Origin of the sequence: Massilia sp. BHUDP2, assembly GCF_046236355.1 — a bacterium.
Taxonomy (GTDB): Bacteria; Pseudomonadota; Gammaproteobacteria; order Burkholderiales; family Burkholderiaceae_D; genus Telluria; species Telluria varians.
On the sequence record NZ_JBJUVW010000003.1, the window covers coordinates 791,234 to 902,210 of the forward strand.

101 protein-coding genes, 1 tRNA gene and 1 pseudogene (2 of these 103 cut by a window edge) are annotated in these 110,977 nt (G+C 66.4%); 56 read left to right on the forward strand and 47 right to left on the reverse strand.

Features of this window, described 5'->3' with window-relative positions; genetic code table 11:
- The 3 genes in view from ACK6C6_RS20325 to tssK are tightly spaced (at most 37 nt apart) and all read right to left on the reverse strand, a layout consistent with a single transcriptional unit that may run on beyond the window.
- A protein-coding gene (locus ACK6C6_RS20325; protein ID WP_409268979.1) for a hypothetical protein crosses the window boundary here: on the reverse strand, positions 1 to 1,432 show its 5' portion. Its footprint begins 125 nt before the window's first position; the window shows 1,432 of its 1,557 coding nt (coding positions 1-1,432); it begins with the start codon at positions 1,430 to 1,432; the stop codon falls past the left edge of the window.
- A gap of 37 nt (positions 1,433 to 1,469) precedes the next feature.
- A complete protein-coding gene (locus tag ACK6C6_RS20330) occupies positions 1,470 to 4,295 on the reverse strand; it encodes a type VI secretion system Vgr family protein (protein ID WP_409268980.1) in 2,826 nt (941 codons plus the stop codon).
- On the reverse strand, positions 4,292 to 5,632 hold the full coding sequence (tssK, locus tag ACK6C6_RS20335) for a type VI secretion system baseplate subunit TssK (RefSeq protein ID WP_409268981.1): 1,341 nt from the start codon (positions 5,630 to 5,632) through the stop codon (positions 4,292 to 4,294). Before tssK ends, ACK6C6_RS20330 begins: the two co-directional genes overlap by 4 nt.
- Before the next feature lie 167 nt (positions 5,633 to 5,799).
- Here tssK and tssE point away from each other — a divergent pair, with 167 nt between their 5' ends.
- From tssE to tssG, 3 genes are read left to right on the forward strand one after another with little or no spacing between them, the layout of a single operon-like run.
- The gene (gene tssE, locus ACK6C6_RS20340) at positions 5,800 to 6,300 is read left to right on the forward strand and encodes a type VI secretion system baseplate subunit TssE (RefSeq protein ID WP_209589370.1); all 501 of its coding nucleotides are present in this window, start codon (positions 5,800 to 5,802) and stop codon (positions 6,298 to 6,300) included.
- 2 nt (positions 6,301 to 6,302) lie between these two features.
- Entirely contained in the window at positions 6,303 to 8,144 is a 1,842-nt protein-coding gene (gene tssF, locus ACK6C6_RS20345; RefSeq protein WP_409268983.1) for a type VI secretion system baseplate subunit TssF, read from the forward strand.
- Positions 8,108 to 9,196 (forward strand): type VI secretion system baseplate subunit TssG, encoded by a 1,089-nt coding sequence (gene tssG / locus ACK6C6_RS20350; RefSeq protein WP_409268984.1) that lies wholly within the window; start codon positions 8,108 to 8,110, stop codon positions 9,194 to 9,196. Before tssF ends, tssG begins: the two co-directional genes overlap by 37 nt.
- Here tssG and ACK6C6_RS20355 read toward each other — a convergent pair.
- Positions 9,193 to 9,600 (reverse strand): DUF2750 domain-containing protein, encoded by a 408-nt coding sequence (locus tag ACK6C6_RS20355; protein ID WP_209589367.1) that lies wholly within the window; start codon positions 9,598 to 9,600, stop codon positions 9,193 to 9,195. The genes tssG and ACK6C6_RS20355 overlap by 4 nt on opposite strands.
- A gap of 161 nt (positions 9,601 to 9,761) precedes the next feature.
- On the opposite strand from ACK6C6_RS20355, the gene ACK6C6_RS20360 reads away from it, so the two are divergent.
- From ACK6C6_RS20360 to ACK6C6_RS20370, 3 genes are read left to right on the forward strand one after another with little or no spacing between them, the layout of a single operon-like run.
- Entirely contained in the window at positions 9,762 to 10,118 is a 357-nt protein-coding gene (locus ACK6C6_RS20360) for a nuclear transport factor 2 family protein (RefSeq protein WP_409268985.1), read from the forward strand.
- 44 nt (positions 10,119 to 10,162) lie between these two features.
- Entirely contained in the window at positions 10,163 to 11,005 is an 843-nt protein-coding gene (locus ACK6C6_RS20365; RefSeq protein ID WP_409268987.1) for a helix-turn-helix domain-containing protein, read from the forward strand.
- A 46-nt stretch (positions 11,006 to 11,051) separates the two neighbouring features.
- On the forward strand, positions 11,052 to 11,399 hold the full coding sequence (locus ACK6C6_RS20370; RefSeq protein ID WP_409268988.1) for a YnfA family protein: 348 nt from the start codon (positions 11,052 to 11,054) through the stop codon (positions 11,397 to 11,399).
- A 4-nt stretch (positions 11,400 to 11,403) separates the two neighbouring features.
- Here ACK6C6_RS20370 and ACK6C6_RS20375 read toward each other — a convergent pair whose 3' ends face one another.
- On the reverse strand, positions 11,404 to 14,100 hold the full coding sequence (locus ACK6C6_RS20375) for a PAS domain-containing protein (RefSeq protein ID WP_409268989.1): 2,697 nt from the start codon (positions 14,098 to 14,100) through the stop codon (positions 11,404 to 11,406).
- A gap of 161 nt (positions 14,101 to 14,261) precedes the next feature.
- On the opposite strand from ACK6C6_RS20375, the gene ACK6C6_RS20380 reads away from it, so the two are divergent.
- On the forward strand, positions 14,262 to 16,523 hold the full coding sequence (locus ACK6C6_RS20380; RefSeq protein ID WP_409268990.1) for a PhoX family protein: 2,262 nt from the start codon (positions 14,262 to 14,264) through the stop codon (positions 16,521 to 16,523).
- 143 nt (positions 16,524 to 16,666) lie between these two features.
- Positions 16,667 to 17,119, forward strand: coding sequence for a hypothetical protein (locus ACK6C6_RS20385; protein ID WP_209589362.1), 453 nt, complete (start codon positions 16,667 to 16,669; stop codon positions 17,117 to 17,119).
- Here the strand turns inward: ACK6C6_RS20385 and ACK6C6_RS20390 are convergent.
- Positions 17,116 to 18,009, reverse strand: a complete 894-nt coding sequence (locus ACK6C6_RS20390; protein ID WP_409268991.1) for a LysR family transcriptional regulator ArgP — start codon at positions 18,007 to 18,009, stop codon at positions 17,116 to 17,118. The two genes, ACK6C6_RS20385 and ACK6C6_RS20390, sit on opposite strands and share 4 nt — an antisense overlap.
- A gap of 94 nt (positions 18,010 to 18,103) precedes the next feature.
- Here ACK6C6_RS20390 and ACK6C6_RS20395 point away from each other — a divergent pair, with 94 nt between their 5' ends.
- A complete protein-coding gene (locus ACK6C6_RS20395) occupies positions 18,104 to 18,721 on the forward strand; it encodes a LysE/ArgO family amino acid transporter (protein ID WP_409268992.1) in 618 nt (205 codons plus the stop codon).
- A gap of 50 nt (positions 18,722 to 18,771) precedes the next feature.
- On the forward strand, positions 18,772 to 19,833 hold the full coding sequence (locus ACK6C6_RS20400) for an NAD(P)H-dependent flavin oxidoreductase (protein WP_409268993.1): 1,062 nt from the start codon (positions 18,772 to 18,774) through the stop codon (positions 19,831 to 19,833).
- Here the strand turns inward: ACK6C6_RS20400 and ACK6C6_RS20405 are convergent.
- Positions 19,830 to 20,735, reverse strand: coding sequence for a LysR family transcriptional regulator (locus ACK6C6_RS20405; RefSeq protein WP_409268994.1), 906 nt, complete (start codon positions 20,733 to 20,735; stop codon positions 19,830 to 19,832). The genes ACK6C6_RS20400 and ACK6C6_RS20405 overlap by 4 nt on opposite strands.
- A gap of 102 nt (positions 20,736 to 20,837) precedes the next feature.
- On the opposite strand from ACK6C6_RS20405, the gene ACK6C6_RS20410 reads away from it, so the two are divergent.
- Together ACK6C6_RS20410 and nfsB are read left to right on the forward strand one after the other, a co-directional pair.
- Positions 20,838 to 21,860 (forward strand): zinc-binding alcohol dehydrogenase family protein, encoded by a 1,023-nt coding sequence (locus ACK6C6_RS20410; protein WP_409268995.1) that lies wholly within the window; start codon positions 20,838 to 20,840, stop codon positions 21,858 to 21,860.
- A 21-nt stretch (positions 21,861 to 21,881) separates the two neighbouring features.
- Positions 21,882 to 22,535, forward strand: coding sequence for an oxygen-insensitive NAD(P)H nitroreductase (gene nfsB / locus ACK6C6_RS20415; RefSeq protein WP_209589357.1), 654 nt, complete (start codon positions 21,882 to 21,884; stop codon positions 22,533 to 22,535).
- Here the strand turns inward: nfsB and ACK6C6_RS20420 are convergent.
- Both ACK6C6_RS20420 and ACK6C6_RS20425 read right to left on the reverse strand, forming a co-directional pair.
- The gene (locus ACK6C6_RS20420; protein WP_409268997.1) at positions 22,522 to 23,208 is read right to left on the reverse strand and encodes a DUF6624 domain-containing protein; all 687 of its coding nucleotides are present in this window, start codon (positions 23,206 to 23,208) and stop codon (positions 22,522 to 22,524) included. The genes nfsB and ACK6C6_RS20420 overlap by 14 nt on opposite strands.
- Before the next feature lie 45 nt (positions 23,209 to 23,253).
- Positions 23,254 to 23,742: a GNAT family N-acetyltransferase gene (locus ACK6C6_RS20425; protein WP_409268998.1), complete on the reverse strand. Its 489-nt coding sequence runs from the start codon at positions 23,740 to 23,742 to the stop codon at positions 23,254 to 23,256.
- Between the two features lie 82 nt (positions 23,743 to 23,824).
- Between ACK6C6_RS20425 and ACK6C6_RS20430 the strand changes: the two genes are divergently transcribed.
- From ACK6C6_RS20430 to ACK6C6_RS20450, 5 genes are read left to right on the forward strand one after another with little or no spacing between them, the layout of a single operon-like run.
- Positions 23,825 to 24,403, forward strand: a complete 579-nt coding sequence (locus ACK6C6_RS20430; protein ID WP_409268999.1) for a histidine phosphatase family protein — start codon at positions 23,825 to 23,827, stop codon at positions 24,401 to 24,403.
- A gap of 29 nt (positions 24,404 to 24,432) precedes the next feature.
- A complete protein-coding gene (locus tag ACK6C6_RS20435; RefSeq protein ID WP_409269000.1) occupies positions 24,433 to 24,771 on the forward strand; it encodes a DUF6152 family protein in 339 nt (112 codons plus the stop codon).
- Complete coding sequence (locus ACK6C6_RS20440) at positions 24,771 to 25,247, forward strand: hypothetical protein (protein ID WP_409269001.1); 477 nt, start codon at positions 24,771 to 24,773, stop codon at positions 25,245 to 25,247. Before ACK6C6_RS20435 ends, ACK6C6_RS20440 begins: the two co-directional genes overlap by 1 nt.
- Positions 25,248 to 25,271: 24 nt before the next feature.
- Positions 25,272 to 25,955, forward strand: a complete 684-nt coding sequence (locus ACK6C6_RS20445) for an SOS response-associated peptidase (RefSeq protein WP_409269002.1) — start codon at positions 25,272 to 25,274, stop codon at positions 25,953 to 25,955.
- A 54-nt stretch (positions 25,956 to 26,009) separates the two neighbouring features.
- Positions 26,010 to 26,780 (forward strand): glutaminyl-peptide cyclotransferase, encoded by a 771-nt coding sequence (locus tag ACK6C6_RS20450; RefSeq protein ID WP_409269003.1) that lies wholly within the window; start codon positions 26,010 to 26,012, stop codon positions 26,778 to 26,780.
- A 1-nt stretch (position 26,781) separates the two neighbouring features.
- Here ACK6C6_RS20450 and ACK6C6_RS20455 read toward each other — a convergent pair whose 3' ends face one another.
- From ACK6C6_RS20455 to ACK6C6_RS20465, 3 genes are read right to left on the reverse strand one after another with little or no spacing between them, the layout of a single operon-like run.
- The gene (locus ACK6C6_RS20455; RefSeq protein ID WP_409269005.1) at positions 26,782 to 27,810 is read right to left on the reverse strand and encodes a zinc-dependent alcohol dehydrogenase family protein; all 1,029 of its coding nucleotides are present in this window, start codon (positions 27,808 to 27,810) and stop codon (positions 26,782 to 26,784) included.
- 25 nt (positions 27,811 to 27,835) lie between these two features.
- Complete coding sequence (locus ACK6C6_RS20460) at positions 27,836 to 28,300, reverse strand: DUF2269 domain-containing protein (RefSeq protein ID WP_036216897.1); 465 nt, start codon at positions 28,298 to 28,300, stop codon at positions 27,836 to 27,838.
- A complete protein-coding gene (locus ACK6C6_RS20465) occupies positions 28,301 to 29,599 on the reverse strand; it encodes an SDR family oxidoreductase (protein WP_409269006.1) in 1,299 nt (432 codons plus the stop codon).
- Positions 29,600 to 29,648: 49 nt separating this feature from the next.
- Here ACK6C6_RS20465 and ACK6C6_RS20470 point away from each other — a divergent pair, with 49 nt between their 5' ends.
- Both ACK6C6_RS20470 and ACK6C6_RS20475 read left to right on the forward strand, forming a co-directional pair.
- Complete coding sequence (locus tag ACK6C6_RS20470; protein WP_409269007.1) at positions 29,649 to 30,122, forward strand: hypothetical protein; 474 nt, start codon at positions 29,649 to 29,651, stop codon at positions 30,120 to 30,122.
- A gap of 48 nt (positions 30,123 to 30,170) precedes the next feature.
- On the forward strand, positions 30,171 to 30,653 hold the full coding sequence (locus ACK6C6_RS20475; RefSeq protein WP_409269008.1) for a hypothetical protein: 483 nt from the start codon (positions 30,171 to 30,173) through the stop codon (positions 30,651 to 30,653).
- Between the two features lie 55 nt (positions 30,654 to 30,708).
- On the opposite strand, the gene ACK6C6_RS20480 is transcribed toward ACK6C6_RS20475, so the two are convergent.
- Positions 30,709 to 33,621, reverse strand: a complete 2,913-nt coding sequence (locus tag ACK6C6_RS20480) for a TonB-dependent receptor plug domain-containing protein (protein ID WP_409269010.1) — start codon at positions 33,619 to 33,621, stop codon at positions 30,709 to 30,711.
- A 327-nt stretch (positions 33,622 to 33,948) separates the two neighbouring features.
- Positions 33,949 to 34,887, reverse strand: coding sequence for a DUF808 domain-containing protein (locus ACK6C6_RS20485; protein ID WP_409269011.1), 939 nt, complete (start codon positions 34,885 to 34,887; stop codon positions 33,949 to 33,951).
- Positions 34,888 to 35,085: 198 nt separating this feature from the next.
- Between ACK6C6_RS20485 and ACK6C6_RS20490 the strand changes: the two genes are divergently transcribed.
- The 8 genes from ACK6C6_RS20490 to ACK6C6_RS20525 all read left to right on the forward strand — a co-directional run bounded on the left by ACK6C6_RS20490 (position 35,086) and on the right by ACK6C6_RS20525 (position 44,010).
- The gene (locus ACK6C6_RS20490) at positions 35,086 to 35,307 is read left to right on the forward strand and encodes a BrnA antitoxin family protein (RefSeq protein ID WP_292044202.1); all 222 of its coding nucleotides are present in this window, start codon (positions 35,086 to 35,088) and stop codon (positions 35,305 to 35,307) included.
- An 88-nt stretch (positions 35,308 to 35,395) separates the two neighbouring features.
- Positions 35,396 to 35,680 carry an HU family DNA-binding protein gene (locus ACK6C6_RS20495; protein WP_027864703.1) on the forward strand — a complete coding sequence of 95 codons (285 nt, stop codon included), beginning with the start codon at positions 35,396 to 35,398 and terminating at the stop codon, positions 35,678 to 35,680.
- A 103-nt stretch (positions 35,681 to 35,783) separates the two neighbouring features.
- Positions 35,784 to 36,434, forward strand: a complete 651-nt coding sequence (locus tag ACK6C6_RS20500; RefSeq protein ID WP_209589936.1) for a LysE family transporter — start codon at positions 35,784 to 35,786, stop codon at positions 36,432 to 36,434.
- A gap of 135 nt (positions 36,435 to 36,569) precedes the next feature.
- Entirely contained in the window at positions 36,570 to 38,561 is a 1,992-nt protein-coding gene (locus ACK6C6_RS20505; RefSeq protein ID WP_409269012.1) for a DUF6600 domain-containing protein, read from the forward strand.
- 276 nt (positions 38,562 to 38,837) lie between these two features.
- Positions 38,838 to 39,104, forward strand: coding sequence for a DUF493 family protein (locus ACK6C6_RS20510; protein WP_209589938.1), 267 nt, complete (start codon positions 38,838 to 38,840; stop codon positions 39,102 to 39,104).
- 88 nt (positions 39,105 to 39,192) lie between these two features.
- Positions 39,193 to 39,894 (forward strand): lipoyl(octanoyl) transferase LipB, encoded by a 702-nt coding sequence (lipB, locus tag ACK6C6_RS20515; RefSeq protein WP_409269013.1) that lies wholly within the window; start codon positions 39,193 to 39,195, stop codon positions 39,892 to 39,894.
- On the forward strand, positions 39,895 to 40,908 hold the full coding sequence (lipA, locus tag ACK6C6_RS20520) for a lipoyl synthase (protein ID WP_370661403.1): 1,014 nt from the start codon (positions 39,895 to 39,897) through the stop codon (positions 40,906 to 40,908). It abuts the gene before it with no gap.
- 150 nt (positions 40,909 to 41,058) lie between these two features.
- Complete coding sequence (locus ACK6C6_RS20525) at positions 41,059 to 44,010, forward strand: glycosyl hydrolase 115 family protein (RefSeq protein ID WP_409269015.1); 2,952 nt, start codon at positions 41,059 to 41,061, stop codon at positions 44,008 to 44,010.
- Here the strand turns inward: ACK6C6_RS20525 and ftrA are convergent.
- Positions 43,977 to 44,936, reverse strand: coding sequence for a transcriptional regulator FtrA (ftrA, locus tag ACK6C6_RS20530; RefSeq protein ID WP_409269016.1), 960 nt, complete (start codon positions 44,934 to 44,936; stop codon positions 43,977 to 43,979). The two genes, ACK6C6_RS20525 and ftrA, sit on opposite strands and share 34 nt — an antisense overlap.
- Positions 44,937 to 45,026: 90 nt before the next feature.
- Here ftrA and ACK6C6_RS20535 point away from each other — a divergent pair, with 90 nt between their 5' ends.
- The 3 genes from ACK6C6_RS20535 to ACK6C6_RS20545 all read left to right on the forward strand — a co-directional run bounded on the left by ACK6C6_RS20535 (position 45,027) and on the right by ACK6C6_RS20545 (position 47,975).
- Positions 45,027 to 45,428, forward strand: a complete 402-nt coding sequence (locus ACK6C6_RS20535) for a rhodanese-like domain-containing protein (protein WP_409269017.1) — start codon at positions 45,027 to 45,029, stop codon at positions 45,426 to 45,428.
- An 89-nt stretch (positions 45,429 to 45,517) separates the two neighbouring features.
- On the forward strand, positions 45,518 to 47,494 hold the full coding sequence (locus tag ACK6C6_RS20540; protein ID WP_409269018.1) for a helicase-related protein: 1,977 nt from the start codon (positions 45,518 to 45,520) through the stop codon (positions 47,492 to 47,494).
- Between the two features lie 58 nt (positions 47,495 to 47,552).
- Positions 47,553 to 47,975: a PaaI family thioesterase gene (locus ACK6C6_RS20545; RefSeq protein ID WP_209589943.1), complete on the forward strand. Its 423-nt coding sequence runs from the start codon at positions 47,553 to 47,555 to the stop codon at positions 47,973 to 47,975.
- Here the strand turns inward: ACK6C6_RS20545 and ACK6C6_RS20550 are convergent.
- The 5 genes from ACK6C6_RS20550 to ACK6C6_RS20570 form a co-directional block, all read right to left on the reverse strand.
- A complete protein-coding gene (locus tag ACK6C6_RS20550; protein ID WP_409269019.1) occupies positions 47,972 to 48,490 on the reverse strand; it encodes a TlpA disulfide reductase family protein in 519 nt (172 codons plus the stop codon). The genes ACK6C6_RS20545 and ACK6C6_RS20550 overlap by 4 nt on opposite strands.
- Before the next feature lie 48 nt (positions 48,491 to 48,538).
- Positions 48,539 to 49,171 (reverse strand): BON domain-containing protein, encoded by a 633-nt coding sequence (locus ACK6C6_RS20555; RefSeq protein ID WP_036209783.1) that lies wholly within the window; start codon positions 49,169 to 49,171, stop codon positions 48,539 to 48,541.
- Positions 49,168 to 49,761 (reverse strand): phosphoheptose isomerase, encoded by a 594-nt coding sequence (locus ACK6C6_RS20560; protein WP_036209780.1) that lies wholly within the window; start codon positions 49,759 to 49,761, stop codon positions 49,168 to 49,170. Before ACK6C6_RS20560 ends, ACK6C6_RS20555 begins: the two co-directional genes overlap by 4 nt.
- Positions 49,762 to 49,846: 85 nt before the next feature.
- Positions 49,847 to 50,203: a YraN family protein gene (locus ACK6C6_RS20565; RefSeq protein ID WP_209589944.1), complete on the reverse strand. Its 357-nt coding sequence runs from the start codon at positions 50,201 to 50,203 to the stop codon at positions 49,847 to 49,849.
- Positions 50,204 to 50,205: 2 nt separating this feature from the next.
- Complete coding sequence (locus ACK6C6_RS20570) at positions 50,206 to 51,477, reverse strand: penicillin-binding protein activator (RefSeq protein WP_409269020.1); 1,272 nt, start codon at positions 51,475 to 51,477, stop codon at positions 50,206 to 50,208.
- Positions 51,478 to 51,488: 11 nt separating this feature from the next.
- On the opposite strand from ACK6C6_RS20570, the gene rsmI reads away from it, so the two are divergent.
- The 4 genes from rsmI (at position 51,489) to ACK6C6_RS20590 (ending at position 58,593) form a co-directional block, all read left to right on the forward strand.
- On the forward strand, positions 51,489 to 52,394 hold the full coding sequence (rsmI, locus tag ACK6C6_RS20575; RefSeq protein WP_409269021.1) for a 16S rRNA (cytidine(1402)-2'-O)-methyltransferase: 906 nt from the start codon (positions 51,489 to 51,491) through the stop codon (positions 52,392 to 52,394).
- A gap of 450 nt (positions 52,395 to 52,844) precedes the next feature.
- Positions 52,845 to 55,439, forward strand: coding sequence for an EAL domain-containing protein (locus tag ACK6C6_RS20580; protein ID WP_409269022.1), 2,595 nt, complete (start codon positions 52,845 to 52,847; stop codon positions 55,437 to 55,439).
- Complete coding sequence (locus tag ACK6C6_RS20585) at positions 55,436 to 56,956, forward strand: putative bifunctional diguanylate cyclase/phosphodiesterase (RefSeq protein WP_409269024.1); 1,521 nt, start codon at positions 55,436 to 55,438, stop codon at positions 56,954 to 56,956. Before ACK6C6_RS20580 ends, ACK6C6_RS20585 begins: the two co-directional genes overlap by 4 nt.
- A gap of 11 nt (positions 56,957 to 56,967) precedes the next feature.
- On the forward strand, positions 56,968 to 58,593 hold the full coding sequence (locus tag ACK6C6_RS20590; protein WP_409269025.1) for a methyl-accepting chemotaxis protein: 1,626 nt from the start codon (positions 56,968 to 56,970) through the stop codon (positions 58,591 to 58,593).
- Between the two features lie 17 nt (positions 58,594 to 58,610).
- On the opposite strand, the gene ACK6C6_RS20595 is transcribed toward ACK6C6_RS20590, so the two are convergent.
- Complete coding sequence (locus ACK6C6_RS20595) at positions 58,611 to 58,808, reverse strand: hypothetical protein (protein ID WP_027866389.1); 198 nt, start codon at positions 58,806 to 58,808, stop codon at positions 58,611 to 58,613.
- Between the two features lie 200 nt (positions 58,809 to 59,008).
- Between ACK6C6_RS20595 and ACK6C6_RS20600 the strand changes: the two genes are divergently transcribed.
- Positions 59,009 to 59,950: an alpha/beta hydrolase gene (locus tag ACK6C6_RS20600; protein WP_409269026.1), complete on the forward strand. Its 942-nt coding sequence runs from the start codon at positions 59,009 to 59,011 to the stop codon at positions 59,948 to 59,950.
- 4 nt (positions 59,951 to 59,954) lie between these two features.
- On the opposite strand, the gene ACK6C6_RS20605 is transcribed toward ACK6C6_RS20600, so the two are convergent.
- Positions 59,955 to 60,581, reverse strand: a complete 627-nt coding sequence (locus ACK6C6_RS20605) for a hypothetical protein (RefSeq protein ID WP_409269027.1) — start codon at positions 60,579 to 60,581, stop codon at positions 59,955 to 59,957.
- 97 nt (positions 60,582 to 60,678) lie between these two features.
- Between ACK6C6_RS20605 and ACK6C6_RS20610 the strand changes: the two genes are divergently transcribed.
- Positions 60,679 to 60,755: transfer RNA gene (locus ACK6C6_RS20610), tRNA-Pro, on the forward strand.
- Positions 60,756 to 60,853: 98 nt separating this feature from the next.
- On the opposite strand, the gene ACK6C6_RS20615 is transcribed toward ACK6C6_RS20610, so the two are convergent.
- The 12 genes from ACK6C6_RS20615 to ACK6C6_RS20670 all read right to left on the reverse strand — a co-directional run bounded on the left by ACK6C6_RS20615 (position 60,854) and on the right by ACK6C6_RS20670 (position 74,916).
- The gene (locus tag ACK6C6_RS20615) at positions 60,854 to 61,774 is read right to left on the reverse strand and encodes a hydroxymethylglutaryl-CoA lyase (RefSeq protein ID WP_409269208.1); all 921 of its coding nucleotides are present in this window, start codon (positions 61,772 to 61,774) and stop codon (positions 60,854 to 60,856) included.
- A 15-nt stretch (positions 61,775 to 61,789) separates the two neighbouring features.
- Positions 61,790 to 62,719, reverse strand: a complete 930-nt coding sequence (locus tag ACK6C6_RS20620; protein ID WP_409269028.1) for a 2-hydroxyacid dehydrogenase — start codon at positions 62,717 to 62,719, stop codon at positions 61,790 to 61,792.
- A gap of 32 nt (positions 62,720 to 62,751) precedes the next feature.
- The gene (locus ACK6C6_RS20625; protein WP_409269029.1) at positions 62,752 to 64,776 is read right to left on the reverse strand and encodes an acetyl/propionyl/methylcrotonyl-CoA carboxylase subunit alpha; all 2,025 of its coding nucleotides are present in this window, start codon (positions 64,774 to 64,776) and stop codon (positions 62,752 to 62,754) included.
- Positions 64,777 to 64,844: 68 nt separating this feature from the next.
- Positions 64,845 to 65,876: a biotin synthase BioB gene (gene bioB / locus ACK6C6_RS20630; protein ID WP_409269031.1), complete on the reverse strand. Its 1,032-nt coding sequence runs from the start codon at positions 65,874 to 65,876 to the stop codon at positions 64,845 to 64,847.
- An 11-nt stretch (positions 65,877 to 65,887) separates the two neighbouring features.
- Positions 65,888 to 66,730, reverse strand: coding sequence for a dethiobiotin synthase (gene bioD, locus ACK6C6_RS20635; RefSeq protein ID WP_409269032.1), 843 nt, complete (start codon positions 66,728 to 66,730; stop codon positions 65,888 to 65,890).
- Positions 66,727 to 67,914: an 8-amino-7-oxononanoate synthase gene (gene bioF / locus ACK6C6_RS20640; protein WP_409269033.1), complete on the reverse strand. Its 1,188-nt coding sequence runs from the start codon at positions 67,912 to 67,914 to the stop codon at positions 66,727 to 66,729. Before bioF ends, bioD begins: the two co-directional genes overlap by 4 nt.
- A 2-nt stretch (positions 67,915 to 67,916) precedes the next feature.
- Positions 67,917 to 69,257: an adenosylmethionine--8-amino-7-oxononanoate transaminase gene (bioA, locus tag ACK6C6_RS20645; protein WP_409269034.1), complete on the reverse strand. Its 1,341-nt coding sequence runs from the start codon at positions 69,255 to 69,257 to the stop codon at positions 67,917 to 67,919.
- 27 nt (positions 69,258 to 69,284) lie between these two features.
- Positions 69,285 to 70,070, reverse strand: coding sequence for an enoyl-CoA hydratase/isomerase family protein (locus ACK6C6_RS20650; RefSeq protein ID WP_409269035.1), 786 nt, complete (start codon positions 70,068 to 70,070; stop codon positions 69,285 to 69,287).
- A 12-nt stretch (positions 70,071 to 70,082) separates the two neighbouring features.
- Positions 70,083 to 71,690, reverse strand: coding sequence for a carboxyl transferase domain-containing protein (locus ACK6C6_RS20655; protein WP_409269036.1), 1,608 nt, complete (start codon positions 71,688 to 71,690; stop codon positions 70,083 to 70,085).
- 17 nt (positions 71,691 to 71,707) lie between these two features.
- Complete coding sequence (locus ACK6C6_RS20660) at positions 71,708 to 72,148, reverse strand: YchJ family protein (RefSeq protein ID WP_409269037.1); 441 nt, start codon at positions 72,146 to 72,148, stop codon at positions 71,708 to 71,710.
- A 57-nt stretch (positions 72,149 to 72,205) separates the two neighbouring features.
- Positions 72,206 to 73,441 (reverse strand): D-amino acid dehydrogenase, encoded by a 1,236-nt coding sequence (locus tag ACK6C6_RS20665; protein ID WP_409269038.1) that lies wholly within the window; start codon positions 73,439 to 73,441, stop codon positions 72,206 to 72,208.
- Positions 73,442 to 73,551: 110 nt separating this feature from the next.
- On the reverse strand, positions 73,552 to 74,916 hold the full coding sequence (locus ACK6C6_RS20670) for a serine hydrolase domain-containing protein (protein ID WP_409269040.1): 1,365 nt from the start codon (positions 74,914 to 74,916) through the stop codon (positions 73,552 to 73,554).
- A gap of 240 nt (positions 74,917 to 75,156) precedes the next feature.
- Between ACK6C6_RS20670 and ACK6C6_RS20675 the strand changes: the two genes are divergently transcribed.
- The 11 genes and pseudogenes from ACK6C6_RS20675 (at position 75,157) to ACK6C6_RS20725 (ending at position 86,572) form a co-directional block, all read left to right on the forward strand.
- Complete coding sequence (locus ACK6C6_RS20675) at positions 75,157 to 75,897, forward strand: GntR family transcriptional regulator (protein ID WP_036209828.1); 741 nt, start codon at positions 75,157 to 75,159, stop codon at positions 75,895 to 75,897.
- Positions 75,898 to 75,994: 97 nt separating this feature from the next.
- Entirely contained in the window at positions 75,995 to 76,873 is an 879-nt protein-coding gene (gene murQ, locus ACK6C6_RS20680) for an N-acetylmuramic acid 6-phosphate etherase (RefSeq protein ID WP_409269041.1), read from the forward strand.
- A gap of 51 nt (positions 76,874 to 76,924) precedes the next feature.
- Positions 76,925 to 78,220, forward strand: coding sequence for an MFS transporter (locus tag ACK6C6_RS20685; protein ID WP_209589867.1), 1,296 nt, complete (start codon positions 76,925 to 76,927; stop codon positions 78,218 to 78,220).
- Positions 78,221 to 78,274: 54 nt separating this feature from the next.
- Entirely contained in the window at positions 78,275 to 79,417 is a 1,143-nt protein-coding gene (locus ACK6C6_RS20690; RefSeq protein ID WP_409269042.1) for an acyltransferase family protein, read from the forward strand.
- A 63-nt stretch (positions 79,418 to 79,480) separates the two neighbouring features.
- Positions 79,481 to 81,055 (forward strand): glycoside hydrolase family 10 protein, encoded by a 1,575-nt coding sequence (locus tag ACK6C6_RS20695; RefSeq protein ID WP_409269209.1) that lies wholly within the window; start codon positions 79,481 to 79,483, stop codon positions 81,053 to 81,055.
- Positions 81,056 to 81,074: 19 nt separating this feature from the next.
- The gene (locus tag ACK6C6_RS20700; RefSeq protein WP_409269043.1) at positions 81,075 to 81,992 is read left to right on the forward strand and encodes an N-acetylglucosamine kinase; all 918 of its coding nucleotides are present in this window, start codon (positions 81,075 to 81,077) and stop codon (positions 81,990 to 81,992) included.
- A gap of 26 nt (positions 81,993 to 82,018) precedes the next feature.
- Positions 82,019 to 82,813 (forward strand): annotated as a pseudogene (locus ACK6C6_RS20705) (N-acetylmuramoyl-L-alanine amidase); the annotation flags it as partial.
- Positions 82,814 to 83,188: 375 nt separating this feature from the next.
- Positions 83,189 to 84,094 carry a LysR family transcriptional regulator gene (locus ACK6C6_RS20710; RefSeq protein ID WP_209589871.1) on the forward strand — a complete coding sequence of 302 codons (906 nt, stop codon included), beginning with the start codon at positions 83,189 to 83,191 and terminating at the stop codon, positions 84,092 to 84,094.
- Complete coding sequence (locus ACK6C6_RS20715) at positions 84,091 to 84,702, forward strand: M15 family metallopeptidase (protein ID WP_209589872.1); 612 nt, start codon at positions 84,091 to 84,093, stop codon at positions 84,700 to 84,702. Before ACK6C6_RS20710 ends, ACK6C6_RS20715 begins: the two co-directional genes overlap by 4 nt.
- Before the next feature lies 1 nt (position 84,703).
- Positions 84,704 to 85,636 (forward strand): polysaccharide deacetylase family protein, encoded by a 933-nt coding sequence (locus tag ACK6C6_RS20720; RefSeq protein ID WP_409269044.1) that lies wholly within the window; start codon positions 84,704 to 84,706, stop codon positions 85,634 to 85,636.
- A 99-nt stretch (positions 85,637 to 85,735) separates the two neighbouring features.
- Positions 85,736 to 86,572 (forward strand): polysaccharide deacetylase family protein, encoded by an 837-nt coding sequence (locus ACK6C6_RS20725; protein ID WP_409269045.1) that lies wholly within the window; start codon positions 85,736 to 85,738, stop codon positions 86,570 to 86,572.
- On the opposite strand, the gene dacB is transcribed toward ACK6C6_RS20725, so the two are convergent.
- Positions 86,569 to 88,053: a D-alanyl-D-alanine carboxypeptidase/D-alanyl-D-alanine-endopeptidase gene (dacB, locus tag ACK6C6_RS20730; RefSeq protein WP_409269047.1), complete on the reverse strand. Its 1,485-nt coding sequence runs from the start codon at positions 88,051 to 88,053 to the stop codon at positions 86,569 to 86,571. The genes ACK6C6_RS20725 and dacB overlap by 4 nt on opposite strands.
- A 12-nt stretch (positions 88,054 to 88,065) precedes the next feature.
- Positions 88,066 to 89,304 carry a nucleoside recognition domain-containing protein gene (locus tag ACK6C6_RS20735; protein ID WP_409269049.1) on the reverse strand — a complete coding sequence of 413 codons (1,239 nt, stop codon included), beginning with the start codon at positions 89,302 to 89,304 and terminating at the stop codon, positions 88,066 to 88,068.
- Positions 89,305 to 89,503: 199 nt separating this feature from the next.
- On the opposite strand from ACK6C6_RS20735, the gene ACK6C6_RS20740 reads away from it, so the two are divergent.
- The 4 genes from ACK6C6_RS20740 (at position 89,504) to ACK6C6_RS20755 (ending at position 96,996) form a co-directional block, all read left to right on the forward strand.
- Positions 89,504 to 91,039, forward strand: a complete 1,536-nt coding sequence (locus tag ACK6C6_RS20740; RefSeq protein ID WP_409269051.1) for a serine hydrolase domain-containing protein — start codon at positions 89,504 to 89,506, stop codon at positions 91,037 to 91,039.
- A 61-nt stretch (positions 91,040 to 91,100) separates the two neighbouring features.
- Positions 91,101 to 92,822, forward strand: a complete 1,722-nt coding sequence (locus ACK6C6_RS20745) for an ABC transporter substrate-binding protein (RefSeq protein ID WP_409269052.1) — start codon at positions 91,101 to 91,103, stop codon at positions 92,820 to 92,822.
- A 183-nt stretch (positions 92,823 to 93,005) separates the two neighbouring features.
- Positions 93,006 to 95,855: a TonB-dependent receptor domain-containing protein gene (locus ACK6C6_RS20750; RefSeq protein WP_409269054.1), complete on the forward strand. Its 2,850-nt coding sequence runs from the start codon at positions 93,006 to 93,008 to the stop codon at positions 95,853 to 95,855.
- Between the two features lie 97 nt (positions 95,856 to 95,952).
- On the forward strand, positions 95,953 to 96,996 hold the full coding sequence (locus ACK6C6_RS20755; RefSeq protein WP_409269055.1) for an LD-carboxypeptidase: 1,044 nt from the start codon (positions 95,953 to 95,955) through the stop codon (positions 96,994 to 96,996).
- Positions 96,997 to 97,006: 10 nt separating this feature from the next.
- Here ACK6C6_RS20755 and ACK6C6_RS20760 read toward each other — a convergent pair whose 3' ends face one another.
- The 8 genes from ACK6C6_RS20760 to ACK6C6_RS20795 all read right to left on the reverse strand — a co-directional run bounded on the left by ACK6C6_RS20760 (position 97,007) and on the right by ACK6C6_RS20795 (position 105,330).
- Positions 97,007 to 98,065, reverse strand: a complete 1,059-nt coding sequence (locus ACK6C6_RS20760; RefSeq protein WP_409269056.1) for an MORN repeat-containing protein — start codon at positions 98,063 to 98,065, stop codon at positions 97,007 to 97,009.
- A gap of 57 nt (positions 98,066 to 98,122) precedes the next feature.
- Complete coding sequence (locus tag ACK6C6_RS20765; RefSeq protein ID WP_409269057.1) at positions 98,123 to 98,656, reverse strand: GNAT family N-acetyltransferase; 534 nt, start codon at positions 98,654 to 98,656, stop codon at positions 98,123 to 98,125.
- Positions 98,653 to 99,780, reverse strand: coding sequence for an acyl-CoA dehydrogenase family protein (locus ACK6C6_RS20770; RefSeq protein ID WP_409269059.1), 1,128 nt, complete (start codon positions 99,778 to 99,780; stop codon positions 98,653 to 98,655). Before ACK6C6_RS20770 ends, ACK6C6_RS20765 begins: the two co-directional genes overlap by 4 nt.
- A 24-nt stretch (positions 99,781 to 99,804) precedes the next feature.
- A complete protein-coding gene (locus ACK6C6_RS20775) occupies positions 99,805 to 100,473 on the reverse strand; it encodes an SDR family oxidoreductase (RefSeq protein WP_409269060.1) in 669 nt (222 codons plus the stop codon).
- A gap of 69 nt (positions 100,474 to 100,542) precedes the next feature.
- Positions 100,543 to 101,742 (reverse strand): acetyl-CoA C-acyltransferase, encoded by a 1,200-nt coding sequence (locus ACK6C6_RS20780; RefSeq protein ID WP_409269062.1) that lies wholly within the window; start codon positions 101,740 to 101,742, stop codon positions 100,543 to 100,545.
- Entirely contained in the window at positions 101,735 to 103,549 is a 1,815-nt protein-coding gene (gene aceK, locus ACK6C6_RS20785) for a bifunctional isocitrate dehydrogenase kinase/phosphatase (RefSeq protein WP_409269064.1), read from the reverse strand. Before aceK ends, ACK6C6_RS20780 begins: the two co-directional genes overlap by 8 nt.
- Positions 103,550 to 103,625: 76 nt before the next feature.
- Positions 103,626 to 104,810, reverse strand: a complete 1,185-nt coding sequence (locus ACK6C6_RS20790) for an isovaleryl-CoA dehydrogenase (protein ID WP_409269065.1) — start codon at positions 104,808 to 104,810, stop codon at positions 103,626 to 103,628.
- Between the two features lie 118 nt (positions 104,811 to 104,928).
- On the reverse strand, positions 104,929 to 105,330 hold the full coding sequence (locus tag ACK6C6_RS20795) for a MerR family DNA-binding transcriptional regulator (RefSeq protein WP_036209687.1): 402 nt from the start codon (positions 105,328 to 105,330) through the stop codon (positions 104,929 to 104,931).
- Between the two features lie 123 nt (positions 105,331 to 105,453).
- Between ACK6C6_RS20795 and ACK6C6_RS20800 the strand changes: the two genes are divergently transcribed.
- The 3 genes from ACK6C6_RS20800 to ACK6C6_RS20810 all read left to right on the forward strand — a co-directional run bounded on the left by ACK6C6_RS20800 (position 105,454) and on the right by ACK6C6_RS20810 (position 107,486).
- A complete protein-coding gene (locus ACK6C6_RS20800; RefSeq protein WP_409269066.1) occupies positions 105,454 to 106,506 on the forward strand; it encodes an MBL fold metallo-hydrolase in 1,053 nt (350 codons plus the stop codon).
- A 268-nt stretch (positions 106,507 to 106,774) separates the two neighbouring features.
- Entirely contained in the window at positions 106,775 to 107,194 is a 420-nt protein-coding gene (locus tag ACK6C6_RS20805) for a hypothetical protein (RefSeq protein WP_285377413.1), read from the forward strand.
- A 118-nt stretch (positions 107,195 to 107,312) separates the two neighbouring features.
- Positions 107,313 to 107,486 carry a hypothetical protein gene (locus ACK6C6_RS20810; protein ID WP_200879960.1) on the forward strand — a complete coding sequence of 58 codons (174 nt, stop codon included), beginning with the start codon at positions 107,313 to 107,315 and terminating at the stop codon, positions 107,484 to 107,486.
- Here the strand turns inward: ACK6C6_RS20810 and ACK6C6_RS20815 are convergent.
- Both ACK6C6_RS20815 and grxD read right to left on the reverse strand, forming a co-directional pair.
- A complete protein-coding gene (locus tag ACK6C6_RS20815) occupies positions 107,483 to 108,076 on the reverse strand; it encodes a UbiX family flavin prenyltransferase (protein WP_409269068.1) in 594 nt (197 codons plus the stop codon). The two genes, ACK6C6_RS20810 and ACK6C6_RS20815, sit on opposite strands and share 4 nt — an antisense overlap.
- Positions 108,077 to 108,080: 4 nt before the next feature.
- Complete coding sequence (gene grxD / locus ACK6C6_RS20820; RefSeq protein WP_285377407.1) at positions 108,081 to 108,395, reverse strand: Grx4 family monothiol glutaredoxin; 315 nt, start codon at positions 108,393 to 108,395, stop codon at positions 108,081 to 108,083.
- 165 nt (positions 108,396 to 108,560) lie between these two features.
- On the opposite strand from grxD, the gene ACK6C6_RS20825 reads away from it, so the two are divergent.
- Together ACK6C6_RS20825 and ACK6C6_RS20830 are read left to right on the forward strand one after the other, a co-directional pair.
- Positions 108,561 to 108,872 carry a hypothetical protein gene (locus tag ACK6C6_RS20825; RefSeq protein WP_209589889.1) on the forward strand — a complete coding sequence of 104 codons (312 nt, stop codon included), beginning with the start codon at positions 108,561 to 108,563 and terminating at the stop codon, positions 108,870 to 108,872.
- A 75-nt stretch (positions 108,873 to 108,947) separates the two neighbouring features.
- A complete protein-coding gene (locus ACK6C6_RS20830) occupies positions 108,948 to 109,235 on the forward strand; it encodes a hypothetical protein (protein ID WP_409269069.1) in 288 nt (95 codons plus the stop codon).
- A 33-nt stretch (positions 109,236 to 109,268) separates the two neighbouring features.
- Here ACK6C6_RS20830 and ACK6C6_RS20835 read toward each other — a convergent pair whose 3' ends face one another.
- On the reverse strand, positions 109,269 to 110,977 hold the 3' portion of the coding sequence (locus tag ACK6C6_RS20835; protein WP_409269071.1) for a Tex family protein. It continues 643 nt past the right edge of the window; the window shows 1,709 of its 2,352 coding nt (coding positions 644-2,352); its start codon lies beyond the right edge, outside the window; its stop codon occupies positions 109,269 to 109,271.

The following is a 110,977-nucleotide window of genomic DNA, read 5'->3' on the forward strand; positions in this document are numbered from 1 at the left end:
CGATCTTCTGCCGAATCCCCAAGTATTCTTCTTGCTTAGGTTTTGGTAACTTGAAAAACTCTTCTTGGCTGATTGACTCGTTCAGAGTGCTTTTATCGTTCGTCTTGTAATATCTCATTATGTCATTGCGTTGATCGTTCCTTTCGACGTTGAATACTATCTGTTCCCAACCTCCTTCCAGATGTCTGTCCGCTAGCGCATCTTTTTTCTGACTGGATGCTGGACCTCTCCATACCTTCAATGTTTCACCTGGTTTGACGTCATAGACGACAAATTGGCCGTTCACGTTCCAGTCGGGCCAGACAGCTAAATATTTCCGCCACGCGGCACGCGGATCTGGAGAGTTTTGAATATCATTGAAAATTTTTTCGCTGATCCAGCAATCACTCATCGCTCGACTGTTTGGCGACAGAATCCGAATAAGACGCGCTGGTCCTTTTATTTCATCAGCGCTCAATTTGTGAAAGGATTTGATATTTTGTTCTGTCAGATTCGGCCAGCCTTCCTTGACCTTGCTTGCTACTCTTTTGGCAGCATTTTTTGGATTTGCCTCAGACCAACGGCGATTATTTCCTTCATTAAGCCATTTCGGGCACGGACGGGGCCGGCGCATTAATGTAACGGCAGTCGCCTTAGGCAGTGCGCCGCGATAATGCACATTGTTCAGGTTGACAATCGCTTTCTTGCTTAATGCTGTTTCTCCTAGCAAGCGCATAATGACCGCATCAAATATAGCGTCAATGGTAAGATTGACCTTGGCGATCCCCTCGGTCGCTCTAGCGCGTACCCACATTACTTGCTCTAATGCTTGAGTGGCCTTAGGACCGACTACTGGAATATGAGCGACCTTGGCCGTAAGTTGTCGCAATGTTGCGATTGCGGAATCGAATGCTTTGATAAGTTCTGTAGCACCAGTTTTCGATTTGACTTTCTTGATTTCGTTAGCCAGCCAAGAAAAAACATCATCGATTTTGTGTTCTCGCAGATATTTTTGAAAAACTCTTCGACGGAGCAGCGCTACAACCCATGTAATAGCCTTGTCTACGGCGCTTATAATGGCGTTTCCGCCGGCGCGTCGAATAAAGGCAAAGAAGATCTTTAAAACACCTTTCACAAACGAACCGAGGAAAGGAACCAAGCCGATCAGTGTCAGAGCAAGCGCTACCCAAGCCCAGGTATCAGAGGTGTCTTGATGGAGCTTCTTGCAATTAGCAATCAGGTCGCGCACATCGCAGATCTGATCAACCAAAGGAATCATCGATATCGCCGCATCGGCGACGATCTGCCCGGTAGAGCGGTTCTCATTGAAGTCCCCCTGAACCGCCTGCCAGAACCATTCCCATGGATTGGAACTTACCTCTTCCTCGGGGCGCTGCTCGTTCGTGGTCCAGGCGAGGGCATCACGCATCTGTGTCGTATTAATGTCAGGCATGGATTACTCCAACGAAGACAGTGGGCAGATGTCGCGATCAACCAAGTAACTTTTGCAAGGGGTCATGTGGTTTTTCGTCCTTCGGCTTGCGCGGTTTGTACACCACCTTTTTCACTGGCTTGTTGTCGACGTTCTTATGACGTGCTTTCCCGTTCGCGTCCAGTGTCCCCGTCAGCACAGGCCCCTTATCGAAATGGATTTCGTACTCCACGTCAGGGATGCCTTCCCCAACCTCTGCATCCAGGTAGTTGAGTGAAATCCAATTAGGCTCTTCTTTGCCCAGCTCACTCGGCAGGTTCTGGAGATTGGCAGTCTGGCGACCGCCCTTATCAAACACGTGCTGTCCACCCTTGACGGAAAACGTCCCCGGACACGCAAACGTAATATCCCCACCTTCCAGCGTGATCGACGACTCCCCCGCCTGTAGCACGATCTTTTCCTTCGCCTTGATCTCGATGCAGTCATTCACCGAGATCACGGTGATCTCCTTGTCCGCCAAAATCTCCAATGCATCCGTATGCGCCTGCAAGGACACCGGCCCGTTCGCCGCAATCGCCTGAATCCCACCTGAGTGTGTAAACAAACTGGTCGCCCCGCCGGACACCGACGAAAACGTATGCCCCGCCGTCATGTGCAAATCCGACTGCGTGGTCCAGTGCAGATGCTTCCCCGCGTACAGCACCGTCGACGCCGGCGTCGCCCAGTTGATGCTGGCCGCCGAATCCATCAGCACGATCGGCGAGCCGAACTTCTCCACAGGCTGCGACGCATCGAGCTCGCGCGACCCCGGCTTGGCCTTGAGCGCCGGCTGCCCATTCACCGGCCCTTCGTACTTGCCCTTCGCTGCCGGATCGATCTGCTCGATGAACGCCTCGTGCGCCTTCAAGGCATCCTTGCTGAACAAGGTCTGCTGCTGCGCCGCTGCATCCGCCAGCGTGGTTGACAGCTCCTGCGCACGCTTGAACTGCGCCACCGCCTCCGCCACGTCCATCTGCGTCGAGGTCACGCTGGCTCCCAATGCAGGCCGGGCGCGTGTGGATAACAACACACCTTCTCCACCGCGAATCACCGCCCACGCATCGGTACGCAGTTCAAACCCACTGCCGCGATACCCACCACGCTGCGAAGTCCCGGGCTCCTGATGGATCAGGTAGCCGAGATTGAGTTGACTAAGCCCGACGCTGCTCGCCAGCCGCATGCGCAGCTGTCCGGTCGTGTCGTCGATCTGCCACTGGTTGTAGCCGCTGCCGTCGAAGTTGCGGGTATGGATCCCCGACAGCACGCCCGCATGGTTGGCGTTTGAGTCGACGCCGGCCGAGAACGGCGGCAGATCCGACCCGTTATAGAGCTGCGCCACGATCACCGGCCGGTCGATATCGCCTTCGATGAAGTCGACCAGCACCTCGGTCCCGATACGCGGCGTGAACACCGTGCCCCAGTTCGGCCCGGCCAGCGCCTCGGCCACGCGCACCCAGGTGCCGGACGTCTCGTTCCCCGGTGCGCAGCCCTTGTCGTCGGTGTTGTGCGCCATCCCGCCCGGGTTCGGACGCGCGCCCCGCTGCCAGGCGAACTGGATCCGCACCTGGTGATCGCGGTTGGTGGTCGATACCGCATCCCCCAGCCCGACCACCAGGGCACACTGCGGCCCCGGCGCCGTGGTCCGGTGCGGCGCAAGCGTCAGGCGCGGCACGAGCGGCACCACTTCGCGCACGCAGGAAAACGTATTGCGGTAGGTCCCATGCTCGATAACGGACGAGACGGCGCCCGCCACCCCGGTCCGGAAGTTGTTGCGCGCCTTGTGCCGCACCGACAGCACTTTGAAGGCGTTCTCGCCGTCGGGATAACGCTCATGCTGGCTCAGGTAAAACGCATGACCGGCCGTCAGCCTGCGCACCGCTCCGGTCCCGTCGAACACCTTGTTATGGAGTTCCAGCGCCTGCAGCATCAATTCGCTGTGCGTATCGGCGGCGCCGCGTTCGGTGGCGATGCGTTCGCCGCTGCCGTCGTAGAGGTGCAGCGGCGGCAGGTCCCCCGCATCGAGATGCGAGACGTGTTCGTACGCGGGCGCCAGCAACTGCGCCGGATCCCAGCTGCTGATCGCGACGCTGTTGGCCTGCACGCTGCGGCGCGCCCGGAAGCCGTCGATCGCATCATCCTGCTCGGTAGCGCGCACGCCGTGGAAGCGCAGGACCTCACCGCCCGGCGTGGCAGGCGCAATCGCCCTGCTGTCGAACACGATCAGCCGGTGCTTCGCCTGACCGTGCGCGCCGTCTTCCGCATCTTCCGCCTGCTCATGCTCGAAGCGCCAGCTCAGGCCTTCCGATGCCAGCAGGCGCGTGAAGAAATCCAGGTCGCTCTCCCGATATTGGGTGCAGACCGCGCGCGGCAGCAGTTCCTGCGTGATGTCGAAATCAAAACGCAGCTGTGGATAATCCGCGAGTAATTCACAGACGATGTCGCGGACGTTCTTGTCCTGGAAGATGTAGCTGTCGCGCCGCAGCGCCAGCATCGATAGCGCCGGCTCCAGCCGCAGGCGGTAGCGCGCCACGCCGCCATCCGCTCCCAGCCAGGAGGCCGACGTGCACAGCCCGTGCCACATGCGCCGCGAACCGTCCGGCTGCAGCAGTCCGATGCTCAGCTCTTCGCCGATGAACAGCCCCAGGTCGAGGTCCGTCGAGGTGCTGAGCGCATCCACGTCGAACGCGAACAGTGCGTTGACCGCCTCGACCCCGCTGAACGCTTCCGCCACCAGGGATTCGGGCAGGCCGCTCTCCTGGCTGCTTGCCAGGGTGATGAGCCGTGCGTGCTGGCTCAGCCCCGTGCCGAACATGCCCAGGGCGGGAAAATCAAGCGCTGCGTTCATGCGGCGACGGCCAGCAGCTCGAGCCGCAGTTCCTTCAGGCCGGCCGGGACGTAGATCGAGATCGACTGGGCCTTGAGCATGCGCTCGTACATCGGCCCCTTCGCCTCCAGCACGAAGTAGCAGGTCTCGGGACGCACCGGCACCGCCGCCGGCAGTTGCGGCGCGTACTGCAGCCGCACGCCCGGCAGCGCCGACAGGACGAACTTCTCGACGTCGTCCGGCGCGCCGACCTTGAAGCGCAGCGGCACCACGTCCACCAGCTCCACCGCGGGAATGGCGGCCGATACGGCGATGTAGAAGGTGGTCCGCTCGTCGATCTTGCCGGAGTCGAGCGCGCCGATGTGGTAGGACGGCCGCACCTCGCTGAGGGCGATGGCGAAGTATTTGGAAGAGATCACCGTGTCGAGCAGCTCGCGGATGATCGCATGCAGCTTGGTGAAGGACGGTCCCGGGTCATTGTGCTGGTAGGGCGGCAGGTCGCCCAAGGTCCAGCTCTTGGAGAAGGTCATCAGGCCACCCGCCAGGTCGAGCAGCTGCTCGTACAGGCGTTCCGGATGCAGGGCCGGATGGTGGAAGTGGTGGGTCAGCGTCGCATACGCGGAACTGGCCGTGTGCAGCAGCCAGAACGAGGACATGTCGCCCGAGCGGAACTCCACCACATTGCGGCTCGGCTCGCGCTGGTGCCCGTACAGGGCGGCGGTCTTGGCCTGCAGCGCGTCGAGCAGGCGGCGCAGCTGCTGGAACAGCACCGGCGCGGCGCCGGTCGACAGCGTCGGCGGCACGAAGCTCTCGTCCATCTCGAAGCCGCCGGTGGAGGCGCGCCGCAGCCGCAGCAGCGGGAAGTGGATGTAGGAGTCGCGCGGCTCCGCCTCCGACACCAGCCGCACCGCCTTCTTCAGGTAGGCCAGCTGCACCGGCGCGGCCTGGGTGTACAGGTCGGGCGTTTCCTGGTTCGCCTGCACGAAGCGCGCCGTGTTGCTGGCCTGCCCGGGCGGCGTGAAATTGCCGGTGAACGGCTTCATGCCGGGCAGGGCGACGTAATAGGTGATGGTCTGCTGCGAGGGCGGCAGCAGGCTCAGGTCCACCGTCTCGGGCAAGGCGTCGAGGTCCGGGGCGTCGACCAGCTCCCCGTCCTGGAAGCGCACCGCCAGGGCCAGCAGCCGCAGCACGCTGTTGGCCAGGGCTTCACGGTCGACCTGCAGGGCTTCCACGCCCCAGGCATAGGGATGGACGGCCTTGATGCTCTTGTGGAGGCATTGTTCGTGATAGTGGTCTTGCCGCTGGAAGTGCTGTGGACGCAATAACAGGCCTTCGCCCCAGAGAACTTTGCTAGTCATCTCTGCCTTCCCTCAATGTTTGGTTTGATTTGGCGGAACCTACCCGAGAAACCATAACAACTGGAAAGGGTTGCCCATGTGAAGTTGATCAAACGTTGACGCTGCCCGGCATGGCAACATCGAATTTCGTTTTTTGCCGTCCACACGGCGGCACAAAGGGGAGTGCGATGAAGGGTTACACGCCAGGCTTGTTCGACCGCCTGCTGGGCATGCCGAGCCGCGGGCCGGGCAAGCCTGCCGCGCAAAGGCTGACGATCGACGAGCTGAAGGACACGGTGGCGCGTGACCTCGAGTCCCTGCTCAACACTCGTTCCAGCATCCCGGAGGGCGCGCTCAAGGCGTACCCCGAATGCAGCCGCTCGATGGTCACCTATGGCTTGAACGACTTCGCCGACCGCTGCCTGTCCAGCCCGACCGACCGCGCGTCCATCTGCGCCAGCATCGAGAAGACCATCGCCTGCCACGAGCCGCGCCTGCGCAACATACGGGCGAATCTCGACCTGCACGGCGAGTCGGTGAACCGCCTGAATTTTTCGATCACCGCCGTGCTGGTGGCCAGCGTGTCGCAGGAGCCGGTCAACTTCGACGCCGTCCTGACGCCGTCGACCCTGCAGTACAGCATCAGCAAGGCCGGCAAGGCAGCGCGCGCCGCAGCGCCAGGGGCTTGAAGATGGACCAGATGCTGCCCTATTACGAAAGCGAACTCGGCTACCTGCGCCGCGACCTGCGCGAGTTCGCCGAGCGCTATCCACGGATCGCCGGGCGCCTCCTGATCAGCGGCGAGGTGTGCGAAGACCCGCATACCGAGCGCATGATCGAATCCTTTGCGCTGCTCAACGCACGCATCGCCAAGCGCCTCGACGACGACTATCCGGAGTTCACGGAAGCGCTGTTCGAGGTGCTATATCCGCACTACCTGCGCCCCTTCCCTTCGTGCTCGATCGCGCGCATGGACTTCGGCGGCGCCGCCAAGCAGGCCGGCTCCAGCACCATCGCGCGCGGCACCCAGCTGAACACGCGCCCGGTGCGCGGCGCGGCCTGCACCTTCCGCACGGTTTACCCGGTCACGGTGGCGCCGCTGGCGCTTGCCCGCGCCGCCTTCTCGGCCATCATCGACGCCCCCGACGCCGTGCGCCTGCCGGGGAATGCGTCTTCCAGCATCAGCCTCACCGTGTCCTCTACTTCCGAGCAGGGTTCGATCGCCCAGCTCGCGCTGCCGATGCTGCGCGTCTTCATCGACGGCGAGCCCTCGTTCTGCGCGGCCCTGCGCGATGCGCTCTTCATGCGCGGCGTCGCGGCGTACGTCGAAGCCGACAACAGCGGCAGCTGGACTGCGCTGCCCGCCATCCCGGTGCAGCCCGCCGGCTTCGGCGAAGAGGAATCGCTGATCGACTTCCCGGCGCGCTCGCACGCTGCCTACCGCCTGCTGACCGAATACTTCTGCTTCCCCGAGAAGTTCAACTTCATCGACATCGATCTGCAGGCGCTGGCCGCGCATGCGCCTCCCGGTGCGCGCACCCTGACCCTGCACCTGGCCTTGTCCGGTGTGCGTTCCGATTCGAACCTGGCGCGCATGCTCGGCACCCTGTCCACCAACAACGTGCTGCTGGGCTGCACCCCGGTGATCAACCTGTTCCGCCAGCGCGGCGAACCGATCCGCGTGACGCACACCAGCGCCAGCTACCCGGTGCTGGCCGACGCACGGCGCGCCTTTGCCTACGAGGTCTATGCGATCGAGTCCCTGAGCCTGATCCGCCAGACCCCGCAGGGCGAGAGCCTGGTGCAGTTCCGGCCCTTCTACGCGCTGAAGCACGCGCAGATGCCGGACGACGCCGGCCACTACTATGCGGTGCGGCGCGACGCGTCGCTGGCGGAGCGGAGTCCCGGTTTCGAAACCCAGGTGTCGATCGTCGACATCGACTTCGACCCGGGCGAGGTGGAAACCGACACCCTGAACATCGAACTCACCTGCACCAACCGCGACCTGCCGGCCAGCCTGAGCTATGGACAGCAGGGCGGCGACCTGTTCCTGGAGGGCGGCTCGAGCGTGCGATCGATCGCCTTCCTGCGCAAGCCCACGGCGTCCTACCGCTTCGCCAGCGGACGCGGCGCGCACTGGCGCCTGATCTCGCACCTGGCGCTGAACCACCTGTCGCTGGCCGACGGCGGGGTCGATGCCTTCCGCGAGATGCTGGCCCTGTACGACCTGCCCCGCTCGCCATCCTCGCAGCGCCAGATTGGCGGCATCAAGGCGATCGCCCAGCGGCCCACCACCGCCTGGCTGGCCGGGAATCCTTTCACCTGCCTGGTGCGCGGCGTCGAAGTCCGGCTCAGCATCGACGAAGAGGCCTTTGTCGGCAGCGGCATCCATGCCTTTGCCCAGGTGGTCGAGCGCTTCCTGGCGCTGTACGTGCATGCCAACAGCTTCACCCAGCTGGTGATCGCATCGAGCAAAACCGGAGAACAGATATTGACATGCCAGCCCCGCAGCGGCGATTTGAGCCTGCTGTAATCGAGCGCCTGTTCCGCGAGCCCTACCGCTTCGAGTACGTCCAGGCGGTACGCATGCTCGAGCTGTGGCTGCGCCGGCGCGGCAAGCCCTCGCGCGACCTGGTGGCGCAGTACCTGCGCTTCCAGAATTCGGTCTCGCTCGGTTTTCCGGCCAGCCAGCTCGAGGCGGTGCAGGCCGAGCCGCGCGACATCGATACCAGGCCTGCGGCGCTGGCCGCCGCGCTGGACGCGGGGGCGCTCAAGTACGTGCGCCTGACGCCGTCCTTCATGGGCCTGCTGGGCGGCCACGGCGTCCTGCCGCTGCACTACACCGAGCGCATCGCCGAGCACCAGTCGCTGGAAAAGGGAGAATCGGAAGCCGAAGGCGCGCGCGCCTTCCTCGACACCTTTTCCAACCGCACGCTGGCCCTGTTCTACGAGGCCTGGCGCAAGTACCGCCTGGCGCTGCAATACCAGCGCGACGGCCACGACGCCTTCCTGCCCCTGCTCCTGAGCCTGGCCGGTCTGGGCAGCGGCGCACTGCGGCGGCGCCTGGCCGGCAGCGAGGATGGGGCGGTGCTGGACGAGTCGATCGCCTACTTTGCCGGCGCGATGCGCCAGCGCCCGGCCTCGAGCGTGCAACTGGGGCGGGTGTTGTCGGAATATTTTGGGCAGCGCGTCCATGCCGAGCAATTCGTCGGCTGCTGGTACGAGGTGCCGCCAGGGCAGCAGACCATCCTGGGCAGCGACAATGCGGTGCTCGGTGGGGGCGCCATTGCCGGCGCGCGCGTCTGGCAGCGCGACCTGCGCCTGCGCCTGGTGGTGGGGCCGCTGGACCGGGCCGGCTTCAACGACTTCCTGCCGGGCGGGCTGGCCGCGCGGGCGCTGCGCAGCATGCTGGCGATGTTCACCGGGCTGTCGCTCGAATACGAGGTGGAACTGGTGCTGCTGGCGGCCGACGTGCGCAACGTGCGGCTGGAAGGCGATGAAGGCCGGCTGGGCTGGGATGCCTACCTGGTCGAGGGCTTGCAGACCGAGGACCGGCGCGACGTGCGCTACGAATTAAGCCTCTAGCGCCGGCTCAGCTCGCGCTCCAGGTCCATCCGCAGCATCGTCGCGGTCGGCGTCAGGCCACGGTCTCCCGGGGTGTAGAAAATGCCCGGCAATACCCCATCCTCTTCCAGCTGGGGCAGCAAATCGCTCATCAAGTCGTCCAGCGGAAAGGCTTGCGGCTCGTAGCCATCCCATTCGTATTCCGCGCACAGGTCGGCGAATTCGCTGGCGGGCCACATGGCGAACACCAGGGTGCCGTCGTCGGTCTTGGCCAGCGCCCAGCCGTCGCGGTACAGTCCCCACACTTCGCCCGATTCCGCCACCTGTTGCACGAAACGCGTATAGCGCTGCCGGGCGGGCAGGGTGACCACGTCCGCCAGCTGCTGCGCGCCGAGCTTGATTGCTGAAAGTGTCTGCTCGCTCAAGGTATCCACCGCCAAAATAAGGTCTGTCCCCGGGAGGATACGCCGGATCGCGAATCGGTGGCGCAGGCACCGGTCACCATTACCTGGCAGGTAATCGCCAGCCCCCAGCCGCCTGCGGAGAATGGCGCCTGTCGATACGACAGCACCCACAGGAGATGATCATGAACAACGCAAGCACGATTGCCCGCCAGTACCTGGCCGCCTGGAACGAAGCCGACGGCGCCGCGCGCCGCGCCCACGTCCGCCAGCTGTTCACCGCCAACGCCCGCTACGTCGACCCGCTGATGCAGGGCAGCGGCCACGAAGGCATCGAGACCCTGATCGCCGGCGCCCAGCTGCACTTCCCCGGCCACCGCTTCGAGCTGGTCGGCGTGCCGGACGGCCACAACAACGTGGTGCGCTTTTCGTGGACCCTGCGCGCCCCGGATGGCGACAGCGTGGCACATGGCACCGACATCGCCGTGGTGGCGGGCGACGGCCGCCTGGCCAGCGTCACCGGTTTCCTCGACAAGGCGTGAAGCCTGGGCCACAATCGGCCGCAAACCGGATCGGGAGGCAAGCCATGGATACCGCAGCGCGCGCAGTGGACAACCAGTACTTCAGCGATTTCGCCGCCGCGCTGCGCTATTGGCGCGGCAAGCGCGGGACCAGTCAGCTGAAACTGTCGGTGGATGCCGGGATCTCGCAGCGCCACCTGAGCTTCCTGGAGACGGGCAGGGCGGCTCCCAGCCGCGAGCTGATCCTCAAGCTCGGCCTGGTGCTCGACATCCCGCTGCGCCAGCGTAACGCGATGCTGCTGGCGGCGGGCTTCGCGCCGGCCTACCGCGAGCGCAGCCTGTCGGACCCGGAGCTGGCGGCCGTGATGCAGGCGCTCGACTTCATGCTGGCCCAGCAGGCACCCTATCCGGCCCTGGTGGTCGACCGCCTGTGGAACCTGGTGATGGCGAACGAGCCGGCCGCCCGCATGATGCGTTTTTTCCTCGGCATGCCGGCCCATGCCCCGATCCCGCGCGACGGTTCGGTCAACGTGCTCAAGCTGACGCTCGATCCGGACGGCCTGCGGCGCCATTTGCTGAACTGGGAAGACGTCTGCACCGACCTGCTGCAATGGGTGCAGCGCGAGGCGATGGGCGATGGTCCGGGCAGCGAGGCCAGTGCATTGCTGGACGAGCTGATGGCCTTTCCCGGCATCGCCGGGGCGGCCAGCCAGCCCAACCTGGACCGCCGCGCCCTGCCCTTCCTGCCGGTCCAGCTGCGCAAGGACGAGGTGACGCTGAACCTGTTCACCACCATCACCACGCTGGGCACGCCGCACGACGTGACCGTGCACGAGCTGCGCCTGGAATCCTTCTTCCCGGCGGATGCGGCCAGCCGCGCGTGGTTCGAGGCACAGGCGTTGTGCTGAACTGAGCTGAGGATAAGATGGGCGTTTTCCACAAGCGCGTCCATCCATGCCCTTCGATCTCCTGCCCTTCAGCCGCATGGCCGGCCTGTTCTTTGTCACCGCCATCGCCGAGCTGCTCGGCTGCTACCTGCCCTTGCTGTGGCTGACCGGGAAGGGCTCCGCCTGGCTGCTGGTTCCGGCTGCCCTCAGCCTGGCGGTCTTCGTCTGGCTCCTGACCCTGCACCCGGCCGCCAGCGGGCGCGTCTACGCCAGCTACGGCGCGGTGTATATCGCCACCGCGCTGGCCTGGTTGTGGATCGTGGACGGCATCAGGCCGGTGTGGAGCGACTATCTCGGCGTTGGGCTGGCGCTGGCGGGCGCCGCCTGCATCGCTTTAGGCCAGCGTCAGGCTTGAACCTTCAGGCGGCGAGCCTGGCCAGCAGGTCCTGCACCACGTCCAGCTGCACCGGCTTGGTCAGGTGCTGGTCGAAGCCGGCCTCGTTCGACTTGCGGCGGTCGCTTTCCGCGCCCCAGCCGGTCAGCGCCACCAGCCTGACGTCTTCCAGCCCTTCCAGCCTGCGCATCGCGCGTGCGGTCTCGTAGCCGTCCATGCCGGGCATGCCGATGTCGAGGAAGGCCACCTGCGGCCGGAAGGCGTGCGCGGCCGCCAGGGCCTCGATGCCACCATGCGCCACCTGCGTCACGTAGCCGCAGGCTTCCAGGATCATCGACAGCGTCATTGCCGCGTCGACGTTGTCGTCCACCACCAGGATCCGGGTGCCGCCGGCAGCGCCGTCCGCGGTCTCCGGGGCGGTCCGCTGCGGCGTATCCTGGGCGCCCTCGGCCAGCGGCAGGCGCACGGTGAAGGTACTGCCGGCGTGCGGCCCGCCGCTCGCTGCCGCCACCGACCCGCCGTGCATGTCCACCAGCCGCCGCACCAGCGACAGGCCGATCCCCAGCCCGCCCTGGGCGCGTTCCAGGTGGTGCCCGACCTGGCTGAACATCTCGAACACCGAGCTGAGTTCCCGGGGGATGCCGATGCCGTTGTCCGATACCGCGATCAGCGCCTCGGATCCTTCGATGCGCAAGGACAGGCCGATGCGTCCGCCGTTAGGGGTGTACTTGGCGGCGTTGTTGAGCAGGTTGGCCACCACCTGGGCGATGCGGGTGACGTCGGCCTCGACCGGCACCGCATGCGCCGGCAGGTCCACCGACAGCTCGTGGCGGCCGGTTTCGATCAGCGGCAGGCTGGTCTCGACGGCGCTCGCGAGCACGCCGCGCAGGTCGGCACGTTCCTTCTTGAGTTCCAGCTTGCCGCCGCTGATGCGGGCGACGTCGAGCAGGTCGTCGATCAGGTGCACCATGTGGCTGACCTGGCGTTCCATCATCTCGCGCACCCGCGCCACCGAGGCGGCGTTGTCGCCCTTCAGGCGCATGACCGACAGGCCGCTGCGGATCGGCGCCAGCGGGTTGCGCAGCTCGTGCGCCAGGGTGGCCAGGAATTCGGTCTTGCGCCGGTCGGCCTCTTCCAGGTCCCTGGCCAGCTTGCGCAGGGTTTCCTCGGACTGCTTGCGCGCCGTGATGTCGCTGAACAGCAGGGCCACCCGCCTGCTTCCTTCTCCGCCGATACGGGTGGCGTAGACGTCGAACCAGCGGCCCATTGCAGGGGCTTCGTTCTCGAAGCGCACCGGCTCGCCCGTTTGCGCGACCCGGCCGTAGGTCTCGAACCAGAACGCGTCGAGGGTCGGGATCATCTCGCGCGCCGTCCTGCCCACCGCGTCGTGCAGGCCGGTATGGGCCTCGAACATCGGGTTCATCTCGAGGAAGCGGTAGTCGACCGGCCGGTCCTGCGCGTCGAAGATCATCTCGAAGATGCAGAAGCCCTGGTCGACCGATTCGAACAGGGTGCGGTAGCGCTCCTCGCTGGCGCGCAGCTTCTCGGCGGCGCGCCGGCTTTCGGTGGTGTCGACCACGATCGCCACCAGGCCCTGGAATTCGCCGTTCGGGCCGCGCAGCGCGTTCACGCTGCTGGTGGCCGGCATACGGCTGCCGTCGCGGCGCAGGTATTCCTTCTCGACGACTACGCCCGACTCGCCGCCAGCCAGCAGGCGCACCGCCTCCAGCGTCACCGGCACCGAATCGGGTGCCGTAACGTCGAGCACGCTGGCGCCCAGCAGTTCCGATTCAAGGCGCTGCACCATCTCGCAGTACTTCTGGTTGACCAGGGTGATGCGGCCCTCGTGGTCCAGTTGCACCACGCCGGTGGCGGCCTGGCTGACGATCTTCTGGAAGCGTTCGCGGCTTTCGTACAGCTCGATCTCGGCGAGCTTGCGGTCGGTGACGTCGATGCCGTGCACCAGGATGCCCGTCACCCGGCCGGCGGGGTCGCGCAGCGGCATGTAGACCTGGTCGACGAAGCGGCGCTCCAGCGGCGCATCCGGGCGACGCTGCAGCATCACCGGCACGTCGTTGCCGAATACCGGTTCGCCGCTGCGGTATACGCCGTCCAACAGTTCGAGGAAACCCTGGCCGGCGAGTTCCGGCAGCGCCTCGCGCAGGGGGATGCCGATGTTGGAGCGGCCGCCGACCAGCTGCAGGTAGCGTTCGTTTTCCAGCTCGAACACGTGATCGGGGCCGGTGAACACGCACATGAAGGCCGGCGCCTGGCGGAACACGTCTTCCATGCGCTGCTTGGCGCCGCGCAGCTGGGCCAGCAGGCCTTCGCGCTCGGCCTCGGCGCGCACCTGGCCGGTGATGTCGCGCGAGTTCGCCAGCAGGCCGTCGTGGCCGACCCGGCTGACCGTGACCTCCCACCATTTGACGGTGCCGCCAGCGGTCGGGCAGGGTGCGCGCAGGCGGCCGAGGCCGGTGCTGCGCGCCGCCGCCATCGCGGCTTCGACCTCGGCACGGCTCGCCTCAGGCCACAACGCGGACCAGGGCTGGCCGCGTACCGCTTCGATACCGTCGAGTTCGAGGGCGCGCAGGCCGTTGCTGTTCATCGCGACGATATGGCCGTTCCCATCGAGCAACTTGACGCAGTCGGGACTGGCTTCGAAGAGCTGGTGGCCTAGGGTGGCCGGGTCGAGCGCCTGCAAGGCGGCGCGGCTGTCCTGCATAGTAGGGTCCTTGTTGGGTACCCGGCAGTATATCTGCATGCTCCTGGCATCGTCGCCAAATTCGGCAAATTTGTCACACAACTGTTATCGAATGGTCACAAGGAAGTCATCTTCGCTCCCTACCATGCACGGACTTTTCCTAACAACCAACAGGATTACCCGTGAACAAGCCGACCGACCTCGCCCGCATCCCTGTCGACCATGACGACATCGATACGAACGTTTCGTCGAATGAACACTTCAGCACCGTCCTCGAAGCCCGCCTGAGCCGCCGCAGCCTGCTGCGCGGCGGCGCCGCGACGGCTGCCTCCGCCCTGCTGGGCGCCATCGGCCTGAGCGGTTGCGGCGGTTCGGACAATGACATCGCCACCGCCCCCACGCCGCCAACGGGCAGCACCCCGCCGCCGGCAACGGAAAAACTGCTCGGCTTCGGCGCCGTCTCCAAGAGCCTGGCCGATACGGTCGTCGTCCCGGCCGGCTACACCGCCAGCGTCCTGTATGCGCTGGGCGATCCGCTGACCGCGAACACCGCCGCCTACAAGAACGACGGCAGCGACGGCGACTTCGAGAACCGCGCCGGCGACCACCACGACGGCATGGAGTTCTTCCCGCTGTCCGGCACCGGCACGGCGTCGACCAGCGTCAACGACCGCGGCCTGCTGGCGATGAACCACGAAGCCACCACCGACGAAAAGCTGTCCTCGTTCTTCGTGCACGCGAACGGCGGCACCATGACCCTGCCGCGCCCGGCGGCGGAAGTAGACAAGGAAATGGCGCTGCACGGCCTGTCCGTGGTCGAAGTGCGCCAGAGCGGCGGCAAGTGGGCCTACCAGAAGGATTCGTCGTTCAACCGCCGCGTGCACCAGCAGACCGACGTCGAGATCTCGGGCCCGGTACGCGGCAACGCGCTGGTGGTCACCAAGTACTCGACCAACGGGACGAAAATCCGCGGCACCCTGAACAACTGCGGCACCGGCAAGACCCCGTGGAACACCTACCTGTCGGGCGAAGAGAACTGGTCCGGCTACTTCACCCGCGCCACCGGCGACGATGCCGCGCGCGGCGACAAGAGCGTGGCCTCGCTCAACCGCTATGGCCGCAGCCAGGGCGCGGCGTCGCGCCACGGCTGGGAAACCGGCGGCGCCGACGACAAGTACCAGCGCTGGGACATCAGCAGGAAGGGCGCGTCGCTCGACGGCAGCGACGACTACCGCAACGAGATGAACGGCATGGGCTACATCGTCGAGATGGATGCCTACGACAAGACCAAATCCATCAAGAAGCGCACCGCGCTGGGCCGCTTCGCCCACGAAAGCGCCGTGTTCGGCAAGCCGGTCGTCGGTCAGCCGCTGGCCGTGTACATGGGCGACGATTCGCGCAACGAATACATCTTCAAGTTCGTCTCGAATGCCGTGTGGGCCGCCGCCGACGCGACGCCGCTTGACCGCATCGCCACCGGCGACAAGTACCTCGACAGCGGCAAGCTGTACGTGGCCAAGTTCTCCGCCGACGGCAGCGGCCAGTGGATCGAACTCTCGATCGGCAATCCGGCGATCGCCTCCTACGCCGGCTACAAGTTCGCCGACCAGGCCGACGTGCTGGTGAATGCCAGATTAGCCGGCGACGCCGTGGGCGCGACCAAGATGGACCGCCCGGAATGGTGCTCGGTGCACCCCGGCACCGGCGAGATCTACTTCACGCTGACCAACAACAGCAACCGCCGCGTCGAGCCGAGCGGCTCGAGCCAGGCCGCGCCGGACGCCGCCAACCCGCGCGTCTACACCGACATGAAGGGCAGCACCGCGCAGCAGGGCAACCCGAACGGCCACATCATCCGTGTCAAGGAAGGCAGCGCCGGCTCCACCGCAACCGGCTTCACCTGGGACGTCTACCTGTTCGGCGCCGAATCCGGCGCCCCGGCGGGAACCGTGAACCTGTCGGGCCTGACCGCCGACCAGGATTTCTCGAGCCCGGACGGCCTGGCCTTCACCCCTTCCACGGGCATCTGCTGGATCCAGACCGACGACGGCGCCTACACCGACGTCACCAACTGCATGATGCTGGCCGGCGTGCCGGGACGCGTGGGCGACGGCAAGAAGGTCACCCTGAACTACCCGCGCGCCAACGGCAGCACCCTGAGCGTGGACACCTACGTCGGCCTGAACGCGACCCAGGATACCCTCAAGCGCTTCCTGGTGGGCCCGGTCGGTTCCGAGATCACCGGCATCGCCGAGACCCCGGACGGCAAGGCGCTGTTCGTGAACATCCAGCACCCGGGCGAGAACACCGCCTCCGCCAACATCGCCGACCCGGCCAAGTACACCAGCCAGTGGCCGGCGAACGCCGGCTACGGCGCCGGCAAGCGCCCACGCTCGGCCACCATCGTGATCACCAAGAACGACGGCGGCCGTATCGGCACCTGAACCTGAAGCGGCGCTGACACAATCTCCATCCTTTGGGGCTGGACGTCCACACGTCCAGCCCTTTTTTTCGTCCATCGCAAAGAGTATTGATGCGAGGCATGCCAGCATCGTGGATGCGCCCTTCAACGCCGCAGGAGCACGCCATGCCGACCGTCACGCTGTCCACCTATCTCCGCATCACGCGCGCCAGCGCCCTGTTCGATATCCTCATCGTGGCGCCCTTCGCCACGCCCTGGACCTTCCAGCTGCTGTACCCGCAGCTGGGCAAAGTCAATCTCTGGCTGGGCGGCGCGGCGCTGCCGCCCTTCGCCCAGCTCCACATCATGATTACCTGCCTGATGGGCAGCCTGGTGCTGCTGTGGTCGGTGCGGCGCCTGCTGGAACCGAGCCTGGCGCTGGGACGCTACGACGGCGCCGGGCGCTTCCTGTTCGCGACCTGGATGCTGTGGGCGCTGGCCCAGGGCGGGCTGCCGCTGGTCTGGCTGTTCCTGATGCCGGAATTGCTGTGGGGGGTGGCGCAATGGTGGCCGGTGGCGCCGGCGCGCACGGCCCAGCGCAGCAACGGGCCGGGCCTGAAACTCGTGCATGCTTCCTAAGGCAGCGGCAGCAGCACCGCGCGCGCGGCCTTGACCAGCGCCGCACCCATGCGTTCGAGCCGGGGCGGCTGGATGCGCCAGGCGTGCCAGTAGAGCGGCACGTCCACGTGCAGCGCGGGCGCCAGGTCCACCAGGCTGCCGTCCTCCAGCATCGCGCCGCACTGCTCCAGCGGCAGCATGCCGTAGCCCATGCCGACCCGGATCGCCGTCACGAAGGGGTCGCTGGCCGGCACGTAGTGGAACGGGTAGGAGCCCTCCGGCAGGCCGAAGTGCTTCAGCAGGAAGGCCGACTGCAGCGAGTCCTTGCGGTCGAAGACCACCACCGGCGCGCGGCGCGCGGTCTCGCGGTTGAAGCCGTCGGCGAACCACTGCCGGGCGAAGGTGTTCGATGCGACCATCCGGTAGCGCATCTGGCCCAGCGGGCTCACGCTGCAGCCGTGCATCGGCATCGCCTCGCCCGATATGCAGGCCACCACGCGGCCCTGCTCCAGCAGCGCGAAGGTATGCCCCTGGTTGTCGAGCACGAATTCCACCAGCAGTTCTTCCTGCGCGAGGATGGGCGCCAGCACCGGCAGCAGCCAGGTCGCCAGGGTGTCGTTGTTGACCGCGATCGCCACCCGGGCCGGGCCGTCGTCCATGCCCATCTCGGCCAGGAACTCCGATTCCAGCAGGGTCGAGCGGCGCAGGTACTGCAGCAGGCGCGTGCCCGGCCCGGTCGGCCGGCAGGGGCGGCTGCGCACCAGCAGCGGCGTGCCGAAGTCCTGCTCCAGCGCCGAGATGCGCTGCGAGACGGCCGAGGGGCTGAGCGACAGCTGGGCGGCCGCCGCTTCCAGGCTGCCGCTGTCGACGGCGGCGATGAAGGCCGCGCTGCGGCGGGGATCGATCTGCATGGATCAGTTTTGCTTAACTAAGTTTAGAAATCATGAATATATTTGAATTTAGCTGTGCGGTAAGCAAACATGGCGGTTTTCGTCGAGGTGCATCATGTTTTCCCAACAGGTTTTCCTGCAGGGGCTGGGTTTGGGAGCCAGCCTGATCATGGCCATCGGTGCGCAGAACGCGCACGTGATCCGTACCGGCGTGCGCGGCCAGCACGTGCTGGCCACGGTCGCCGCCTGCATCGCGGTCGACGTGCTGCTGATCGGGCTCGGCATCGCGGGCCTGGGCGCGCTGGTGGAAGCCTCGCCCACTCTCATGGCGATGGCGCGCTACGGCGGCGCCGCCTTCCTGGTCTGGTATGGCTGGCGCTGCTGGACGAGCAGCCTGCGCGGCGGCGCGTCGCTCGCGGCGTCGCCGGACGAGAAGGCGCAAACCCTGGGCCGCGCCCTGGCCACCGTGCTGGCGCTGTCGCTGCTCAACCCGCACGTCTACCTTGATACCGTGGTGCTGCTGGGTGCGGTCGGCAGCAGCCTGGCCGGCGAGGCGCGCCTGTCTTTTGCCCTCGGGGCGATGACGGCCTCGGTGCTGTGGTTCTCGGCGCTCGGCCTGGGCGCCCGGCGCTTCGCGACGGTGCTCGGCCGTCCGGCGGTGTGGCGCGCGATCGAAGCGGCCACCGGCACGCTGATGCTGGTGCTGGCGTATCTGCTGGTACGCGGCGCATAAGCGCGCGGCTCTCGCTATACTCATGATGTCACCTTGACGGAGCCGCAACCATGAGCCACGACCTGCTGTCGAAGCTGGACATCCGCTACCCCATCATCCAGGCCCCCATGGCGGGCGTTTCCACCCCGGCGCTGGCCGCCGCCGTCTCGGAAGCGGGCGGGCTTGGCTCGATCGCCCTGGGCACCTCGACCGTGCCAGCGGCGCGCGCCGCCATCGCGGCGGTGCGCGAGAAGACCGGCCGGCCGTTCAACGCCAACCTGTTTACCCATATGCCAGCCCAGGCCGACCCGGCGCGCGAAGCCGCCTGGCTGGCCTGGCTGCGTCCGCACTTCGAGCAGTTCGGCGCCGAGCCTCCCGCCGCGCTGTCGGAAATCTACCGCAGCTTCCTGGCGGACGAGGCGATGCTCGAGCTGCTGCTGGAAACGCGCCCGGCCGTGGTCAGCTTCCATTTCGGCCTGCCGCCGCAGGACTGGATCGACGCGCTGAAGGCCGCCGGCATCGTCCTGTTCACCACCGCGACTTCGCTGGACGAGGCGCTACGGATCGAGGCGGCCGGCATCGACGTGATCGTCGCCCAAGGCATCGAAGCGGGCGGGCACCGCGGCATCTTCGATCCTTCCGCACCCGACCCGGCCTTGCCCACCTTCGAGCTGCTGGAACAGTTGCGCGACAAGCTCACGCTGCCGCTGGTCGCGGCCGGCGGCATCATGGACGGAAAACAGATCCGCACCGCCTTCTATCACGGCGCCAGCGCGGTCCAGATGGGCAGCGCTTTCATCGCCTGTCCCGAGTCCTCGGCCCCGCCGCACCACCGCGCGCTGATCGCGCAGGGCAGCGCACTGCAGACCGAACTCACGGCCGTCATCTCCGGCCGGCCGGCGCGCGGCATCGTCAACCGCTTGTTCCTCGAGGTCGGGGCCGACGGCCATCCGCCGCTGCCGGACTACCCGATCGCCTACGATGCCGCCAAGGCCCTGCATGCGGCCGCGTCCAGCAAGGGCAGCCAGGATTACTCGGTCAACTGGGGCGGCACCAACTTCGCCCAGGCGCGCGTCATGCCGGCGGGCGAACTGGTGGCCACCTTGGCGGCGGAAATCGACGAGGAAGCCTAGGCTTCGCGCGCCAGCGGGCGGCAGCGTTCTTCGACCAGGGCATGCAACAGCTTCACCGCGGGCGAGAACTGCCTGCGGTGCGGGCAGACCAGGTTCAATGGGGTGGGCTCGCCCGGCAGCTCCGGCAGCAGCACTTCCAGCCGCCCCTGCGCCACGTCCTGGCTGACGTCGAGCCAGGATTTGTAGGCAATGCCCTCGCCGGCCAGCGCCCAGCGCCGCACCACCTCGGCATCGTCGCTCACCAGCCGTCCCGACACCTGCACCAGCCGCGCGCCCGCAGCCAGCGGGAAGGACCAGCGGTCGTAGGTGCGGCCGCGCAGCCGGTATTGCAGGCAGTTGTGATCGGCCAGCGCGTCGAGCGAGCCCGGGCGCCCATACTGGGCGAGGTAGGCGGGCGAGGCCACCAGCACGCGGCGGTTATGGGGCGCGACCGGCAGGGCGACATAACTCGCGTCGTCGATCTGCCCGTAGCGCAGGGCGATGTCGACCGGGTCGCGGAACACGTCCGCCACCTGGTCCGACACCAGGAGCTGGATGTCGAGCCCCGGATGGGCGCGGCGAAATTCCGAGATCCAGGGCAGCAGCAGGTTGCGCCCGAAGTCCGAGGGCGCCGCGATCTGCAGGGTGCCGGTCAGGCAGTTGGCGTCGCCGCGGATGCCGTCGTAACCCTCGCGCAGGGCATCCAGCGCGTCCTGCGCGAAGGGCAGGTAGCGCTTGCCTTCCTCGGTCAGGCGTAGACTGCGGGTGGAGCGCGCGAACAGTCGGATGTCGAGCTCGCGCTCCAGGCGCTGAATAGCCGCGCTGGCCTGCCCGGGCAGCAGATTGACTTCGCGCGCGGCCTTCGAAAAGCTGCCCAGGGCAGCGGTACGGACGAACAGCGCCAGGTCATCCAGCCTGATCATTTTCTCTCCAGCTGTGAAAGTGAAATCGCTCCAGCCGGGTTTTTCATCCCCGGCCTGCTACATAGAATCGTCATTGACCTTAAAACTTACCGGAGATTCAACATGAAAGCAGTAGTGTATACCCAGCATGGCTTGCCCATCAGCGATCCCCAGTCCCTGCAGGAGATCGAGCTGCCGATGCCGCTGGCCGGTCCGCACGACCTGCTGGTGGAAGTGCGCGCCGTCTCGGTCAATCCGGTCGATACCAAGATCCGCCTGGGCAGCCCGGTCACCGAACCGCGCGTGCTGGGCTGGGACGCGAGCGGCATCGTGCGCGGCGTCGGCAGCGCCGTCACCCTGTTCAAGGAAGGCGACGAAGTGTTCTACGCCGGTTCGCTGCTGCGTCCGGGCTCGAACAGCCAGTTCCAGGCCGTGGACGAGCGCATCGTCGGCCGCAAGCCGGCAACGCTCGATTTCGCCCAATCGGCCGCCTTGCCCCTGACCGCGATCACGGCCTGGGAGCTGCTGTTCGACCGCCTGCGCATCGCCGAGGGCGGCGCTAGCGGGAAGTCGCTGCTGGTGATCGGCGCGGCCGGCGGAGTCGGCTCGATCCTGTTACAGTTGGCACGCAAGCTCACCGGGCTCACCGTGATCGGCACCGCCTCGCGCGAGGAAACCCGCAACTGGGTGCGCGAGCTCGGCGCCCACCACGTCATCGACCACGCGCAGCCGCTGCGTCCGCAGCTCGAAGCGCTGGGCTTCCCGGCGGCGGACATCGTCATCAGCCTGACGCACACCGACAAGCACTATCCCGCCATCGTCGACGTGCTGGCGCCGCAGGGGCAGTTCGCGCTGATCGACGACCCGGCCACCCTGGACGCCGTGCCGCTCAAGCGCAAGTCGATCTCGCTGCACTGGGAGCTGATGTTCACGCGCTCGATGTTCGAGACGGACGACATGATCAAGCAGCACAAGCTCCTGAATCTCGTCGCGCAAATGGTCGACGAGGGTAGCCTGCGCACCACGCTCGGCGAGCATTACGGCAGCATCTCGGCGGAGAACCTGCGCCGCGCGCATGCCCTGATCGAGAGCGGCCGCGCGGTCGGCAAGATCGTGCTCGAACATTTTCAAGTCAATGTAATGTAACAAGCTAAGGAAACGAACAAGATGGATATTCTCGCAAGCGCCCGCAAGCGCCACACCGCCAAGGCCTACGACAGCGAACGCCGCGTCCCCGAAGAACTCATGCAGAAGGTGTACGACCTGCTGCGCCACAGCCCTTCGTCGGTGAACTCGCAGCCCTGGCACTTCATCGTCGCCAACACCCCCGAGGGCAAGGCGCGCGTGGCCAAGGCGGCGCAGGGCGGCTATGGCTACAACGCGGCGAAGATCCTCGATGCCTCGCACGTGATCGTGTTCTGCTCGCGCATCGACATGGACGACGCCCACCTGGAGCGCCTGCTGGCGCAGGAAGCGCGCGACGGGCGCTTCCGCGACGATGCGGCCCGTGCGGGCCAGGACGCCGGCCGGCGCGGCTATGTGCGCACCCACCGCTACACCACGCGCGACCTGCCGCAATGGCTGGAAAAGCAGGTCTACCTGGCGCTGGGCACCGCCCTGCTGGGCGCGGCCTCGCTCGGCATCGACGCCACGCCGATGGAAGGCTTCGACCAGAAGATCCTGGACGAGGAATTCGGCCTGCACGAGCAGGGATTGGCCAGCGTGGTGCTGGCCAGCTTCGGCTACAGCTCGGACGCGGACTTCAATGCCGGCCTGCCGAAGTCGCGCCTGCCGGAAGAGCTGACCTTCACTTTCGTCTGATGTCCGCCCGTGCCGCCACGCCTTGCGGCGCCGGCGGCCCGTAGTGGTAATCCGCAGGATCTCGGGGCGGAACCGGGCAACGCTGCATCTCCAGCACCGCGCGCCGGTAGGACTCCAGCGGCGCCATCCCGAGCCGCGCGCGGCGCGCCTCGACCTGCGCGCGGTCGTCCATGCGGTCGAACGCCAGCGCGCAGTAAATTCCGGTCGGGGCCGACAGCTGCGTCCCGTAATGCTGCGGGCGCTTCTCCATGACCGCGATGCGGTCGTACAGGTAGGCGAAGGATTCGTCCAGGCCGTCGCCGCCCGCGCCGGCGGCCTGCTCGACCAGGGCCAGCGCCTGCTTCTGGAAAGGCAGGTCGCGTTCCGCCTGCTGGACCACCAGCCAGGCATCCTTGACTGCCCCTGTGCCATGCGTGGCCGCAGATGGCCAGCCACAGCGCGCCATCAGGGCCTTCAGGCGTTCCTTGTTGGCGCGGTCGACCAGCTCGACGTGCTGCAAGAGCTTTTGCTGAACAGGGCTCTCGGGGTCGAGGTAGTCGATGCGCTTGCGCAGCGCCTGACCGGCCTCTTTCATGACCGCGAGTTCGCCGGCCAGCCCGTCGCAGGAGTCGTCGGCCAGGGCGGACAGCGGCAAGGCCAGGCAGGCGGCGAGCAGGGTGGCAGTCAGGCGCATCGTGTTCTCCAATTTATCGTGAAACCAGTGTAGCGGGACGCTCCGCTAGCGTCCATGCGAGGCGCATGGCAAGGTTTTTTCCATGTAGACCGATTCCAGCTGGATGCCGCTGCGGTGCGGGTAGATCTCGCGCCGCAGCGCCACGTAGCCGGCACGCTCGTAGACCGGCACCGCATTCAGCGAGGACGACAGGAACAGCCGGCGCAAGCCGTGCGCCAATGCCATCGCGTCGAGTGCCGCCAGCAGGCGCCTGGCGATGCCGCGCCCCTGCTGCGCCGGGTCGACGAAGGCAGCATCGAGTTCGCTCGTTTCCAGGTTGAGGATGGCGTAACCCAGGACCTGCCCATCTTCTTCTTCCAGCAGTGCCCCACCGGCTTCCAGCAGGGCTTGCAGCTTGGGCGGCGGGGGCGCGGCGCACCAGGCCTCGATGATGTCGCCCGGATAATGGTCCGCGCAGGTGGCGCGGATCGCGCGGGTGCGCAGTTCCCACAGGGCATGGAGGTCGGCCGGTCCGGCCCGTCGCTGATTCGGCATGTTCGTCAGCTTATCCCGCAGCCGTGCGCTCGTCCAGGTGCCGGGGCAGGATAATGCCCACAGCCGATCCGAGGGGACAAGCATGCTGCGACGAGGCTTCCTGGCAATATCTGCCCTGCTGGCCAGCGGCCGCCTGGCTGCGGCCGAGCGCGACCTGTGGCAGCGCCTGCAGGAAGGCGGCTACGTGCTGCTGATCCGCCATGCCGCCACCCATCCCGGCATCGGCGATCCGCCCGGCTTCCGGCTGGCCGTGTGCAGCACCCAGCGCAACCTGTCGGACCAGGGCCGGCGCGACGCACGGGCGATCGGTGTCGCCTTCCGTGAACGCGGCATTCCGCTGGGGCCGGTGCTGTCGAGCCGCTGGTGCCGCTGCCTCGACACCGCCCGCCTGGCCTTCGGCCGGGTGGAAGAAGCGCCGATGCTCGATTCCCTGTTCCGCGACAGCGAGGCCGCGGCACGCGCCAAGACCCGCGAAGTGCTGGACCGGGCCGCTGCGTGGCGTGGAAACAAGGCCAACCTGGTACTGGTCACGCACGACGTCAACATCCGCGCCCTGGTGAACGAATATGTGGCGCAGGGAGAGATCGTGGTGGCGCGGCCGGGACCGGAGCGGCTGGAAGTGCTTGGAAGGCTGAATGCACAAGATTTGGGCGTACAATAATTTGCCTTTTCCTTGACGGGAGACTGTCCATGAAACGCTGGTTTTTACTCGCTGCACTGGTCGCCACCACCGCTTCCGCCCACCATGGCTGGAGCGAATACAACGCCGACAAGCCGCTGACGCTGTCCGGCACCATCGAGGAGTCCGGGTACATGCAGCCGCACGGCTTCGTGCGCCTCAAGACCGCCGACAAGACCTGGCTGGTGGTGCTGGCGCCGCCGGGACGCATGGAAAACCGCGGCCTGCCGAAGGAAAACCTGGCAGTGGGCGGCCAGGCCACGGTTGTTGGTTATCCACACCGCAGCAATGCCACCGAGCTGCGCGCCGAACGCATCACCATCAAGGACAAGACCACGGAGCTGCGCTGATGCTGCAAGACGCGGCGAGCTTCGCCGCGTCCTTGCCGCTGGCGCAGGCCCTGCGCGAAGGCGCCTGGCTCTACCCGGCCGTCGAGACGCTTCACATCATCGGTTTCACGGTGCTGGTGGGCGCGGTGGCGATGTTCGACCTGCGCGTGCTCGGCTTCGGCCGCCAGCTGCCGGTCAGGGCGCTGGCGCGCCACCTGCTGCCCTGGTCGGCCGGCAGCATGCTGCTGGTGGTTCCCACCGGCCTGCTGTTGTTCGTGGCCGATCCGCTGGCGCTTCTGGCCAACCGCGTGTTCCTGCTCAAGCTCGGCCTGATGGTGCTGGCCGGCCTGAATGCGCTCGCCTTCCACGCCGGGCCTTACCGCCGGGCCGATGCCTGGCCGGAGCGGGCGCCGCCCCGAGCCATGCTGCATGCCCTGCTCTCCCTGGGCCTGTGGTTCGGCGTGATCGCCTGCGGACGGCTGCTGGCCTATTTCTAGCGCTTGCACTATGCTGGACGGATCATGTGCGTCAACTACCATACCCCCACCCGTGAACAGTTCGGCACGCTCGGCGCCTTCAGCGAGCTGCCGGCCGACTGGCGCTGGCCCGACGAAGTCTGGAAGGACTACAGCGCGCCGATCGTGCGTCGCGGCCGCGACGGCAGCCCTGAAGTCTGCCTGGCCAGCTACGGCATGGTGCCGCGCCGTCACATCCCGCCTGGCGTGAAACCCTTCGACACCATGAACGCGCGCGCCGAATCGCTGGGTGAGCGGCGTTCCTTCGCCCCCGCCTGGCGCCGCCTGCAGCTGTGCGCGGTGCCGATGACCTGGTTCTACGAGCCCTGCTACGAAAGCGGCCGCGCGCTGCGCCATGCGATCGGCATGCACGACGACAGCCCCTTCCTCGTTGCCGGCCTGTGGCGCGAGTGGACCGAGGCCGACGGCCGGGTCGAGTCCTCGTTCACGCAGATCACGATCAACGCCGACGATCACCCCTTGATGTCGCGCATGCACAAGCCCGGCGACGAGAAGCGCTCGCTGGTGGTGGTCAGGCCGGAAGAACTCGAGGACTGGCTGGCCTGCCGCGACGTGGAGACGGCGCGCAGTTTTCTCCGCCACTATCCGGCGGCAGGGATGAAGACCTGGGCGGCGCCGCAGACGGTCAAGAAAACGCCCGAGCCGTCGCCGAACCTGTCCTTGTTTTAGTAGGGTGGGCGGGAAACCCGCCCACCCTACGGTCGTGCTACAGTTCTCAGCATCATGCTGAAACCACTCGCCACCTTCGCCATCGCCGCCGCCATTGCCGTCCCGGCCCAGGCAGCCGTCCCGGTCTACGGCTTCGTCGTCAAGAACACCTATCCGCACGACCCGAAGGCCTTCACCCAGGGCCTGTTCTTCCGCGACGGCCACCTGTACGAGACGACGGGCCGCAACGGCAGCTCCTCGCTGCGCAAGGTCGACCTCAAGAGCGGCAAGGTGCTGCAAAAGGCCGACATGCCGGCGGAAGTCTTCGGCGAAGGCTCGACCCCGGTCGGGAACAGCATCCTTGCCCTCACCTGGACCTCGCAGGTCGGCTACGTGTTCGACATGAAGACCTTCAAGCTGAAGCAGACCTTCAAGTATGTCGGCGAAGGCTGGGGCCTGGCTAGCGACGCGAAAGCGGTGTACATGAGCGACGGCAGCTCCTTCATCCGGGTCCTGGAACCGAAGACCATGAAGGAAGTGCGGCGCGTCCAGGTGACGCACCAGGGCCAGCCGATCGCCCAGCTGAATGAGCTCGAGATGGTCGAGGGCGAGCTGTTCTCGAACGTCTGGGGCACCGACCTGATCCTGCGTATCGATCCGGACAGCGGCAAGGTGAAAGGCGTGATCAACCTCGAAGGCCTGCTGCCCCCGGCGCAGCGCGGCACCCTCGATCCGGACGCGGTCCTGAACGGCATCGCCTGGGACAGCAAGGGCAAGCGCCTGTTCGTCACCGGCAAGCTGTGGCCCAGGCTGTACGAGATCGAACTGGTGCCGCAGAAGCGCTAGCTCAGTGGTCCTGGCTGGTGACGTCGATGACCACCTTCCCGAAGTGCGAACCTGATTCCATGTAGCGGTAGGCCTCCTGGGCCCGCGCGAACGGGAACACGCGGTCGATCACCGGCTTCAGGCCGGTGACGTCGGCGAAGCGCATCACGTCTTCCAGCATCGCGCGGCTGCCCACGAAGATGCCGACCATGCGCTTGGCGGTGGCCAGCAGCGAAGCCGGGTTCACCTCGCCGCCGAAGCCGCTGACGCCGCCGATGATCGCCACCGTCCCGCCCATCGCCGCCGCCGACACCGAGCGGTTGACCGTGCCCTTGCCGCCGACTTCCAGCACCACGTTCGCGCCCCTGCCCTGCGTCATGGCCAGCACTTCCTCGTGCCATTCGGGGATTTCCTGGTAGTTGATCGTGTGGTGCGCCCCGAGGTGGCGGGCGCGCTGCAGCTTCTCGTCGCTCGAGGAGGTGATGATGGTGCGCAGGCCGGCGGCCTTGGCCAGCTGCATGCCCAGCACCGAGACGCCGCCGGTCCCGAGCAGCAGCACGGTGTCGCCCGGCTTGAGCCCGTTGCTGGACACGAAGATCGCATTCCACGCAGTGACGCCGGCGCAGGGCATGGTGGAAGCCTCGACGAAGCTCAGCGAGGCCGGGATCTTCGCCAGCGCGTCCTCGTGCAGTACCACTTCCTCGGCCAGCATGCCGTCGATGTCGCCGCCCAGGGCGTGGCGGATCTTGTCGGCCGAGGTCATGCCGTCCTGCCAGTAGGGGAAGAAGGAGCCCGCCACGCGGTCGCCGACCTGCACCCGCGTGACGCCCGGCCCGATTTCCAGCACTTCGCCGGCGCCGTCCGAGCAGGGGATGATCGGATCGTCCACGGTGACGAGGTAGTTGCCGCTGGCGACCATCAGGTCGCGGTAGTTCAGCGACACCGCATGCACGCGGATGCGCACTTCGCCGTGGCCGAGGTTGCGGTCGGGGTAGTCGATGCACTGCAGCCCGTCGATATTCGCGCCGGGAAGAATCTGGTATGCCTTCATGAGGGTCTCCTGAGGATGAAAGAGGTCACATCGGCTTGGCCACCATCAGCCAGAAGATCACCACGAAGGCGATGAAGGCCGGCACGCCGAGCGTGACCCAGATGCGGAAGTAGCGCCAGTACTGCGGCGTGAGTTCGGTGCCCGTGCGCGCCGCTTCCTGGGCGATGTCGCGCATGCGGATCTGCAGCCACACCACCGGCAGCCAGCAGGCGCCGGCCAGCACGTACAGCGTGATCGACCACATGATCCACTTGCTGTGCAGCGGGTAGCCCGCCAAGTGGATCAGGTAGAAGCCGGTGAGCGGCTGCGCGATCGCGGTGGTCGCCGTGAACAGCCAGTCGGCCACCACCACGTACTTCGCCACCACGGCGATCGCGCGCACGTCGCGGCTGACGTTGGCGAACAGCATGTACCAGGCCGAGCCGATGCCGGTGCCGAACAGGAAGGTGGACGACAGGATGTGCAGCCACTTGACGACGACGTAGTCCATTTATCTTTCCTCCAGTTCGTAGAGCAGCCAGATGGCTGCCAGCATGGGCAGGTTCTTGGTGAGCGGGCCGTAGGGATGCAGCAGGAATTCCGGCAGCTTGATGGCGATGACGACGGTGTAGAAGCCGATCAGGCCGAGCTGCGCCAGCCACAGCCAGCGGCGCCGCGCCAGCAACAGGATGCCCAGGCCCAGCGCCAGGTCGAAGGTGGCGGCGCCGTACAGCATCAGGGGCTGCAGGTCCGGCGGAATGCCGGTGCGGGCCAGCAGGTCGTAGCTGGCCTCGACCGGGTACAGGCCGTAGGAGACGATCGCGGTGATGATCCACACCGCCACGATCGAGAGGCGCAGGACCGGCAGCAGCCAGCCCAGCTTGGCCTGGGTGCGCTCGGCGCCGGGATGGCGGATGAAGTCCTGTACCGGGCGCGGCGGATGGCCGAGCAGCTGGGTCGTCATCGACACGTCGCCGGCATTGCCGCGGTCCAGCATGCGCAGCGCCTCCTCGTCGAGCAGTCCGCCCGGCAGCACGCGGCCGAACTTCGCCATCAGGCGCGCCAGCGCGCCGGGCAGCGGCAGTACCGGCTGGCGCCCCATTCCCATGCTTGTGCGCAGTGCCTGCAGATAGTCGGTGAAGGGCATCGCCTGGGGGCCGACCAGGGGCACGCGCAGGGCCGTGCCGTTAGCGGGCGGCAGCGGCAGGCGGTGCTTGAGCAGCCCGGTGACGGCCGCCACCAGGTCGTCGATGTGGATCGGCTGCACCAGCTGGGGCGCGCTGCCGAAGCGCAGCGTGAGCGGCATGCTGGCCAGGGTGCGGAACACCCTGGCGCTGGTCCCCTCGCTGCCGTATACCAGCGAGGGCTGGACGATGTAGGCGCGTACGGAAAGCGAGGCCAGGTAGTCGTCCGCCGCCTTCTTGGACAGGTGGTAGCGGGTGTCGGCGGCACGGTCGGCGCCCAGGGCCGAGAGCTGGATCACCATCTGCACCTCGTGCGATTCGGCGCAGGCGGCGAACAGGGCGCGCGGCGCTTCGGTGTGCAGGCGCTCGAAGGTCTGGCTGCCGGTTTCGCGGAAGATGCCGACCGTGTTGATCACCACGTCGATGCCGCCCAGTTGATTCAAGCGCGCCAGCCAGACGGATTTATCGGTATCTTGGACGAAGTCCGCATGGATGTAGGCGAGGCGTGGTTCCGTACTGCTCCTGGGCCGGCGCACCGCGCAGACGACGTGGTGGCCTTCGGCCAGCAATGCCTGCAGCAGGTGTTGTCCGATGAAACCGCTGGCTCCCGTCAGCAAGATCCGCATCCATGCTTCCTTTCACGCAATTCAACTGTAACCCGATCAAGAGGACCCTATGCAAACGCAAGCCTGGAACTCGGCACTACAGCGCGGCCTCGTCGGTGGCGCCACCTCCAGCATCCTGTCGACGGTGGCGCTGGCGGCCCTCGGCAAGAAGGAAGTCGGCAGCGCCTACGCGCCCACCAATGCGGTCAGCCACTGGCTCTACGGCGACAAGGCGGCGCGCCACAGCGGCCCGTCCATGCGCTACACCGTGCCGGGCTACCTGATCCACCATGCCAGCGCCACCTTCTGGTCGATCCTGTTCGAGCGCTTCGCCGGCAAGTATCTCGACCGCAATACGCCGGTCGGCATGCTGACGGCGGCGGCGGCCACCTCGGCCTTCGCCTACTTCGCCGACTACAACTTGACGCCCAAGCGCTTCCATCCCGGCTACGAAAAGCACCTGTCCAAGCCTTCGCTGGCCGTCGTGTATGCCGGCTTTGCGCTGGGCCTGGCGGCGGGCGCCGCGCTAATGCGTCGCAAGTAGTCTAGAGCAGGCAGAGAAAACGTGCCGCCCTATGTCTATGCGTTAATAGTGCACGGGGTCATCGGCTTCCTCGACGTGGCGATCAACCACGAATGGCTGGCGAAACTGCCCTCGCGGCCCGAGTGCGTGTCCGAAGAACGCCTGCACAGCGCGCGCGAATTCCTGTTCGCGGCGCTGTTCGCCTCGCTCGCCTGGTGCGAGTGGCACGGGGCCTTCGTCTGGTGGATCGCGGCGCTGTTCGCCGGCGAGCTGCTGGTCACGGCGCGCGACGTGGTGGTGGAAGGGGAGGTGCGCCAGCTGCCGGCCAGCGAGCGCTTCCTGCACCTGTTCCTGTTCATGAACCTCGGCATCATGTACACGCTCACCGGGCAGGCGCTGCTGGCCTGGCAGGCACTGCCCACCGGGCTGGCGCCGGTGAGCCATGGCTGGGCCAGCTGGTTGCTGAGCGCGATGGCCCTGGGGGCGTTTGCCTGGGGCGTGCGCGATGCACGCGCGTCGCTGCGCCTTGGCAGTAGGCCGATATCGGCCTGACGCGGAAATAAAAAAGGCCGCCCGAAGGCGGCCTCGAATCACTGATTGGAAAGCATCAGAATTCGTAACGTGCCGTGAAGCGCACGCCGCGCGGCGTCTGGTACGAGGTCGGACGGCGCCAGTTCAGGTTCAGGCGGCCCTCCACGTCGCTGGTAGTGGCACGGCTGTAGTCGCGTTGCTCGTCGACCTCGGTCACTTTCTGCGAGTTGAAGACGTTGAACACGTCGACCTGCAGGGTCAGCTTGTGCGTACCGAATTTCGGCAGGTAGGCGAAGGACATGTCCAGCGACGAGCTCCAGGGCGTGCGGCCGAAGGTACCGCGGTTGTGCAGCTCGCTCTTGCCCTGCGCATTCAGGCAGTAGTACGAGGACGCGACGTTATAGCCCGAGGCGTCGTCGTAGTCGAACGCGTCGTAGGGCACGTAGCCGATGCAGCTGATCGGACGGCCGGAAGCGACGGTGGCGTTGAAGCCCAGGCGCATCCGCTCGTTGAGCATGTAGTTGCCGAAGGCTTTCAGCACGTGGCGGCGGTCATTCGACAGGTAGCCTTCCGAACCATGGGTCAACGACGGGAAGTCGAAGTCCTGCGACACGCCTGCGTCTTCCTGGTTGATGACCGAGTTCACATAGCCTTCCGCCGAACCTTTCGATTTCGACAGGGTGTACGAAGCGTTCAGGCTCCACTTGCCGTCGAACGGGCGGTCCAGCGAGAACTCCAGCGCCGCGTACTTGCGGGTGTACTTTTCCAGGCCGATGTAGGCAGCCGGGAAGGTAACCGGCACCAGCTTGCCGTTGTTGTCGAGATCGACCTGCAGCGTGACGTCCTCGCCCGGATTGACCATCATGCACTGCGCCATGGTGCCCGAATCGAAGTTCGGGTGACCATTGTCTTCAGCCCATCGCTGGAATGCCGAGTGAGAACAGTAATCGTCCATGCCGTTGTTGACCTTGCGGAAGACGGCGCGCGCACCGAAGTTCCACCCCTTCATCACCGCTTGCTGGAAGCCCAGGATCAGCTCGTCCTGCGACATCGGCTTGAGGTTCATGTCGGCCACGGTGGCCGGATTCGGCAGCTTGCCGTCGCCATTGACCAGCGGGGTACCGACTTCGGTCAGGCCAAGCGGGGCGGCGGTGACCGGGTCCATGCCGGTGTAGCGGTAGAAGCGGTCGACCGAATATTCACCGCGGGTGGCGCGGATGTTGGTGTTGGACGCGACCGGGATGAAGTAGCGGCCCAGGGTGCCGTACAGCTTGGTGGTGGCGTCACCCTTGACGTCCCACGAGAAGCCCAGGCGCGGCGCCTTCAGGTTCTTGGCCTCGACGAAGCTGACGCCCTCGCCGTTCATGTTATCGAAGGATTCCCAGCGCATGCCGCCGTACAGCAGGAGGTTGTCCGTAACTTTCCAGTTGTCCTCGATGTAGTAGGCATCGTTCTGGACTTCGAATTCGCCCGTGGTACTGGTGACGGTGCGGCCGCGCACGTAGAGCGAGCCCGGCGCCACCGCATTGGCCACGCCGTTGACGGCGCCGGTGGTGCTGCGCAGGTAACGCCAGTAGATGCCGCCCGAGAAGGCGTCGCCGGCCTGGCTGGATGTGAATTTCTGCGAGTCGATACCGCCGCGCAGCGAGTGCGAACCGATGGTCCAGTCGGCGTCGATGCGGAAGGCACGGCGCTTGTCTTCGTCGAACTTGGGCGCGTTCGGGTCACGGGCGCTCAGCAGGAAGGGTTCGTTCCAGCAGCCGAGCTTGTTGACGTCGACGTCGTACACGGTCGGGCAGTCCAGGGCCGCCACGCGGTAGCCGGTGGTCCTCGGCTGCTTGTCGTCGACGGCGCCCACCAGGGCCGACAGCGTGAAGTTGTCGGTCAGGTAGCCGGTGTACTTGCCGATCAGGGTGTGGCCGCCCGATTCGATCGTACCGGTGCCTGGCGTGCCGACGTGGCTGGTGGCCCATTCCTGGCCTTCGGCATGGACATAGTCGATGTAGTCGGTCTTGCTCTTGTTGCTGATGCCGGTGAACTCGAGGCGGTGCGTCTCGTTCGGCGTGAAGTCGACCTTGATCATGCCGTTCGGCTGGGTCGACTTGGTCTCGGTGCTGCGGTTCTGCAGGAAGGTGTCGGTGGTATCGCGGCGCCCTTCGAGCACGCCGAAGACGAACAGCTTGTCCTTGATGATCGGGCCGCCCGCATAGACGTTGGCATTCAGGTCCGTCTGCTTGTTGTACTTGCGGAAGACCTTGTACTTGGCGTTGTCGGGATCGAGATCGAGCAGGTTCTGGCCGCTGGCCTGCAGCGACTCCGGCGAGAAATAGACCGAAGCGCCGCCCTTCCAGGTGTTGGTGCCGCGCTTGGTGACGATGCTGATCACGCCGCCCAGGGAACGGCCGTACTCGGCGCCGTAGCCACCGCTCTTGACCTGCTGCGCGCCGATGGCTTCGAACGGCAGGTTGGAATACGAGAGGAAGTTACGGATATTGGTGACGTCGAAGCCGTTGATGTAGTAGCCGTTTTCGGCAACCGATGCGCCGGCGAAGGACGGCAGGCTGCCGCCGCCCAGGTCCGGGTCACCCCGGACCACGCCCGGGGCCAGGATCGCGATCGCGTTGATGTCGCGCGCCACCGGCAGCGCAGCGATCTGGTCGGCGGTGAAGACGGTGCTGGTTTCCGCGGTCGAGGTGTCGATCAGGCTGCGGCTACCCTGCACGACCACGCGTGCCACGGTGTCGCCTCCCAGGTCGACCGCGGTACCGGAACCGATCGACACGTTCACGTCGCGGGTGATGCCGCCGCCTTCGACGCGGTACGAGCCCGGCTGGAGCTTGGCAGCGGTATAGGTGCCGTTCGCATCGACGGTGATCTGGCGCGTCGCGCCATTCTCGATGCTGGTAATCGTGATCTTGTCACCGGGCTTGCCGCGGCCATAAATCGAGCCTTCGGAACTCTGCGCGATGGCGACAGAGGAAATCAACATGCCAACTGCAATTGCGGCGGCGCTAAGCTGACAGCGCCCGGATGAGAAACGCATAGATGCTCCTGGTTGTTATAAACATTGTTTTATCAGTCGCGGTCAACATATTGCTACCGCGAATGATTTATTGGCGGAGTATCCATGCTGGCAATTTGTCAAATAGTTGTCTATTTACGCAGCATGTTTTGTAAATATCATGCACCGTGAGTGCGTTTTGACGCGGGGAAGCGCCAGGCCGCAGTGCGGCCTGGCGTTTTGTATGCAGGGTGACTGGCCGGGGCGGCCATGGGAGGAGGAAGGACGGGCGGGATCTGGTCCCGCCCTGTTTGATCAGTGGGCGGCTTTCTTGCCGCGCATGCGCTGCACGAGGGTCACGACCATCAGCACGAGGGCGCCGAGCACGACGCCGGCCAGTGCATCGACGATGGTCGGGGTGATCGCCGCCAGCACGCCGCCGACGCCCGGCACGCCGGCCGTCACCTGCGCCGCGCCTTCGGCGAAGTGGTGCAGCGGCTCCCAGGCGTGGGCGATGATGCCGCCGCCGACCATGAACATGGCCGCGGTGCCGGCGATCGACAGGAATTTCATCAGCTTCGGCGCGGCGGCCAGCAGCAGCCTGCCGGTACCGCGCGCCAGGCCGCTGGCCTTCTGGCTCAGGGACAGGCCGGCGTCGTCCATCTTGACGATGGCGGCCACCAGGCCGTACACGCCGGCCGTCATCGCCAGCGCAATCGTGGTCAGCACCAGCACCTGCTGGCTGAACGGCGCGTTTTCCACGGTGCCGAGGGCAATCACGATGATCTCCGCCGACAGGATGAAGTCGGTGCGCACCGCGCCCTTGATCTTCTCCTTTTCCATCGCACACATGTCCACCGCCGGGTTGGCCACGGCAGCGGCAAGCTCGGCACGACGCTGATCGTCTTCTTCCTTACTGTGCAGGAACTTGTGCGCCAGCTTCTCGAAACCTTCGTAGCACAGGAAGGCGCCGCCGATCACCAAGAGCGGGGTGATCAGCCAGGGCACGAAGGCCGAGATCGCCAGCGCCGCCGGCACCAGGATCGCCTTGTTCTTGAACGAGCCCTTGGCCACGGCCCACACCACCGGCAATTCGCGCTCGGCGTTGACGCCGGTGACCTGCTGCGCATTGAGCGCCAGGTCGTCGCCGAGCACGCCGGCGGTCTTCTTCGCCGCCACCTTGCTCATCGCCGCAACGTCGTCGAGGATCGTCGCGATATCGTCCAGTAATGCCAGCAAACTGCCTGCAGCCATTGTTCATGCTCCAATCATGTCAAGTTCGCCACATCTTACCTGAGCCCGTAAAGCTGGTCACACGGTTCAGCGCGGCTTTATGCATTTCAGTCGCGTAAATCTGCATCTCGTCGCTTTTGCCGGGCATCCGGAAAATCGCGTACGTATAGTGCAATCTGTTGGCTGCGGTACTGCAGCCTCGCCACCGAAGGAGATGCCATGAATACCGAATCGACCCTGCAAGCAGCACAGATCGCGGCACCAGTGCGCCGTGCTCGTCCGCCGAAACGCAAGACCCGCATCACGATCTACCTCGACGACGAAGTCCTGAACGAATTCCGCAACCTGTCGGAACGCTGCGGCACCGGTTACCAGACCCTGATCAACGCCGCCCTGCGCCACCGCCTGGCGGCGCCGAGCGTGGAAAACAGCCTGGCCTGAGGCTGCGCGTCGCTTCGCCTCCGGACGGGATTACATAGAGCAATTCTTTTGTGCTAATCTTCCCGCTCTTTTAACCCCGGAGGGACTTATGAAAAAAGGCGAACTGATCGCGGAATTCGCGAAGCGCACCGAGATGTCCGGCGCGGCTGCCAACACCGCCGTCAACACGATCATCGAGATCATCACCGAGCGCCTGAAGAAGGGTGACACGGTCGGCATCACCGGCTTCGGCACCTTCTCGGTCACCAAGCGCGCTGCGCGCAAGGGCCGCAACCCGGCAACCGGCGATGTCATCAAGATCGCAGCATCGAAGACCCCGCGCTTCGCTGCCGGTGCGACGCTGAAAGCAGCTGTCAACCCAAAGAAGAAGTAAGCAGTACCCTGGCCTTGCGCCGCGCTCCGGTTGATCCGGACGCGCGCGCTGGCCCGTTTTGCATTACCCTCCTCCCCCTTTCCCTTCCTTTTCCCCTAGCAGCATGAGCTTCGCTACCTGGATCGCCTTCGTCATCGCCGGTTCCCTGATCGCCATTTCGCCCGGTTCCGGCGCGGTGCTGTCGATGTCGCACGGCCTCGCGTATGGCCTGAAGAAAGCCAGCGCTACCGTGCTGGGCCTGCAGCTCGGCCTGATCCTGGTGCTGGTGATCGCCGGCGCCGGCGTGGGTTCGCTGCTGCTGGCGTCTTCGGTGGCGTTTACCGCGGTGAAGATCGTCGGCGCGCTGTACCTGATCTACCTGGGCATCGCGCAGTGGCGCGCACCGGCGGCCCCGGCCGCCGATGCCGGCGCGGTGAGCAGCGCCGGCCTGCCCGCCCATCCGGGCTTCGGCAAGCGCGTGATGACCGGCTTCCTCACCAATGCCACCAACCCCAAGGGCATCATTTTCATGGTCGCGGTGCTGCCCCAGTTCATCAACCAGAAAGCGCCGCTGCTGCCGCAACTGGCCATCCTCGGGGTGACCATGGTGACCATCGATTCGATCGTCATGCACGGCTATGCCGGCATGGCATCCATGATGCAGCGCTTCCTGCGCGACGTGCGCGCCGTGAAGCTGCAGAACCGCATCTTCGGCGCCGTGCTGGTGGTGATGGGCACGCTGTTATTCCTCGTTGAACCGGGCCGCCGCGCCTAAGGGGACGAGGCACCGCTGCCGCTGCTTGTGTATCTGTCACTCAGCAGTTGAAACTTTCTGTAAGTTGCGTATTCCCCGCACGCTTTTGTGCGTTGTAATCAGGTAGCCGTCCTTCGTCCACCTAGCGGAGCTCCCATGAACAAGCGATTCGCCCGTACCGCCGTGATGCTCGCGCTCACGGCTTTATCCACTGCCGCCCTGGCGCAGGGCACGCTGGAGACCGAGCCGCCGGGCCGCGTCGGCCGCGTTTCGCTGGCCCAGGGCAAGGTCAGCATCAGCGGCGATGTGGGCGAGTCCGCCACCGCCGCCCTGGTCAACTGGCCGGTCACCAGCCGCAACCTGATCACTACCGAACCGAACGGACGCACCGAAGTGCGGATCGGCTCGACCGCGATCCGCATCGACGGCGACAGCTCGCTCGAAGTGAGCGAACTGGACGACGACAGCCTGCGCCTGCGCCTGCACTACGGCAGCGCCAGCATCCGCATCCTGAGCGAGGACGTGCTGCCGGAATTCGAACTGAGCACGCCCCAGGGCCGCGTGCGCATGCTCAAACCCGGCCGCCTGCGCGTGGACGCCGAGCGCGTGCGCGATACCAGCGTGGTCAGCGTGTTCGACGGCGAGGCCCAGGTCGATGGCGGCGGCGCCAGCCTGACCATCCGCGCCGGCCGCAGCGCCGAGCTGCGCGACGACGACGTGCGCACATTGCAGGCGCAACGCGACGCTTTCGACGACTGGGCATTGGGGCGCGACCGGGAGCTCGACGGTGCGCGTTCGGCGCAGTACGTCACCACCGAAATGACCGGCTACGAAGAGCTGGACCGCCACGGCATCTGGCAGGACGACATCGAGTACGGCCCGCTGTGGATCCCGTCGGTCACCTCGAGCTGGGTGCCCTACCGCGACGGCCGCTGGACCTGGATCGCCCCCTGGGGCTGGACCTGGGTCGACAATGCGCCCTGGGGCTATGCGCCCTTCCACTACGGCCGCTGGGTGCACGTGAAGAACCGCTGGGCCTGGGCCCCGGGCCGCAAGGAACACTACGGCCGCCGTCCGATCTGGGCGCCGGCGCTGGTCGGCTGGGTCGGCGGCAGCGGCTGGAGCGCGAGCTTCCACCAGCACGGTTCGCGTCCGGCCACCGGCTGGTACCCGCTCGGCCCGCGCGACCACTACGTGCCGCACTACCGCCTGTCGGACGAGCGCCTGCGCCGCCTGAACTCCTGGGGCTGGCGCGACCGCAAGGACGGCGACCGCCGCGACCGCGACCGGAATCGCGACGGCGTGCCCGACTACCGCCAGCGCGGCCTGACCGTGGTCCCGCATGCGAACTTCGGCCAGCGCGGCCAGGTCGTGGTGCCGGACGTGCCGCGCGCCACCCTGCCGGGCGTCATCCCGAGCGCTCCGGGCACCGCGCCGTCGGCGCCGCTGGCTTGGCGCGACCGCGCGGCCCGCCGCGACAGCGACCGCGACGGCATCCCCGACCGCATCGACCGTGACCGCGATGGGGACGGCATTCCGAACCGGGTCGATACCCGGCCGGGCGGCATCCGCGACCGCGCCGACCGTGACGGCGACGGCATCCGCAACCGTGTCGACCGCGATCGGGATGGCGACGGCATCCCGAACCGCGTCGACCGCGACGGCTGGGGCCGCGACCGCGCCGAACGCGGCCAGCGTCCGCCGGTGCTGACGACCAATCCGGCGCCCCGTCCACCGGTGGCGGCGACGCCGGGCCAGCAGCCGTTCCAGCCGGGCGCGATCACCACTGCCCCGCCGCCGGCGCCGGCAGTGGTGCAGGAGCCCGCCCGTCCGCAGTGGGGACGCGGACGCGAGGACGAGCGCCGCGAACGTCCCGAGCGTGCCGAGCGCTGGGACCGTGGCGAACGTGGCGACCGGGGCGAGCGATTCGAGGGCCGCCGCGAGCGTCCGCAGCCGGTGGCGGCGATGCCGCAGCCGGCCGCGCCGAGCATGCCGCCGCCACAGGCGGTCGCGCCCCCGCCGCCACGCGTGATGGCGCCGCCGCCTGCGCCGGTGGCAGCCCCGCCCGCGCCGCCGCCGGCGCGCGCCAGGCTCGAACGCCGCTCCGAAGCCCTGGACCACGGGCGGCCCAACGAAAGGGAGCGCTGATGTGAAGGCGGCGGCGGCGCCGTCCATGCCGCCGTTTGCGCCGCCCGTCACGCCAGGCTGCCGTTCGTCACATGGCGCTCGCGATCTGGACGGCGGAGGAATACAGTCGCATCACTCGCTCGCAGGCAGCAGCGCTGCTCCGAGCGACCCCATGTCCCGCTATTCTTCCCATTCCAAAAAGAATAGTTCAGGCCGGCCACAGCGCCGGCCTTTTTTTTCGCCCCTGCAGCACCATATGGGATTGGCTACAATGCCGCTTTGCACAGGACAAATACCATGGACCAGAAAGAATCCCTCATCGAATATCCGAGCGACTTCCCGATCAAGGTGATGGGCGCGACGCATGTCGATTTCGCTTCGACAATTGTCGAAGTGATTACGCAACTGGATCCGACTTTCCATGCCGGCAAGATGCAAAGCCGTCCATCTTCCAAGGGCAACTACACCGGCCTGACCGTGACCGTGCGCGCCACCAGCCGCGAGATGCTGGACGACGTCTACCGCGCCCTGTCCTCGCACCACATGGTCAAGATGGTGCTGTAAGGGGTCAAAGGGATGGACGGCCGGCGGGCACGATGCATCGCGCTGGCTTATAATGACAGGGCTGTCCATATTCCCGCCCTATACCCACATGTCCGCTACCCGTCCCGCCACGCCGCTGATCCGTGAGCTCGGCCGCGCCGACTACGAACCGACCTTCGCCGCGATGCGCGCCTTTACCGACGCGCGTACGCCCGACACGCAGGACGAGCTGTGGATCGTCGAGCATCCCCCTGTGTACACGCTGGGCCTGGGCGCCGACCGCGCCCACGTGCTGGCGCCCCACGACATCCCCGTGGTCCAGACCGACCGCGGCGGCGAGGTCACCTACCACGGTCCCGGCCAGGTCGTGATCTACCTGCTGATGGACCTGCGCCGCAACAAGCCGGGCGGCAAGCTGTACGCCCGCCAGTTTGTGGCAAAAATCGAACAGGCGGTCATTGAGGTGCTGGCGGCGTATAATCTCGCGGGCGAACGCGTTGCCGGGGCGCCCGGCATCTATATCTCGCAAGGGCCACGCAAGGGCGCGAAGATCGCCGCCCTCGGCCTCAAGGTGCGCGGCAACGGCTGCACCTACCATGGCGTGTCGCTGAACGTGGCGATGGACCTGGCCCCGTTCACGTGGATCAACCCGTGCGGATACTCCGGGCTGGCCACGGTCGACATGCGCACCATGGGCGTGGAAGTCCCGCTGGCGGATGTCCAGCAGGCGCTGGCGCAGCAGCTGATATATCAGCTGCGTGCGCCAACCGGGACGGTTGAAGCAACCGTGCCGGCAACGAACAACCTCTGAATGGAAGCCCCTTCCGGGCTCAAGCCAATGACCACCGACACCAACACCGGTACTGCCCAAGCCTACGACGCCACCGAAAAGCAGAAGGGCGCCAGCAAGACCTCGCGCATCCCGATCAAGATCGTTCCGATCGCCGACACCGAGCGCCTCAAGAAGCCGGACTGGATCCGCGTGAAGGCCGCGACCGCCTCGTCGCGCTTCTACGAGATCAAGGACATCCTGCGCGCCAACAATCTGGTGACCGTGTGCGAAGAGGCGAGCTGCCCGAACATCGGCGAATGCTTCGGCAAGGGCACCGCGACCTTCATGATCATGGGCGACAAGTGCACCCGCCGCTGCCCGTTCTGCGACGTCGGCCACGGCCGTCCGGATCCGCTGGACGTGAACGAGCCGGGCAACCTGGCCAAGACCATCGCCGACCTGCGCCTGTCCTACGTCGTGATCACCTCGGTGGACCGCGACGACCTGCGTGACGGCGGCGCCGGCCACTTCGTCGAGTGCATCACCAAGACCCGCGCGCTGTCGCCGAACACCAAGATCGAAGTGCTGGTGCCGGACTTCCGCGGCCGCCTGGAAAAGGCCCTGAACATCTTCGCCGACGGCCTGCCGGACGTGATGAACCACAACCTGGAAACCGTGCCGCGCCTGTACAAGGAAGCGCGTCCGGGCGCCGACTACAAGCACTCGCTGGTGCTGCTGCGCGACTTCAAGAAGATGTACCCGACCGCGGTCACCAAGTCCGGCCTGATGGTCGGCCTGGGCGAGACCGACGAGGAAATCCTGGAAGTGATGCGCGACATGCGCGAGCACGATATCGACATGCTGACCATCGGCCAGTACCTGGCGCCGTCGAACTCGCACCTGCCGGTGCGCCGCTACGTGCACCCGGATACCTTCAAGATGTTCGAAGAGAAGGCCTACGAGATGGGCTTCGTGCACGCCGCCGTGGGCGCGATGGTGCGTTCGTCCTACCACGCCGACCAGCAGGCGCACGAGGCGGGCGTCGCAGCGTAAGCACCTGCGGACCTGTCACAAGGGCCGGCCCGCGCATGCGGCGCCGGCCTTTTTCGTTAACCAGTCTTTCGTTTGACTCCTTGCCCGGACAATAATAGACTCTGATGATTGCGCTAACATTTATTGTTGGCTATAACAATCGGAGGCGACATGGCAGCACCAGCGAGGCCCGGCAGCGGGATCGGAACACGCATCATGCAGCGGCTGCTGTGCTGCCTGGCGCTCGGCCTGTGCCTGTCGCTGCCGGCCGAGGTTCATGCGCTCGGTACCCCGCGCTTCGTCGACGTGCAGGGCAAGGATGGCGTCCAGCTCGTGGGCAAGGGCCGCGCCGCCCCGATCGTGGTCGGCAAGGACGACTTCCCCGGCGTGCTGCGCGCGGCGCGCGACCTGCAGCGCGACATTCAGCGGGTCACCGGCAAGACGCCACAATGGCAGACCAGCGCAGCCGGGAGCGACGTCATCATCGTCGGCACGCTAGGCCGCCACCCCCTTATCGATGAACTGGCCAGGCAGGGCAGGATCGATACGCGCACGCTCGCCGGCCAATGGGAGGGTTTTCTGATCCAGGCGGTGACGGACCCGCTGCCCGGCGTGAAGCGCGCCCTGGTCATCGCCGGCAGCGACAAGCGTGGCAGTATCTACGGCATCTACGCGCTGTCCGAGCAGATCGGCGTCTCGCCCTGGCACTGGTGGGCCGACGTGCCGGTGTCTCGCCACGCGGCGCTCAGCGTCCCGCTGGACACCCGCCTGATGGACAAGCCGGCGGTCCAGTACCGCGGCATCTTCCTGAACGACGAAGCGCCGGCGCTTACCAATTGGGCCAGGCAGCGCTTCGGCGGCTACAACCGCAAGTTCTACGAGCAGCTGTTCGAGCTGATGCTGCGCATGCGCGCCAACTACCTGTGGCCCGCCATGTGGGGTTCGGCCTTCTACGATGATGACAAAGGCAACGGCGAACTGGCCGACACCATGGGCATCGTGATGGGCACCTCGCACCACGAGCCGATGATGCGCGCCCACCAGGAGTGGCTCCGCCACGGCAAGGGCCCGTGGGATTACAGCCGCAATGCCGACACCCTGCGCGCGTTCTGGGCCCAGGGCCTGCGCAACACGCGCGACTACGAAAAGGTGATCACGATGGCGATGCGCGGCGACGGCGACGAGCCGATGTCGGAAAGCGCCAACGTCGACCTGCTGGAGCGCATCGTGCGCGACCAGCGTTCGATCATCAGGCAGGAACTGAACCGCGATCCGGCCACCGTCCCGCAGTTGTGGGCGCTGTACAAGGAAGTCCAGGAATACTACGAGAAGGGCATGCAGGTGCCGGACGACATGCTGCTGCTCTGGTGCGACGACAACTGGGGCAACATCCGCCGCCTGCCCACGCTTGACGAACGCAAGCGCAGCGGCGGCGCCGGGGTCTACTACCACTTCGATTACGTGGGCGGCCCGCGCTCCTACAAATGGCTGAACGTGACCCAGATCGCCAAGGTCTGGGAGCAGATGAACCTGGCCAACGAGTACGGTGCGAACCGGCTCTGGATCGTCAACGTGGGCGACCTCAAGCCGATGGAAGTGCCGACCGAGTTCTTCCTCGCCTATGCCTGGAATCCGCAAGCCTGGCCCGCCGAGAAACTGCCGGCCTATCTGGAGGCCTGGGCCGCGCGCGAGTTCGGCGCCCGGCACGCCGGTCGCATCGCCTCGATCGTCGAGCGCTACACCCGCTACAACGCGCGCCGGCGTCCGGAACAGCTGGAACCGACCACCTACAGCTTGAGCGCCTACGACGAAGCGGAGCGGGTGGTGAACGACTACAAGGCCCTGGTCGACGAAGCCCGCCAGGTCGGCCAGGCCCTGCCGAAGACGATGCAGGACGCGTATTTCCAGCTGGTCGAGTATCCGGTGCGCGCATCCGCCAATGCGCTCGACATGTGGGTGTCAAGCGGCAGGAACGCCCTGTACGCGCGCCAGGGACGCGCCACCACCAACGACCTGGCCGCGCGCGTGCAGCGCCTGTTCGACCGCGACGCCGAACTGACCCGCCAGTACCACGGCGCTAATCGTGGCAAGTGGAAGCACATGATGTCGCAGAACCGCTTCGGCTACACCAACTGGGCCCAGCCCTATCGTGACGTCATGCCGGCGGTATCGCGGCTGCGCCTGCCGGAACCGAGCGCGCCGGGCGGCATCCGCGCGGCCGACCAGATGGGCGTGGTGGTGCAGGGCAGCCAGGCGGTGTGGCCGGCCTACGGGCTGCAGCACATGAGCGTGCCGGCGCTGGACGTGTTCGACAGGCAGCCGCGTTACATTGAACTGTTCAACCGCAGCAGGGAACCCTTCGACTACGCGCTCAAGGCGAGCCATCCGTGGGTCCGGCTCAGCCATGCGGCAGGGCGGGTCGACAAGGAACAGCGCATCCTGGTGGACGTGGACTGGAACGCCGTCCCGGCCGGCAGCATGGAGGCCGAGCTGACGGTGAGCGGGCCGGAAGGAGCGAAGCTCATCGTCAAGGTCCCGGTGCACAAGCCGGAAGGCTTGAGTCCGCAGTCCGCGCAGGGGCACGTGGAGAGCCGCGGCGTGGTCGCCATCGAGGCCGAGCACTTCAGCCGCCAGCATGCGCCGCAAGGGCGCCGGTGGCTCAGGATTCCCGGCTACGGCCATACCCTGTCGGGCATGACCACGATGCCGGCCGCCGCGCCGGCGCTGAGGGTGGAAGACGGCATGCGGCTGGAGTACGACGTGCACCTGTTCAAGGCCGGCGAACTGAAGCTGCATGCGACCCTGGGACCGACGCTCAAGTTCCAGCCAGGGAAGGGCTTCCGCTTCGCCGTGTCGATCGACGACGGTCCGCTGCAGGAAGTCAACGTGCACGCCGACGAATCCGAACAGTACTGGAACCAGCTCGTGTCCGATGGTGTGGCGAAGTTCGTCACCACCCACCGCGTGGACCGCCCCGGGCGCCACACGGTCAAGTTCTGGGCCCTGGATCCGGGACTGGTGCTGCAGCGCCTGGTGATCGACGCGGGCGGGCTGCAGCCGAGCTATCTGGGGCCGCCGGAAAGTCCCTACTATCCGGCCAGGCGGGAGGCTGCGCTGCGGTAGCGGCCGGGCGGCGGCAGGCCGTGCTTGCGGAAGTGGTGGCGCAGCGATTCGGCGGAGCCCAGGCCAGCCAGGTCGGCCACTGCCTCGATCGCCAATCCCGGCCGCGTTTCCAGCACCTGCGCCGCCAGCGTGACACGTTCGCGCACCAGCCAGGCCAGCGGCGTGAGTCCGGTACGGTCCTTGAAACGGCGCTGGAAGGTGCGGGTGCCGAGCCGCGCCTGCACGGCCATCGAGTCCACCGTGTGCGGCGCGCGCAGGTTCTCGCGCACCCAATCCATCAGCTGGGCGATGCCGTTCTCCCCGGGCGAGGGCAGGGGACGCGCCACCAACTGCGCCTGGTCGCCGTCGCGGTGGGCGGGAATGACCAGGCGCTGGGCGACCCGGCCCGCGAGTTCGACCCCATGGTCGCTGCGTACCAGGTGGAGCAGCATGTCCAGGCCCGCCGCCGAACCGGCCGAGGTGACGATGCCATCGTCCTCCACGTACAGCACGCCCTGCTGTACCTTCACTTCAGGGAAATCCTGCGCGAGCCGGTCCAGGTAGCGCCAGTGCGTGGTCGCCTTCTTCCCGTCCAGCAGGCCCGCGTGGGCCAGCACGAAGCTGCCCGAGCAAATAGTGCAGAGGCGTACGCCGCGTGCGCGGGCGCGCCGCAAGGCGTCGAGCAGGGCAGGGGAGGGCGCCTCGGCGGCATCGCGCCAGCCGGGGATGACGATGGTGTCCGCCGCTTCGAATGCCTCCAGGCCGTGCGCCACCTGGACGCTCAGGCCGCCCAGGGCGCGCAGGGGGCCGGGTTCGTCCGCACACACCGCATGGGTGTACCAGGGAACGCCGAGTTCGGGCCGCTCGAGGGCGAACAGTTCGACGGCGCAGCCGAATTCGAAGGTGCACAGGCCGTCGTAGGCGAGGATGGCGACATGGTGCGGCATGGCGCGATGTTACCAGTTTCTGTCAGGCCGGCTACTAGGGGGGGTTGGCCCCGGCTGCCACACTGTGGACTCTTCAACAAGGAGGTTCACATGACGTCAGCCGTTTCCGCCGTACCCGCCGCAGCGAGCGACCGGGCCCTTGCCCACTTCAGCGCGGCCTTCGCTTTCGAGACCGACTGTGCCGACGTCCACGGCGCCATCGCCGCCGGCCAGCAGGATTTCGTCCTGCTCGACACCCGCAGCCCGGAACTGTACGCACAAGGACACGTCCCCGCAGCACTCAACCTGCCGCATGGGAAGATCGTCGAGATCAAGCTGCGCGAGTATCCGATGGACACGCTGTTCGTGGTCTACTGCGCCGGCGCGCACTGTAACGGCGCGCACCGTGGTGCCGAGCGCCTGGCCAGGCTGGGTCGGCCGGTCAAGCTGATGATCGGCGGTATTACCGGCTGGCTGGACGAAGGATTTGAGCTGGAAAAGCGCGAGGCCTGACAGGATGCTGGCTTGCGCAGGGGAACCGGAGCCGTGCGTGTTCGCGCGCTGCGCTATAGTGATGTCAACCAGACATCACGCAAGCAACCATGAATCAATCCCACCCTCCACTAGATGACACCGAACACGACGACGCCTTCCTCGAACGCGAGCTCGACTTCGCCGAGCGCGGCATCGAACTGGTCAAGATGGAAGGCCGCGTCTTCCTGCGCTTCTCGGGCGAAGTGCGCTACGAAGGCCTGCGCGTGCCCTACCGCCTGGTGCCTTCGCGCGGCGTGCTGGCCAAGCCGAGCAAGTGGCGCAAGATGGACGTGCTGGCGCGCCGCGACCTGCTCGAGGAACGCGCCACTCCCGACGCCATCGAAGAGCTGCAGACCGAAGCCGAGGCCTTCGTGCGCGACATCGCGGAAGAAGCCGACGACTTCGGCTGGGACCCGATGCTGTTCCTGCACGTGCTCGACGAGCTGGAAACCTCGGAGCCGGCCGAATACGTGTTCCAGCGCATCTCGCAGCGCCTGACCCATGCCATCGAGCGCGAGCAGGAAGAGCGCCACGCCGCGCGCACCAAGGAAAGCATCAACTTGGCCGAGTACCCGGAATCCTTCGAGGTGGCCAGCCGCATGCAGCGCAAGTTCATCGCCCTGCTCGGACCGACCAACTCGGGCAAGACCCACCGCGCGATGGAGGCGCTGGCCAAGGCCGCAAGCGGGGTCTACCTGGCTCCCTTGCGCCTGCTGGCGCTGGAGAACTACGAGCGCCTGCAGAACGCCCGTCCGCACGGCGCGCCCATCAAGGTCAGCCTGATCACCGGCGAAGAGCGCCGCATCGCCGAAGACGCGACCCACGTCGCCAGCACCGTCGAGATGCTGGATACGAAAACGCAGGTCGAAGTGGCGGTGATCGACGAGATCCAGATGCTGGCCGACCGCGACCGCGGCGCCGCCTGGACCGCGGCCGTGTGCGGCGCGCCGGCATCGACCGTGTTCCTGGTCGGCGCCCCGGAAGCGCGGCGCGCGATCGAGGCGCTGGCCGAACGCCTGGAAGTGCCGCTCGAAGTCCACGTGCTGAAACGCATGGCGCCGCTGGCGATGGAGCCTTCGCCGGTGCGCAAGCTCGGCAACCTGCGGCGCGGCGACGCCGTCATCGCCTTCTCGCGGCGCGACGTCCTGATGTGGCGCGACATGATCACCGAGAAGGGACTGTCGGTCGCCACCGTGTACGGCAACCTGTCGCCCGAAGTGCGGCGCGCGCAGGCCGAGCGCTTCCGCGAAGGACAGGCCGACATCGTGGTCGGCACCGACGCGCTGGCGATGGGCCTGAACATGCCGATCGCGCGCATCGTGATGACGACCGCCGTCAAGTACAACGGCTATGAGGAAGAAGAGATCTCGGCGGCGCTGGCCAAGCAGATCGCCGGCCGGGCAGGGCGCTACGGCGTACACGAGGAGGGTTTTGTCGCGGGCTACGACGACGACACCCACGAGGTGATGCGCGCGCTAATGAAGGAAAAGATTCCGCCGGTGGCGGCAACCGGCTTCGCGGTCGCGCCTTCGCTCGAGCAGCTGCACCGCATCTCCTCGGTGACGGGCGAGACCTCGCTGGTGAAGCTCTTGAAGCGCTTCGTGCACAACATCGACGTGCCGGACGGTTTCTTCTATCCGCGCATCACGGAGGAGCAGAACGAGCGGGCCGAATGGCTCGACACGCTGCCGCTGTCCGTGGCCGAGAAGTTCATGCTGTCGCTGGTGCCGATCTCGAGCCGGGTGCCGGTATTGCAGAGCGCCTGGGAGCACTGGGCGCTGTCGCTGGCCAAGAAGAAGGTGTGCAAGCTGCAGCCGCCTACCCAGGAGCTGTATTACATGAACCTGCAGGAGGTCGAGGATACCTGCCGCATGTATTCCGCCTATGCCTGGCTGGGCTACCGGGAGCCGGAACACTTCCCGAGCATCGAACTGGCGCAGCAGCTGGCACGCGAGGCATCCGAACGGGTCGATTCGATGCTGCAGCAGCAGAACACGGCGGCGCGGCAGCGCGGCGGTTCTAGCGGGGGCAAGCGCAGGCGCTAGTGGCCCGCTTCACCCCGGGCAGTGTACGATGCCGCTTTTTTTAACGACAGTACCCGCCATGAACCCCAAGTACACCCCTGACTCCTTCAACGACTTCGGCAAGTCCTTCCTGCCGGGCCACCTCGGCATCCGGATCACCGAAGTCGCCGAAGGCCGCGTCGCGGCCGAGCTGCCCGTGCAGCCCCACCTGCTGGCCCCGAACGGCTACCTGCACGCCGGCAGCGTGGTCACGCTGGCCGACACCGCGGCCGGCTACGCCTGCATCGCTCACCTGCCGGAAGGCGCGCACAGCTTCACCACCATCGAATTGAAGTCGAACCACCTGGGCACCGCGCGCCAGGGAACCATCGCCGTGGTGGCGACCGCCGTGCACCTGGGACGCACCACGCAGGTGTGGGATGCTGTGGTCACCGACAAGGACAGCGGCAAGACCATCGCCCTGTTCCGCTGCACCCAGATGATTTTGTACCCCAAGGCTTAAGAAGCCAGCTCTTTCTCGATCAGCTTGTGCAGGGTCGGGAAGTCCGGCTCGCCCACGTACTGCTTGATGATCCTGCCCTGCTTGTCGATGACAAAAGTGGTCGGGGTCAGGGTGACGTCGCCGAACTGCTTCGCGATGTCGCCGGCCGAGTCGATGGCGACCTTGAAGGGCAGCTGGCGGGTCTCGGTGAAGTTCAGCACGTAGTTGGGCGGGTCGTACTGCATTGCGACCGCCACGAACTCCAGGCCCTGTGCCTTGTATTTGTTGTAGGTCTCGACCATCTGCGGCATCTCCTTGACGCAGGTGACGCAGGAAGTCGCCCAGAAGTTCACCATCACCACCTTGCCGCGCAGGGACTCGGTACTGATCTTGTCGCCGGCAATGCTGATGAAGGTGACGTTCGGCGCGGGCGGGGCGCTCGTGAAGGAGGCGTAGCCGATGCCGGCCAGGGCCAGCACGACGGCGGCAGCGGCGGCGGGCTTGATCCAGGAACGGGAGAAAGTCTGAGCGGTCATGATGGAGGCGGATGAGAAAACGGCAGGACCGCAGTCCTGCCGTTGGCATTAACCCTGGCTTGGCGCCGTTTGGTTGGCGCGCGGGTCTTCGTCGGCGATGTATTCGAAGATCTTGACGACCTTGACCACGCCCGGCACGCCCTTGGCGACGTCGGCGGCGATATTGCCTTCACGCGCGGTGACCAGGCCCTGCAGGTAGACGATGCCGCGCTCGGTGGTCACCTTGAAGGCGGTGGCCGAGACGGTCTTCTTGTCGACCAGGCTGGCCTTGACCTTGGTGGTGATCAGGGCGTCGTTCGAACGCGAGGTATAGCTCGACGGGCCGGCGATTTCCAGCTCGTTGATCACCGAGACCACGTTGTCGATCGCGCGCACTTCGCGCTCGGCCGCCTGCTTCATCGCGTCGTCGCGCACTTCGCCGGTCAGCAGCACCTTGCGGTTGTAGCTGGTGACGTTGATGTGGCCGTTCTCGCCGGTGAGCTCGCGCAGCTTGAGCTCGGCCTTGACGTTGATCGCCTTGTCCTCGGTCTGCATGCCGAGGGTGCGGCGGTCGTTGGCCGACAGGACGGCTGTGGCGGCGCCGCCCACGGCCATGGCCACGCAGCCCGACAGCGATGCCGCGAGCGCGGTACCCAGGACGATTTTGGACAGCAGGCCGGCCAGCGGGCGCAGTTTGGTCATTCCTCTTCTCCTCCGAACAGTGCGACGTCGATGCCGTCGCAGATGCAGTGAATCGCGCACAGGTGGACTTCCTGGATGCGCGCGGTGCGTGCGTGGGGCACGTTGATATGGATGTCGGCGTCGGTCAGCATCTTCGCCAGCGCGCCGCCGTCCTTGCCGGTGAAGGCGACGATGCGCATCTCGCGCTCCAGCGCCGCCTCGACCGCGGCCAGCACGTTGGCCGAATTGCCCGAGGTCGAGATCGCCAGCAGGACGTCGCCGGCCTGGCCGAAGGCCTGCACCTGCTTCGAGAAGATCTCCTTGAAGCTGTAGTCGTTGCCGACCGCCGTCATGATCGAGGTGTCGGTGGTCAGCGCGATCGCGGGCAGCGGGAAGCGCTCGCGCTCAAAGCGACCGACGAGCTCGGCAGCGAAGTGCTGGCAGTCGGCGGCGGAACCGCCGTTACCGCAGGCCAGGATCTTGTTGCCGTTGGACAGGGCGCCGAACATGAGTTCGACGGCCTGCGAAATGGGTTGTGCCAGGGCAGCAGCCGATTTCATCTTGAGATCGGCGCTCTCCTGGAAGTGAGCGAGGATGCGTTGAGTGTTCATAGCCGAGAATTATAGTGCAGTGGCAACCCAGGTCGGGCAACCACGGTAAAAATTGCTTACATTTAAATAAGCGCCGTAGATACAGTTAGTCGATGACATTTTGCAGCCACTCCAGCTGTTCGCCATCGATGGCGACGACATCGAAGCGGCAAGGCGGCGTAACGGGAAAACGCAACAGGTACACCTGGGCCGCGCGCACCAGGCGGCGGATCTTGGCGGGAGTGATGCTGGCGGCAGCGCCGCCGTGTTCGCGATCGGCACGCTGGCGCACCTCGACGAACACCAGGGTATCGCCATCGCGCATGACCAGGTCGATTTCGCCGCCCTTGCAGCGAAAATTCTCTTCGACCGGCTGCAAGCCGTGGCGTCGCAGGTGGAGCAGGGCGACCCGCTCCCAGTCGCGGCCCTGGGCCTGCCGCGGTGACAGGCGCAGCGGCCACATGATTAAAAAGCGACCGTTTCGTACATGCCGTCACGGTACACCGTGCCGGTTTCGACGCGCCGGAAGCCCCCTGCACCGGCGCCCATATCGATCGACAGGCGGCCGGTCACGCCATCCAGTTCGAAGCGGGCGTCGGGACGTGCGGCCAGTTCGCGGGCGATGCGGTAGGCGTCGATGCCGAGGGCGTACAGACGCTTCATGTCGTAGCCGCCGGTCTCGCCGCTCCAGCGCGGATAGCTTGCCACCAGGGGATTGTCCGGCTGCACGGTCCAGGGCAGGTCGAGGATGCGCACCCCGGCCAGTTCCGGTCCGCCCACGGTCGGGTCCGGGCCCGGGTTGATCGAGCCGGTACCATAGGTCGGCAGCGAGGTGCCGATGGCGCTGCGCACCTGGCGCAGCTGGACCGGGTCGAGGGCGGCGAACACCAGTTGCGGCTGGTCGACCTGCATGCGCGCGCGCAGCTCGGCCAGCGCGTTGGGATCCACGTAGCCGTCGCTGCTGGGCAGTTCGACGGTAGCATTGTTCAGGCCCAGCTGCGCCCAGCGCGCGGCGAAGGCGCCCGACAGGCGTTGCTGCCATGCGGCCTTTCCGGTCAGCACCAGGGCGCGCCCGCCCGGCTGTTCCGCGGCAGCCCAGTCGGCCACCTGGCTGGCTTCTTCTTCGAGCGACAGGCCGACCACCAGCATCTGGCGCGGCAGCGGGCCATTGGTCTGCGGGTGATTCAGGGCAATGGTCGGCTTGCTCACGATGCCGCTGGTGGCCAATGCGGCCACGGCAGGGCGGGTGAGGGGGCCGACCACGATGTCGTTCTGTTCGCTGGCACGCGCATAGGCATCGAGCGTGGCCTGCGCGGAATCGCTGGTGGGAACCAGGTTGACGGTCACGCCGCTGCGGTCGCGTTCGTAGCCGGCCATGAAGCCGGCGCGCAGCGCTTCGGCAGGCTGGGCGAATGCGTCGGATTGCATGGGCAGCAGCAGGGCAATACGTACTCCTTGCACGCCCGTGCGGGGGAGGCTCGATGCCAGCGGACGGCCATCGGAAGGCCCGAGTTCGACCGGATTGGTGCGGACCGGGGCGGACGCCGGCGGGGGCGTATAGCCGGGTTCGGCAGGTGGCGGGCTTGCACTCGGCGCTGCGGGCGCGCAAAATCCGCCCGGTACGCCGCAGCCCCTGTCCGGCGGCATTGGCGTGCTGCTGCAGCCCGCCAGTGACGAGGCCAATACGCCCAGCGCGGCCGTCGCCAGCAGCGCCCTGATATTCTTCTTCTTCAACATCGGAATCCCTTATGACAGAACAGCAGACCATCGACATCGCCCGGCTTCCCGTCATGGGCGAAGCGGCCCAGCAGTCCTATCCTACCGCAACGCTGTATGTCGTGGCTACACCGATCGGCAACGTCACCGACATCACGCTGCGCGCATTGCACCTGCTGGCGCTCGCCGATGTCGTGGCCTGTGAAGACACCCGCAAGACCGGCGCGCTCCTGCAACGCTTTGGCTTGAGCAAGCAGACCATCGCCGCGCACATGCACAACGAGCGCGAGGCGGCCGACAAGATCGTCGAGCGCCTGCAGGCCGGACAGCGCGTGGCGCTGGTGTCGGATGCGGGCACGCCGGCCGTCTCCGACCCAGGGGCGAAGATCGTCGATGCGGTGCGCGCGGCCGGGCTGAACGTGGTGCCGCTGCCGGGACCGTCGGCGGCGATCGCGGCCCTGTCGGCCAGCGGTCTGGTGAACGACCGCTTCCATTTCGTCGGCTTCCTGCCGGCAAAATCGAAGCAGCGCGAAAGCGCGCTGGCCGAGCTGGCGCGCGAGACCTCGACCCTCGTCATCTACGAAGCGCCGCACCGCATCGTCGAGTGCGTCGAAGGCTTGATGAGCGTGTTCGAGCCGACCCGCCAGGTGGTGTTCGCGCGCGAGCTGAGCAAGATGTTCGAGGAAGTGCACCGCTGCCCGCTGAGCAAGGCACGGGCCTGGGTCACGGCCGACCAGCACCGCGAGCGCGGCGAATTCGTCGTGCTGGTGGAAGGGGCCACCCTGGAAACCGATGCGCAGGATGCGGAAGCGGAACGCATCCTCCAGATCCTGCTGGGCGAATGCTCGGTCAAGCAGGCAGCGAACCTGGCGGCGCAGATCACCGGGCGCAAGAAGAATGCGCTGTACGAGCGCGCCCTGCAGATCAAGGGCGAGTGATGGTCCCGGCCGCCCGCTTGCAATAGTCCCACCCCCTTCTTCCCTGGCCTGGGCTGTCCGCCCAGGCCTCCTTCCTGTTTCCCTCTCCATTTCCTGTGCCGGGCAGCGCAATGCGTTGTCACGTCGCCATGTGAATGGAAATTTAGTTAAGCAATTTTTGATTCAGATCAAGCAATTGGTTTGATCGGCACAAATTGCGTACCTACAATATTGCTCTGTATTCACTTAAATATCTTGTGGGAATCATGAATTAAGGTTTTAACCGCGAGAACTCGCATCGCTACCGTAGTTCACTCAAAGCCAGTGGCATTCCCGCTCGTTCGAGCACCCTTCCGGATCGATTGCTGAGTAATCAACGACATGCCTGGTGGCAATGGCGTTCTTTTGTGGCTTCAATCAACGACGATGGGTATCGCTATGGTGCAGCATGTGCAGCAGCTTGTGAGGTCAATGCCGACGAACGCATTGGATGAAACGGTCGACACGATCGGACGCGAAATTGGACTCGACCAGCAAGAGGTGGCCGAACGCATGGCCTTCCTCGACCTGCGCCCGGACGATCTCGCCCTGCTGCGCGAGCTGCACGGCCTGGCCGTGGAAGACACCGACACCTTCTCGGACGATTTCTACGAGCACATCCTCGGTTTTCCCCAGCTGCGCCAGCTGGTGAAGGACGACGGCACCGTCCAGCGCCTGAAGCACTCGCAGGCCGCCTATTTCCGCAGCCTGACTTCGGGCGACTACGACGGCGCCTACATCCGCGACCGCCTGCGGGTCGGACTGGTCCACCAGCGCATCGGGCTGGAGCCGAAATGGTACATCGGGGCCTACCGCAAGTACGTGGCGGGCATGTTCGACCTCCTGTGGAAGCAGTTCCACGCCGAGCCGGAACGCTTCCGGGCGATGTTCAACAGCGTGCTCAAGGTCGTCTGCCTGGACATGGGCCTGGCCCTCGACACCTACGCCCACGCCGACCGGCGCAGCGTGGTCCAGCACCAGAACTACCTGGAACAGGTCATCGGCGGCATGCCGGCCGGGCTGATCGTCACCGATGCTTCCGGCCGGATCCGCTCGATGAATGCGACGATGCGGGACATGCTCGGCATCCCGGACGATGCGCTCGAGGCGAGCCCCTGGCTGGAATCGCTGCTGCCTTCGCCCGAGCTGGCCGAACGCATGGCCACCGCGCTGGCATCCGGCGCGCCGCAGGACGGGATCGTCGTCACGGTCGACGGCCATGCCGACGGGGTGCGCTATTTCGAATTCAACATCCGCCGCACCAGGCAGGCCGACGAGAAGATCCTGCTGCTGATCGGCCACGACGTCACCTTCAAGCGCCAGGCCCGCCTGCGCCTGCAGGAGAGCGAGGAATTCTTCCGCCTGACCTTCTCCCAGGCCGCGGTCGGCATTGCCCTGCTGTCGCGCGAAGGCCGCTTCGTGCGGGTCAACCGCAAGCTGACCCAGATCGTCGGGTTTACCGAGATCGAGCTGCTCCAGCGTTTCCTTTACCAGATCACCTACCAGAGCAACCTGCTGGAAGACCGTGCGCTGTTCCGGCAGCTCATCGACGGCGAGATCCGCGACTTCCAGCGCGAGACACGCTTCATCTCGAAGCGCGGCAACCCGGTCTGGGTGACGGTCAGCGCGTCCGCGATGCGCGAAGCCGTCAGCGGCCAGCTGCGCCTGATCATCGCGGTCGAGGACATCTCGCGCAGGAAGGAGGCCGAGGAGGCCTTGCTGCGCATGGCGAACCACGATGCGCTGACCGGCCTGCCGAACCGCATCCTGCTGCAGGACCGGCTCGCGCACGCGATCTCCCAAGCCCAGCGCAGCGGACGCCTGGTCGGGGTGATGTTCGTCGACCTCGACCGCTTCAAGCACGTCAACGACAGTCTCGGGCACGAGGCAGGCGACCAGATGATCATCGAGATCGCGCGCCGCCTGAGTCACAGCCTGCGCGAGAGCGACACCGTGGCGCGCCAGGGCGGCGACGAATTCGTCGTGGTGCTGCCGGACCTGGCGAGTAGCGGCGACGCGGCCCTGGTGGCCCAGAAGGTGCTGTCGGAGCTGTTCCAGCCCTTGATGCTGGCCGGGACCGAGCTGTTCCCCACTGGGAGCATCGGCATCGCGCTCTATCCGCGCGACGGGCAGGACCCGACGGCCCTGCTCAAGGCCGCCGATACCGCCATGTACCGCTCCAAGGCGAACGGCGGCAATCACTTCCATTTCTATACCGAAGACATGGGCATGCGTGCCGAAGAGCACCTGCATGTCGAGGCAAGGCTGCAGCGCGCGCTGCAGCGCGAGGAACTGCACCTGTACTACCAGCCCCAGGTCGACATCGCCAGCGGCCGCATCGTCGGGCTGGAAGCCCTGCTGCGCTGGGAGGTCGACGGCGTCGAGGTCCTGCCGGCCGCCGACTTCATCCCGCTGGCGGAAGAAACCGGCCTGATCGTGCCGATCGGCGAGTGGGTGCTGGCCACCGCGATGCGCCAACTGGCGGACTTCGCCCGCATGGGTCTCGCGCCGCTGCGCATGAGCGTGAACGTCTCGGCGCGCCAGTTCCACCAGCAGGACATCGCCGCACAGGTGGAGCAGCTGCTGGAAGCGTCGGGCTGCGACCCGAACGCGCTGACGCTGGAGATCACCGAGACCCTCCTGATGGAAAGTCCGGGCACCGCGGCCGAGGCCATGGTGCGCCTGTCGAACATGGGCATCCAGCTGGCCATCGACGATTTCTGTACCGGTTACTCGAGCCTGGCCAATCTCAAGCGCTTCCCGATCCATGGCCTGAAGATCGACCGTTCCTTCGTCGCCGATATCCCGGGCGACAGCGACGCGGCCGCCATCGTCCATGCGGTGATCGCGCTGGCCGGCTCGCTGCAGCTCGACGTGGTCGCCGTGGGCGTCGAGAGCGCGGAGCAGCAGGCCTTCCTGGAAGCGCACGGCTGCCGCCACCTGCAGGGATACCGGTTCGGCAAGCCGGCGCCGGCAGCCGAGATCGAGCGGCGGCTGCGCGACGGATACGTGGACGCGTCGGCATGAGGACACTGCTGCACCGTATGCCGGGCGGCCTGCGCCTGGTGATCCTGGGCGCCCTGCTGGCCGTGCTCACCCTGGGGCTGGCCCTGAGCTGCGCGAGCTTGCTGGCCTTCGCGGTCGGCGTGAGCGCCGGCGCGGCCATCATCCTGGTGTTGCGGGCGCGCCGCGTGCCGGAACCGGGTGTGGGACACCGTCCGGAACCTGCCTCGTGCTCTCCATCCGCGCCGGACCCACCGGCCCCGTTGCCGGACCGGCGCCACGCGCTGGACGTGCTGGCCGAAGCGATCGATGCCGCACGTCGCGGCGGCGGCTCGGTGGCCGTGATCGTGCTCGACATCGACGGCTTCAGGAAGATCAACAGCCACTATGGCTGGGCCGGGGGCGACGAGGTGCTGCACGAATGCATGGCGCGCCTGGCTGCGCGCCTGGGCCCGGACGACCTGCTCGCGCACCAGGGCGGCAACGAATTCATCGTCGTATGCAGGCAGGCCGACCGCGACGGCGCGACGGCGCTCGCCAGGGGACTGCAGGAGTGCATGCGCCTGCCGTTCGCGCCGGGCGGGCACTGCGTGTTCCTGTCGGCCAGCGTGGGCATCGCGGTCCTGCCGCCCGAGCCCTGCCAGGCACCCCAGCTCCTGCACATGGCCCAGGTGGCGAGCGCCTGCGCACGCCACGAAGGACCGGCGCACCTGTGCTTCTATACGCCCCGCATGGGCGGCGCGATCCGCGAACGGGTCGACCTGGAAACCATGCTGTGCCATGCCATCAAGCGCAAGGAATTCGTGCTCCAGTACCAGCCGCGCATCAGCATGAAGGACGGGCACATGGTCGGCGTCGAGGCCCTGGTGCGCTGGCGCCATCCGGAACTCGGCCTGCTGTCGCCGGCGCGCTTCATTCCGCTGGCCGAGGAGAGCGGCCTGATCAACGAGCTCGACCTGTGGGTGCTGCGCGAGGCCTGCACCTGCGCCGCCGCATGGCGCGCGCAAGGCCTGTTCGGCGGCCGCGTGTCGGTCAACCTGTCGGCGCGGCAGTTCCAGCAGCCCGGGCTGGCGGGGCGGGTGCGCAGGGCCCTCGAGGACAGCGGCCTGGCGCCGGCCGGACTGGAGCTCGAGATCACCGAGAGCACCGTCATGCACGACACCGAGGACGCCGCCGACGTGCTGCGTTCGCTGAGGGAGCTCGGCGTGACCGTGTCGATCGACGACTTCGGCACCGGCTATTCCTCGCTGAGCTACCTGAAGCGCTTCCCGCTCGACGTGCTGAAGATCGATCGCGCCTTCGTCAGGGACATGGAAGGCGATGCCACCGGCGCGGCCATCATCCGCGCCATCATCACCCTGGCCCATTCGCTCGGCCTGTCGGCGGTCGCGGAAGGCGTCGAGACGGCGGAGCAGGTGGCCTTTTTGAAGGAAAACGGCTGCGATGAAATCCAGGGGTATTACTTCAGCCGGCCCGTCTGGCCCGACGAGGTAGCGCGCCTGCTGGCGGAGGAAGCGCCGGCCCTGTGTTCAACCATGTAAGAGTCCATCCTATGCGTCTATTCAATCAACTCAGCATCAAGCTCCGCCTCCTGCTCGTGCTCTCCCTGCTCGGCATCGAACTGGTCATCGGCGCGACCGTCGGGCTGTTCAGCCTGGGACAGGCCAACGACGAGCTGCAGTCCCTGTACGCCGACCGATTGGTCCGCCTGGGTCAGCTCGACCAGATTGTGCGCAGGCTGAACCGCAACCAGTTCAACGTCTCCGAAGCCTTGACGGCCGATGCCGCCCGCGTGCCGGCCCTGCTCGACGACATCGAGCGCAACAAGGCCGTGATCGACGAACAGTGGAAGGCCTACACCGGTTCAGGCCTGGCAGGGCAGGAGCAGGAAGCCGCCGCGCGCTTCCTGCAGGCGCGCGCGGCCTTCGTCGAGCGTGGTCTGCAGCCCGCCGCCGCGGCCCTGCGCGCCGGGGACCTGGAGCTTGCGCGCCAGATCGTGCACGGCCCGCTGGTCGAACTGTTCCGGCCGGCCGCCACCGCCATCGATGCGCTCATCCAGCTGCAGCTCGACGAGGCCAGGAAGTCGAACGAGGCCTCGCGCCACCAGTTCGAAGTGGTGCGCGCGGTCTGCCTGGGCGGCATGATCCTGGGCCTGCTGCTGGCCGGCACGGTCGGGGTGGTGCTGGTGCGCGGCATCGTCGGTCCGCTCGAGCAGGCGGTGCGGATCGCCGGTGCGGTGGCCGACGGCGACCTGACCCGGGACATCGATGTCCAGGGGCGGGACGAAACCGGACGCCTGATGCAGGCGCTGAGCGACATGAACGAAGGGCTGGCCGCCATCGTCAGGCGGGTGCGCGGCGGCACCGACACCATCGCCACCGCCTCCGGCCAGATCGCGGCCGGCAACCTGGACCTGTCGGCGCGTACCGAACAGCAGGCGGCTTCGCTGGAGGAGACCGCGGCCTCGATGGAAGAGCTGACCTCGACCGTCAAGCAGAATGCCGACAATGCGCGCCAGGCCAACGGGCTGGCGCAGTCGGCGTCGGCGGTGGCGAACCAGGGCGGGCAGGTGGTGGCGAAGGTGGTGGACACCATGGCCGCGATCGACGCCTCGGCGGCGCGCATCGGCGACATCACCGGCGTCATCGACGGCATCGCGTTCCAGACCAATATCCTGGCCCTGAATGCCGCGGTGGAGGCCGCGCGCGCGGGCGAGCAGGGACGCGGCTTCGCGGTAGTGGCCGGCGAAGTGCGCAACCTGGCCCAGCGCAGCGCCGCCGCTGCGAGGGAAATCAAGACGCTGGTCGAGGATTCGATACGGACGGTGAGCGAAGGCTCGACCTTGGTGGAGCAGGCCGGCGCCACGATGGAAGAGATCGTCCGCAGCGTCGGCCGCGTCACCGACATCATGGCCGAGATCATGGCGGCCAGCCAGGAGCAGGCCACCGGCATCGAACAGGTGAACCAGGCGATCATCCAGATGGACCATGCCACCCAGCAGAACGCGGCCCTGGTCGAGCAGGCCTCCGCCGCAGCCCAGGCGCTGCGCGAGGAAGCGGACAGCCTGGCGCAGGCGGTCGGCGCCTTCCGCCTGCGTGCGCAGGGCCTCAAGGGTGCTGGCGCGGCCGCTTATGCCGGCGCAGGCAGGCCGCCTGTCCAGCTGCTGGCGCAGGCCTGACAGGCCGCGTCAAGCCTTCAGGCGAGCGCCTCTTTCGCGGCTTCTTCAGGGCTCAAGCCATCGTAGAACTGGTCGGTGAACCATTCGACCTGTTCTTCGATATGGTCCTGGGCCTGCCTGACGGTGGCGCCGCCGGCGACCAGGAATTTCTCCACTTCGGTGAGCCAGCCGATGAAGGCCAGCGTTTCTTCGTCCAGTTCTTCCTTCTTTGCCATCTTGATTCCTGTTCTTGCCTTGCCGGTCGGTGCAACCGGCTTCCGAAGGCATTCTACTGCAGCAGCCCCTGATACCAATTCGGATATCGGCATGCGATAAAAAGTTATTGGTCCCTTGCCAAGGAATTGCCGCAGAATGTTAGCGCAACCATTATAAGACTGCAGTGCTTGGAAGACATCCCTTGGAGAGGAGAAAACACATGATGAGGACAATCCGCATGGGCCTGGCTGCCGGGGTAGCCGGCCTGGCTTGCGCCCTGGCCGTGCCGGCGCTGGCGCAGGACGACAGGATGACGCCGATCGCGATCCCGGCGCAGCCGGACGCGATCGTGCTGGGGACCGGCGAGCTGCCGGGCGCGAGCGTGAAAGAAAGTTGGCACAGCCAGTACGGCAGCGTGTTCGCCCGCAACGTCACGCTGGCGACCCTGACGCCCTTCCTGCCGACCCAGGGGAAGGCGACCGGCGCCGCGGTGATCGTTGCGCCGGGCGGGGGCTTTCGCACGCTGTCGATGAATAACGAAGGCTGGGACGTGGCCCGGGCGCTGGCCGACAAGGGCGTGGCGGCCTTCGTGCTGAAGTACCGGCTCAACCAGACGCCGCAGGACATGGGGGAATTCGGGCGCTCGATGGCGCAGATGTTCTCGGCCGGCGCACAGGCGGCCCGGCGCGCGTCGCAGCAGGATCCTGCTGTGACCCTGGCGCCGCAGATCGCCGATGCGCGCGCGGCTTTCGCGCTGGTGCGCTCGCGCGCCAAGGAGTGGCGGGTGGATCCCGAGCGCATCGGCATGGTCGGCTTTTCCGCCGGCGCGATGCTGACGATGGCGACCGCGCTGCATGGGCAGGATGCCAAGCCGGCCTTCATCGGGAACGTCTACGGTCCACTCAGCCCGATGAAGGCGCCGCCTGACGCGCCGCCGCTGTTCATCGCGCTGGCCGCGGACGATCCGCTGTTCGGCAATGCCGGCTATGGCCTGGTCGACAGCTGGCGCGCCGCCAAGCGGCCGGTGGAGTTTCACCTCTACGAGCAGGGCGGCCACGGCTTCGGCATGTACCAGAAGACCACCACCAGCACCGGATGGTTCGACGGCTTCGCACGCTGGCTGGACATGCACGGCTACCTGAAGCCGAAAAAGGGCGTGTAAGGCCTCACCACTTGCAGCCGTGGTCCTTCTTGTCCATGGCCAGGAACAGCGGCGCCAGCAATCCACCGGGGATGCCGTCCTTGCAGTTGCGGCGCTTGGCCCTGCTGATGGCCTTGCCGAGCTTCGATTCCGTTTCCAGGGGCGGATCGGGGAATTGCGCGTTCGCATGTCCTTCGCGGCCCAGTTTGGTTTGACCTGCCAGTTGTCGCGCTGTCTGCCTGGCGACGTTCATGTCGAACTGGGGCGCCTCGCCTGGTACCGGTTCGGCCGCCTGTTGCACCGTAAAGGCAGCCGGCGCGTCTTCCTGGTCGGGTGACACCGGAACCGCAATCACGGCTTGCGGCGCTGACTTGCGTTCGTTGCGTGCGCTGCGTGCCGCTGGCGCTGCGCTGCGCTGTCGCGCTGCCGGCTCGGCGCGCGGCGGGGGCGGCGCCGGCAGCGGCGGCGCGATGCGCACAGTAATGAAAGAGGGCGGTTCAGGCACGGTGGGGGCCGGGGCTGGTCCGGTGTTGCGGTAGGCAAGCATCAAGAGGATGTGCACGGTCATGGATACCCCGACGCCGACGAGGACGCGGTTGTTCCCCTGCATCATGCCTGCATCGCCGCGGTAAGCTGCTGTCAAACTCATCATGTTCTTGGCCGAATTGTTGTCGCAGAATACGACAACAGTCCTTAATTTGGCCTGAAACCTTGACCGGATCCCCCTGAGGAGGTATGATTCTTCTTCTCGGAGTGTAGCGCAGCCCGGTAGCGCATCTGGTTTGGGACCAGAGGGTCCAAGGTTCGAATCCTTGTACTCCGACCAGCATTAAGGAAAAGGCCGACAGTGAAAACTGCCGGCCTTTTTCGTTTCCGAGTTCGCTTTTGTAGGGTGGACGGGTTCTCCCGTCCACCCTACGAAACCTAGCCTGCACGCTTGGCGGCAATCGCGTTGCCCGCCCGGCTTGCCCCTTTACGGCCCAGCTGTTGCGAGATGAACTGCCCCGCATCCACCACCTGGTCGAGGTCGATCCCGGTCTCGATTCCCAGCCCGTTCATCAGGTAGAGCACGTCCTCGGTGGCGACGTTGCCGGTCGCGCCCTTCGCATACGGGCAACCGCCCAGGCCCGACACCGACGAGTGGAAGATGGCCACGCCGACCTCCAGCGCCGCGTAGATGTTGGCCAGCGCCTGTCCATAGGTGTCGTGGAAGTGGCCGGACAGGCGTTCCAGGGGGAATTCCTGCGCCACGCGCAGCATCACGGCCTGGGTCTGGCGCGCGGTCGCGACGCCGATGGTGTCGGCGATGTCGATTTCATCCACGCCGAGGTCGCGCACGCGGCGCACCACGTCGGCCACGCTTTCCAACGGCACCTCGCCCTGGTAGGGGCAACCGAAGGCCGTGCTGATCGAAGCGCGCAGGCGCAGATTGTTGGCCTTGGCGGCTTTTGCCACCGGCTCGAAGCGTGCGATCGACTCGGCGATCGAGCAGTTGATGTTCTTCTGCGAGAAGGCTTCCGAGGCCGAGCCGAAGATCACCACCTCATCCGCTTTCGCGGCCAGTGCGGCCTCGAAACCCTGCATGTTCGGCGTCAGCGCCGAGTAGATCGTGCCCGGCAGGCGCTCGATGCCGGCCATGACCTCCGCACTGGTCGCCATCTGCGGCACCCACTTGGGCGACACAAAAGACGCCGCCTCGACGTTGGGAAAGCCCGCGCGCGCCAGGCGGTTCACCAGTTCGATTTTCACCTCGGCGGACAGCGCTTCCTTCTCGTTCTGCAGGCCGTCGCGCGGCCCCACTTCGACAATTTTTACCTTCTTCGGCAGGCTGGCTTGCTGGCGCATTTGCACATTCATCTTTCAGTATCCTAGATCGCGGTCGACAATGTCGTCGACAGGTTGGCCGCTCTCCAGCTTCGCGATCTTGTCGGCGATCTGGCGCACGGCGTCATGGCGCACGGTGAGCGCCGAGATATGCGGGGTGATGCTGATGCGCGGCTCGTTCCAGAACGGGTGCGGCGCCGGCAGCGGCTCGTGCCGGAACACATCCAGCGTGGCGCCGGCGATCTGGCCGGAGCGGATCATCGTCATCAGGTCGGGCTCGGCCAGGATGGCGCCGCGCGAGACGTTGATGAGATAGGCGCCCGGCTGCAGTTTGCCCAGGTTGTGGCGGTCGAGCAGGTTGGCCGTCTCGGGCGTGAGAGGCAGCATGCAGACCAGCACCTTGGTACCACGGAGAAATGAATCCAAAGCGTCAGCACCGTGGAAGCATTCGACGCCGGAAATGTCCTTGGGCGTGCGGCTCCAGCCGCGCACCGGGAAGCCGAACAGGCGCATCGCTTCGACCACCGGCAGGCCGAGCCTGCCCAGGCCCATGATCCCGACCGCGAACTCGTCCTTGGGCGTGAGCGGCAGCGGGTCCCAGACGCCGTGGCGCGCCTGCTGTTCGTAGTCGTCGAAGTGGCGGTAGTAGCGCAACACCGCATGGGCCACGTATTCCGCCATCTGCACGCCCATGCCGGCGTCGCCGAGGCGCACGATCGGCACCGGCGGCAGCGCATCGCCCAGCTTGAGCAGGGCGTCGACGCCGGCGCCCATCAGGAAGATCGCGCGCACGTGCGCGAGCTGGTCCAGCAGGGCCGGCGTGGGGCTCCATACCACCGCGTAGTCGCAGGGCGGCAGGGCGGCGCCTTCTTTCCATGCGACGGTCTCCGCCTGCGGCATGAGGGCAGCGAATTCGCGCACCCATGGCTCGATCACGCCGTCTCCACGGAACAGGAGTATGCGCATGGTCTCCCCCCTTCTTTATTCTTGTATTGGTATTACGCCGCCGCCTTGAAAGCCAGCAGCGGCGCGCCATCCGCCACCTGGTCGCCGACCTGGTACAGCACTTCTTCCACCAGGCCGTCGCTCGGCGCGGAAATCGTGTGCTCCATCTTCATTGCTTCCATGATGACCAGCGGCTCGCCCTTCTTCACTTCCTTGCCGGACGAGGCCAGCACCGCCACCACTTTACCCGGCATCGGCGCGGTCAGGCGCCCGCCCGCAGCCTCGTGCTCGCCGGCATGCGCCATCGGGTCATTGTACGACAGGGTGTAATGACGGCCGCCGGTGAACACGTGGAACAGATCGCCGTCGCGGCGCACGCTGCCGTGCAGCGAGGTCTCGCCCAGGCGGATGCTCAGCTCGGCGCCTCCGTGGCGCACCAGTTCCAGGGGCTGGCGCTCGCCGCCCGCGTCGATGTCCCAGCCGTGGGCGCCATAGGTCAAACCGACCTGGTAGCCTTTGTCGCCGCTGAACTCATCGGCAAAGGAGAGCACGCGGCGGTAGGCGCTGTTCATGCGCCAGCCGCGTGCCTGCGCCCACGGATCGGCCGGATTGGCCGCGCCGCGCACGGTTTCGCCGCTGCTGAGTGCCAGCGCGGCCAGGGCCAGCGCGCCCAGCGGCGCGGCGCCAGGGGCCGGGAACAGCGTTTCGCCGTGGCGGTCGATCAGGCCGGTGTCCAGGTCGGCCGTCGAGAAGGCTTCGCCCTCGACCAGGCGCTTCAGGAAGGCGATGTTGGTCGCCAGGCCGACGATCTGGAATTCGGCCAGGGCCTGCGACAGGCGCGCCAGCGCCTGGGTGCGGTCGGCGCCCCAGACGATCAGCTTGGCGATCATCGGGTCGTAGAAGGGCGAAATCGCATCGCCTTCGCGCACGCCCGAGTCCACGCGCACTGCGGCCGGATTCGTGCCGTCGGCGCCCAGCTGGAATTCGACCGCTTGCGGCGTGTCCATGTGGCGCAGCGTGCCGATCGACGGCAGGAAGCCTTTTTCCGGGTTCTCGGCGTAGATGCGCGCCTCGATCGCATGGCCGTGGATCGCCAGTTCATGCTGCTTCTTCGGCAGCGGCTCGCCGAAGGCCACGCGCAGCTGCCATTCGACCAGGTCGGTGCCGGTGATCATTTCGGTGACCGGGTGCTCCACCTGCAGGCGGGTGTTCATCTCCATGAAGTAGAAGGAACCATCCTGGTTGGCGATGAATTCCACCGTGCCGGCGCCCACGTAGCCGACCGCGCGCGCGGCATTCACGGCCGCTTCGCCCATGGCGGCGCGGCGGTCCCCGGTCATGCCAGGGGCCGGCGCTTCTTCCAGCACCTTCTGGTGGCGGCGCTGCACCGAGCAGTCGCGTTCGTGCAGGTAGACGCAGTTGCCATGGGTGTCGGCGAACACCTGGATCTCGATGTGGCGCGGGCGGATCAGGTATTTCTCGACCAGCACCTTGTCGTCGCCGAAGGAGCTGATCGCTTCGCGCTTGCACGAGGCCAGCGCGGCTTCGAAGTCTTCCGAGCGCTCGACCACGCGCATGCCCTTGCCGCCGCCGCCGGCGCTGGCCTTGAGCAGCACCGGGTAGCCGATGCGGTCGGCCTGCTCGTGGAGAAAAGCCGGCTCCTGGTTGTCGCCGTGGTAGCCCGGCACCAGGGGCACGTTGGCACCCTCCATCAGCTGCTTGGCGGCCGACTTCGAGCCCATCGCGCGCATCGAGGAACCTGGCGGGCCGATGAACACCAGGCCGGCGGCCTGCACGGCTTCGGCAAACTCCGCGTTCTCGGACAGGAAGCCGTAGCCCGGATGGATCGCCTGGGCGCCCGTGGCCTTGGCCACCTCGATGATCTTCTGCCCGCGCAGGTAGCTGTCCTTGGCGGCTGCTGCGCCGATCAGGACCGCCTCATCGCAGACCGCCACGTGCTTCGAGCCCGCATCGGCTTCCGAGTAGACGGCGACGGTGCGGATACCCATGCGGCGCGCGGTGGCGGCGACACGGCAGGCGATTTCGCCACGGTTGGCGATGAGGATTTTGGTGAACATGCGTTTGTCTTTCGCTTCTGGTTGTTCGAATTGGTTGGTTGCGGCCGTGTCTCCCCGGCCGCGGTGCATCAGCAGCCGCAGGCAGCCTTCGGCGCCGAATCCAGCGTCGCGGCGCGCGTCTTCAGGCCCAGCTTCTCGAGCAGCACGCGGTCGTCGTCCGCTTCCGGGTTGCCGGTGGTGAGCAGCTTGTCGCCGTAGAAGATCGAGTTGGCGCCGGCCATGAAGCACATTGCCTGCACCGCCTCGCCCAGCTCGCGGCGGCCGGCGGACAGGCGCACGCGCGCCTGCGGCATGGTGACGCGCGCCACCGCGATGGTGCGCACGAATTCGATCGGGTCGAGCTTCTCGACGCCGTGCAGCGGGGTGCCTTCGACCTGCACCAGGTGGTTGACCGGGACTGATTCCGGATACGGGTTCAGGTTGGCCAGCTGGGCGATCAGGCCGGCGCGCTGCTCGCGCGTCTCGCCCATGCCCACGATGCCGCCGCAGCAGACCTTCAGGCCGGCGCTGCGCACGCGGCCGAGCGTGTCCAGGCGGTCCTGGTACTCGCGGGTGGAGATCACGTTGTTATAAAAATCCGGCGCGGTGTCGATGTTGTGGTTGTAGTAGTCCAGGCCCGCTTTTTTCAGCTGTTCGGCCTGGCCCTCTTCGAGCATGCCGAGGGTGGCGCAGGTTTCCATGCCGAGCGCCTTCACTTCGCGCACCATGGTTTCGACCTTCTCCATGTCGCGCTCCTTCGGGCTGCGCCACGCCGCGCCCATGCAGAAGCGGGTCGCGCCGTTGGCCTTGGCTTCGCGCGCAGCACTCAGCACGGTGTCGAGGTCGAGGATCTTCTTGGCTTCCACGCCGGTGTCGTAGCGCGCGGCCTGCGGGCAGTAGCCGCAGTCTTCTTCGCAGCCGCCGGTCTTGATCGACAGCAGGGTGGCCAGTTCGACGTCGCCGTCCGGGAAGTTGGCACGGTGCGCGGTCTGGGCGCGGTGCATCAGTTCATTGAAGGGCAGCTCGAACAGGGCCAGCACGTCGGCCAGCGGCCAGGTGGCGTTCTCGGCCTGCTTGATGGCGACAGGACGGTGGAGGGCGACGGTGTTAGTTTGGGACATCTCGGTTTTCCTTAAGTCTGGACGCGCGGGGAATGCCAGCCCGGCAGTCCCGCGAGGTCGATATATTCTGCGGCGGCTTGCGCCGTCGGATCTTGCAGGCGGGGCACGTGGCCCAGCAGCGGCGCCGGAATGCGTTGTTCCAGCGCGTCGATGTTTTGACGCTCGAAGCGCATGTCCGGGTCGACCGTGTTGGCGACCCAGCCGGCCAGCACCAGGCCTCGGGATACGATGGCCTCCACGGTCAGCAGCGCATGGCTGATGCAGCCCAGGCGCATGCCCACCACCAGGATCACCGGCAGGTTCAGTTGCGTGGCCAGGTCGGCACTGTCGAAATCGTCGTTGAAGGGCACGCGGAAGCCGCCGACGCCTTCGACCACGACGGCGTCCGAGGCCGCGTGGATCTCGGTGTAGGCAGCCAGGATCGGCACCGGTTCGATGGTGACGCCTTCCAGCGCGGCGGCGATGTGCGGCGCCGCCGGCTCCTTCAGCATGAAGGGCGTGGTGATGCTGCTTGGCAGGTGCACGTTGCCGGCCGCGCGCAGCATGTCGGCGTCCTCGTTGTGCAGTTCGCCGTCACGCATCTCGGCGCCGGCCGCGACCGGCTTCATGCCGCAGGCGCGGCGCCCGCTCGACGCCAGCTTGTGCAGGATCGCGGCGGAGACCAGGGTCTTGCCGATCTCGGTATCGGTGCCGGTGACGAAGCAGCAGAAGCGCGAGGGCACGGCGTCCAGCGGCAGCGCTTCCGGCTGCGGCTCGGCTGGCGCTTCCGCGGCGACCGCGGCGGCGGCGCTGCCCGGCACCGTGAGCACCGGCGTCAAGGCGACCGGCTGGTCTGGTTCGTTCAGGTTCTTCATGCGGTGGCCCTTTCCAGTTCGTTCAGTGCGCGTGCCAGCCTTGCCACTTCTTCGTTGCTGTGCGCGGCCGACAAGGTCACGCGCAGGCGCGCCGTGCCCGGCGCCACGGTCGGCGGACGGATCGCCGGCACCCACAGGCCCTGTTCGTGCAGGCCGGCGGCTACGCGCAGCGCGTCTTCGTTGCTGCCGATGACGATCGGCTGGATCGCGGTATGGGACGGCACCAGCTGCCAGCGCCGCAGGCGCAGCGCATCGCGCAGCTGCGCCACCAGCGCCGCCAGGTGGCTGCGGCGCCGCACACCTTCGTCGCCGCCGATGATATCAAGGCTGGCCTGCAGTGCATGCGCCAGCGCCGGCGGCGCGGCCGTGGTGTAGATATAGGGGCGGGCGCGCTGCACCAGCAGCTCGATCACGCTGGCGTGCGCCGCAACGAAGGCGCCGCCCACGCCGGCCGCCTTGCCGAGCGTGCCGATGTAGACCAGGTTCGGGGAGCGCAAGGCAAAGTGTTCGAGCGCACCGCGGCCATGTTGTCCCAGCACGCCGAAGCCGTGGGCATCGTCCACCACCAGCCAGGCCCCGTGGCGTTCACACAGCGCCAGCAGATCGGGCAGCGGCGCCAGGTTGCCGTCCATGCTGAACACGCTGTCGGTGACGACGATCCTGGTGCCGGCCGTGCTGGCGCCCAGCTGCTGTTCCAGGATGGCGACGTCGCCGTGCGGATAGACCGAGACATTCGCCTTGGCCAGGCGGGCGCCGTCGATCAGCGAGGCGTGGTTGAGCGCCTCCGAGAAGATCTGCGCATCGGCGTCCGCCCCCAGTGCGGTCAGCACCGCAAGGTTGGCCATGTAGCCGGTGCACAGGTAGAGGGCGCGCGCATTGTCGATGTAAGGCGCCATCCACTCGCCGAAGCGTTCTTCCAGCAGCGCATGGGCGCGGCTGTGGCCACTGACGAGGTGCGAAGCGCCGCTGCCGGCGCCGTAGAGGTCTGCGCCTTCGCGCAGCGCCGCGACGATGGCCGGATGCGCCGCCAGGCCAAGGTAGTCGTTGCTGCAGAAGGCCAGCATCTCGCGGCCATCGACGACCTGGCGCGGGCTGCTGGCGCCGTCGGTCACGCGGCGGCGGCGCGTCAGGCTTTGCGCTGCCAGCGCGTCGAGCTTGCGGTCGATTCCTGCGATCAGATTCATATTCAACCCGCGATCACCGATTCAAACACCTTCTGCGTACGCGCGGCCAGGCCGGCGACGTCCTCGTCGTCCAGCACGTAGGGCGGCATCAGGTAGACCGTGCGGCCGATCGGGCGCAGCAGCAGTTCGTTCTCCACCGCCGTGCTGAAGAAGCGGCGCGCGAAGGTCGAGGCGCGTGCCGGGTCCGGCTCCACCGCATCGAAGGCGAAGATCATGCCGCGCTGGCGGAAGTGATGGGCGCGTTCGTGCTCGGCCAGTGGGGCCAGGGCGATGGTCAGCTTGGTAGCCAGCTCGCGGTTGCGGTTCAATACGTCGTCTTCCTCGAAGATATCGAGCGTGGCCAGCGCCGCACGGCAGGCCAGCGGGTTGCCGGTGTAGGAATGCGAATGCAGGAAGCCGCGCGTGATGTCTTCGCTGTAGAAGGCCTGGTAGATGGCGTCGCTGGTGAGCACCAGCGAGAGCGGCAGGTAGCCGCCGCTGATGCCCTTGGACAGGCACAGGAAGTCCGGCCAGATGGCCGCCTGTTCGCAGGCGAAGAAGGTGCCGGTGCGCCCGCAGCCGACCGCGATCTCGTCGGCGATCAGGTGCACGTGGTGCTGGTCGCACAGCTCGCGCAGCAGTTCCAGGTAGAGCGGGTCATACATCGCCATGCCGGTCGCGCACTGCACCAGCGGCTCGACGATGATGGCGGCGATCCTGTCGCCGCGCTCCTCGAACAGGGTGCGCACGTCAGCGATGGCGCGTTTGGCCACATCCTGCGCGGACTCGCCCTCGACCGCATTGCGCGCATCCGGCGCCGGCACCACATGCGAGGCGCGCAGCAGCGGGCCGTAGGCATCCTTGAACAGCGGCACGTCGGTGACCGCCAGCGCACCGATGGTCTCGCCGTGGTAGCTGCCCTGCAGGCAAACGAATTCCTGCTTGGAGGAATGGCCGGCGTTGCGCCAGGCGTGGAAGCTCATCTTCATCGCGATCTCGACCGCTGAGGCGCCGTCGGACGCATAGAAGGCGTGGCCGAGGTTGTGGCCGGTGAGGGCGGCCAGCTTTTCCGACAGCTCGATCACGGGCTCGTGGGTGAAACCGGCCAGCATCGCGTGTTCCAGCTTGTCCAGCTGGTCCTTCAGCGCCGCATTGATGCGCGGGTTGGCGTGGCCGAACAGGTTGACCCACCAGGAACTGATGCCGTCCAGGTAGCGCCGGCCTTCGTGGTCATACAGCCACGGACCCTTGCCATGGCTGACCGCGATCAGCGGCACCTCTTCGTGGTGCTGCATCTGGGTGCAGGGGTGCCACACGCTGCGAAGGCTGCGTGCGATCCAGTCGGAAGAGGTTTGCTGCTTCACAATCGATCCAATACTTGATACGTAAACTTAATTCAGCCAGGTCGGCTTGCGCTTCTCGAGGAAAGAGGCCACACCTTCGCGACCCTCGAGCGACGCGCGGATTTCCGCGATGCGGTTGGCGGTGTCCGCCAGCAGTGCGTCGTCGACCGGCTGGCCCACGACCTCGCGCAACAGCGTCTTCGCTTCACGCACGGCGTTCGGGCTGTTCGACACCAGGCACTTCACGATGCTGGCCACGGTGGCGTCCAGCGCGTCAAGCGCCACGACTTCGTGGGCGAAGCCGATGCGGCGGGCCTCAAGCGCATCGAAGCGTTCGGCGGTGAGGAAGTAGCGGCGCGAGGCCTGTTCGCCCATGGCCTTGATGACGTAGGGCGAGATGGTCGCCGGGATCAGGCCCAGCTTCACTTCGGACAGGCAGAAGTGCGCCACCTCGCTGGCGACCACGATGTCGCAGGCCGCCACCAGGCCCATGCCGCCGGCGTAGCAGTCGCCCTGCACCTTGGCGACGGTCGGTTTCGGGCACAGGTAGATGGTGCGCAGCATGTCGGCCAGGCGCGCGGCGTCCTGCTGGTTCTCGCTGTGCGAGTAGCCGGCCATCTTCTTCATCCAGTTCAGGTCGGCGCCGGCGCAGAAGGCCGGGCCGTTCGCGGCCAGCACGATGGCGCGCACCTGCTCGTTGCGACCGAGTTCGTCGAAGGCCAGCGCCAGTTCGGCGATGGCGTGCTCGTTGAAGGCGTTGCGCAGGTCCGGGCGGTTCAGGGTGACGGCGGCCACCTTGTCGTCGATGGAGACGGTGAGGGTCTGGTATGTCATGTCAAGTTCCCTTTACATCCGGAATACGCCGAATTTCGTTTCCTCGATCGGCGCATTCAGCGCTGCCGACAGGCCCAGGCCCAGCACGGTACGGGTGTCGGCCGGGTCGATGACGCCGTCGTCCCACAGGCGCGCCGAGGCGTAGTAGGGGTGGCCCTGGTGCTCGTACTGCTCCTTGATCGGCTGCTTGAAGGCCGCTTCTTCCTCCGGCGACCACTGGCCGCCCTTGCCTTCGATGCCGTCGCGCTTGACTGTCGCCAGCACGGATGCCGCCTGGTCGCCGCCCATCACCGAGATGCGCGCGTTCGGCCACATCCACAGGAAGCGCGGCGAGAAGGCGCGGCCGCACATGCCGTAGTTGCCGGCGCCGAAGGACCCGCCGATGATGACGGTGAACTTCGGCACCGAGGCGGTGGCGACGGCCGTAACCATCTTGGCGCCGTTGCGGGCGATGCCTTCGTTTTCGTACTTGCGGCCGACCATGAAGCCGGTGATGTTTTGCAGGAATACCAGCGGAATCTTGCGCTGGCAGCACAGCTCGATAAAGTGGGCGCCCTTGAGTGCCGACTCCGAGAACAGGATGCCGTTGTTGGCGATGATGCCGACCTTCATGCCGTAGATGTGGGCGAAGCCGCACACCAGCGTGGTGCCATAGCGCGCCTTGAACTCGTCGAATTCGCTGCCGTCGACCACGCGTGCGATCACTTCGCGCACGTCGAAGGGCTTGCGGGTGTCGACCGGGATCACGCCGTACAGCTCTTCCGGTGCGTACTTCGGCTCGACGCTTTCGCGCAGCGCACCCTGCACCGGCTTGACGCGGTTCAGGTTCGACACGATGGTGCGGGCCAGCGACAGCGCGTGCAGATCGTTCTGGGCCAGGTGGTCGGCCACGCCCGACAGGCGGGTGTGGACGTCGCCGCCGCCCAGGTCCTCGGCGGTGACGACTTCGCCGGTCGCCGCTTTCACGAGCGGCGGGCCGCCCAGGAAGATGGTGCCCTGTTCCTTGACGATGATCGATTCGTCGCTCATCGCCGGCACGTAGGCGCCGCCGGCGGTGCAGGAACCCATCACCACCGCGATCTGCGGAATGCCCTTGGCCGACAGATTCGCCTGGTTGTAGAAGATGCGGCCGAAGTGGTCGCGGTCCGGAAACACGTCGTCCTGGTTCGGCAGGTTGGCGCCGCCCGAGTCGACCAGGTAGATGCAGGGCAGGTGGTTCTGCTCGGCGATCTCCTGGGCGCGCAGGTGTTTTTTCACCGTCATCGGGTAGTAGGTGCCGCCCTTGACGGTGGCGTCGTTACAGACGATCACCACTTCCTGGCCTGCGACGCGGCCGATGCCGGTGATGATGCCGGCGCTTGGTGCCGCACCCTCGTACATCTCGTAGGCGGCCAGCTGGGAGAACTCGAGGAAGGGCGTGCCCGGATCCAGCAGCATCTGCACGCGGTCGCGCGGCAGCAGTTTTCCACGCGCGACGTGCTTGGCGCTGGCGGCATCACCGCCGCCTTGCGCGATCTGCGCCACTTTCGCGCGCAAGTCGTCGACGATGGCCTGCATGGCCGCCGCGTTGGCCTTGAAGTCCTCGCCGCGCGGGTTGAGTTTGCTCTCGATCTGGGGCATTGCCGTCCTCTATGTCTCTATTTTGGGAAACTGCCGTCCAGGTAATACCAGCGCTTCTCCCCGGTTTCGGAGTCAGGTTCGCGCAGGAAACGGCTCACTTCATGGAGCCGGTGCGCGCGTCCGCCTACCTTGAAGCGGGCGACGAATTCCACGGTATCGCTGTCTGGATCGTCCGGTGAATTTACTTTACGTTGACGTAAACGTAAAGCAGATTTTACCTCAAGCCCCAGCCATCGGATTGGTTCCTTGTCATCGATGATGGGTTCTGTCGGACGGGTCGTAGGATGCCAGGTAGCAAGCAGATAGGGCTCGTTCTTCTGGGTATACGCGGTGTAGCGCGAGCGCATCAGGGCTTCCGCCGTGGGCGGCAGGGCTTCGCCGGCAATGAACGGGCCGCAGCAGGCGCCAAGGGACGGCCCGCCGCAGGGGCAGGCTCCAGGAGTGGTCGTTTTGGACATGGCCGTCATTATCCGCCATTTCAGCGGCGGAGACGGCAGGCCGGTATGCGTGGCGGGTCAGCCGCGCAGGGTCAGCCCATCCAGGGAGAAGGGCGGCGCCTCGCCTTTCATGGCGCCGGCCAGCAGGCTGGCGCTGCCGCAGGCGAAAGTGAAGCCCAGCGGGCCATGGCCCACGTTCAGCCACAGGTTGCCGTAGGGGGTGGCGCCGATGATCGGGGCGCTGCTCGGGGTGGCGGGACGCAGGCCGGCCCAGACCGAGAGCTGCGAATAGTCCGCCGCGCGCGGCATGGTTTCCTTCACCTGGCGCGTCAGGCCCTCGACGCGCTTGGGATTGTGGCTCAGGTCTTCGCCCACCATGTCGACCATGGCCGCCACGCGCAGCTTGTCGCCGATGCGGGCGTACAGCACCTTGCGCTCGAAGTCGGTGACGCTGATTTCCGGCGCCACGTCGTCGGCGCGGATCGGCGCCGTCAGGCTGTAGCCCTTGAGCGGGTAGAGCGGCAGCGAGATCCCGACCGTGTCCGAGAGGGTGCGGCTCTGGATGCCGGCCGCCAGCACGTAGCTGTCGGCCTGGAGCATGCCCTGGTCCGTCTCGATGCCGGTGATGCGGCCTTTGCTTGCCACCAGGCGGCGCGCCTCGGCGTGGATGAAGCCGTCGAAATGCGGATGCTCGCGCAGGCGCGCGGCCAGCGCCACGCAGAAGGCATGGCAGTCGGCCACCGCTTCGCCGCTGTTATAAATGCCGCCGGCCAGCAGCGGCTCGGCCGCCGCCAGGGCCGGTTCGCGCGCGGCGCACTCGCTGGCGGACCAGATCTCGCCGGCGCCCGGCTTGCCGGCTGCCTTCTCGAACACCTCGCGCGAGCGGTAGACCACCAGCTTGCCGGCGTCGCGCCAGTCGAATTCATCGAGCGGCACGGTGACTTCGAGCTGCTTCATGCCCTGGCGCGAGAGCTCACCCAGTTCCAGGAGCTTGGCCGTGGTCTTGCGGTTGACGTCGGCGCGGCAGTGCGCGAGGAAGCTGGCCAGCCAGCGGTACTGGCGCAGGTCGGCCTCAGGCCGGAAGTGCAGCGGCCCGGTGTCCTGGAACATCCATTGCAGGGCCTTCAGCGGCACGCCCTCGTCGGCCAGCGGCGACACGTAGCGGTAGCTGAGCTGGCCGCCATTGCCGTAGCTGGAGCCGCTGCCGACGCCTGGTGCGCGTTCGAGGAGGCTGACGCGGTAGCCGGCTTCCGCCAGCCACCAGGCCGAGGTCAAACCGACCACGCCGCCGCCGATGACGATGATTTGCTGCATTCTAAACTCTTCTTTTTAGCGTGGGTGTGGAGCTTATGCGCTGGCCGGCGCAGCGGCCAATGAAAGTCGCGTCGAGCGCCATAACCGGCTTATATAGGGATGCGTTGATATCATGTTGCCGCCTGTTGGCCGACGATGGCGCGGCGGTGCAGCGCGCTGAGGATGCGCTCCTCGAAGCGGGCCCGCGCCGAATAGCGTCCTTTCTGCAGTTCCGGATCGGCCGAACAGCCTCCTGCCAGCATGACCAGGCCATTGCCGCGCGCCAGGTCGGCTGCGAAGACCGAAATCAGGCCATACGCGTCGCCCGAGTGGCCGACCGCATCGAAGCCGCCGCCTTCGACCAGTCCGGTGCCGGGTCGGTCCGGGAAATGGGCGTTGCCCAGGCCCCAGGCAGGGAAGAAACCGTTCAGCGAATCGCCGTTGCCGCCCTTGTCGTCGATGGTCCAGTGGCGCGCGAACATGCGCTCGAGCGTGGCGCGCTGGAACAGCCGCGTGTTGCCATGCACGCCGCCGTTCATCAGCATCCGCATGACCACGCCCATGTCGCGCGCCGAGATGCGCAGGCCGCCGGTCGGGCTGAAGGGTGTGGCGTTGGCGCCGGGGACGTAGCCGGCGATGCCGGCGGGAGGAACCGGGGGCTTGGCCGAATAATCGTCGACCTGGGCAATCCAGGGGCCGTTCGCGTTCCAGACTTCGGTGTCGACCGTGCGCTTGCGGTACAGCGTCGCCAGGTTCTCGAGCGCCGCCGGCGGCAGCGCCGACGGGTTGTAGCCCGCCACAATGCCGAGCGGCTGCAGCAGCAGGCGCTGCATCAGGAGGTCGAAGCGCTCGCCCGTCACGCGTTCCATCGCGGTGCCGATCACGCCCCAGCCGAGGTTGCAGTAGGTGAAGTACTCGCCCGGGCCGGCGTGGGCGGACCACATCTTTCCTTCGCCGTACAGGGGAGCGCCCGGCACCAGCACGTCCTTCAGGGCAGTGGCGAACGGCCAGGAATAGCCGCCTTCGTCGCGCAGCGAGGAGGTGTGGGTGAGCAGGCTGCGCAGCGTGATGACGCGCTGGGGGAAATGCGGGTTGCGCAGGCTGAAGCCCAGGTAGCCCGACACGTCGGCCTCGAGGTCGACGCGGCCCGCTTCCAGCAGGCGCATCAGGCCCAGCGTGGTCATCATCTTGGAGATGGAAGCGATGCGGTACAGGGTCGCGGGCGTGGCCGGCTTGTCGGGCAGTGCGCCGTTACCGATATAGCGGCGCCCGAAAGCCTGTTCATACACCGGCTGGCCGGCGCGGATGGCAACGACCGACAGGCTGGCCAGCTGCATCGCCGGATCGTCGACGATGGCCGCCAGTTCGGCGTCGAGCGCCTGGCGCGCCGCGGCGCTCAGGAGCGGCGTGGCCGCAGGAGAAGCCGGCGCTGCAAACAGCGGCTCGACCGCGCCCAGCAGGGCCATGCCCAGCAAGCTGCGCCTGCGCTCGTTCATCCCGGTCTCCTTTCGTCTTTTGTTATTTGTGAAATATGTGAACCTTTGGTTGAGCATACGGAGTGACAGGAAGGATTGCCAAATGAATAGCCGTGGCCTTGGCATAACCGTTTTATATTGGTCTCAAGTGGTATGCCTATGAGAGAAGTGCATGCATATACAAAGCTTTTTCATGGATCGCATTGTGCCGGGAACAGGTGTTGCCATTACACTTTGTTCAACCCCCTGAGCATGCCGCCGATGACGACTAGCACCCCCGCCTTCCAGGTCGACCTGACCGACAACTCGCCGCTGTACATGCAGCTGGCGCGCAAGCTCGCGCAAGACGTGCGCGACGGCCGCTACCAGGCCGACCAGGCCCTGCCTTCCGAACGCACGCTGTCCGAGCAGCTCGACGTCTCGCGCGTTACCGCGCGCAAGGCGATCGACCAGCTGGTCGACCAGGGCCTGGTGGTGCGCCGGCGTGGCTCCGGCAACTACATCGCGCCGCGCATCGAGCAGCCCTTGTCGGACCTGTCGAGCTTTTCCGAGCAGCTCCAGCAGCGCGGCTATACGCCCAGCAGCCACTGGCTGCGCCGCGAGGTCGTGCTGGCCGACGCCGACGAGCAGCTGTCGCTGGGTTTGTCCCCGGGCACGCGGGTGGCGCGCCTCGAGCGCCTGCGCCTGGCCGACGAAGTGGTGATGGCGTATGAAGTCAGCGTGATCCCGGCCACCGTGCTGCCGCGTCCCGAAAACGTCGGCGGCTCGCTGTATGCCCACCTGGCCAAGACCGGGCACATGCCGGTGCGCGCGCTGCAGCACCTGCGCGCGATGAACGCGTCCGCCGAGCTGGCGGCGCGCCTGGACGTGCCGGAAGGCCGCGCGGTCCTGTTCATCACCCGCGTCGGCTACCTGGAGTCGGGCGAGCCAGTAGAACTGACCCATTCCTACTGCCTGAGCGACCACTACGACTTCGTGGCTGAATTGCGCCGGCCAGCATAACTTTTCGGCATGATGAAGAGCGCAGCTTTCATAAGCCACCCGCCGTAATTGGTATTACACTGGTTTCATCGACTACTTTGCACCAAGAAGACACGGCATGCTGAAAACCGAAACCCCGGCCCAGGACCACGCTTCCCTCGACCAGTACCCGACCGTGGAGCTGGTCAACGTCCTGGTCGACGACCAGCTCAATGCGGTCAACGCCGTGCGCGCCGCTGCGCCGCGCATCGCCGCCGCCGTCACCGCCGCGCTGCCGCGCGTGGAAGCGGGCGGGCGCCTGATCTACGTCGGCGCCGGCACTTCCGGCCGCCTCGGCGTGCTCGACAGCGTCGAGCTGTACCCGACCTTCTCCTGGCCGCACGAACGCGCGGTGGCGCTGCTGGCCGGCGGCCAGGAAGCGATGTTCGTCGCGGTCGAAGGCGCGGAGGACGACTTCGAGCAGGGCGCGGCCGACCTGAAGCAGGTCGATGTCAACGCCAACGACGTCGTGCTCCTGATCGCCGCGTCGGGCTCTACTCCCTACGTGCTGGGCGCATTGCAAGCCGCGCGCGCGGCCGGCGCCCTGACCATCGGCTTCGCCAACAATCCCGACGCGCCGGTCGCCAAGGATGCCGAGATCGGCGTCACGCTCGACACCGGCCCGGAAGTCATCTCCGGTTCTACCCGCCTGAAGGCCGGCACCTCGCAGAAGATCGCGCTGAACACCTTCTCGAGCGCGCTGATGGTCCGTTTACACAAGGTGTATGGCAACCTGATGGTAGACTTGAAGGCTACCAACGCCAAGCTGGTGCGACGCGCCATCCGCCTGACCGTGTTCGCCACCGGCGCCGACGAAGCCGCCGCGCAGGCGGTGCTCGAGCAGTGCGGCTACCACGTCAAGACCGCGGTGGTGGCCCTGATCAAACAAACCAGTGTCGAGCAGGCGCAAGCCCTCCTGGAGGCGGCGCACGGCAGCGTGCGCGAAGCCATCGCGTAATCTGGCCGGCGCACACCCCTGTGCGCCGCTCCTGCCGACCACGAAAGACCTATGCAGACTTCGCTCGACAAACCTTCGTCCACCGCCAGCCCGTCGCAGCCCAATCCGTGGTCCTGGATCCCGTCCCTGTACTTCTCGCAGGCCATCCCCTATGTGGTGGTGATGAGCCTGTCCGTCATCATGTACAAGGACATGGGCGTGTCGAACTCCGACATCGCCTTCTATACCAGCCTGCTGTACCTGCCCTGGGTGATCAAGCCCCTGTGGTCGCCGATCGTCGACATGTTCGGCACCAAGCGCCGCTGGACGGTGCTGCTGCAGCTGGGCGTGGCCGCTTCGCTGGTGGCGGTAGGCCTGTCGCTGCAGCTGCCGAATTTCTTCATCGCCAGCCTCGCCGTGATGTGGCTGATGGCCTTCAGTTCCGCCACCCATGACATCTCGGCCGACGGTTTCTACATGCTCGGCCTGCGCCAGCAGCAGCAGGCGGCCTTCGTCGGCGTGCGTTCCACCTTCTACCGCCTGGCGACACTGTCGGTGCAGGGGCCGCTGGTGGTGCTGGCCGGCTACCTGGCCACCCGCCTGGGCAGCGTCAACCAGGCCTGGGCCATCGTGTTCTTCGTGCTTGCCGCCTTCTTCTTCGGGGCCTTCCTGTGGCACGGCTTCATCCTGCCGAAGCCGGACAGCGACCGCAAGGTGGCGCGCTCCAGCAACCCGCTGCGCGACTTCTTCACCACCTTCGCCCTGTTCTTCCGCAAGCGCGACATCTGGCTGATCCTCGGCTTCATCCTGACCTTCCGCCTGGGCGAAGCCCAGCTCCTGAAGCTGGTGGCGCCCTTCCTGAAGGACCCGCTGGCCGCGGGCGGCCTGGGCCTCACCACCGAGCAGTACGGCATCGCCTACGGCACCATCGGCATCGCCTTCCTCACGCTGGGCGGCCTGGCTGGCGGCTACCTGATCTCGCGCCTGGGCCTGAAACGCTGCCTGTGGGTGATGGTGTTCGCGATCCACCTGCCGGACCTGGTGTTCGTCTACCTGTCGCAGACCCAGCCAACCAGCTTCGCCGTGGTCTGCACCGCGCTGGCGATCGAGCAGTTCGGCTACGGCTTCGGCTTCACCGCGATGATGCTGTACATGATCATGGTCTGCGAAGGCGAGCACAAGACCGCCCACTACGCGATCTGCACCGGCTTCATGGCCCTGGGCATGATGGTGCCGGGCATGTGGAGCGGCGACCTGCAGGAATACCTCGGCTACAAGCACTTCTTCATCTGGGCCTGCCTGTCGACGATCCCCGCCTTCATCATGGCGGCGCTTGTGAAGATCGACCCCGAGTTCGGCAAGAAGTAAATCACGGGGCCGCCGGCCCCGTATAACGAACAACAACAAGGAGACAACGCAGCAATGCGCGACGCACCCGTGCGCCTGACCTCGCTCGACGCCTTCCGTGGCTTCACCATCGCCGCCATGGTGCTCGTGAATAATCCGGGCGACTGGGGCAACCTGCATGCGCAGCTGGCCCACGCCAAGTGGCACGGCTGGACCTTCACCGACTGCATCTTCCCCTTTTTCCTGTTCATCGGCGGCGTCGCCATGACGCTGTCGCTCGGGCGCCTCGCGGAAAGCGGCGCCGACAAGCCGCAGCTGCTGCTCAAGCTGGCCAAGCGCGCCGCGCTGATCTTCCTGATCGGCTTCCTGCTCAACCTGATTCCGCGTTTCGACTTCGAGACCGTGCGCATCCCGGGCGTCCTGCAGCGCATCGCCCTGTGCACGCTGCTGGCCGCGCCGCTCGTGGTCTACCTCGGATGGCGCGCGCAGCTGGCCGTGATCGCCGGCCTGCTGGCGCTGTACACGGTGCTGATGCTGTGGGTGCCGGTGCCGGGCATCGGCGCCGGCGTGCTGGAGCCGGGCCAGGATTTCGGCGCCTGGGTCGACCGCATGGTGCTGGACGGTCACATGTGGGTGCAATCGAAGACCTGGGACCCGGAAGGACTGCTCAGCACCATCCCGGCCCTGTGCAGCCAGCTGTTCGGCGTGCTCGCCGGCCGCGTGCTGGCGGCCAGGCTGCCGCGCGTCGAACAGACCGCGTGGATGCTGTTCGCCGGACTGGTCCTGCTGGGCCTGGGTTCGAGCCTGGATGCGGTGCTCATGCCGATCAACAAAAGCCTGTGGACGGTATCCTATTGCCTGTGGATGAGCGGCTGGGCGCTGCTTGCCTTCGGCATGTTCTACTGGCTGCTCGATGCCAACCCCCATGCGGTCGTGCGCGAACGCGCCGCCGCGTGGGCCAAACCCTTCGTCATCTATGGCATGAACGCGCTGTTCATTTTCGCGTTCTCGGGTTTCGCGGCCAAGATGCTCGGTTTTATCAAGCTGGCGCAGCCGGACGGCAGCCAGCTCTCGCTCGGCCGCATGCTGTATGCGCCGATCAAGGCGCTGCCGCTGGGCGCCGCCAACACCTCGTTGTTATATGCCATCCTCTTCAACGCCTGCATGTTCGCGATCGCGTACGGCATGTGGCGCAAGCGGTGGTTCGTCAAAGTCTGAGAAGAGAACAAAGGAGCGGATTTGAAGCCCGATTTGAAAAAACGTGCGTTCACCCTGGCCGGCATGGCAGGCATGGCTGGTGCGCTGACCATGGGCGGTTTCCTCACCGCCTGCACCACGCAGCCGACCGTTCCCGAAGGCGGCGCGGGCGGCGCCGACCATCCGCCGCCGGCCCCGCGCGAATTCCGCGCCGCCTGGGTGTCCACGGTGGCCAACATCGACTGGCCGAGCAAACCAGGCTTGCCGGCCGTGCAGCAGCAGGCCGAGGCGATCGCCATCCTGGAGCGCGCGGTCGCGCTCAACCTGAACGCCATCGTGCTGCAGGTGCGTCCGGCGGCCGATGCGATCTATCCGTCGAAGATCGAGCCCTGGACCGAATACCTGACCGGCGCCCAGGGCAAGCCGCCGATGCCGTGGTACGACCCGCTCGCGTTCTGGATCAAGGAAGCGCACGCGCGCGGCCTCGAGCTGCACGCCTGGTTCAACCCCTACCGCGCGCGCCACGACAACGCACGCTCGCCCGCGGCGCCGAACCACATCACCAACACCATTCCGTCCGCGGTCAAGCGCTACGGGAAGTTCATGTGGATGGACCCGGGCGAAGAAGCGGCCTCGAAGCAGACCATGGACGTGATCCTCGACGTGGTGCGCCGCTACGACATCGACGGCGTGCACATCGACGACTACTTCTATCCCTACCCGATCGCGGCACCGGAAGTGGCGGGCAACGCCCAGGCGCTGGACGGCAACGGCAAGCCGGCGACGAAGGAACTCGACTTCCCCGACGGCCCGGCCTGGGAGCGCTACCTCGCGGGCGGCGGCAAGCTCGATCGCCCGTCCTGGCGCCGCGACAACGTCAACCGCCTGATCGAGGCCATGTACAAGGGCATCCACAAGGAAAAGAGCTGGGTGCGCTTCGGCATCAGCCCCTTCGGCATGGGGCGTCCGGACCGCCGCCCGCCCGGCATTTCGGGCTTCTCGCAGTACGACAAGCTGTACGCGGATGCCGAGCTGTGGCTGGAGAAGGGCTGGCTCGACTATTTCGTGCCCCAGCTGTACTGGCCGATCGCCCAGACCGCCCAGTCCTACCCGGTGCTGCTCGACTACTGGATCTCGCAGAACCCGCAGAACCGCCACATGTGGCCGGGCCTGTTCACCAGCCGCATCGGCGCGGCGGCGCCGACCCTGAACTACGAGCCGAAAGAGGTCCTGGACCAGATCGCGCTGACCCGCCAGCGTCCGCTGTCGACCGGCCACGTGCACTTCAGCATGGTGGCCCTGACCCAGAACCGCAAGGGCATCAGCGACCAGCTGCGCGCGACGACTTACCAGGGCCAGGCGCTGGTGCCGGCCACGCCCTGGCTGGCCAGCGAAGCCCCCGGGACCCCGCAGGTTTCGGCCAAGCGCGGCAAGGATGGCGTGCAACTGCGGCTCAAGGCCGGCAGGGCCAACATGCTGTACGCGATCTGGGCCCGCCATGGCGGCGAGTGGCGCTTCTCGGTTGCGCCGGCCGCGCGCGTCGACTGGACCGTGCCGGACGACGCCAGGCTGGGCGCGGTCGACCTGGTGCTCGTGAGCGCGGTGAACCGCCTCGGCAAGGAAGGCGCACGCGTGCAGGCCTGGCGCAAGCCCTCGTAATATGGAACACTCGCAGGCCATGCACCCTCACGAACTGCAAGACAATCTCGGCCTCGGCATCGACGCCGGCGGCACCCAGACCCGCTGGGCCCTCGCGGCGCCGGGCGGGCGCATCGTCGCCGAAGGCACGGCCGGGGGCCTGTCGGCCCTGCAGATGGGCAGCCTCGAAGGGCGCGAGACCGTGCAGGCGACCTTCGGCGCGATCGCGCAGGCAGTGCTCTCGCATGGCCGCCCGGTGGCGGTGCGCGCCGGCGTGACCGGCTTCGGCGGCGACGGCGGGCCCCTGCAGCAAAGCCTGGGCGCGCTGCTCGGCCTGGACCCGAAGGCCGTCGTGCTGAGCAACGACATCGAAATCGCCTACCTCGCCAGCTTCAAGCCGGGCGAGGGTTACCTCGTGTATTCCGGCACCGGCTCGATCGGCGCCTTCATCGATGCAGGCGGGGGCTTCCACCGCGCCGGCGGACGCGGGGTGGTGCTGGACGACGGCGGCGGCGGCTTCTGGATCGCGCGCGAGGCGCTGCGCCATATCTGGCGCCTCGAGGACGAGCGTCCCGGCGCCTGGGAATCCTCGCCGATGGCGCACGCCGTGTTCCAGCACGTGGGCGGCTCGGACTGGTCGTTCTCGCGCCAGTTCATCTATGGCCGCGAGCGCGGCGAGGTCGGCAAGCTGGCGATCGCGGTCGCCGCCACCGCCGAGCGCGACCCGGCCGCGGCCGCCATCCTGCGCGAAGCGGGCCGCGAACTGGCCCGGCTGGCGCAGGCGCTGGTGAACCGTTTCGGCCCGCGCCCGGTGGCCCTGGCCGGCCGCGCCGCCGAACTGCACCCGGCGATCGTCGAAACCATGCGCGCGGCGCTGCCGCCCGATACCATACTGAGCCAGACCGGCATGCGCGCCCATTATGCGGCCGCACGCCTGGCCGCTGGGCCATCCCACTAGATGCACACCACCAGGATTCCACGCCGATGAAACACCTGAACCTTCTCGCCGTTCCGATCATTCTTTCCGTGCTGGCCGGCTGTACCACCGCGCCGGTCGCGCCAAGCGGCCCGAAGATCGATACCACCTACACCGCCAAAGGCCAGTCGAGTCGCGCGCGCTTCCTGGTGCTGCACTACACGGTGTCCGACAACCCGACCTCGATCAAGATCCTGACCGAGCAGCAGGTGAGCTCGCACTACCTGGTCACCAACCATGCCCAGCCGATCATCTATCGCCTGGTCGACGAGAACCGCTCCGCCTACCATGCCGGCAACTCGAGCTGGAAGAACTACACGCAGCTGAACAACAGCTCGATCGGCATCGAGATCGTGAATCCCGGCTGGACCGCCACGCCCGACGGCGGCCGCCTGTTCTACCCCTTCCCGCAGTCCCAGATGGATGTCCTGATCCCGCTGCTGAAGGACATCGTGCAGCGCCACGGCATCGCGCCCGAGAACGTGCTCGGCCACAGCGACATCGCGCCGCAGCGCAAGCAGGACCCGGGTCCGCTGTTCCCGTGGGCGCGCCTGGCCCAGGAGGGCCTGGTGCTGTGGCCGGACGCGAACCGCGTCGCCCTGGTGCGCCCGATCTTCGACGCGACCCTGCCGGACGTGTTCTGGTTCCAGCGCAAGCTGGCCACCCACGGCTTCGCGATCCAGCAGACCGGCGTGCTCGACCAGCAGACCCGCACCGTGCTGCAGGCCTTCCAGATGAAATACCGCCCGGCGGACTTCGCCGGCAATCCGGACGCGGAAACCGCGGCCCTGCTCGAGGTGCTGACCACGCCGGCCAATGCGCCGCTGCCGGTGATCCTGCCGCCGCCGGTGACCACCTCGCCGGTGCCGATGTTGCCGCCGGCGACGCCGCCGGTCCCGGTGGTGCCCGAAACCGCGCCTGCCCCGGCCGCGCCGGTGCCCGTGCCGACACCGGCCGTCCCGGCGCCGGTGCCGACGCCGGCCACGCCTCCGATCCCGGCCCCGGTCCCGGCGGCGCCGGCCGCACCGGCCGCACCAGCGGCACCAGCCACGGCGCCGGCCGTACCGGCGAGCCCATCTGTTGTGAACACGCCGTGACGGTCGCCGCGGCCGGGTTTTCCCTGTATCCTTCGGAAAATCCGCGTCATGCGCGCGGAGTCTCAACAGAAGGATGAAGCGATGCGCCTGCGCCATATCGAAGTTTTCCACGCCATCATGCAGGTCGGTACCATCAGCGGTGCCGCCCAGGTTCTCCACATCTCGCAGCCGGCGGTGACGAAAGTCCTGCAGCACGCGGAGCTGCAGCTGGGCATGCCGCTGTTCGAGCGGGTGCGCGGCAAGCTGTATCCGAAACCGGAAGCGCACCGCCTGTTCGCCGAAACCGAGAAGCTGAACCGCGACCTGCAGGGCATCCGCCGCCTGGCCGCCAGCCTGAAGAGCCGCGCGGTGGAAACCGTGCGCCTGGTCTCGACGCCCACCATCGCGATCAGCGTGCTGCCGCAGGCGATGACGGTATGGCGCCGCGACTTCCCGCAGGCGCGCTGCGAGCTGTCCACCCACCACACCAGCGAGATCGTGAACGCGCTGCGCCTGGGCGAAGCCGACCTGGCGCTGTCGCTGCAGGACCCGCGCCACCCCGGCATCGTGGCCGAGCCGATCGCCCACGGCTATCTCACCGTGATGGCGCCGCGCGGCACCTGGAGCGAGGAAGAACTGTCTCGGCCTTTCGGCGCCGAAGGCTTGAGCGGCGAGCTGATCGGCCTGACCGACGGCGACCCGCTGGGCGAGATCGTGGTCGCGGCCTGCGAAGCCCAGGGCGTGCAGCCGGTCTACCACACCGTGGTGCAGACCTACCAGATCGCCCGCTCGCTGGTGGAAGCCGGCGCCGGCCTGGCCGTGCTCGACCCCTTCACCGCGGCCTCGGCCGACCCGGCCAAGGTGCAGTGCCGCCAGTGGGCGCCGGCGATGCCGGTGCACCTGTATCTCCTGAGCGCCAGCCATTCCCCCTTGTCGCACGGGGCGCGGGAGCTGGCCAACTGTATCGGCGCGACCGCGCGCGCCTGTCTCGAAAAAGGTTGTGCATGACCCTGACTGTGGCCAGCGAGGATATCGCCGGCAGCCCTGAATTCCGCCATCTCACCAGCATCGACGGGATCGCGATCGACCTGCGCTACGCCACGCCCAACAACTTCGTCGGACGTGACCTGTATTCGCCTTTCGACTGCGCCTGGCTGCACCGCGACGCCGCCGAGGCGCTGGAGAAGGTCGTGGCCTGGCTGAAGCAGCGCCGTCCCGGATATACCGCCCTGGTGCTCGACGCCCTGCGTCCGCAGCGCGTGCAGCAGCAGCTGTGGGACGCGCTCGAGGGCACCGGCCTGCAAATGTACCTGGCCAACCCGGCGCGCGGCTCGATTCACTCCTACGGCATGGCGCTCGACATCACCCTGCTCGACGAACAGGGGCGCGAGCTCGACATGGGCACCGGCTTCGACGACATGACCAATTTGTCGCACCCGGCGCTGGAAGAAGGCTTCCTGATCACCGGCGAGCTTACCGACGAGCAGGTGGCCAACCGCCGCCTGCTGCGCGAGGGCATGCTGGCGGCGGGCTTCTTCGGCATCAACACCGAATGGTGGCATTTCGACTGCGGCGACCGCGAACTGGTGCGCGCCACCTACCGCCGCGTGCTCTGACATGCGCGGCCTTGGCCCCTCATGCTGGCTGCGCGCTGCGATCGCCGTAGCCTGCATCCTGCTGGCGCCGCAACTGCAGGCCCAGTCGGTCGCCTTCACCTTCGACGACGGCCCGATCCTGGCCGCTACCCCACACCTGGGACCGCAGGCCCGTAACGCGGCCATGCTGGCGGCGCTGGCGCGGCACCAGGTCCAGGCCGCGCTGTTCGTCACCGTCGGGAACGGCGCCGACCGCCCGGAAGGCCTGGCGCTGGCGCGCGCCTGGGGCCAGGCCGGCCATACGCTCGCCAACCACACCATGACGCATCCGGACCTGGACAGCGACAAGGTCACGCTCGCCCAGTACCAGCAGGAAGTGCTCGACTGCGACCGCGTCATCGCCGCGCTGCCGGGCTACCAGAAGTGGTACCGCTTCACCTACCTGCGCGAAGGGAACAGCAAGGACAAGCGCGACGGCATGCGCGCGTTTCTCCGCCAGCAGGGCTACCGCAACGGCTACGTCACGCTCGACACCAGCGACTGGCGGTTGAACGAGAAGCTGACCGAGGTGCTGGCAAAGAATCCGCAGGCGAACGTCGAGCCGATCCGCCAGGCCTACCTGGCGCACATCCGCCAGCGTGCGCTGGCCTACCGCGAGCTGGGGCAACGGCTGCAGGGCAGGGACATCCCGCAGGTCCTGCTGCTGCACCATAACCTGATCAATGCGATGTGGCTGGACGACGTGATCCGCCAGTTCAAGGACATGGGCTGGACCATCACCACGCCGGCGCAGGCCTATGCCGATCCCGTCTACCGCTTCATGCCGGAACGTCCCGGCGGCAGCCTGTTGCTGGCCATGGGACGCAGCCTGGGATTGAAGCCTGCGGAGCTGGGATTGCGCCTGATGGACGACGGCGACTTCGAGATCGAGGCCCTCGCGCAGCAGGGTCTTTGAGGCGACGCTGACTGACGCGACAGGCCGTTGCGCTGGCTCATAAGCAGCGAGCTGGACAGTACTAAAGTTAGTCCAGACGATGCCGAAAGGAGCGCTTCCATGCCTGCCTTCGATCACGTACGCCGCCTGTGCGGCGCGCTTGCCGCAAGCTGCTTTCTCCTGGCCTCACCGCTGCATGCGCAGTCGGTGGCCCTGACCTTCGACGACGGTCCATCGCTGGCCCCAACCCCGCTGCTGTCGCCCCAGGCCCGCAACGACGCGATGCTGGCGGCGCTGGCCAGGCATGGCGTCCAGGCGGCGCTGTTCGTCACCGCCGGCTTCGGCACCAACCGGCCCGAAGGCATGGCGATGGCGATGGCGTGGGGGCTGGCCGGCCATGTCATCGCCAACCATACGGTGACCCATCCGGACCTGGACGACCCCGCGGTCACGCTGGCGCAGTACCAGCAGGAAGTGCTCGACTGCGACCGCGTCATCGCGGCGCTGCCCGGCTACCAGAAATGGTTCCGCTTCCCCTACCTGCGCGAAGGGGGCACGCCTGAAAAACGCGAGGGCATGCGCGCCTTCCTGGGCGAGCACGGCTACCGTAATGCGCGTATCACGCTGGACACCGCCGACTGGCGCCTGAATGGGGAACTGCTCGAGGCGCTCGCAAAGAATCCGCAAACGGACCTCGAACCCTTCCGCCAGGCCTACCTGGCGCAGGTCCGCGAGCGTGCCGAGACCTACCGCGAACTGGCCCGGCGCCTCCAGGGCCGCGACATACCCCACGTGGCCCTACTGCACCATAACCTGATCAATGCGCTGTGGCTGGACGACGTGATCACCCTGTTCCAGGACATGGGCTGGACCATCACGAGCCCGGCGTATGCGTATGGCGGCAGGATCCACCATCTGGCGCCGAAGCCTCCGGCCCCGGCGCTGAGGATGCTCTAGGGCAGGGCCGGGGCCTGTGCCGGCGCCGGCTGCGTTCCCGAACGCGCCACCCAGTCCACCAGCGCATCGAGCACCGCGCGTCCGCGGCCGTTGCCGGCCTGCTCGCTGTTGACGATCGCGACGAACACGTTCTGCACGCCGTCCGCATCCGGCACATAGCCCGCCAGCGCCACCACGTTGCGCAGCGTGCCGGTCTTCAGGCGCGCACGTCCCGCCGCCGCGGTGCCCTGCAGGCGGCGGCGCAGGGTGCCGTCGATGCCGGCGATCGGCATGCTGGACTGGAATTCGGGCGACCAGTTGCTGCGCAGGCCGGCCTGCAGCAGGTAGGCCATCTGCTGCGGCGTGATGCGTTCAAGGCGCGACAGACCCGAGCCGTTCTCGATCACGAAGCCGGCATCGTCGATGCGCTGGCCGCGCATCCATTCGCGCACCGCGGCATCGGCCCGTGCGAAGCTACTCTCGCCGTTGACCGGAAGGGCGAAGCTGCCCGCTGCCGGATCCGGCTGCAGGCTGCCCAGGCTGAGGAACAGGGTGCGCGCCAGCAGGTTGTCCGAGGGCTTGTTGGTGTCGCGGACCAGCTCCGGCAGCATGCGCGAGGTATGCTCGGCCAGCAGGGTCGAGTCGGGCGGCGCCGTGCCCTCGACCGCCTTGCCGCTGAACTTCCCGCCCAGCTCCTTCCACTTCTGGCGGAACAGGCGTTCGATGTAGTCGTTCCGGTCCAGCACGTTGATGCTGTAGCTGCGCGCGCAGTCCTTCGGGAAGGTCCCGTGCAGGAGCACCCGGATGCGGCCGTCCTTCTGGCGCACGGCTTCCGGCAGCTTCCAGCCGTCTTCCCACTTCGCGCAGTCGGCGTCGACGAGCGTCATGTCGGAGCCGATGCTCACGCGGTCCAGTTGCGGCTGCATCTCCAGCTTCAGGCGCTTGCTGGTCGAGCGCATGTCGATCTGGATCATGTTCTTGTTGACCAGCAGCGCATCCGGGATCACGTTGTAATAGGCCTCGGGCGACTCGTCGAAGGGCGCGATGCCGACGTCCGTGCGCGCCGGCTGCCACAGGCTGCGGTCCAGCACCAGGTCGCCCTCGATGCGGCGGATGCCCTGGTAGTGCAGGGCGCGCAGCATGTTTTCCAGGTCTTCGCCGGACAGGTCGGCGTCGGCGCCGCCTTTCAGGATCAGGTTGCCGCGCAGGACGCCCTTCTCGATCTCGCCCGTGGTGCGCAGCTCGGTGCGGCCGCGGAAGGCGGGGCCGAGGCGCTCCAGGCTGACCATGGTCGTCACCAGCTTCATGGTCGATGCCGGCTGCATCGGCCGGTCTGCCTGGTGCGACAGCACCACGCTATCGCCCTTGAGCACCAGCACGCCGAGGGCGTCTTCGGGCAGGCCCTGCTGCGCCAGCACCTGGGCGACCGGCGCCGGCAGCTGGGCGTGGGCGCTGCCGACAACGACAACGAAGAGGGTGGCGAGGGTAAGGCGGCGCAGCATGATGACTCCTGATTAACCGAAGAACAGATAGGCGACGAAGATGGCGCCGATGACGCCGGCCAGGTCGGCCAGCAGGCCGTAGCCGATCGCATAGCGGGTCTTGCGGATGCCGACCGAGCCGAAATACAGCGCGATGATGTAGAAGGTGGTGTCGGCGGCGCCCTGCAGGATGCTGGCCAGGCGGCCCACGAAGGAGTCGACGCCGTAGGTGGTCATGGCGTCGATCATCATGGCGCGCGAGCCGCTGCCCGACAGCGGTTTCATGAGCGCGGTCGGCAGTGCGCCGACGAAGTCGGTCGGCAGGCCGAGGGCGGTGAAGATCCATGCGAAGCCGCTGACAATCAGGCCCAGGATGCCCGAGTTGCGCACCACGCTGATCGCCACCAGCATGCCGACCAGGTAGGGAATGATCCGCAACGAGGTCTCGATGCCGCCCTTGGCCCCTTCGATGAAGGCTTCGAACACGTTCACCTTCTTTGCCAGCGCGCCGACCATGAAGGCCGCGATGATCGAGAACAGGATCAGGTTGGCGGTGACCACCGAGACCAGCTGGATCTGCGACTTGTCGAGGAAGACGGTGAAGTACCAGACCAGCAGGGCGATGAGGGCGGTCAGGCCGCCGATCCAGCCGAACACGGCCGGGTGCAGCAGGTTGATGCGCTGGCGCAGGCTGACGGCGATGATGCCGGTCATGGTCGAGCAGTAGGTCGCGATCAGCGTCGGAATAAAGATGTCGGCCGGATTCGCGGCCCCGAGAATTGCGCGCTGGGCCATGATCGCCAGCGGGATGATGGTCAGGCCCGAGGTCTGGATCACCAGGAACATGATCTGCGCGTCGCTGGCCTCGTCCTTGCTCGGGTTCAGCGTCTGCAGACTCTCCATGGCCTTCAGGCCGAAGGGGGTGGCGGCATTGTCAAGGCCGAGCATGTTGGCCGAGAAGTTCATCACCATGTGGCCGTTGGCCGGATGGTCCTTCGGCACGCCGGGGAAGATGCGCGAGAAGAAGGGCGCGATGATGCGGGCGAACAGGTTGATGGCGCCGGCCTTTTCGCCGACGTTCATGATGCCCAGCCAGAGCGTCATGACGCCGGCCAGCGGCAGGGCGATGTCCATCACCGCCATCTTGGCCGACGAGAAGGTGCCGTCGATGATGCGCTTGAAGATCTCGGTATCGCCCAGGAACAGCCATTGCGCGAGTGCCGCGATGAAGCCGACGAGGAAGAAGCCAGTCCAGATGTAATTGAGTGCCATGTGAATGCCGCTGCTGAGATCGTACGATTGTGCAGCGGAGAGTATAGGCCGGGAAACAGCTGCGCAGATGAAAGAATGCGCCTGCGCCATGTTTAAAAGTTATAAGGGGCGGCGGCCTGCCCGCTTTTTTGTTTGCTTCACGGCATGAAAATCAGGGCATAATCCTTTTCCACCCCCGCGCCTACCGGAGAAGCCCAGCATGCATCGCCCCTCTCGCCTTAGCCTGTGCAGCCTCGTTTTCATCGTCGGCAGCGTCGCCGCCGTGCATGCCTATGCCCAGGCGCCGGCCGCGAGCCGGGGCGAACGCGTGGCGGCCTTGCTTCCCGAGATAGACAAGATGTACACGGAGCTTGCCGCCAAGGAGCACCTGCCGGGCCTGGTGTATGGCGTGGTCCTCGATGGCAAGCTGGTGCACATGCGCCCGCTCGGCCTGGCAGACGTGGAGCGCAAGACCCCTGTGACGGGGTCGACCGAATTCCGCATTGCCTCGATGAGCAAAAGCTTCGTGGCGATGGCGGCGCTGAAACTGCGTGACGCGGGCAAGCTGCGCCTCGACGATCCGGTCGCCGACTATCTGCCCGAAGTGCGCCGGGTCCAGCTGCCGACGAGCGACTCGCCCGCGCTGACGATCCGCCACTTGACGACCATGACCACCGGGCTGCCCGAGGACAATCCCTGGGGCGATCGCCAGATGGCCGTCCCGAATGCCAGGCTCGAGCAGCTGGTCGGCGCCGGGCTGTCGTTTTCCAATGCGCCCGGCCAGACCTTCGAATACAGCAACCTCGGCTACATCCTGCTGGGCAAGGTGGTCAGCAAGGTGTCGGGCATGCGCTTCCAGGACTACGTGACGCGCGAGATCCTGCGGCCGCTGGGCATGCACAACACGCGCTGGGAATATACGCAGGCCGCGCCGGGCAAGCTGGCGCTGGGCTACCGCTGGGACCGCGACCACTGGGAGGCGGAGTCTATCCTGTCCGATGGCGACGGCGCCGCGATGGGCGGCCTGATCACGACGGCGGACGACTTTGCGCGCTACGTCGCCTTCCACCTGGAGGCCTGGCCGGCCCGCAACGATCCGGAACGCGGACCGCTGCGCCGTGCCTCGGTGCGCGAGATGCACCTGCCGCAGGCGTTTGCCGGCCTGTCCACCAAGGCCACCCTGAGCGACATGAAGACACCGAATCCGAACGTGTCGTTCTACAGCCATGGCCTGGTCTGGCAGCGCGACAGCCGCAACGTGGTGAGCTCGGGCCATTCGGGCGGCCTGCCGGGCTTCGGCAGCCAGTACCGTTTCGCTCCCGACTACGGAGTGGGCGTGTTCGCCTTCACCAACCTGCGCTACGGACCGGTGTACGGCCCGACCGCCAAGGCGCTGGCCATGCTGGTCGAGCGTGCCGAGCTGGGCCCGCGCCCGATTCCCGTATCGCCGATCCTGGCGACGCGCCATGGGCAAGTGGCGCAACTGGTGCAGTCGTGGGATGCGGCGCTGGCAAGCGCGATCGCGGCCGACAACCTGTTCCTCGACCGCTCGCGCGAAGACTGGATCGCGCACGCGCGCGAAAAGCTGGAGCCGATCGGGAGAATCACCTCGGTCGGCCCGATCAAGGCCGACAACGCCTTGCGCGGCAGCTTCCCGCTGGTCGGCGAGCGTGGCAGGGTAGATGTCGCCTTCACGCTCACGCCCGAACGCGAGCCCAAGGTGCAGGAGATCACGCTCACGCCGGCGAAGCAATAAGCACCGTTTCGCTGCAGCCGCGGCTATGATACGCAGGTTTTCCCTGCCGATATCGCTCGCCATGACACTTCGCCTGACCGCCGCCGCCCTCCTGTTCTCCCTGCTGTGCGCCGGTAGCGCGGGCGCGCAGGAAAAAGTCCTGCGCATGTTCCTGTCCACCAGCGAAACCGGCCTGGACCCGGCCGTGGCCTCGGACAACGCCACCCTCTCGCTGCTGGAGAACCTGTTCGACCCCCTGCTGCGCTACGACTACCTGGCGCGTCCGGCCAAGCTGCGTCCCAACACGGCCGCCGCCATGCCCGAGGTGAGCGCCGACGGCCTGACCTACACTTTCCGCATCCGCCCCGGCATCCATTTCACGCCGGACCCGGCTTTCAAGGGAACCAAGCGCGAGATGACCGCCCAGGACTACGTCTACAGCATCAAGCGCCTGCGCGATCCCGCCACCAGGTCGCCCTGGGCCGCCACCTTCGAAGGCGTGGCCGAGCTGCGCGCCCTCGACCGCCATACCTTGCGCATCCGCCTGAAGGCGCCGGACAACAACTTCCTGTTCTACCTGGCGATGCCCGCATCGAGCGCGGTGGCGCGCGAAGTGATCGACGCCTATCCGGGCCAGGCCGGCAACCACCCGGTCGGGACCGGCCCCTTCATGGTCGGCGAGTGGAAGCGCAGCGACCGCATCGTCCTGCTGGCCAATCCCGATTCGACCGCCGTGTTCCATGCGACGCCAGGAGATAACCCCGAAGACAAGGCGATCGCCGCCGCCCTCGAGGGCAAGCGCCTGCCGCGGGTGGACCGGGTCGAGGTGCGCATCGCCGAGGAATTCCAGGGCCGCATGCTGGGCTTCCTGAACGCCGAGTACGACTACCTGGAGCAGATTCCGGAGTCGATGACCGACATGGTGGTCAGCGACGGCCAGCTCAAGCCGGAACTGGCGGCGCGCGGCATCGTGCTGTCGCGCTTCCCGGTGCTGCAGACCTACTACATGTGGATGAACATGAACGACCCGGTCGTCGGCGGCTACGGCAAGGACAAGGTGGCGCTGCGCCGCGCGATCTCGATGGCCTACAACAACGCCGAGGACATCGCGCTGCTGAAGAAGGGCTTCGCGATCAAGGCCGAATCGCCGCTGCCGCCCAATGTGCTGGGCTACGACCCGGACTACCGCAGTCCGGTGCCCTACGATCCGGCATTGGCCAATGCGCTGCTGGACCGCTACGGCTATACCCGGCGCGATGCGGACGGGTTCCGGCGCACGCCCGACGGCAAGCCGCTGACGCTGACCATGCACAGCGAGGCCACGGTCGGCGGCCGCCTGCGCGACGAGTTGTGGCGCAAGTGCCTGAACGCGATCGGCCTGCGCGTCGTGTTCAAGTCGGACAAGAAGACCGAGATCATCAAGGCCTCGCGCCTGGGCACGGTCCAGATGTTCGAGAGTAACTGGATTGCCGACTTCCCCGACGGCGACAACTTCTACCAGCTGCTGTACGGCCCCAACGCCGGCCGCGCCAATTACGCGCGCTTCAACCTGCCCGCCTATAACCAGCGCTACGAGCAGGCGCGTCTGCTCAGCGACGGTCCCGCGCGCCAGAAGCTGTATTTCGAGATGAACCAGCTGATCCACGCCTATAACCCGTGGGTGCCGCTGACCCAGGTCTTGTCGGGCGATCTGCGCCATCCGTGGTTGAAAAACTACAAACGCCATCCCGTTGAATTCACGACCTGGCGTTATCTGGATGTCGATGTTGCGCAAAGAGCACGCTCCAGTAGAGGTGCGCGCTAGTTTTGGTGAGTTTTTCCCAAATAAAACATTCCCCCTAGTTATACTGGCCGCCGGATATTTCATTGGATAGCCGTAAATAAGAAGGCTTACCCTGAAATCGAAAAATAACGTAATGCCAAGACATTACAACGAAGATCGGCCAGGAATTCCTGGGTCGCCAAGGGAAAACGTTAGGAGAAACGCGTGAAGGTAAAGAAGCTCGCTCAATTGATCGCCCTGATGGGCGCGGTCAGCCCGGCCATCGCACAGAATGTGCAGGTTTCCGGTCCGATCCAGCGTGTCGAGATCACCGGCAGTAGCATCAAGCGCATCGCCAAGGAAGGCGCGCTGCCGGTCGAGGTCATCACGGCCAAGCAATTGGAGTCGCAAGGTATCGTTACCGCCGAGCAGCTGATCGCAACGCTGAACGTCAACGGCAACGGTTCGGACAACCTGGCCTCGAATGCCGACGTCACCTCGGGTGCGCAGCGCGGCAACAACGGCGCCTCCTCGGCCAACCTGCGCGGCCAGGGCGCCGATTCGACCCTGGTGCTGCTGAACGGCCGCCGCGTGGCGACCCACGGCATGAAGGGTTCGGCGGTCGACCTGAACTCGATCCCGATGGCGGCAGTCGAGCGCGTCGAGGTGCTGAAGGACGGCGCTTCCGCGATCTACGGCACCGACGCGATCGGCGGCGTGATCAACTTCATCCTGAAAAAGAACTACCGGGGACTGGAGACCCAGGCCTTCGTCGACGTCACCGAGGCCGGCGGCAGCGAGATCGGCCGCGCGTCGATCACCGGCGGCTGGGGCGACCTGCAGGTCGACGGCTGGAATGTGCTGGCGACCTTCGCGCACAGCCAGAACAAGGCCTTGCGCGGCGACCAGCGCGACTTCGTGAACACCTTCCAGCCGGACCGCGGCGTCTCGGTGGATACCCGCGGCTCGCCAAGCGCCAACGTGTTCGCCACCACCCTGGCCCCGACCCTGCTGTCGCGCACCGGCACCGGCCCGACCCTGCCGGGCGGCGGCACCACCACCTATAACGGCATCAGCCTGCTCGACCTGCCGGGCGGCGCGGGCTGCAACAGCATCGACGGCATGGGCCCGTACGACGAGAAGCTGTGGAACAGCGCCGGCGCCGCCTATGGCTGCGCCTGGGACACCGGCCGCGCGGCCGTGCTGCAGCAGCCGGTCAAGAACAGCAATGCGCTGGCGCGCGCCACCTTCCAGTCGGGCGACCACCAGTTCTTCATCGAAGGCGTGGCTTCGAACGTGGAAGTGTCCAAGCGCTTCTCGCCGAACCAGATCTCGCCGTCGGCATCGACCTTCGGCGCCACCTCCTTCTATCCGCGCACCGGCGCCGCCTACGACAGCGTCTACAACGCGCTGGTCAAGGTGTTCCCGAGCATCTCGGCCAACTACGGCCTGCCGATCGCCTACCGCTGGCGCTGCATGGAGTGCGGCAACCGCGAGATCGTGACCGAATCGAAGGCAGCCCGCCTGCTGGTCGGCGCCGACGGCCCGGTCAACCTGTTCGGCCGCAGCTATGACTACCGCGTCGGCCTGTCGCGCGCCTTCAGCGAGTCGGAATCGCAGCTGGGCACCGGCTACAACTACACCGTTGCCCTGGCCAACGTGCTGGGCTCGGGCATCGTCAACCCCTTCCTGCTGCCGGGCCAGACCCAGTCGCAGGCGGCGATCGACGCGATCCAGGCCACCTCGGCCGCGGGCGTCACCCTGTATGGCGGCAAGACCATCCTGACCCAGCTCGACGGCGCGCTGTCGGGCGAGCTGTTCAACCTGCCGGCCGGCGCCGTCATGGGCGCAGTGGGCTTCGACCTGCGCCGTGAAGAGTACAAGTTCAACGGCGACAAGCGCGCCGCGGCCGCCCGTCCGGCGATCCTGAACGCGCCTTTCGACGACGCCAACGCCCTGGACAACGTGCATCGCGACATCAAGGCCGTGTACGCCGAACTGCTGGTGCCGGTGGTCAAGAACCTCGACATCACCCTGGCCATCCGCCGCGACCACTACAGCGGCATCGGCAGCACCACCAACCCGAAGGTCTCGTTCCGCTACCAGCCGATCCCGCAGCTGCTGTTCCGCGGTTCGTACAACGAGGGCTTCCGCGCCCCGTCGTTCAACCAGCTGTTCAACGGCATCACCGAGTCGCCGTACGCCGGCAAGGACCTGGTCGACCCGGCCAAGTGCCCGACCGGCCTGGTCGACGCGACCAAGCCAGGCTGTGAATCGATCACCCCGAACTACATCACCGGCGGCAAGTCGAACCTGGGCCCGGAAACCGCGAAGCAAGGCACCATCGGTGTCGTGATCGAGCCGTTCAACTGGTTCTCGGCCAACGCCGACCTGTGGGAGATCCGCAAGCAGAACACCATCGATTCGTTCAGCACGTCGACCATGGTGGCGAACTACAACTTGTTCAAGGATCAGTTCATCCGCGACGCAGCGGGCAACATCGCCATCATCGACCAGCGCTGGGTCAACGCCGGCGAGCGCATCACCCGCGGCCTCGAGCTGGGCGCCCGCTTCAACGGCAAGTTCAGCACCGGTTCGCAGTGGACCCTGGGCATCGACGGTTCGCGCCTGCTGGAGAAGAAGTCGCGCGCTACCACCAACGCCGAGTTCGGCAAGAGCGAAGTGGGCCGCTTCGTCTTCACGGGCGACCTCGGCCTGAAGTGGAAGCACAGCGCCTACGCGACCTACAAGTACGGCAACTGGAGCACCATGCTGCAGAACATCTACCGTTCGGGCTATGACGACCAGGTGCTGCCGGGCGTGGCCAACGGCCTGGTGAAGCCCGCCAACTGGAATCCGAAAGTGGATGCGTACTCGATCTTCCACCTGACGACCACCTACACCGGCTTCAAGAACCTGTCGCTGACCGCAGGCATCAAGAACCTGCTGGACGAAGATCCGCCGTTCGCTGTCACCTACGACAGCAACACCGGCGCGGGCAGCACCTGGGAACCGCGCGTGGCCGACCCGCGTGGCCGCTCGTTCACCCTGATGGCGACCTACAAGTTCTTCTAAGTTGATCGTATAAGTTGATCGAACCCGGCGGCCCGCTGTCGATGGAAGCGCAAGCTTCCACGGCGCGGGCCGTTTTTCCTTGTAGCGGATGTCGAGCATGAAAATCAGCCGGCGCGGCTTCGGCGCTTCCGTCGCAGCCGCTCTCTCTACCCCTGGCCTGGCCGCAGCCGCCCCACGGCGCTCGTCCAGGCGCCTCATCAAACCCCCACGCCTGCGCCGCGGCGACCTGGTCGGCCTGATCGCCCCCGGCGGCTATGCCGACGACCGCCTGATCGAGAAAGCGGTCAGGAACATCGAAGCCCTCGGCCTGCGCGCCAAAGTGGGCACTTACATCAGGGCCGTGCACGGCAATTATGCGGGCTCGGTGCAGCAACGCCTGGCCGACCTGCACGCCATGTTCCTCGATCCCGAGGTGAAGATGATCTGGCCGATCCGCGGCGGCTCGGGCTGCATCTCGCTGCTGTCGACACTCGACTACGGGCTGATCCGCCGCCACCCGAAGATCCTGCTCGGCTACTCGGACATCACGGCGCTGCACTTGGCGATCCATAACAAAACCGGCCTGGTCACCTTCCACGGCCCGGTGGCCTCGTCGACGCTGGCCGATTACCCGCGCGAGCACATGATGGCGGTGCTGTGCGACCCGCAGCCGCGCTACACGATCCCGATGGCGCCGGAGAACGCCCTGAAGGCCCAGACCATGCCGCATTTCGGCATCCGCACCCTGACCTCGGGCACGGCCACCGGTCCGCTCCTGGGCGGCAACCTGTCGATCGTGGCGGCCCTGTGCGGCACGCCCTATGCGGCGGACTTCCGCAATGCCCTGCTGTTCCTGGAAGAGGTGGACGAGGCGCCTTACCGCCTGGACCGCTGGATGACCCAGCTCGACCTGTCGTTCGGCTTCGCGAACGCGGCCGGGGTCATGGTCGGCATCTGCGAGGACTGCGCGCCGCAGGAGGGCAGGCGCTCGCTGAGCCTGGACGAGACTTTCGATCAGCACCTCAAGCCCCTGACCGTTCCGGCGGTGACCGGCTACTCGATCGGCCACATCCGCCACCAGTTCACGCTGCCGGTGGGGTTGCGCGCCACCCTCGATACGGCGGCCCGGACCGTGACCCTGCTCGAACCCGCCGTTTCTTGAATGGAAGGGTTCAACCCGAAGAGAACAGGAATTCCATCGGATAGATCATGCTGCATGGCTTGCCGGCGCATAGCGCCGGTTTGAAGCGCTGCTGCATGAGGAATATCTCCAGCTGGCGTGCGAATTCCTGGTGCTGGATGCGAGAGGTGCCGACGCCGGTCGGCATGCCGTCGGCACCGACCGTGACATGCACCAGTACCATACCTTGGTAGTCGGTGAATTTCTCGTACAGATCGGCAGCCTTGCGATGGAGTGCGCGCGTACCCGTGAGCGGATAGGGAGGCTCGTCGCCGTCGTCGAGGGCAGGGTAAGCGCTGCGTACGAGGGTTTGCTGTTCGCGTGTCAGTTCCTGCCACGATGCGCTCGAGGGGCGCGCACGCGCGCGCCGCAACTGCGAATCGTCGGCGGAAGAATCGTCGTTCGGGCCGAAGCGCTCGTCATCGCCCCCGGATACGGACGCGGCGCCGAGGGCGCGTCCGTTGACGAACGTGCCGGTGACGCTGCGGCCGCTGTTGTAGACGAGCGTGCCCTCGCCGTGGAATCTGCCATTGCGCCATTCGCCGTCGTAGCTGCCACCCAGCGCAAAGACGGCCTTGCCGCGGCCATGGCGCGCGCTTGCTTTCCATTCGCCCTGGTAGGTCGAGCCATCCCGCGCGACAAATAGTCCCTTGCCTTCGAAGCGCGCATTCACGACCTCGCCTCTGTACCTGGCGCCGGCCCTGAGGTACTCGAAATAGCCGGAACCGTTCGGTACGCCGTTCCTGAACGTGCCGATGTACCTGCCGGAGTTGAACGTCAGGGTCGCTTCTCCCACGATCTCCCCGCGCACCAGCGTGGCTTCCAGCTTCCATGGGCTTCTGTTCCCCGTTTGCCACTCGAGAACGCCCTTGCCGTCGGCATAGGAATCCTTGCAGCCCCCCGTCCAGGACACCGCATGGCCGGGCGACAGGCCCATGAGGCGCCCGATGCGGCAGTCCGGCTTGCCGAAGGTGACGGCAGGATCGGCGCCATGCGCGTAGCCGCCCATCAGGGAAAGGGAAAGGGCCAAGGAACGTGCGAGGAAGGTCATCGGCCCAGTATAGGGCTGCTTGCATGCAGGTCAATGCGGGCGGCATGAAACACGGCTTCAGGCCAGCCGCAAGCTCATCGACACCGCGCCGACCGATTGTCCTTCGATGCGATAGAGGTCCGGCACTTCGCCGGTCTCGACGAAGCCCATGCGCACGTACAAGGCACGCGCCTTGTGGTTCTGCGACAGCACCTCGAGATCCACCCAGGCAAAGCCGCTGGCGCGGGCCCAGGCCAGCGCTTCCTGCACCAGGCGCGTGCCGAGGCCCGCGCGGCGCAGGTCGTGGCGCACGCCCATGCCGAGCAGGGTGCGGTGGCTCGATGCCGCATCAAGCCTGCCGCGCAGGTCGATGTGGCCGGCAATCGTGCCGTCTTCGTCGAGTGCGATCCACACGTGGCGCCAGCCCGGGTGGCCAGGCGAGCTTGCCATGCCGGCGCTGAAGCGTTCGCGCATGGCCAGCGGCACGCCGTCGGTCGTCGGCGCCATCGGCTGGAACAGCAGGCCGTCGCGGCCGTTCTCCGCCAGCTGTTCGCCCAGGTAGGCGAACAGCGCCGGCAGGTCGTTCGCCGTGGCGGGACGGATGGCTATCACAGCGCGCGCGCGATCAGGATCTTCTGGATGTCGCTGGTGCCTTCGTAGATCTGGCACACGCGCACGTCGCGGTAGATGCGCTCGACCGGGAAGTCAGCCACGTAGCCATAGCCGCCAAACACCTGCATGGCGCTGGAGACCACGCGTTCGGCCATCTCGGAAGCGAACAGCTTGGCCATCGCGGCTTCCTTCAGGCAGGGCAGGCCCGCGTCCTTCATCGACGCCGCGTGCAGGATCAGCTGGCGCGCGGCCTCGATCTGCATCGCCATCTCGGCCAGGCGGAACTGCACCGACTGGTGTTCGAAGATCGGCTTGCCGAAGCTTTCGCGGTCTTTCGCATAGCTAAGGGCAGCCTCGTAGGCGGCGCGCGCCATGCCGACCGACTGCGAGGCGATGCCGATGCGGCCGCCCTCCAGGCCCGACAGGGCGATCTTGTAGCCCATGCCTTCCTCGCCGATCAGGTTCGCGGCCGGGACGCGGCAATTGTCGAACACGATCTGCGCCGTGTCCGAGGAATGCTGGCCCATCTTCTGTTCCAGGCCGGCGACGATGTAGCCGGGCGTATTCGTCTCGACCCAGAAGGCGCTGATGCCTTTCTTGCCGGCGGCTTTGTCGGTGACCGCCATGACGATGGCCACGTCGCCGTACTTGCCGCTGGTGATGAACTGCTTGGTGCCGTTCAGGACGTAGTGGTCGCCGTCGCGGGTGGCCGTGGTGCGCAGGGCCGCGGCGTCGCTGCCGGTGTGCGGTTCGGTGAGGGCAAAGGCGCCCAGCATCTCGCCCCGCGCCAGCGGGACCAGGTAGCGTTGTTTCTGCTCTTCGTTCGCGTACATCATGGCGATCGAGCAGACTGGGCAGTTGTTGACCGAGATGATGGTCGAGGTGCCGCCGTCGCCGGCCGCGATCTCTTCCAGCACCAGCGCCAGCGACACGTAGTCGAGGCCCGCGCCGCCGTACTGCTCCGGCACCGCGACGCCGAAGGCGCCCAGTCCGGCCAGTTCCTTCAGCTCGTCCTTTGGAAAGTAGTGCTCGCGGTCCCAGCGCGCGGCGTTCGGGGCCAGGCGCTCCTGCGCGTAGCTGCGCAGGGCGTCGCGGATCATCTGGTGTTCTTCGCTCAGAATCATGGTGTCTCGTTGTTTGTTATGTGGTTACCACGGAATCGGCGTGCCGTCGTGGTTCAGGAAGGCGCCGTTGCTGGAGGCATCCAGCTTGGCCAGCGTGGCGCGCAGGTCGCTCACGCTTTGCTCCACCGTGAGGGTGGCGCCGCTGCCGCCCATGTCGGTCTGGACCCAGCCCGGATGGAAGGACACGCAGGTGACGCCCTGCGCGCCATAGGTGATGGCGGCGTCGGCCAGCACCGAGTTGAGCGCGGCCTTGCTGGCGCGGTACAGGGTGCCTTCGGTGGAATTGCGTGCGCCGATCGAGCCCATCTTCGACGACAGCACGGCGAGCTTGCCGCGCGTGTCGGCCAGCAGCGGGCCGACGATCGGGAGCAGGCGCATGGCCGCCAGCACGTTGGTGTGCATGACCGCGTCGAATTCGGGACCGGTCGGGAAGCTCGAGCCCGAGGGACCGTAGACGCCGGCCACCAGCCAGGCCACGTCGACCTGTTCGTCGTCGAGGCGCCAGCCCAGCGCGGCAATCGAATCGGCGCTGGTGACGTCGAGCTGGTGGGCGGTCGCGCCCATCTGCGCCAGTTCGTCGCAGTCTTCCTGCTTGCGGGCGGTGGCGATCACGCGCCAGCCGTCCGCGCGGTACTGGCGCACCATTTCGTGGCCGATGCCGCGCGAGGCACCGAGGATCAGGGCAGTGGGCATGAGGTGCTCCTTTTCATCACGATATGTGTTCAATACGGGGTAAATGCCCCGTATTGAACACGGTTTGTATCAAACCAGCTCGATTGCCATCGCCGTCGCTTCACCGCCGCCGATGCACAGCGAGGCCACGCCGCGCTTGCCGCCCGTGCGCTTCAGGGCGCCCAGCAGGGTGACGATGATGCGCGCGCCCGAGGCGCCGATCGGGTGGCCCAGGGCGCAGGCGCCGCCGTGGATGTTGACCTTGTTGTGCGGGATGTCGAGGTCGCGCATGGCGGCCATCGGCACCGCGGCGAAGGCTTCGTTGATCTCGAACAGATCCACGTCGCCCGCCGTCCAGCCGGTCTTCTTGAACAGCTTCTGCATCGCGCCGATCGGGGCGGTGGTGAACAGGTTCGGTTCCTGCGCGTGGGTGGCGTGGCCGAGCACGCGGGCGATCGGGGCCAGGCCCAGCGCTTTCGCTTTCGATTCGCGCATCATCACCAGGGCGGCGGCGCCGTCGTTGATCGACGAGGACGAGGCGGCGGTCACGGTGCCGTCCTTCTTGAATGCCGGCTTCAGGGACGGGATCTTGTCGACCTTGGCCTTCATCGGGCCTTCGTCCTTCTCGACCAGCAGTTCGCCGGTGCGGGTGGCGACCGAGACCGGCGCCACTTCCCAGTCGAACCAGCCTTCGTTGTTGGCGGCCTGGGCACGCTTGACCGATTCGATCGCGAAGTTGTCCTGCTCTTCGCGCGAGAACTGGTAAGTGGCCACGCACTCTTCGGCGAAGGTGCCCATCGAGCGGCCTTCGCCGGTCTTCTCGTTGCGCGAGTAGGCGTCTTCCAGGCCGTCGAGCATCATGTGGTCGAACATCGGCGCGTGGCCGATGCGGTAGCCGCCGCGCGCCTTCGGGATCAGGTAGGGCGCGTTGGTCATCGATTCCATGCCGCCCGCGACGACGATGTCGGCGCTGCCGGCCACCAGCTGGTCATGGGCGAAGATCGCGGCCTGCATCGCCGATCCGCACATCTTCGAGAGGGTCACGGCGCCGGTCGACAGCGGCAGGCCGGCCTTGATCAGCGCCTGGCGCGCCGGGGCCTGGCCCTGGCCGGCCATCAGGCAGTTGCCGAAGTAGACGTGCTCGACGCTGTTGGCGTCGACGCCGGCGCGCTCCACCGCGGCCTTGATCGCCACCGCGCCGAGGTCGCTCGCCGACTTCGACGAAAAATCGCCCTGGAAGGCGCCCATCGGGGTACGGGCGGCGCCAACGATAACGACTGGATCATTCATTGTGTAAGTTCTCCAAAATGGGTGGGGATGGTGTGCTTGCGTCTTGTGCACAGAAACGGATCTGCTGGGGATAAGGGAAGACGTCGTCGACGACGCCCGCCAGTATGCGGTCCTTGTGGGATTGCCAATACGCGCGGGTCAACAGCTCCGCGTGGTGCTTCATGAAATGGCGCCGGATACTCGGATTTCCAAGCAGGAAGCGGCCGAATTGTTCCGGAAAGACGTCGTGCCTGCCGATCGGGTACCAGGGTTCCGATGCCATCTCGTCCTCTTCGTTGCGCGCTTCCGGGATATCGCGGAAGTTGCAGTCGGTGAGGTATTCGATCTCGTCGTAATCATAGAACACGACGCGGCCGTGGCGGGTGACGCCGAAATTCTTGTACAGCATGTCGCCCGGGAAGATATTCGCGGCGACCAGGTCCTTGATCGCATTGCCGTATTCGATCACGCCGTGTTCCAGGCGTTCGTCGTCGCCGGCGGCCTGGGCCTCGGCCAGGTAGATATTCAGCGGCACCATGCGGCGCTCGATGTAGAGGTGGCGCACGATGATGCGCTCGCCTTCGATCTCGACCAGCGAGGGCGCGTGTTGCTTCAGCTCGTTCAATAACTCTTCCGAGAAGCGCGCCAGCGGGAAGGCGGCGTCGGAATACTCGAGGGTGTCGGCCATGCGCCCGACACGGTCGTGGTGCTTCACCAGCAGGTATTTTTCCTTGACCTGGGCGCGCGTCGTTTCCTTGGGCGGCGGATAGAAATCCTTGATCACCTTGAACACGTAGGGGAAGGACGGCAGTTCGAACACCAGCATCACCAGGCCGCGGATGCCGGGCGCAATGCGGAACAGGTCGGAGCTGTGCTTCAGGTGCTGCAGGAAGTCGCGGTAGAACAGGGCCTTGCCCTGCTTCTGCAGGCCCAGCACCGTGTAGATCTCGCTGCGCGGCTTGCGCGGCATCAGGCTGCGCAGAAAAGTCACGTAGGCCGAGGGCACCTCCATGTCCACCAAAAAGTAGGCGCGCGTGAAGCTGAACAGCAGGGTGATGTGGTAGACGTCGAGCAGCACCGTGTCCAGCACCAGCCGCCCCTGGCGGTCGTGCAGCACCGGGATCACGAAGGGATAGTTGCGCGGGCCGTTGATGACGCGGCCGACGACGTAGGCGGCCTTGTTGCGAAAGAAGGGGCTGGATAGCACCTGCAGCTGCAGGTTCGGTTCCGCCTGCGCCAGCCCGAAGGCCTCGCTTAGTCGCGCCTCGACGCTGGCGACGTCGCGGTCGAGGTCGGCGAAGGGCACGGCGAACTGGAAGTTGGTGAGCACGCGGCGCAGGGCATTGCTCAGGCCGTCGGCCGCCGGATAGTAGACGCGGTAGGTCGGCAGCGGCTCTTCGGTCTCGATGTACTCGGTGGAGATCACCGGGCGCACGAAGATGTAGTCGTTATGGTAGTAGCTGCGGTGCAGGATGATGCAGCTGACCGAGTTGAAGAAGGTTTCGGCCAGTTCCGGCTGCTTGTGGCCCGAGAGCAGGCCGATGTAGTGCAGCTTGGTTTCGCGCCAGACCGGGTCCGTGAGTTCTTCGGGCGCGTACTCGTCCTGCAGCACGTGGACGCATTCCTGCACGCGCTTGTCGTAGTAATCGATGCGTTCGCGCGCGGCCGCCTGCGCGGTCGCCCAGTCGGCGGCCTCGAAATGGCGCCGCGCGGCCTGGCTGGCCTGGCGGAACAGGCGGTAATGCTTGTCGAAGCCGTCCAGGATGGTGCGCGCGATGTCGAAGGCGATCTGGGAAGACAGCAGTTTGGGGAACGCTTGCTGGGTCATCGTTCGTCTCGCGCGCAGTCCAGGTAAGCGGACATTCTAGTGCAAGCGGGCGGGCGCGGCAGCGCCCACCCGGGTCTTACATCGTCTCGCCGAACAGCTCGCGCCCGATCAGCATGCGGCGGATCTCGCTGGTGCCGGCGCCGATCTCGTACAGCTTGGCGTCGCGCCACAGGCGGCCGACCGGGTACTCGTTGATGTAGCCGTTGCCGCCCAGGGTCTGGATCGCTTCGCCCGCCATCCAGGTCGCCTTCTCGGCGCTGTACAGGATGGCGCCGGCGGCGTCCTTGCGCAGGGCGCGCACCTGCTCCGGCGAGCTCGCGCGGTCGCAGGCCTGGCCCACGGCGTAGACGTAGGCGCGGCACGCCATCATGGTCGAGTACATGTCGGCGATCTTGCCCTGCATGAGCTGGAACTCGCCGATGGCCTGGCCGAACTGCTTGCGCTCGTGGATGTAGGGCACCACCGAATCCATGCAGGCCGACATGATGCCCAGCGGTCCGCCCGACAGCACGGTGCGCTCGAAGTCCAGGCCCGACATCAGCACGTTCACGCCCTTGCCGACGCCGCCCAGCACGTTCTCGACCGGCACTTCGCAGTCCTGGAACACCAGTTCGCCGGTGTGCGAGCCGCGCATGCCCAGCTTGTCGAGCTTCTGGGCGATCGAGAAGCCCTTGAAGCCCTTTTCGATCAGGAAGGCGGTCATGCCGCGCGGGCCGGCTTCGAGGTCGGTCTTGGCGTAGACCACCAGGGTGTCGGCGTCCGGACCGTTGGTGATCCACATCTTGGTGCCGTTCAGGACGTAGCGGTCGCCCTTCAGTTCGGCCTTGAGCTTCATGCTGACGACGTCGGAGCCGGCGTTCGGCTCGGACATGGCCAGCGCGCCCACGTGCTCGCCCGAGATCAGCTTGGGCAGGTACTTGCGCTTCTGCTCTTCGTTGCCGTTGCGCTTGATCTGGTTGACGCACAGGTTCGAGTGGGCGCCGTAGGACAGGCCGACCGAGGCCGAGGCGCGCGAGATTTCTTCCATGGCCACGATGTGGGCCAGGTAGCCCATGTTGGCGCCGCCGTATTCCTCGCCGACAGTGATGCCCAGCAGGCCGAGTTCGCCCATCTTTTTCCACAGGTCCATCGGGAACTGGTCGCTGCGGTCGATCTCGGCAGCGCGCGGTGCGATTTCGGCTTCCGCGAACTGTTGTACGGCTTCGCGCAGCGCGGCGATGTCTTCGCCATGGTCAAAGGTCAAGCCTGGAAGATGCAGCATTGTCGTCCTCGTGAACGGTGGTTGAGCAGGATAGGGTGCATGATACTCGCCTCTTACGTTAACGTAAACGTCAACTAAAGGGCCAAAAAAAGGGAGGGTGCCAGGCCCTCCGCGTGCTTCAGGCGGCGTTCTTGTTGTCCGCGCTTTCCGCCAGCAGGCGGCGGCATTCTTCCTCGTGTGCGGAAATTTCCTCGAGCGCCATCTCGATGTCGGCACGCTGCTGTTCCAGCGTCACGCGCTGGTGGGCCAGTACCCCGAGGAAGCGTTCGATCTGGGCCGCGGTGTCGCGTGGCGACTCGTACATGTCGACGATGCTCTTGATTTCCGACAGGGTCAGGCCCAGGCGCTTGCCGCGCAGGGTCAGTTTCAGCCGGGTACGGTCGCGCGGGGTGTAGACGCGGTTGCGGCCGCCCACGCCTTCGCGCTTGGGACTGAGCAAGCCCTGGTCTTCATAAAAGCGGATGGCGCGGGCAGTGATGTCGAATTCGCGGGCCAGTTCGGCGATGGTGTAGGTGACCATGGTTCTCTATGAAGCAAAAGAAGCGAAACAGGGAATCGCTTACAATCGATGTCTGCGCCCCGGTTTACGTTTACGTTAACGGCATTGTAGCGCGACCGCCCACGACGAACACGAAAGTTTTCCATGAACCCGCTCGAAGCCCAGCTCGATTATCCCTTTGGCGACACCATCCCGGCACCGGGCATGGTCCATCAACTGGCGCCGGGCCTGGCCTGGATCCGCATGCCGCTGCCTTTCGCGCTCGACCACATCAACCTGTGGCTGCTGCGCGACGAACAGGAGGGCCGTGCCGGCTGGAGCGTGGTCGACTGCGGCGCCGGGACCGACGCCACCCGCGCGGCCTGGGAACAGGTGCTGGGCGAGGGCTTGCAGGGCGCGCCGCTGCTGCGCGTGTTCGCCACGCATTGCCATCCCGACCACGTCGGCCTGTCGGGCTGGCTGAGCAGCCGCTTCGAGGCGCCGTTCTGGACCACCGCCGGGGAGTTCGCCTTTGCCCGCATGATGGCGGCGGCGCTGCCGGGCGTCGACGGTCCCTCGGCCATTCCGCACTTCGAGCGCCATGGCCTGGTGGATCCAAGCATGCTGGAGCAGATGCGCAGCCGCCGCAATTACTATCCGTCCCTGGTGCCGGCGGTGCCGGAGGCCTATACCCGCCTGCAGGACGGCGACCTGGTCGAGATCGGCGGCAGGGGCTGGCGCGTGATCACCGGCTTCGGCCACTCGCCGGAACATGCGTCGCTGTATTCCGAGGAGCTGAAGGTCCTGGTTTCCGGCGACATGGTCTTGCCGCGTATTTCGACCAACGTGTCGGTATTCGCGGTCGAGCCGGAAGGCAACCCGCTGGACCTTTATCTGCAGTCGCTGAAAAAGTTCACAAACTTGCCTGAAGACACTCTTGTCCTGCCTTCGCATGGCAAGCCCTTCCGCGGCCTGCATACCCGAATCGCTCAATTGCACGATCATCATGCGGCCCGCCTGGCCGAGGTGCTGGCGGCCTGTGTCGAGCCGAAGTCGGCCGTCGACATCGTGCCCCTGATGTTCCGCCGCCAGCTCGACGCTCACCAGCTTAGTTTCGCTCTGGGCGAGGCACTGGCCCACCTGCATAAATTATGGCGCGACGGGATGCTGCGCCGCAGTAAGGATAGCGACGGTATCATTCGTTTCCGACTGGCCTGATCTCTTCCCGCAATGCCGGCAGCGCCGGCAATCTGTATATTTGTTGCATACAATCGTGCGGCAATGTCATACTTTTTCCTTTAGGATATATTATCGATTCCCCAAATGGGGAATTGCGGTTAATATTTCCGGTTCGTAAAACATGCAAATTCTATTAAATAATCACATCTTTGTTACTTTTTAAAGGTATGATTGTTTGCTGAGGCTTCTCAGCCATAGAACGCCCGGCCGTCTGCACAGGCCATCCGCACATAACGTAAGCATTGCAATGAATTCAACCAATGAACGGGAGAGCTTCAGTGAGCGCCTGCAACAGGCGCTGAAGAACGCCCACTACTCGCCCGATAGCCCCACCCGCCTGGCCAGGGAATTCAACATCCGTTTCGAAGGCCGCCCGATCACCGTCCACGCCGCGCGCAAGTGGCTGGTGGGCGAAGCCATCCCGACCCAGGAAAAGCTGCGCATGATTGCCCAGTGGCTGGGTGTGCCGGCCGACTGGCTGCGCTTCGGCGGCGCCGAGCATGCCGCTGCCGGCAGCGAAAGCAATGGCGGCGGCGCCCGCTTCGAATCCGCGGACGTGAAGCTGATTGCAGATTTACAACGTTTGGACGAACACCATCGACAGCTGGCACGCGAGTTCATCCGCATGCTGGTGCGAATGAATCACCAGAAGCCAGAGCAAAAATAGTTTCGTAATTGCACTTTTCGTGAGTGCAGAACGGCACAAACAGCTGCAGCTGGGTCATAATCTGTCCAGTGGCGAGCGGATCCGCCGTCACCGGGTCATGTCAAGGAGCAGCTGCCGTATGCGAAACAACTACGCCAACACCGCCCAGCTCAAGGAACTGATGACCGCACCGCCGATGACGGCGGCGCGCCATGCCGAGGTGATGCGACAACGCAATGCCCGGCGGCGGATGCTCGAGGAAGCGCGCGAGGCGAAGAAGGCCGACGGGCCGTTCGACGGCGACAAGCGCTAGCTGTCCTGCGCGTCTTTCATGCCGCCCCACCTGGGGGCGTGGGCGTTGTCGAGCCCGAGGAGGTCGACCGCCCGGTCGACCGTATGCTCGACCATCTCTTCGATCGTCGCCGGACGGTGATAAAAGCTCGGCAGGGGCGGGAACACGATGCCGCCCATCTCCGTCACCGCCGTCATATTGCGCAGGTGCGCCAGGTTGAAGGGCGTCTCGCGCACCATCAGCACCAGCCTGCGCCTTTCCTTCAGCATCACGTCCGCGGCGCGCGTGACCAGGTTGTCCGACAGGCCATGGGCGACGGCCGCCAGGGTTTTCATCGAACAGGGAGCGATCACCATGCCGTCGGTCTGGAACGAACCGCTGGCGATCGAGGCGCCGATATCGCGGTTGCGGTGGACGACGTGGGCCAGCGCCTCGGCATCGCGCCGCTGCAGGCCGAGTTCCTGGTGCAGGGTGAGGGAGGCGGCGTCGGAAATCACCAGGTGGGTTTCGACGCCGGGAGTCGCGTGCAGCCGCCGCAGCAGCTGCACGCCATAGACCGCGCCGGTTGCGCCAGTGATGGCGACAATGATCCTGCGCGGTCGGCCGGTCATGGAATCAGCCGTTCTTCAACAGGGTCTGCAGCTCGCCCGATTCGTACATCTCGTTCATGATGTCGGTGCCGCCGATGAATTCGCCGCGCACGTAGAGCTGCGGGATGGTCGGCCAGTTCGAGTAGTCCTTGATGCCCTGGCGGACTTCCGCGTCTTCCAGGACGTTGACGGTGGCGATGTTGTCGACACCGCAGGCTTTCAGGATCTGGATGGCGCGGCCCGAGAAGCCGCATTGCGGGAATTGCGCGGTTCCCTTCATGAACAGCACGACCGGGGTGTTGGTCACGGTGTCTTTGATCCAGGTTTGAACGTCGCTCATGTGTGTGCCTTCAGTGGGAATGGATAAGATGCCGCCATTTTATAAGAATTCGGCAGGGCGGGCACGGGCCTGGCGTCGTTCTCCCGTCTGCTGTGACAATCGGCGGATTTTTACCGGAAAATCCCCGCTATGATGGTCTTTCATGCCACCCGAACGGGAACCATCATGACCGCCTACCGAGGCTTTGCTTCCATGCCATCGCCCCTGCTGTGGTGCATGGCTGCCTTCTTTGTCATTGCCGGCGTGTACGAAATCATCACCGGCATGTACCGGGAACCTCTGGAAGACGTCCTGCTCTACATCGGCCAGCTGCCGGCCGGCCTGTTCCTCTTGTACTGCGCGGTGCAGGCCTGGCGCGACCGGCGCGCCGAGCTGGCATCAACGCGCACGACCATGGTCGGCTACGCCTGCTTCGGCCTGTTCTGCCTGTGCTTCCTGGTGAAGGTGGGCATGACCGCGGTGCGCGTCCTCGGCTGAACCGCCCGCGTTTTTTGCCCATGGGCGCGGCGGGACTGGTATGATCGCGCGCATTCCCTTCGTCCGGCAAGCATCATGCAACAGACACCCCAGCGCAGACCCTCGGCCACCGCCAATTTCGCGATCGGCGCCCTGCTGGCCATCCCCGGCCTGATCAACCTCATCGAGGGCCTGATGGGCCTGGGCATCGGCCGCCTCCTGTGCGGCATCGCGGCCCTCGGCTACGGCCTGCTGCTGGTGCGCGAAGCACTGCACATCAAGAAAACCGGACTGCCCGGGTTGCCGCAAAAGCGCATGATCCTGATCGGCTTCGGCTTCCTGAGCGTCTACATGGTCGGGCTGTTCCTCAAGCACGCGGGCTGACCGGCTCACCAGCCGGCCACCGCGCACGCGCCATTACTTCTTCAGCTTGGCGAAGGCCGCAGCCATCGCACCGCCGGCTGCAGGTGCCGGCTTCTCCTGGCGCTGATGCTGGGCCAGGCGCTTGCTGTCGTTGCGGTCGCCGCGCTGCTCCGGACGCGCGCCCGGCTGCGGCGCCGCATCCGACAGGCGCATGGTAAGCGCAATGCGCTTGCGCTTGACGTCCACTTCGAGCACCTTCACCTTGACCACCTGGCCGGCCTTGACCACGGTGTGCGGGTCCTTCACAAACGTGTTCGACAGCGCCGAGATGTGCACCAGTCCGTCCTGGTGCACGCCGATGTCGACAAAGGCGCCGAAGGCGGCCACGTTGGTCACCACGCCTTCCAGGATCATGTCCGGGCGCAGGTCCGAGATTTCTTCCACGCCTTCCTTGAAGGTCGCGGTGGTGAATTCCGGACGCGGGTCGCGGCCCGGCTTTTCCAGTTCCTTCAGGATGTCGGTCACGGTCGGCACGCCGAATTTGTCATCCGCATACTTGGCCGGGTTGAGCGACTTGATGAGCGCACTGTCGCCGATCACCGCCTTCATGTCGCGCTTGATGTCGCCCAGGATCTTCTCGACCACCGGATAGGATTCCGGGTGGACCGCCGAGGCATCCAGCGGGTTCTCGCCGTTCATCACGCGGAGAAAACCCGCCGCCTGCTCGAAGGTCTTGTCGCCCAGGCGCGGCACCTTCTTCAATGCCGCGCGCGAAGCAAAAGCGCCCTGCATGTCGCGGTAGTTCACGATGCTCTGCGCCACGCTGCCCGACAAACCCGAGACGCGCGCCAGCAGCGGCGCCGAGGCCGTGTTCACGTCCACGCCCACCGCGTTCACGCAATCCTCGACCACGGCGTCGAGCGAACGCGCGAGCTGGGTCTGCGACACGTCGTGCTGGTACTGGCCGACGCCGATCGATTTCGGGTCGATCTTGACCAGTTCCGCCAGCGGGTCCTGCAGGCGGCGCGCGATCGAGACCGCGCCGCGCAGCGAGACGTCCAGTTCCGGCAGCTCGCGCGAAGCGAATTCGGAAGCCGAGTACACCGAGGCGCCGGCTTCCGAGACGACGATCTTGGTGAGCTTCAGTTCCGGGCGCTGCTTGATCAGGTCCTGCGCCAGCTTGTCGGTCTCGCGCGAGGCGGTGCCGTTGCCGATCGAGATCAGCGACACATTGTGCTTGGCCGCCAGCTGGCCGAGCACGTGCAGGGCGCCGTCCCAGTCGTTGCGCGGCTGGTGCGGGTAGACGGTGGCGGTGTCGACCACCTTGCCGGTGGCGTCCACCACCGCCACCTTGACGCCGGTGCGCAGGCCCGGGTCCAGGCCCATGGTGGCGCGCGGGCCGGCCGGCGCGGCCAGCAGCAGCGCCTTCAGGTTGCGGGCGAAGACCTGAATCGCATCGAGTTCGGCCTTCTCGCGCAGCGCGCCCATCAGCTCGGTCTCGATGTACATGAAGCTCTTCACGCGCCAGGTCCAGCGCGCGGTGTCGAGCAGCCACTTGTCGGCCGGGCGACCAAGCGCCTTGATGCCGAAAGCGGCGCAGATGCGGCTTTCGCAAGGGTTGTGGGGCGCGTCCCACTTCGGCTTTTCAAGCTCCGAATCGAGGCGCAGGGTGACGTCCAGTACGCCCTCGCGGCGGCCGCGCATCAGCGCCAGCGCGCGGTGCGAGGGAATCGTGGACAGGGTTTCGGAATAGTCGAAATAGT

What these genes read in the sequence shown, in the direction of transcription:
- ACK6C6_RS20510 (WP_209589938.1), top strand. Translation starts at nt 38,838, where the DNA reads ATGGACCAGAAAGAATCCCTCATCGAATATCCGAGCGACTTCCCGATC.
- ACK6C6_RS20485 (WP_409269011.1), bottom strand. Translation starts at nt 34,887, where the DNA reads ATGGCTGCAGGCAGTTTGCTGGCATTACTGGACGATATCGCGACGATC.
- ACK6C6_RS20440 (WP_409269001.1), top strand. Translation starts at nt 24,771, where the DNA reads ATGCTGCAAGACGCGGCGAGCTTCGCCGCGTCCTTGCCGCTGGCGCAG.
- ACK6C6_RS20420 (WP_409268997.1), bottom strand. Translation starts at nt 23,208, where the DNA reads ATGCGCCTGACTGCCACCCTGCTCGCCGCCTGCCTGGCCTTGCCGCTG.
- ACK6C6_RS20395 (WP_409268992.1), top strand. Translation starts at nt 18,104, where the DNA reads ATGTTTTCCCAACAGGTTTTCCTGCAGGGGCTGGGTTTGGGAGCCAGC.
- ACK6C6_RS20650 (WP_409269035.1), bottom strand. Translation starts at nt 70,070, where the DNA reads ATGACATACCAGACCCTCACCGTCTCCATCGACGACAAGGTGGCCGCC.
- ACK6C6_RS20720 (WP_409269044.1), top strand. Translation starts at nt 84,704, where the DNA reads ATGCGCGGCCTTGGCCCCTCATGCTGGCTGCGCGCTGCGATCGCCGTA.
- grxD (WP_285377407.1), bottom strand. Translation starts at nt 108,395, where the DNA reads ATGAGCGACGTTCAAACCTGGATCAAAGACACCGTGACCAACACCCCG.
- ACK6C6_RS20450 (WP_409269003.1), top strand. Translation starts at nt 26,010, where the DNA reads ATGCTGAAACCACTCGCCACCTTCGCCATCGCCGCCGCCATTGCCGTC.
- ACK6C6_RS20675 (WP_036209828.1), top strand. Translation starts at nt 75,157, where the DNA reads ATGACGACTAGCACCCCCGCCTTCCAGGTCGACCTGACCGACAACTCG.
- ACK6C6_RS20805 (WP_285377413.1), top strand. Translation starts at nt 106,775, where the DNA reads ATGAATTCAACCAATGAACGGGAGAGCTTCAGTGAGCGCCTGCAACAG.
- ACK6C6_RS20710 (WP_209589871.1), top strand. Translation starts at nt 83,189, where the DNA reads ATGCGCCTGCGCCATATCGAAGTTTTCCACGCCATCATGCAGGTCGGT.
- bioF (WP_409269033.1), bottom strand. Translation starts at nt 67,914, where the DNA reads ATGAATCTGATCGCAGGAATCGACCGCAAGCTCGACGCGCTGGCAGCG.
- nfsB (WP_209589357.1), top strand. Translation starts at nt 21,882, where the DNA reads ATGGATATTCTCGCAAGCGCCCGCAAGCGCCACACCGCCAAGGCCTAC.
- ACK6C6_RS20360 (WP_409268985.1), top strand. Translation starts at nt 9,762, where the DNA reads ATGAACAACGCAAGCACGATTGCCCGCCAGTACCTGGCCGCCTGGAAC.
- ACK6C6_RS20780 (WP_409269062.1), bottom strand. Translation starts at nt 101,742, where the DNA reads ATGAATGATCCAGTCGTTATCGTTGGCGCCGCCCGTACCCCGATGGGC.
- ACK6C6_RS20365 (WP_409268987.1), top strand. Translation starts at nt 10,163, where the DNA reads ATGGATACCGCAGCGCGCGCAGTGGACAACCAGTACTTCAGCGATTTC.
- ACK6C6_RS20375 (WP_409268989.1), bottom strand. Translation starts at nt 14,100, where the DNA reads ATGCAGGACAGCCGCGCCGCCTTGCAGGCGCTCGACCCGGCCACCCTA.
- ACK6C6_RS20585 (WP_409269024.1), top strand. Translation starts at nt 55,436, where the DNA reads ATGAGGACACTGCTGCACCGTATGCCGGGCGGCCTGCGCCTGGTGATC.
- ACK6C6_RS20775 (WP_409269060.1), bottom strand. Translation starts at nt 100,473, where the DNA reads ATGCCCACTGCCCTGATCCTCGGTGCCTCGCGCGGCATCGGCCACGAA.
- ACK6C6_RS20525 (WP_409269015.1), top strand. Translation starts at nt 41,059, where the DNA reads ATGGCAGCACCAGCGAGGCCCGGCAGCGGGATCGGAACACGCATCATG.
- ACK6C6_RS20445 (WP_409269002.1), top strand. Translation starts at nt 25,272, where the DNA reads ATGTGCGTCAACTACCATACCCCCACCCGTGAACAGTTCGGCACGCTC.
- lipB (WP_409269013.1), top strand. Translation starts at nt 39,193, where the DNA reads ATGTCCGCTACCCGTCCCGCCACGCCGCTGATCCGTGAGCTCGGCCGC.
- ACK6C6_RS20370 (WP_409268988.1), top strand. Translation starts at nt 11,052, where the DNA reads ATGCCCTTCGATCTCCTGCCCTTCAGCCGCATGGCCGGCCTGTTCTTT.
- dacB (WP_409269047.1), bottom strand. Translation starts at nt 88,053, where the DNA reads ATGCTGCGCCGCCTTACCCTCGCCACCCTCTTCGTTGTCGTTGTCGGC.
- ACK6C6_RS20535 (WP_409269017.1), top strand. Translation starts at nt 45,027, where the DNA reads ATGACGTCAGCCGTTTCCGCCGTACCCGCCGCAGCGAGCGACCGGGCC.
- ACK6C6_RS20625 (WP_409269029.1), bottom strand. Translation starts at nt 64,776, where the DNA reads ATGTTCACCAAAATCCTCATCGCCAACCGTGGCGAAATCGCCTGCCGT.
- aceK (WP_409269064.1), bottom strand. Translation starts at nt 103,549, where the DNA reads ATGACCCAGCAAGCGTTCCCCAAACTGCTGTCTTCCCAGATCGCCTTC.
- tssG (WP_409268984.1), top strand. Translation starts at nt 8,108, where the DNA reads ATGCCAGCCCCGCAGCGGCGATTTGAGCCTGCTGTAATCGAGCGCCTG.
- ACK6C6_RS20685 (WP_209589867.1), top strand. Translation starts at nt 76,925, where the DNA reads ATGCAGACTTCGCTCGACAAACCTTCGTCCACCGCCAGCCCGTCGCAG.
- tssE (WP_209589370.1), top strand. Translation starts at nt 5,800, where the DNA reads ATGAAGGGTTACACGCCAGGCTTGTTCGACCGCCTGCTGGGCATGCCG.
- ACK6C6_RS20580 (WP_409269022.1), top strand. Translation starts at nt 52,845, where the DNA reads ATGCCGACGAACGCATTGGATGAAACGGTCGACACGATCGGACGCGAA.
- bioD (WP_409269032.1), bottom strand. Translation starts at nt 66,730, where the DNA reads ATGAAGAACCTGAACGAACCAGACCAGCCGGTCGCCTTGACGCCGGTG.
- ACK6C6_RS20550 (WP_409269019.1), bottom strand. Translation starts at nt 48,490, where the DNA reads ATGACCGCTCAGACTTTCTCCCGTTCCTGGATCAAGCCCGCCGCCGCT.
- ACK6C6_RS20545 (WP_209589943.1), top strand. Translation starts at nt 47,553, where the DNA reads ATGAACCCCAAGTACACCCCTGACTCCTTCAACGACTTCGGCAAGTCC.
- ACK6C6_RS20565 (WP_209589944.1), bottom strand. Translation starts at nt 50,203, where the DNA reads ATGTGGCCGCTGCGCCTGTCACCGCGGCAGGCCCAGGGCCGCGACTGG.
- ftrA (WP_409269016.1), bottom strand. Translation starts at nt 44,936, where the DNA reads ATGCCGCACCATGTCGCCATCCTCGCCTACGACGGCCTGTGCACCTTC.
- ACK6C6_RS20770 (WP_409269059.1), bottom strand. Translation starts at nt 99,780, where the DNA reads ATGATTCTGAGCGAAGAACACCAGATGATCCGCGACGCCCTGCGCAGC.
- ACK6C6_RS20405 (WP_409268994.1), bottom strand. Translation starts at nt 20,735, where the DNA reads ATGATCAGGCTGGATGACCTGGCGCTGTTCGTCCGTACCGCTGCCCTG.
- rsmI (WP_409269021.1), top strand. Translation starts at nt 51,489, where the DNA reads ATGACAGAACAGCAGACCATCGACATCGCCCGGCTTCCCGTCATGGGC.
- ACK6C6_RS20410 (WP_409268995.1), top strand. Translation starts at nt 20,838, where the DNA reads ATGAAAGCAGTAGTGTATACCCAGCATGGCTTGCCCATCAGCGATCCC.
- ACK6C6_RS20465 (WP_409269006.1), bottom strand. Translation starts at nt 29,599, where the DNA reads ATGCGGATCTTGCTGACGGGAGCCAGCGGTTTCATCGGACAACACCTG.
- tssF (WP_409268983.1), top strand. Translation starts at nt 6,303, where the DNA reads ATGGACCAGATGCTGCCCTATTACGAAAGCGAACTCGGCTACCTGCGC.
- ACK6C6_RS20385 (WP_209589362.1), top strand. Translation starts at nt 16,667, where the DNA reads ATGCCGACCGTCACGCTGTCCACCTATCTCCGCATCACGCGCGCCAGC.
- ACK6C6_RS20600 (WP_409269026.1), top strand. Translation starts at nt 59,009, where the DNA reads ATGATGAGGACAATCCGCATGGGCCTGGCTGCCGGGGTAGCCGGCCTG.
- ACK6C6_RS20500 (WP_209589936.1), top strand. Translation starts at nt 35,784, where the DNA reads ATGAGCTTCGCTACCTGGATCGCCTTCGTCATCGCCGGTTCCCTGATC.
- ACK6C6_RS20800 (WP_409269066.1), top strand. Translation starts at nt 105,454, where the DNA reads ATGAACCCGCTCGAAGCCCAGCTCGATTATCCCTTTGGCGACACCATC.
- ACK6C6_RS20755 (WP_409269055.1), top strand. Translation starts at nt 95,953, where the DNA reads ATGAAAATCAGCCGGCGCGGCTTCGGCGCTTCCGTCGCAGCCGCTCTC.
- ACK6C6_RS20555 (WP_036209783.1), bottom strand. Translation starts at nt 49,171, where the DNA reads ATGACCAAACTGCGCCCGCTGGCCGGCCTGCTGTCCAAAATCGTCCTG.
- ACK6C6_RS20795 (WP_036209687.1), bottom strand. Translation starts at nt 105,330, where the DNA reads ATGGTCACCTACACCATCGCCGAACTGGCCCGCGAATTCGACATCACT.
- ACK6C6_RS20605 (WP_409269027.1), bottom strand. Translation starts at nt 60,581, where the DNA reads ATGATGAGTTTGACAGCAGCTTACCGCGGCGATGCAGGCATGATGCAG.
- ACK6C6_RS20740 (WP_409269051.1), top strand. Translation starts at nt 89,504, where the DNA reads ATGCATCGCCCCTCTCGCCTTAGCCTGTGCAGCCTCGTTTTCATCGTC.
- ACK6C6_RS20540 (WP_409269018.1), top strand. Translation starts at nt 45,518, where the DNA reads ATGAATCAATCCCACCCTCCACTAGATGACACCGAACACGACGACGCC.
- ACK6C6_RS20825 (WP_209589889.1), top strand. Translation starts at nt 108,561, where the DNA reads ATGACCGCCTACCGAGGCTTTGCTTCCATGCCATCGCCCCTGCTGTGG.
- ACK6C6_RS20700 (WP_409269043.1), top strand. Translation starts at nt 81,075, where the DNA reads ATGCACCCTCACGAACTGCAAGACAATCTCGGCCTCGGCATCGACGCC.
- ACK6C6_RS20735 (WP_409269049.1), bottom strand. Translation starts at nt 89,304, where the DNA reads ATGGCACTCAATTACATCTGGACTGGCTTCTTCCTCGTCGGCTTCATC.
- ACK6C6_RS20590 (WP_409269025.1), top strand. Translation starts at nt 56,968, where the DNA reads ATGCGTCTATTCAATCAACTCAGCATCAAGCTCCGCCTCCTGCTCGTG.
- ACK6C6_RS20620 (WP_409269028.1), bottom strand. Translation starts at nt 62,719, where the DNA reads ATGCGCATACTCCTGTTCCGTGGAGACGGCGTGATCGAGCCATGGGTG.
- ACK6C6_RS20695 (WP_409269209.1), top strand. Translation starts at nt 79,481, where the DNA reads ATGGCAGGCATGGCTGGTGCGCTGACCATGGGCGGTTTCCTCACCGCC.
- ACK6C6_RS20760 (WP_409269056.1), bottom strand. Translation starts at nt 98,065, where the DNA reads ATGACCTTCCTCGCACGTTCCTTGGCCCTTTCCCTTTCCCTGATGGGC.
- ACK6C6_RS20830 (WP_409269069.1), top strand. Translation starts at nt 108,948, where the DNA reads ATGCAACAGACACCCCAGCGCAGACCCTCGGCCACCGCCAATTTCGCG.
- ACK6C6_RS20655 (WP_409269036.1), bottom strand. Translation starts at nt 71,690, where the DNA reads ATGCCCCAGATCGAGAGCAAACTCAACCCGCGCGGCGAGGACTTCAAG.
- ACK6C6_RS20815 (WP_409269068.1), bottom strand. Translation starts at nt 108,076, where the DNA reads ATGACCGGCCGACCGCGCAGGATCATTGTCGCCATCACTGGCGCAACC.
- ACK6C6_RS20490 (WP_292044202.1), top strand. Translation starts at nt 35,086, where the DNA reads ATGAATACCGAATCGACCCTGCAAGCAGCACAGATCGCGGCACCAGTG.
- ACK6C6_RS20725 (WP_409269045.1), top strand. Translation starts at nt 85,736, where the DNA reads ATGCCTGCCTTCGATCACGTACGCCGCCTGTGCGGCGCGCTTGCCGCA.
- ACK6C6_RS20615 (WP_409269208.1), bottom strand. Translation starts at nt 61,774, where the DNA reads ATGCGCCAGCAAGCCAGCCTGCCGAAGAAGGTAAAAATTGTCGAAGTG.
- ACK6C6_RS20435 (WP_409269000.1), top strand. Translation starts at nt 24,433, where the DNA reads ATGAAACGCTGGTTTTTACTCGCTGCACTGGTCGCCACCACCGCTTCC.
- ACK6C6_RS20690 (WP_409269042.1), top strand. Translation starts at nt 78,275, where the DNA reads ATGCGCGACGCACCCGTGCGCCTGACCTCGCTCGACGCCTTCCGTGGC.
- lipA (WP_370661403.1), top strand. Translation starts at nt 39,895, where the DNA reads ATGGAAGCCCCTTCCGGGCTCAAGCCAATGACCACCGACACCAACACC.
- ACK6C6_RS20810 (WP_200879960.1), top strand. Translation starts at nt 107,313, where the DNA reads ATGCGAAACAACTACGCCAACACCGCCCAGCTCAAGGAACTGATGACC.
- ACK6C6_RS20715 (WP_209589872.1), top strand. Translation starts at nt 84,091, where the DNA reads ATGACCCTGACTGTGGCCAGCGAGGATATCGCCGGCAGCCCTGAATTC.
- ACK6C6_RS20595 (WP_027866389.1), bottom strand. Translation starts at nt 58,808, where the DNA reads ATGGCAAAGAAGGAAGAACTGGACGAAGAAACGCTGGCCTTCATCGGC.
- ACK6C6_RS20330 (WP_409268980.1), bottom strand. Translation starts at nt 4,295, where the DNA reads ATGAACGCAGCGCTTGATTTTCCCGCCCTGGGCATGTTCGGCACGGGG.
- ACK6C6_RS20390 (WP_409268991.1), bottom strand. Translation starts at nt 18,009, where the DNA reads ATGCAGATCGATCCCCGCCGCAGCGCGGCCTTCATCGCCGCCGTCGAC.
- ACK6C6_RS20470 (WP_409269007.1), top strand. Translation starts at nt 29,649, where the DNA reads ATGCAAACGCAAGCCTGGAACTCGGCACTACAGCGCGGCCTCGTCGGT.
- ACK6C6_RS20665 (WP_409269038.1), bottom strand. Translation starts at nt 73,441, where the DNA reads ATGCAGCAAATCATCGTCATCGGCGGCGGCGTGGTCGGTTTGACCTCG.
- ACK6C6_RS20400 (WP_409268993.1), top strand. Translation starts at nt 18,772, where the DNA reads ATGAGCCACGACCTGCTGTCGAAGCTGGACATCCGCTACCCCATCATC.
- ACK6C6_RS20670 (WP_409269040.1), bottom strand. Translation starts at nt 74,916, where the DNA reads ATGAACGAGCGCAGGCGCAGCTTGCTGGGCATGGCCCTGCTGGGCGCG.
- ACK6C6_RS20745 (WP_409269052.1), top strand. Translation starts at nt 91,101, where the DNA reads ATGACACTTCGCCTGACCGCCGCCGCCCTCCTGTTCTCCCTGCTGTGC.
- ACK6C6_RS20455 (WP_409269005.1), bottom strand. Translation starts at nt 27,810, where the DNA reads ATGAAGGCATACCAGATTCTTCCCGGCGCGAATATCGACGGGCTGCAG.
- bioB (WP_409269031.1), bottom strand. Translation starts at nt 65,876, where the DNA reads ATGTCCCAAACTAACACCGTCGCCCTCCACCGTCCTGTCGCCATCAAG.
- ACK6C6_RS20480 (WP_409269010.1), bottom strand. Translation starts at nt 33,621, where the DNA reads ATGTTGATTTCCTCTGTCGCCATCGCGCAGAGTTCCGAAGGCTCGATT.
- ACK6C6_RS20660 (WP_409269037.1), bottom strand. Translation starts at nt 72,148, where the DNA reads ATGTCCAAAACGACCACTCCTGGAGCCTGCCCCTGCGGCGGGCCGTCC.
- ACK6C6_RS20560 (WP_036209780.1), bottom strand. Translation starts at nt 49,761, where the DNA reads ATGAACACTCAACGCATCCTCGCTCACTTCCAGGAGAGCGCCGATCTC.
- ACK6C6_RS20790 (WP_409269065.1), bottom strand. Translation starts at nt 104,810, where the DNA reads ATGCTGCATCTTCCAGGCTTGACCTTTGACCATGGCGAAGACATCGCC.
- ACK6C6_RS20460 (WP_036216897.1), bottom strand. Translation starts at nt 28,300, where the DNA reads ATGGACTACGTCGTCGTCAAGTGGCTGCACATCCTGTCGTCCACCTTC.
- ACK6C6_RS20430 (WP_409268999.1), top strand. Translation starts at nt 23,825, where the DNA reads ATGCTGCGACGAGGCTTCCTGGCAATATCTGCCCTGCTGGCCAGCGGC.
- tssK (WP_409268981.1), bottom strand. Translation starts at nt 5,632, where the DNA reads ATGACTAGCAAAGTTCTCTGGGGCGAAGGCCTGTTATTGCGTCCACAG.
- ACK6C6_RS20570 (WP_409269020.1), bottom strand. Translation starts at nt 51,477, where the DNA reads ATGTTGAAGAAGAAGAATATCAGGGCGCTGCTGGCGACGGCCGCGCTG.
- ACK6C6_RS20425 (WP_409268998.1), bottom strand. Translation starts at nt 23,742, where the DNA reads ATGCCGAATCAGCGACGGGCCGGACCGGCCGACCTCCATGCCCTGTGG.
- ACK6C6_RS20495 (WP_027864703.1), top strand. Translation starts at nt 35,396, where the DNA reads ATGAAAAAAGGCGAACTGATCGCGGAATTCGCGAAGCGCACCGAGATG.
- murQ (WP_409269041.1), top strand. Translation starts at nt 75,995, where the DNA reads ATGCTGAAAACCGAAACCCCGGCCCAGGACCACGCTTCCCTCGACCAG.
- ACK6C6_RS20505 (WP_409269012.1), top strand. Translation starts at nt 36,570, where the DNA reads ATGAACAAGCGATTCGCCCGTACCGCCGTGATGCTCGCGCTCACGGCT.